The following is a 115343-nucleotide window of genomic DNA, read 5'->3' as shown; positions in this document are numbered from 1 at the left end:
CTCTAGCTCAACCAAAAGGCGTCGGTTTTCACGCATCACACCTTCTGCGACTTGCTGATAGCCCAGTTCAAGCCATAACTGCGTTATGCTGTTAGCAACGGTAAGTTCACGAGCCAGAACTTGAAGCGCTATTCCGTCCGCTTGCTGACCTGCTTTTTTCTGCTGAAGATCTAACGTATCGCCACGCTCGAATTGCTGCATCAGACCGATCGAAACATTAGTCATCGGGTCTTCATCAAATTGAAAACTATCGACTGGCAGGCCACCGAATCCGACTTTCAATTTCGGGTCCATCAAGGTTGCGCTCGCAATACCGGTTTCACGCATCGCTTGAGACTGAGCAAAGTACTGTTTGCGATTGCTGTCTTGGTTCAATGCTATCTCAATCAATGTATTGAGTTGCTGTGTTGAGCTCTGTTGAACAGCGTGTGTTGAAGCAGGTGCAGCAGCCAAAGCACTGGCTGAAATAAAAGCAGCACTCGAAACAAAGGCAGCAGCGACCACAGCACTCGCGTTTATTCCAAACACGGAGGTTGTTGGTTTTATATTCACAATGAATGTCCATATCTAGCGTTAAATAACGCATATAAAAGATTGGCGTATCAGATTTATGATCTCTGATATCGCTATGTTTTTAGATATAGATTTATGCGGTGGGTGGGCGTAACAAAGATTGAGCGCGTGCGACTTTCTGCCCAATAATGACAGATTGAAAACGAGCTAAGGAAGAGACATATGGATTGGCGGCTTGAACAGCCTGAATTGGATAAGAAGTTGCAGAACACACTGAGGCGCAGCAATCAGCACTCGAACAATGGTTACCCATCATGTGGCCGCCGTCTTCGCTCATTGAAGACATGTCGCATTGAGCCATCATGTCATGAGCACTCATACTAGAGTGTTCGGCGTGTGCTTCTTCACTTGTCACATGACATCCCGCCATTGAATCATTAACCGACGTATCGCTGTGGTAACAAGCCGATTTGCTCGAACTCATTTCCATCATCATTATTTCAGTCATCATGGCTGATGAGCTTGAGGCATAGCTAGACATCAACATCGCGATGATGCTGAAAACAGTAATCCAAGTTGATCGGAGTGTGTTTGTCATAGCTAACCTTTAAATTTATAAGACAACTATAAAGGTTCCCCTTAGGGTAAGGTCAATGATGAAGGGTAAATATTTGATAAAAATAGCAGTGACTGCTGGATAGATGAACAAAAGGAGCACTCCACAACCAATAGAGTGCTCCTTCTATTGGGTACAATTAAGTATTCAACGAGTTATGAGTATCATATTCGGCCATCGCATTCTTAAGCGCTGTTAAATCAGAATCACACAAGTGCTTCTTCAACGCTTCAAACTTCTCTTCTGGCCAATCGTATATCTTAATTGAGAGCAGTTCTTCAATAACCGATTTATCGAAGCGATGTTTAACGACTTTCGCAGGCGAGCCAGCCGCAATGCTATATGGTTCGACATCTTTGGTTACCACGCTGTTTGCGGCAACAACCGCCCCTTCTCCAATGGTCACGCCAGGCATGATCATGGCTCGCATACCTAGCCAAGCGCCATCTTTGATATGAGTGTCACCTTTACCAATGTAGGCTTCTTCGATCACATCCATAAATGGATACAAAGAAAACCAATCAACGCGGTGGGTATGGTTGCCGCCCATTAGGATCACAACTTCTGCTCCTATGCAGACGTAATCCCCAATGTAGAGCTCGTCGATTTCCCAACGCGGCTCCCACTGACGACTGACTTCGTCCCCATGTAGATAACGGACGACTGAGCGCTCAAACCCGTTATCCCAGCAGTCGCTGTAATAACTGTGTAGACCCTTGATATGAATATTGGGATTAGTGACAACTTCATGTAGCAGTTCGAATTTAGACCAATGCTTATTTTGCATCTCTACCTCTGATTAACTTATTCGTTTTATTTCGGTTTAAATTTCAAAAAATCGACAATGTTTATCTAAGGTGCACAAACAAGTCCCCCATCAACATAGAAGCTAAGTGGGGTAAATAGTCAGTATCACGCTTAAATCGTAGCAATGTCGCTAAAACGAAAAGGCGTCAGTGAATTCGAGGTTGCTTTAAGAGAGGAAGTAATTTCACGTGGTGCTCAGTATAGTAACGATAACGCGGTTGGAAGATTTACAGGTGAATTGTATCTGTTTAATCGCACTAATTTGACAGAGATATGTGATTAATAAGGTTTCAAATATCGGTTCATGGAAGGCTAGAAAAACATGAGCCTGCGGTATGACACAGGCTCACGTTTAGAATCATGCTTAGTTCTGGATTCAGCGATTACATACGAGCAAGCTGTACTTTTCTGTCTTTGTTTACCACACAGAAGTTGCCGCGCTTAGTACGACACTTAGAACATCTCTCACACTCTACTGGGCTTCGGTCACCCTCTTTCCAACGCTTCACTAAGTGCGGTTCAGAAAGTAGTGGACGTGAAAGCGCGAAGTACTCAATGCCCGTGTTATTTGCGATAGCTTCGATAGCATCAAAATCGGTTAAGCCGCCTACCGTGATAACTGGAATATTAACGTCTTGGCTGATCGCATGGCCATACTCATGGAAGTAGCCTTCAGCTTGGATGGTAAAACCATCGTGAGACTCGCCAATCATGGTGTCAGCTTTACCGTGAATGTTGCCAGAAACGACAATGCCATCAACACCCACTTCTTCAAGCTTTTTACAAACCAAACGTGTTTCATCGAAGGTTACACCGCCCTCGAAAAACTCAGAAGCGGTCAGCTTAACCAAGATAGGGAAATCCTCACCCACCAGCTTGCGTGTTGCCGTGTAGATCTCAAGCAAGAATCTCATGCGATTTTCTAAGCTACCGCCGTATTCATCTTCACGCTGGTTGTAGTAAGGGCTTAAGAACTGATTGATCAAGTATGTGTGTGCTGCATGAATCTCAACACCATCAAAACCCGACTGTTGTGCTCTCAGTGACGCTTTAGCAAACGCATCGACAATGTAATCAATTTCCTCTTTGGTCATCGCTTTACCCAGTGTTTGAGTCCCTTTTTCAGGAACCTCACTCGGTGCAAAGATCACTCGCTCGCCAAGGTCATACGTGGTTTTCGTACCGCCATAAGCTAATTGCATTACGATTTTAGAGTCGTTGTCATGAACCAGTTGAGTCAGCTTTTTGTATTCATCGATAAACGAATCGTTATACATGCCCATCATGCCAGCATTCGGCTTTTCTTCTTCAACGATGTTCGCATAACCCGTCACGATCAAGCCAACCTCACCTTGAGCCAACTCTTCATAGATAGCGTAAAGTTTATCTGTCATATGGCCATCTTCGGTCGCCATATTTTCCCACGTCGCACTTCTCATAAAGCGGTTTTTAAGCGTCATGGTGCCAATGCGGGTTTCTGTAAACAAAGTACTCAAATCTATTCCTCACTCAATCGTGTTACGCAAGTGCCCATCTAACGGGGCTGATTGACGCGGATACTACAGAGAATATGACAAGCAAAACTTAATCTAGATTAAGAGAGCGGCACTCTCACATAAGAAACAGGCTATAAATGGATTCAAAAGCGAGGAGATAGAGAAAATATAGGAAGCAAACAAAAGCCGTTCAGTCTGGCTAAACGGCTTTAGAAGTTTATGACAAGGTAGATATACCTCTGACTAACACTTTAAAAGGGTTAGCCGTATTTAACTGTAGGGTCGATACATTGGTACACTTGGCCGATACTCGCTTCGTTCGCCAATAGGGTTTCGATAAGGCGTGCTACTTCTTGTCGATAAATCACACCATGTACTTCCACTTGTTGAGAAAGCTCGCCATTACCTGTCACTTCACCGTCAAGCAAGCCACCCGGACGAAGAATCGTGTAATCCAACGAGCTCGACATTAACCAAGCTTCCGCCAATGATTTTTCACGAACTGCAGCGCCAAACCCTTTTCTAGAGCGCTCTGATAGGTACTGCCATGAATCACCACAACCTAAAGACGTCACCAACACAAAGCGTTTGATTTCATTCGTTTCCAGAACATCAATCACATGTCGGTGGCCAATGTAGTCAACCGGAACATCCGCTCTAAAACTGCCCATGCTTGAAACAACCAATGCCGATTTTGGCAACTCAGCAACCGTCTTCTCCACTTGTTGCTTGTCGGTTGCATCGCAGCTAAGCGAAGTTACGCCAAGAATTGCCAAGCGCGGGTTCTTCTCTGGATTTCTAGCAATCGCGATCACTTCAAAACCTTGTTGATGAAAGTGCTCGACCATTGCTGCACCCAAACCGCTACCTGCTCCCCATACTACGACTGTACTCATAAATACCTCAAAAAAATCATGTTGTTCCTAATATTAACGACACAATCTAATCGGTTCTTTCGCTCAGATTAATAAATGCGAATAAGTCTCAATATTAAATATAAGCATCTATCATAATTCATTGATTAACTTAAAAGCACGCCTACTTATCACAATTGAACATTGCTTGATTGAATTGCCCCAACTTGTCTACTAAAGTAATTTTAATACAATGACTTAGTATCGGTAGCTATGAAAAAAGAACGTATCCAGTATTCTTTCGACGTGTGGTTGTTTATCCCAGATGAAGACAAACTCATCATGGATAACGAAGACGTGATTATCGACAACCGTTTGTCCAAGCTACTGGACTTCTTTTGCCAGAATCCAAAAATAGTGTTCTCGCGAGATGAGTTAATTAATGAGGTTTGGAACGGCTCGATCTTAACGGATCAAGTAATCACTCAAGCGATTTTTGAGCTTCGAAAAACGTTGAAGTCAGCAGAACGCCACTCGATGGGCTATATCACCACTGTACCGAAACGAGGGTATAAGTTTGATGTCGAGGTGCAAAAGACCGTATTAGTTCCACCACCTATTGTGACCAATACGGTTTCACTCGCTGATACTGTCAGCTATGACGAAACAGCCTCTCAAGCGCAAGAAGCTTCGCCTGTTAGCTCCCCTAATTCCGAATCGATGGCAACGAATCAAGCGCAAGCTAAACAACCTCATCATGAAGACTCAGCTTCGGCCACACAAAGTGACAAGACCGTATCACACGAGCAAACTGCACATGAGCAAGAAACCGAAATAACACCAGAGGTTACACCGAATCGCTCGCCTGATAATGACCCGTTAAAACAGCAACCAGACCCAAAAAGTGGTGATAACTACGCAACCTCGTCATCTACTAGCCCTTCAGAGAAAAACGCTAACAAATCATCCCGTTTGGGCATTGCGATAGGCGCTCTGGTAATAGGAGCAATCAGCATCGCGCTTGGTGTATCTTGGTGGGGATCGCCTTCATCAACAGACACTAACAACGGAGTGTCTGTTGATAGCATGACCGAGCTATTCGACTCTGACAATCAATCTACAGAGATTGTTGGCAAGTCAAATCAAGCAACGAATCACCAAGTAATTGAAGATCATAAAGCGCACGCTTCTGTTCATTACTTATCACTCGAACCACGCTATATCTATGTGCGAATTGATGAAAGTTTGAAAAATGATGCCTTTAAGCGCGGCATCGTCCATAAGCTGATGAGTTATCTTACGACTTATCGAGATTTTCGCCTCATCGTTGACGAAACCTTAGTGCCAAACTCCGCGAACGTGGTCAGCTTTAAAAGCAAAGTTGATGGCGACAGAGAGTATCTGGATATTACCTATTTCAACCGTATCTCCAACTTCAAGCATCTAGGGCGTGATTACCTGATTGATGCTTCTTCACTACACAGTACGATGCGCACCATGCTCGATGACCTATTGGATTCATTCAATATCGATATTCAGAAGTCCATCTTAAAACAACAAATATCAGAGCTACCTAAACAGGAAGAGTCGCTGCAACTGGCGCTTGAATCGCTGGGGCTGACCTTCATAACTCTCGACAGAGCGGATACTTTGAAAAAGATCATTGCTGCCAACGAGCTTGAACCTGACAATCACTTTGTCATGTCGAGCCGATATTTGTATGAGCTCGCGGACATCTTTTTATTGAAGTCTTCACAAAAGGAAAAGCTGGTTCAAAAGCTTAACGGTCGGTTCGGCAAGAAGCTTCTTTTAGCAGAGAATAATCCAACCTCTTATCGCATATACGATGCATTGGCGGCCTACTCGCTAACCCAAGATAACCCGAACGCCGCCGAGCGTTACATGACCTTAATTCCGAGAAGTGAATACAACGTCATGTCGATGATTATCTTAGCAAAATTGGAAGAGTCGAAAGGAAACCCTGCGGCGGCCGAAGAGTACTATTATGAAACCATTTTAGAGTCTGGTTATCCGGTCGTTCTGAAAGTCGCACAGACCTTATTCTTCAATAGCAACATCTCTGAAATTGAATCCAAAGTCGAGATAGCAAAATAGCCCAAACACAGCTGCGTTCACCTCAAAGCACCGTCACTCTCGGCGGTGCTTTTATCTCGCTAGACTCCGACTCCAAGAAATAACGCCAAAGAAGACGTTCTATAAGACGTTGGTCAGCAGAATACCTACGCCGATTCGCTCGCTGTTATAGTCATAATCAATCAAGCTTTCACCGTAGCCTTTGTAATATTGAACGTACCCTTTTAGGCGACCAAACAATGGAAAACTAAGTGAGGTTTGAACGCCACCATAACCCGTTTGGAAGTTGTAGCGCCCCAGTGCCGACAACTCAAACTCATCCCACTTATAAGCACCCGATAACTCGTAATGCCCTAGATAGTCTTGAATGTCTGGATTGTCGTCACTGCTGTTTGACTCAGGTATGCGATACCAAGGCTGAAAGTACACCGCAAAATCATCTTCCATGTAACCCAAACCTGCATAAACACGGTTCCAACTGCGACTCAGCTCTGCTGTTCGACCATTCGATTCATGTTCAAGCCCGAAACGAGAAAACCACACACCTTCCGTCGACTCTATGTCCAAAGGCGTCTCATAGAACACTTCGGGGCGATAGTTCGTCTCTCTAAAAGGAGCCGAGATATCGGATGAATACGCCTGCCAGAATGACTTCAATGTAAAACCGAAATAGATTTTATCTTCTTGGTTAAACACACCATCATCAACAATAGGGATCTTCAAACTCAACTGCAGTTTTATCTCTTCGTCACTGAGGTCATCCGCTTTACCACCAAATCGTTCGTCGCCATATGGTTGAGTATTCACACTTGTCATATGGGTGACGGGCAAAATGTAATTCAGTCGATATGGCGTAATCACAAATGGGTTATCTTCTGTTGAATATTCCAACTTCAAGCGTGAGATCTTTTGCTCGGGTGACATTTCGGTCGTGCCTGCCTTTGCATTGTTGTCATTGCCCTCAGCCTTCACCTCAGCTTTGGAATCACCGACCTCTGAATTGCACTGTTGCTTCAGCCATTCAATGCTTTGTTGGTTGGTCGCTTTAGCCAGTGAATCCAAAATACATTGATCATAGCGGCTACCACTGGCAACCGCAGAAGCACTTAAGCTGCAGCCAAGCATAAACACAGCGAGCTGACGATAGGTTTTACTATTGCCGCTTTTGTTGAAGATCCTTTTCACGAGCTTAACCTTGCTTCTTGTTTAAGTAAGTTACTTCAAAAGCAAAATCGACAGCCTGCTTGGTGATCTGCTCAATATTTTTATCCAGCATTTCGATGGTGATTGCTGACTTTTCGTTCTCTAGCACGCCATTGTCATTGACCACGAAAATACGGCGACCAACCAACTCAGCTGAATCATGGTCCTTTAAGTCAACGCTTGCTAATACTCGAATTGAGCGGTCTCGGGTGCCCGCAGCGTATTTGACCGCACCGATAATAGAACCAAAAGGAATGAACTCTGTTAAACGCATATCCTCTGGAATGTCATCAATGCCATACAAAGCAACGCTAATATCGAGCACTTGGTTATCCAACATCACGTTCTCATAGCCTTGCAGTTTATGCTTCAACTTGTCGTTCATACTGCTAAGGATCTGCTCCTTGAATTGCTCTTGAACCTCTTTCGATACTCGCTTGTCTATACCGGCATTTTTGATCTCTACGCTATTGAATTTGAACTGATTAAAATGATGAGAAGCACTGTCTTTTGCTATCCACGACATACCCGCCATGTCGTCATCAAACTGACTATCTACAAAGTAATGCTCTGAATCGACGCTTTTTATTTCTTCTTTGTTCGGGACTGAACTCGCACAGCCAACAGTGAATAACGCAAGTAGTGGATATAAATAATGTAGTTTCATGTGAACCTCTAATTTCCTGAATTTTGAATGCACGAATCCCTAAGCGGTCAGGCTCATAAATGGGATTCGTGTTGATTAAGTTTTCTTGTTAATGAATAATTTTTTGATGAGCTTTCGTGATGATTAGATCTTCACGTTGCTCAAGCTTCTTGTTCCTGAGCGGTATGATCCGCCGCTAAGTAGGTGTAAATCGTTGGTACCACGAACAGCGTAAATAGCGTGCCCACAGACATACCCACCGTAATCACCAAGCCAATTGAGAATCGACTTTGAGCCCCTGCACCACTCGCTATTAGCAGCGGTACAACACCCACGACCATGGCGGCAGTTGTCATCAATACAGGGCGCATTCGCACGGTCGCCGAACGAATAGCGGCTTCACGACGGCTGCATTTCAATTCTTGTTGCATCTGGTTAGCGAACTCAACAATCAAAATACCGTGTTTACTGATGAGTCCGATTAAGGTCACCAATCCAACTTCGGTGTAGATGTTGAGCGTATCAATGCCCAAGTACAGTGGCATTAAGGCACCAAAGATCGACAACGGCACACTGGTTAATACCACCAGCGGATCGCGTAGGCTTTCGAACTGCGCTGCCAATACTAAGTAGATAATCACCAAGGCTAAGAAGAACGTCGTTACCAACGAAGATCCTTCTTGCAAGAACTGGCGTAGCTGCCCAGAAGTATCCGTGCTGTATGATTTAGGCAATATCTGTGCTGCACCCTCTTCCATCACTTGGTAAGCCTCACCAATACTGATGCCCGGCATCATCTTCGCTTCGATCATGGCACTGTTCAGCTGTTGGAATTGATCCACTTTTGATGGCTGGACCGATTGGCTAATCTCGATTAAAGATGCCAGTGGAACCATTCCCCCTGTATTCGAACGTACGTGATAATTCTTCAAATCGTCCCAAGAGTTACGATTCTCGTTCGGTACTTGCGTAATCACTTGATAACTGCGTTGATCCATTGAGAAGTAGTTCACGAAGCCTTCACTGATAAAGCGAGACAGCACGGTACCAACATCCTGAGCGCTCACATTCATCTGCGCTGCTTTATCACGATCAATTTGAATCTCAACCTGCGGTTTATTGAAGTTAAGGTCGTTCTGCACGTAAATAAACTTACCGCTCTTCTGTGCGTATTCTTTTAGCTTTTCAGCGTACTGATAAAGATCTTGATACGAGCCAGTTGGCGTCTTCAATACCATTTGGAATGGCAAGCCTTGCGGTGTGCCTGGCAGATCCGGTGGAGAGAAGGTATACACCTGCAAACCTGGTAATACAGAGCTCTCTTTTTCGAAGCGCTGCATCACCTCTTTTGCCGTTGCTTCGCGTGAATCCCAATCTTTCAATACACCTAAACCAAAGAACGCGTTGTTGTTCATGTAGCCGTTATCCAGCATGGTCATTTCTACTTCGTCGTTTTTACCAATGGCGTCAATCAGAGCCGGAGTAAAGTGGCGAATGTAATCGGTGTTGGCTTGAGCAGGCCCTTGTCCCATGACAATCATTACGCCTTGATCTTCTTCAGGTGCCAGCTCGGATGCGGTATTCATAAACATAAACACCAAACTGATAAGCAATGTCCCGACTACTGGCCAGATATAAACTCGGTTATTAAGCACGTGTTCAAGTACCTTGCGGTAGCGTTCAGTGACACCAGCAATAACCACATCAATTTTCTTAACCAGTTTTCCATCCAATACCGACTTATTAAGCAGTTTTGAACACATCATTGGCGTCAACGTCAGTGCGATAAAACCTGAGATCAGAACAGAGCCCGCCAAGGTGAAAGCAAACTCAGTAAACAACTTACCGGTCAAACCACCCATGAAACCAATCGGTGCATAAACCGCAGCCAAGGTAATGGTCATCGCAATCACAGAACCAGCAATTTCACGCGCACTGTTAATCGCTGCTTTAATTGGACTAGTGCCATCTTCTAGGTGTCGAAACGTGTTTTCTACGACCACAATCGCATCATCCACCACCAAAGAGATCGCCAACACCATCGCCAATAACGTCAGCAAGTTAATGCTGAAACCCATGCTCAACATGAAGAACATCGAGCCAATCAGTGACAATGGAATGGTCACCAACGGAATTAACATCGCACGCATAGAACCGAGGAACGCAAAGATAACAATCACCACAATCAGTGCCGCTTCCATCAGCGTTTTTGCTACTTCATCAATCGATGTTTCAATGAATTTGGTTGAGTCGTACACCACATCCGCTTTAATACCGTCAGGTAAACCAGCTTCTATCTGAGGAAGGAATTCATAGATACCCTCAACCACGGTTAACGGGTTCGATGTCGCGGTATTGCTGATCGCCGTTGAAACAGTCGTTACGCCATTAAACTCAACATCTGAATCATAAGTCGCTGCGCCTAGCTCTACTGTGGCAACGTCTTTCAAATGCACCAGTTGTCCGTCATGGGCTTTGAGCGACATGTTTTTAAAGTCTGCTACAGAGCTAGAATCGGTATGAGCATTGATATCGACTTCGATATACGGGTTCTGTAACTTACCCGCCGCGCTTACAATGTTGTTTGCTCGCAGCGCATTCTGTACATCAGCAGCAGTCAAGCCATAAGACGCCAACTTTTGAGGCTTAAGCCAGATACGCATCGCGAAATCTTGTTGACCTAACATATCGACTTTGGACACACCCTCTACCGTTGAGAATGTTGGCTTCACCACTCGGCTCACATAGTCCGATACTTGCTCGGTTTTCAGCGTATCGCTTGAGAAAGAGACATATAAGATCGGCGATTGAGACGTCGATTTAAGAATGCTCGGATCCAATACCCCAGAAGGCAGTTTGTATTTCACTTGCTGCACCAGAGACAGAATCTCCGTCAGTGCGCCATCTGATGGGTATCCCAACTTCAAATACACCGTAATCACGGATTTACCCAAGGCACTGTCTGATGTCATGTAGTCAATGCCCGCGGTTTGGGCGATTTCAGCCTGTAGAGGTTGGGTAACGTAACCTTGTACGCTCGACGCACTGGCACCGGGGTAACTGGTGGTAATGGTGATCACACCTGTTTCAATTTCTGGGTATTGGCGCACCTGCAATGAAGTAAAAGCTTTAAGCCCCAACACCAACAACACGAGACTTAATACCGTCGCCAACACCGGGCGTTTGATGAATACATCAGTAAATGTCATGGGAGAATCCTAATTACTTGGCTGAGTATGAGTAACAAGCGGTCGTTGATTGTTCACCAAAACCAAACCGCCGTTTTTAAGCTGATGTTGATTCGACGTCACCACCACATCCCCTTCTTTCAAGCCAGAAAGGACACCGACATAACCACCCTGTTTCGGGCCAATTTCCACAGTGCGTTGCACCACTTTGTATTCGTAAAATGGTGTCTCTGCTTTCTCTGAACCTTGTTTGTTTGAACTTGTGCTCGCTGAACTTGCACTTCCTGAATTCGTGCTCACTTGTTTGGTTGAAGTATCTAGAACAAATACCGTATCGCCTGATAAGGTGTAACTAATTGCCACTGACGGCACGCTGATCACCGTGTTTGAATCGGAAGTGGTTAGTGTTGCATCCACATACATGCCAGATTCCAACGGCACGGATTCAATCGTCACCGCTCGCAGTTCGATATTGTGCGTGTTCGCGTCTGAGCTAGGTTCAATCGCGGTAATCGTCGCGTGATACTCAGCATCGTTCGCTGCGTCAGATTTAAATTGGAGATCCTGCCCTACTTGCACACTGTGAAGATAAAGCTCCGAAATAGAGAAATCGACATACTGTTGAGAGCTATCTTCAAGGTCAACAATCGCTGTGCTTGAGTTGATAAAATCACCGACATCCACTTTTCTAATTCCAACATGGCCAGAGAAAGGCGCTTTAACTTTCATATATTCAACCTGAGTAGAGATGTATTCTAGCTTTGCTGATTCAGCATTAAATTGAGCAGCAAGTTTATCTACCGAATTCTGAGAGACGCTGTGATTCTTCAGTAGCTTTCGATTTCGCTTCAATTCTGTTCTCGCTAACTCAACCTTTGCCAGTTGGCTTTTATAGTTAGCTTTTAATAAAGCATCATCCAACTTAATAAGAACATCGCCTTTGTTAACAAATTGACCCGATTTAAAAAGCACTTCTTTTATTTGACCAGACATTTGACTTTTCACATCAACTGATTGGTTAGCATGAATATTACCAATAACATTCAAATGTTCATTCCAAACGTCTTCTTTTACTGACTCCGTTGTTACAGAGATTGCTGGTAATTTAAAACTTGCTACTTTCTCTTTTATTATTTCGCTTTTTACATAATGAAAGCCAAATACAAAAGACAATAATATAAATAAAGCTGACCCGACAATTACGCCTTTATACTTACTCATGTGTTCACCTTGTTTTTGAAGTCCGGGTATTCTAGCTATAGGGAACACCAATAAATCAAACTGATATAACATCGAAGCCAATCTATATAAAATAAAAATAAAACTAGCAAATACAGAAGCTTGATAAGAATTTATCAAGCAAAAATCATTTAATGGCTTTATATCGATTTTATTTGAACATGATTTATATCCTTCACCGATAGATATAATTCTCATCGTTCCTTAAACAACTAACTGAGATTAATATGTCTAATCAAACACACCATACGAAAGTTGCTATTAAAGAAAAAATGAAACGTGTATATGGAGAGGAAGTCGAACATAAACACAATAAAGACCATTTAGAATATAGAGCGCATCAACCCTCTCATTCTGGTCAGCCACATGGTGGTGAACCTGAAGGCCATAAGCATTTAGTGAATCACCACCCAGATGGTCATCATAATAAGCATCATAAAGACAAGACTCATGCGCATAAAAAATCGTCTCGCTTACACCATAAGACAAGTAATTCTTAAGTTCGCATAATCACAGATAGACAGAACATTCTGTCATTCAACATCAATATATTATTAGTTATGAAATATCAGAGGTATTTCATTAAAGGTTTATCATGTCATTTATTATTGAACAATTAAGAGACTATCCATTTATAGCTCTATTCCTATCATTGGGACTCGGTTACTTAATCGGTAAAATTAAAATCGGTAAGTTTGAATTAGGCGGGATCGCAGGCTCACTTTTGGTTGCCGTTGGGCTTGGCCAAATCGGCGGAATTGCAATTTCCAATGAAGTGAAAAGCATCTTCTTTGCTTTATTTATTTTCATGGTGGGTTACAACGGCGGACCGCAGTTCTTCTCGTCATTCCGCCTTTCATCACTAACGCGTTTATTCGCCTCGTTTGTAATGACGTTCGTTGGGCTGATTACCGTTGTGGTACTCGCTAAATGGGCTGGCCTCGATAAAGGTTTAGCGGCAGGTCTTGCGGCGGGTGGTTTAACACAATCAGCCATCATTGGTACGGCTGGTAACGCGATTGATCAGCTCAACCTTGCACCCGATGTGACCTCTACACTGAAAACCAATGTGGCGGTGGGTTACTCGATCACATACATCTTCGGCTCTCTTGGTCCTATCTTGATGATGTCTCTAATCCCAATGGTAATGGGTTGGAACATCACCAAAGAAGCGAAAAAGCTCGCAGAACAAATGGGCTCTGGCAACAAGCAACTTAATGAAGGTGAGTTCTCAGCATTAAACCGAGTATCTTCTCGCGCTTATCAAGTCACCGCCAACTCTATGTTTGTAGGCAAAAGTGTCGCTGAGCTAGAAGAAGCATTCGATTCTGACCTAACAATAGAAGCTATTTATCGTCCAGGTGAAGAGTCAGACACAACGTTAGACATTGCAAAGAACCCTATCCTAGCCGCGAATGACAAAGTCTACCTGACAGGCCTCACGCAAGCCTTTCCGAAAGTGACTTCACTCGGTGTCGAACTTGGCGAGTTTAGCGACGAAACCAACGTTATTCATACGCAGAAAAAAATCGTACTCACCAACAAAAAGCTGGCGGGCGTGACTCTACACAAGCTTCACGACGAAACCAACGCACGTATTCGTCGTGGTGTTTACATCACTCAGTTGTCTCGCATGGGCCATGACATTTCGACATTACCAGAGACTGAACTGCACCTCGGTGACGAAATCACGCTTGTCGGCCAGAAAGACGATCTCGCCAAAGTCGAGAAGAAAATCGGCTACAACAGCCCACTTCCAAGTGTGACTGACTTTGTGACGATGTCATTTGGCATGGTGTTGGGTTATCTGATCGGTGAGATTGGCTTCTCGATTGGCGGTTCTCATATCGCCTTGGGCTCTGGCTTAGGTTGTTTGGTGTCTGGCTTGCTTGTTGGTTACCTAAGAATGCGCACTCCACGCTTAGGAAGCATTAACCATGGCGCTGCCAACTTTATGCAGACGTTTGGCCTTGCTGTGTTTGTTGCAGTGGTTGGTATCAATGCAGGCGCTCCTGCCCTTACGGCAATCAAACAAAACGGCGTGACACTATTACTGCTTGGCGTGCTAGTGACCATGATTCCGCAAATACTGACGTTCCTATTCAACTACTACGTGTTGAAAATCAAGAACCCGGTAGAAGCCCTAGCCGTTGTCGCAGGTAGCCGTAGTGCTAACCCAGCCTTCGCATCGCTACTAGAAAAAACTCAGAACAGCACACCCGTACCAAGTTTCACAATGACTTACGCAGTGGCCAATATCTTCCTCACCTTGTGGGGGCCAATCATCATCAACCTGATTACCAAGATTTCCTAGAACAACCGTTCGTTGAAGAGCACAACTGCTCCTCGAAGAGAACTCCCGCTTGTTCAAGAGCCCCCCTCTTGAACAAGCACCCAACACCTAATTAACGCATTTACGAATCAAAAATTTAAAGAGAAAAGACCATGAAACGCACTGATGAACAACGCCTAGAAACACTGAGCCCATTTGAAGTAAAAAATACACTGATCGACCTAGCTCAACATTCACATGAAAAAACGATGATCAACGCGGGCCGCGGCAATCCAAACTGGGTAGCAACAGCGCCACGTGAAGCCTTCTTCCAACTCGGTATGTTTGCACTGGAAGAGTCAAAAGCAACCTTCTCTGGCTACCAAGGCTTTGGCGGCATGGGCGAAAAGGAAAACATTAGCCTACGTTTCCTCCAATTCTGTGAGAAACACGAAGAGCAAGAAGGCGTTCAATTTCTTATCGAAGCCTTCCAGTTCATTACCGATCAATATCAGGTAGACAGCGATGAGCTGATTTATGAGTGGGTTGGCGGCATTCTAGGTAATAACTACCCTGTTCCCGACCGCATGCTGAAGTATTCAGAGCTCATTGCTCGCAAATACATTGAGCAAGAAATGGCGGGCTCTCAACCCGTTCCTGCTGGAAAATTTGACTTGTTTGCCGTTGAAGGTGGCACCGCAGCCATGGTGTATATCTTCAATACCTTGAAGAGTAACCGTCTGTTAAACAAAGGCGATACGATTGCGATTGGCGCACCGATTTTCACGCCTTATATCGAGATGCCAGAGCTTGAAGATTATTCGCTCAACAAAGTAGAAATCATGGCAACAGAAGAATCAGCGTGGCAGATCCCTGATTCTGAATTAGAGAAGTTAAACGATCCAAGCGTGAAAGCCTTCTTCTTAGTGAACCCAAGTAACCCAGCATCGGTAAGACTGAGTGATGAAACACTGTACACGATTGCGGAGATCGCCAACCGTCGCCCTGAGTTAATTCTGCTGACTGATGACGTCTACGGCACCTTTGCGGATAACTTCACTTCGTTAGCGATGCTTGCTCCGAAGAATACGATTCTGGTGTATTCGTACTCTAAGTACTTCGGTGCGACTGGCTGGCGTCTAGGGGTCATCGGAGTACATGAAGACAACAACTTCGACCGCATGATCGGCGATCTACCAGAGGAAACCAGAACCACGTTGTCGACTCGATACCAAGGCATTGCCCTAGAGCCAAGTAAGATTAAATTCATTGATCGCTTGGTCGCAGACAGCCGTGCTGTAGCACTGAACCACACTGCTGGTCTTTCTACTCCGCAACAAATCCAGATGACGATGTTCTCGTTGTTATCTTTGATGCAAGGTGGTGAAGAGTATAAGCGCTTAGCTAAACAGATTGTGCGTCGCCGTTACCATACATTGATGCAGAAAAACTTGGCAGCTCCAATCATTGCCGAGGGCGACCAAACCGGCGCGTTTTACTATGTAGAGATTGATCTGAAAGAAATTGCTCAAACGATTCATAGCGAGGGTTTCTTCTCTTGGTTAGAAGAAACGTATGAGCCTTTGGATTTCTTGGTTCGTCTTGCTGAAGAACACGGAGTGATTGTGATGCCAGGCGCTGGGTTTGATGCTCCAACATGGTCGCTACGTGTGTCACTTGCGAACTTAGAAGAAGAACAATACGCCAACATCACTCAAGCGATGAATGCGGTGATGCAAAGCTACGTAGAGCGCTACCAAGCGACTTGCTAACATCGGACAACAGCTGAAAATCTCATAGAGAAAAATAAATGCTGAGTGTAAGTTCACCTACTTAGGTTGGCCTACACTCAGTTTTTTATTTATGGGGAACGGAGATTGATGCTTAGTTGAACTCGTAGGTATAAGAAGCACCAACACTGTTGTTCTCACCAAAGTCATCCTCAGCAAAAATAGTGAAGAAATTGAACGACTGGGCGTCGCTTAATTTGTAGCTCGCGCCGACACCCGTCCAATAGCCTGAATAATCATCAGAGCCCATGGAACCGCCACCAAAGCCCATGATTGACCACTCATCGGTAATCGTTTTTAGGCCAAACGCACCAATGTAACCGCCATGCGTTGAACTTGGCATCAACACATAATCAGAGCCTACATTCTGATCGTCAAACACCGCCACTTCACCATCGTTATAGCTGTACCCAGCCAGCGGGAAGATTTGCCATCCGAACGGCTCAATATCAAAATAACTCAACGGAACAAATGTTCCGATACTGTAGTTATTCTTATAAGCATCGTTGTCGTATTCAGAGCGACTAAAGTTGAAGTTGACGATGCCCAAAGGCAATAGCCATGAACCACCCACTCGCCACTCTTCACCATCAGCATTGACACGAGCGTTGATCATTCGTGCTTCATCAAGCCCGATAGAGCCCGAGAACTTTAGCTCTTCGTTATAAGCAACGCCCGCTTTGGTTACGATCTTAGTCGGGTCATCTGGGTGCTTCTCTTCAGCCAAAACACCCGTTGAGCCTAGGATTACCGAAGTAACAATTAATAGATTGCGTAATGTCATTAGAAGGTCGCGCTAACACCAATAAAGTGGATTCGACCGTCGAACGAACCATTAAGGAGATTGCGTCCAACTGGTCCATCACGGTTCATATCAACTGAGCCTAGATCTGCATATTCATAGAAAACGTCAATTAAGATGTCATCCCAGTAGGTAGATGCACCTACAGAGTAGCGGTATTGCTCGCCTACTGGAAGGTCAACCCATTGCATTGACGGATCGTCTTGTGGCGAAGTTTCGTAAGAGAAGCCTGCCTTTAAACGCCAGTCAGAGTTCAATTGGTAGTCTGCACCTATCGCGAACTTCCACACATCGTCCCAATCACGTTTAATTGGGATCCCGTCTCTATCTGTCACTCCAAAATCTAATACTGTCTCATCCCATTCGCTCCAGCGGTGGAATTGAATGCTAGCCAAGAGATCAAGTTGAGAGTTCAATGCATAACTTGCGCTTAAATCAACGATCTCAGGCAGTGCGAGATCTGTCGACAGTGAGTTAACACTCCCCAAGCCCTTAACGTCGTTATTAAACTCGTGCTCCAATTTAGAACGATAACTCGCACCCAACTTGAGTTTTTCTGTCGGAGTGTACATAACACCAAGGTTATAGCCATAAGCCCAATCAGTGTCTTGTTTTGCTGTAAATCCAGATGTTGTCTGTTGGAAAGCACCCCAGCTAAATTGAACACCTGCACCGACAGACCATCGGTCGTTCAGTTTGTAGCTCAGTGATGGGTTCACTTGCATCGCAGTGAGGGTGATATCTTCTAGAAGTCCAGCTCCCGCCCACTCACTACCGTAATCAAGGCTAGAACCACCCACTGCACCCAGCGCAATACCAAGGTGTAATTTGTCAGTCACTTGGTGAGCGTGAAAGACACCAAATGACGGCATTACAGAATGAGCTTTGCCGTTATCACTTGAATCTAGGTTGTCTTGATATTTCATCTCAAGATCAAACGCCATGGTATTGATGGTGGTTTTGCTTTCGCCCATGTGAGACATGGTGGCAGGGTTCGTCCACATCGCCGCAGCAGATCGGGTGTAAACACCGTCACCAGCGCCAGTAGTACCCGCGTTGGCAACAACGGCCTCTTGTAAAAACAGACCACTTGCGAAAGCGTTCAAACTTGTAAATATTGCGGTGGCAGCTAGAGAGTAGGTAAAAGTTTTGTTCATCAGAGTGCTCATTCAGCCTTAGACATTAAATTGCGCTAAGGTTACCGCAAAGCCCGATAAACAAAGGGAATATCGATTATTCCTGTACAAACACTATTTAAACTTCCTAGCCACATAAGCGCGTGGTTTGTCGCTATGAATTTCACGCTGAGCGGCAATCGCTCGGTTCTTGCCTAAGGCAACTTTAATCTGATACCAAGTCTCGTAAAACAAGGCGATACCGGGGCTAGACCACCAAGTTTTGTTATAGAGTTTCTTATTGGCAGCGACCACATCTGGCGATCGATTCGCACACTCCAGTGCCAAAGCATAAGCTTCCGCGTACGGCTCTTCGGCTATTTTTGTGACGAGCCCATATTCCTTTGCGGTTTCACTGTCTATCACCTTGGCGGTCATCGCCATTTCTAGGGTGTGATCTTTTCGCATCAACTCTCTGAAGGCAATCGCGCCGCCCATGTCAGGAATTAGCCCCCACTTAGCTTCTAAGATAGAAAAGTTGGCGTCTGGACTGGCGATTCTAAAGTCACCACCACTGACGAGTTGAAGACCACCTCCCCAGCAACGTCCGTGAATCGCAAAAATCACGGGGCATGGGATATCTCGCCACCCTAAAGAAAAGCGTTGGGCAGCGTTTGGTAATGTCGGTAGCCATTTGAACAACAACTTCATTGCACCAGATTTACTGGTAAGCAAGGACTTCACATCAAGCCCCGAACAAAAGTCTGTCCCACTGCCTTTTACGATCACCGCACGAATCTCAGTGTTGTTTTTCAACTGACTGACCATGTTGTTCACCCCTTGAAACATCGCCATATCAATGGCATTCAGCTTGTCAGGGCGATTCAGTACAACCGTTGCGATCTGGTTTTCATCAATAGAGCATGTTAGGCGTTCAAGTTCAGGCATTTGGCTATCCAATTAAGTGGTCTGACCTTTAGCGTAGCCATCTTAGTCACATATGCAAAATTGACGCTTTAGAAGCGAGATCTGTGTTGGCTAACACTTGGTCTCGAAAACACAAAGCCCAAGAAAAAAGGCAGTGATGAATAATTCCAATCACTGCCCTTCATACTGTTTCGGTGAGCAAAAAACTTAGCGCTTAACTTGCTAGCCGTTAACTCACGCTCTTCGAGATTTCAATAACAAGAAGATGAAGTAACTACCACCAATAATAGAAACTAGTGTTCCTGCCGCAAGCTGTGCAGGGAACACCACCACTTGCCCTAGCCAGTCGGCAAATAACATCAGTGCTGCACCAATCAAAAACGATAAGATGATCTGCTCACGAACCAAACGAGCACCAACCATGGCCGCAATATGTGGAGCCAATAGACCAACAAAGGCGACCGGTCCCATGGTGGTTGTCACCATCGAACATAACACCGCAACAATACACAGCAGAGCCACATAGGCGATGTTGATGTTCAGCCCTCTTGCACTTGCGAACTGACGGCCAGTCGCAATTAACGTCACCCAACGACTCAACAGTAAAGCTAACCCAATACAAACAGTGATCACGATAGCCATGATCGTTGCCGCATCAGGTTCAACACGATATGTAGAGCCTGCCAACCAAGCCAATAACGTATATTTCCCCTCACCAACTCGTGTTAAGGAAAACTGCACTAAGGCCTCTAACACTGCGGTCAACGAAATACCTGTGAGAATTAGGATAGACGGAGCAAACTGGTGCTTCTTACCAAGGAACAGCAACAAACAGAGTGCAATCGCACTGCCCAAAAACGCTACCCACGGGCTTAGTGAGTGAATCGAGTATCCCATAAACAGGCTACTGAAAATCAAGGCTAGCACCGCACCCGCCGACACACCAAGAATGTCTGGGCTCGCAAGTGGGTTGTAAACTAGCCTTTGTAAAATCACACCCGCCACAGCCAAACCGCTACCAGCGAATATTGCAGTTAACATTCTAGGCCAGCGAATAGACCACTCAAACGCATCTGGGATAATGAAGTAACCCATGTCTGAAGAAGGCTGTGACAATGTGCTTAACGCCAGTAAACCGAAGATCATCGCGCCCAACAAGAAATAAGCCAAAGGTGAAATGAACTTTGGCCCTTTAGGCATCGAGAAGAAGAGCTGATCTTGGGCTGACATCTGCTTGCGCGCAATAATGATCAAAGCTGGAGCACCAATCACCGCGGTTGCCGTTCCTGTTGGAATCATATCCAAAGACCATTGCGCCAAGAAAATCGCCAAGCTGTCTGTCACACAAAGCAACAGTGCACCTAACACGCAGCTTGCGATGAGTTCAGATTTCGCCCTTAAAAAGCCCAAATGTCTCGCGATGTTTGGTGCAATCAAACCAATAAAGCTGATCACACCCACCGAAGTAATCGACACGGAAACCAGCCAAACGCCAATCGCCATGAGTACAAAGAAGGTCGTACCGATGTTAAGACCACGCGCCGCAGCCCCTTCTGTACCAATCGAAAGCAGAGTCAAAACTCTTGGAGCCAACAGGAAAATAGCAAAGATTGGCAGTAACTTAGGCATCAGCCAAAGCACTTGTTCCCAACCATTCTGCCCAAGATCACCCGCTCCCCACACAAACAGGTTTTGTGCATATTGATCGTTAAGCAAAATAATCGCAGTTGCGAATGCGCCTAAAAGTAAGTTAACCGCCATACCTGCCAAAACAATCGGTAAGCCGCTCATGTTTTTGATACCAACAATGGAGACAATCAGCCCCATTGCAAGCAACGCCCCAATTAGCGCGAACCAAACGGAATATTGAGCCACCAACATCGGTGCGACCACATTCAGAATGACCAGACCAAGCCAAGCCCCTGATGATGTACCGAGTGTAAGTGGAGACATCATGCGGTTTTGCGTTAACTGTTGAAACAAACTACCGATAGTGCCGAGTGTTCCGCCAACCAGAATCGCCATCACTAAACGAGGTAAGTTGACATAGATTAATGCCATCAACTCGAATGAATCATCGACCATTTTATTGAATGTAACGATGTCACTGATCTGTGAGACCTGCTGAAACAACTCACCGATAGGGCCAAATTCAGACTGGCCTAACCATAAATGAATAAGGGCGGCGAAAAATAGTACCGCCCCCATCATCAAACCACTGGATTTCATTACTGCTCCGCTAACGTCAACAACGATTGCGCCATCGCTTCTGCGTTATACAAAATCGACATAGCACCGCCGTAGCTCCAACTTGCTGCTACAGGGCTAAATTGACCATTGCGAACGAAAGGCATGCTCTTCCAAACCGGAGAACGATCTAACTTGTCTTGATATGGGAAAGGTTCAAAGTACAGCGCAATGCCACCCTTGACGTTCTTAAGCTCGGTCATACGTTTTTGACTGATGCCCCACTGACTCGCAGGAAGAACCATCGCATTTTCAAAGCCCAACTGTTCAAGCGCATATTGAGGAATAGAATTATCACCATATATGAACACCGAAGTGGTGCTCGCAAAGCGGAAAGACGTCACTTTCGGCTTGTCGCCCGGATACGCTTTATCTAGTTCAGCTTTTAAAACTTCAAGACGCTCATCCATCGCAGCCAATTTGTTGTTCGCTTGCTCTTCTTTGCCAAGCAATTGACCTATCTTCTTGAAGTTATCAATAGCCGCCTCAGCATTACTGTGCTGTTCACTGTATGTCTGGTAGTAAAGCACGGGCGCGATTTCAGAAAGTCGATCCTGCAAATCTTTTTGAGGTGAAGCGATGAGAATCACATCAGGGTTGAGCTTCTTAAGCGCTGAAAAGTTAGGCTCAGTTCGAGTGCCAATATCCGCCACGCCTTCTGGAATCGCAGGTTGAACAACCCAATCGGTATACCCTGCAATATCTGGCACAGCAACTGGCGTAACACCAAGTTCAATCACTTGCTCTGCAATATCCCAGTTAAGCGCAGCCACTCTAACAGGTTGAGCTTTAAGGGTTTTAATCCCTTCACTGTCTTCTACTTGGAAATCCGCCATCGCGTTGAACGATAAAGCACTCGCTAACATCGTTAGAACGAGCTTTGTATTCAAATGTTTTACTTTAGAAAAATGAGAAGCTATTGGTTTTAAGCTCATATATTTGCCTACTTAATCTAAATTCGATATTTCTACAAACGACAAAAGCAGCCCAGAAAAGGCTGCTTTAGAATTGGGAATGCTAACTTAGTTAGAATTCATAGTTTACGCTTAGCTCTACAGACTGCTCAGCACCGAACCAACAGTTCGATTGGTCGTAACACGCGTAATATTCTTCGTTGAAAATATTGTTCACCGCTAGGTTCGCTGTTGCGCCAGATAGCGTATCGCTTGCTGCACCCAAATCATAACCCACCGACAAATCAACAACCGTGTAAGACGGAACTTTACCTTGAGTATTGCTTGCGTCCATTTGCATTTCACCAACGTAACGAGCACCTGCACTGAATCGAGAGCCTGCTAGCATGCCGTTAAATACGTTGTAGTTAGCCCACATGTTAGCTGTGTGTTCAGGAACATAGATTGGCGTCGTACCTTCTAAACCGTTGCTAGAGTCTTCGGTAATTTCCATATCGACATACGTGTATGAAGCCGCAATATCGAAGTTTTCTGTCGCAAACCAACGTCCAGACAGTTCTGCACCTTGCGATACCACTTCACCGACTTGGATTCTTGGACCATAAACGTTTGTCGGGTCTGTCATCAACATGTCTTGCTTAACAATATGGAATAAAGAAACCGTTGCTTCTTTCGACATATCGTCAGACAGGTATTTCACACCAATCTCTGCTTGTTGTGCGTTCTCTGGATCAAACTCATTGCCCGCTTTATCAACACCCGGAGCTGGTTCGAAGCTCGTCGCGTAACTTGCGAATGGCGCTAATCCATTATCAAACTGATACAAGCCACCTAAACGGTAAGTGAACTGCTTGTGATCAGATTCATGAGCGTAGTAATCACTCTCAGATTTGTAGTGATCAAATCGCGCACCCGCAATCAGTACTAATGCGTCCAGACGAACTTGGTCTTGAACGTAGAAACCCAGCTGACTTGACGTCGTGTCATCTAGATATTCACCCGTCTTAGTCACATCACTACGGTCTAGTAGATCATTGTTCGGGTTCAATGGGTCAAAGCTATTGAAACCACTACCATTCGCACTGTACGACGAGTAGTTAACATTGCCATCTAGGTCTTGGTAATCTAAACCAAGCAATAAGTTGTGTTCTACTGAACCAACATTAACGATACCGCTCAATTGGTTATCAATAACAAACCCTTTAAAGCTCTCATCAGTAGAGTACAAGTAACGGTCTAGCTGGTTAGGCGTACTTGGATCGTAGCTCACATGGTAAGTGTTCTCTTGATATAGAGATGCGTCGGTATAGCGAGCATTCTGTAAGAACGTCCAATTGTTATTGAAGTCATGGTTAATCTTATAGCCAACCATCAACACTTCACGTTCGAATTTACTCCAGTTCTTGTCACCCATAGAAACAGATGGATCGCTTGCTTTCAGCACATCGAGTGGCATTGCCGAGTTGATGCCCATTGAAGGATCATTCTGGTAGTACAGATTGAAGTTGATTAATGTGTTATCGGTTGCTTGCCAGTCTACAGAAGGAGCAATTAAGTAACGCTCTTCTTCTGCATTATCAACTTGGCTGTCTTGCTTGCGAGCAAGTGCGATCAAACGGTAAGAAAAATCACTGTCGCCAAACTGACCTGTGGTATCAATAGACGCTTCTTGTAGATTACGAGAGCCTGTTGCTACGCCCACTTTAGTCGACGATTCCGTTTGCGGAGCTTTAGCAATCATGTTCACCATACCGCCCGGTGGCATTGCGCCATAAAGCACAGAGGTAGGCCCTTTGAAGATCTCTACTTGCTGCATTGCAATCGGATCAATCTGCGGTTGTAGGTTCCAACCATTCAAGAATTGAAGTGACAGACCGTCGTAGTAGTTAACGTTATTGGTAGCAAAGCCACGGATAGAGTAAGAATCAAACATTGCTACGGAACTACCGCGGTTTTCAGTTACAACACCCGGTGCATAACGAAGGGCTTGATTCAAAGATTGAACACCTCGTTGCTCTAACTGTTCTTCATCAATAACGGTAATACCTTGAGGCGTTTCTTCTGGCTCAAGTGCCGACTTAGTCGCGGTATTACGATAGGCCTTACCCATAATCGTAACAGTTTCTACATTCGAATCTGCTGCTGTTACGGTCTCTTCCGCCAAGGCTTGCGCTGAAAATGCAGTGAGCAACGCTACTGCAAGTGATGAATACTTAAAACGAGTGTGAGTGGTCATGATTCCCTCGGTACCAATGCTTAATATAAATAATAATAAATCTCATTTGCATTGTATGTATCTATGAATGGGATAATTAACAATTTGGTGCAAACTCACAAAGAACTTGGCCTATTTTCAATGAAATTAGGTCAATTGCTGATTAAAAGAACAATTGACCCTATTTTAGATGAGGTTTAACGAAAGGGTGGAACGAAGGTATGGTTAGGATTTAGTAATAGGAACCCAGTATTCCATGACAGCATCTGTGGCACGTGCTTGATAGGCTAATGGGTATACTTCAAGCTCATAACCATCAACACCTCGATAACCAGAACTCGGCAGCCAATTCAATACAAACCAACTCAGAGTGTGTCTAAGGTTCTCAATCGGACCACAATGTTTAACCACGGCATAGGTTTGCTTTGGAATGGTTAATACGTCTAACTTATTGGAGATAATGCTCGGCAATTGAGGAATTGAAATCTCGTCATTAAGCTCTACTCCGGCCCAATAATGAATATTGGTACCATCAAAGCAAGATTGGGTAAGGTCAATAACACCAATAAACTGAAGGGCATTATCGTCTGGTAGGCTCACTTCGCCTTCCAAGCGCGACCACAATTGAGGGACTTTCTCTGCAAAATCTTGTGTCAGAGAAAATAAGCCGCTTATTTCTGAGGTAATACCTTTAACAAGAAATGACTCTCTTTCATCAATGCGTACCTCAACAAAACTGAGTGGACCGTTATCTGCAGCGCTCACCGTTTCAGATACTTGTATCGGTTTTCTAAGCCCTGCTCTTTTACCCGCTTTTCTATACTGACTAGGGCTGGAACCAAACATCTGCTTAAAAGAACGACTAAAACTAATTTCTGAATTGAATCCGAGTTCAAGCGCGATATCGATCACTCGCTCTTTGCTGTCCAACAGTTCTTCAGCCGCTTGGCTTAGCTTTAACTCTCTCACGTAGTTTGCCACGGTCAGTCCCGTTTCAGCTTGAAACACTCTTTGCAGCTGCCAGCGAGACCAACAGCTCTGTTTCGCAATATCTTCTAGCGATAGTGTCGAGCTAAGGTTCGCATGGATATAAGCCAATACGCGGCTAATACGGTCAAATGCAGGTGTGTTCATAGTCAAGCTTTCAAACTCTCGGTAGTGGCAACAACATATTAGATTCAGAAATACTTTTTATCATTTAAAGCGACTTTTATCACTTAAAAATGACTAAGGCATGCTCAATTTATAGATATCTTATATAACGAGTTCTCCGCGGATATGCTCCATTTTGTATGGTTATCCTCGATAAGGTTCGCTATGATAACGAAACTGATTCTCATTTAATGGTTTAAGATGCTTTCCCAGCTGCACAACATCATCACTCGTCGGAGAGCCCCTTCTCTACACCAAAAAATCTTCGCTTACTCTAAACAAGTCACGCCTTATCTAAGCGGCAGTTATGGTTCTCTGAGCAGCAGAAGCATCGCAATGACGAATGATAAGAGCCATATCGAGATCAAACGTATTTACGACGGCTTAGCGGAAAATCACACAGAAGCAGGTAAAGCTTATTGGTTGACCCGGACTTGGGATCTCGTCTGCTGGCAGCCCATCTATGTGACCTTCGTTTCTATCTACGGCCTTCACTCGCTGCCTGATATTAAGAATATCGGTCAGTTTAGGTACAAAGAGTTCGTCACAGGATATCGCTTCTTTAATGGTGATCATGAACACGGCTCACCTGAGGAATTGATACCTAAAGCGGGCGAAGCCATACTTGCACTTACTGAGTTTTATCGCAGCCAAATCAGTGAATGGACACGCATCCGCCCTGGTTTTACTAACCATTTATTGGCGGATCTACTATTAGGCAGTCTGATCAAATTGCAGCAACATGAACCGAGCCTGACCAACGACTACATCACTGCACAAGCGAAGCTTTGGTTAGACGCATGCCAGCTGCCTGAAAGTCACTTAGACAGCCTCAAGGTCGATGCCGATTCTGGGATGCTTAAACTGATTAGAGTCAGCTGCTGCCTAGTCTACAAATGCGACTCTAGAAAGTATTGTGACGATTGCCCTAGGCACCCTGACAATAAAAAAACTGCGTAATATCACCATCTATTTTTAGAGACCAGTAAAGTGGCTTTTATTGAGCAACTTTATTGGTCTAAAAACAGGACTGACATGTTTCAGCTTTCAAACATCAAAATCGTTCGTGATGAGCGAACCATTCTCTCAATTGACGAGCTTTCCATTCCAACGAATGAGCTTACCGTGGTTCTTGGTCACAATGGCTCTGGTAAATCGACATTGGTGAACTTGCTTTCAGGACAGATGTCACCAGACTTCGGTACTGTTGAATTAGACAATGCATCTCTCTCTTCATTAAAAAGCAAAGACTTAGCCAAGAAGATTGCGTATTTGCCACAAAAGCTCCCTGCTTCTGCTGGCTTAACGGTGGAAGAACTGGTTCGTTTAGGGCGTTTTCCTTGGCGAGGTGCGTTAGGTCGTTGGAACTCTGAAGACAAATCCATCATCCAACAAGCGATGGAGAGAACAGGCGTTGCTGAGTTTTCACAGGCGTTAGCGGACGATTTATCCGGCGGTGAACGCCAACGTGCGTGGGTATCGATGTTGCTTGCACAACAGTCTCCTGTGTTGATCCTCGATGAGCCAACATCAGCACTGGATGTTCATCACCAATTCCAACTAATGGGTTTACTGTCTGAACTGAACAAAAAGGAAGACGTTGGCGTTATCGTGATTCTGCACGACTTGAACCTTGCACTGCGCTACGCAACACACATTGTTGCTCTAAAGAAAGGTCAGATAGCATTTGAAGGCAGCGCCGATAAGTTACTTGATGAACAGGCATTATCTGCACTGTATGAGTCCCCTATTCGACTGATCGACCATCCGGTTCCAGCTAAAACAGCCGCAAGCGAGAAAGTCGCGGTGGTCTGCGAATAGCTTATATTCTGACAGTTAAACCCAAACGCTGAACATTAAAAAGGCCATTGAAATTCATCATTTCAATGGCCTTTTCAGTTCAGATTCACTAACTAACTTTAATTCTCTAGCTAAGCTGAGAATCTCTGGCTTCTTGGCTACTAAAGCCACGTAGAATATTAAACAGAGTAATCGCAGTGAATAACGCAACGACCAGTGATAAATGCCACGCCTCTCCTAATCCAAGCTTAACCAGTCCCATACTGACAATCGAAGACACGACCATCTGACCACCGCCCGACATCGCAGCCGCCGCGCCTGCATTTTTCTTGTATGGCAGCATCACTAAAGCCTGAGCACAAGGCAGTGCAATACCATTACCGAGTATCATCAGAAACTGGCCAATCATGAGATACAAAGGTTCAAGAGGACAGAAGAAAAGCCACAACGCAGCAGAGATGTGTAACACAGGCGTGCACAACAGTGTTTTCTTATTGCCTAATATTGGACGAATACGGTTACACAAGCTTGTCCCACCAAGCATGCCCAACGCAGGAATTACCGCCCACATAGCGTATTCGTCAGACGTCATGCCAATTTGGTTCTGCATGATAAATGGCATCACCGACACGGTGGTGATCATCAAACTAAAGTTAAGCCAACCAATGCTCGCAAAGCTCATAAAGTAGCGAGAGGTGAGCAATTCTTTATATTGCAATGCCATTTTCTTCGGTGAAGGAATCACAGAAAACTGAGTAACGGTTTCTTTGAATTTGAACGCCAATACCACCCAAGCCAATGATACATACCCAAGTAGCGAGATGAATACCATACTCCAGCCAAAGTGGAAGTTGATAAAGCCACCGATAACAGGCGCAATCAGAGGAGTGATAGACGCAACCATTGCGATATAGGACATCGCCAAGGGTAAGTCAGCTCCGCTGAATCTATCTCGTGTTGAAGCGCGAGCAAGCACGGCACAACAGCCTGTTCCTAAACCTTGCAGGAATCGACCCAACACCATGCTGGTAAATGAATGACTGAAAAAGATGATCATCAACAGGCCAAGCATGGCGAGCAACAAGCCACTCAACAGGACCTTTTTACGTCCTAAAGCGTCTGAAATTGGGCCATAGATAAACTGAGACGGACCAAAACCTAACAAATACACACTCACCAGAAGCTGAGCTTGCTCTAGTGAGACATCAAAATCTTTGGCGATCCAAGGTAAAGAAGGAAACACCAAACCCATGCTGAGTTGGCCAATACTGATGACCAAACACGCCAGTAAAATCGACTTAAAATCGAATCGACGACTCATGATGCAGCACGCGGGGTTAAAAAGAGACTTGGGTCATCAACCTGACAACATGAAGGTGCGTAAAGTAGTGAGCATGTTGCAGGTGTGGTATTCATGGTGCTCCGAAAGGAATCAATTAGAGTTTGGCAGGGTAAACATACGTGAGCTTGTATAATCATACAATACTGACTGAACTAAATATGTGAATAGTGACTTTTCACTTGCCCTAGTTACCTTAGCTATCTACTTTCCGAGCGCAAGCTAAACTAATACAACGTCATGACAATCAAGGGACTTCAATGAACACATCTCATCGTATTCGTTCTTCTGCACTTGCAATCATCGCATCAGGCGTCATCGCTTCAACCCCAGTGTTTGCATGGCAAGCTGAGAAGATCACAGACGGTCTCGTAATCCCATGGGGCCTAGCTTATGTCGATGACAACTCTATGCTTCTCACAGAAAAAGCAGGCGTCATTAAACACATTGATCTGAAGTCGGGAGAGCAAAATACACTGTTCAGGCTACCCAATGTATGGGCAAAAGGACAAGGTGGTCTGCTGGATATCACGCTATCCCCTTTTGAAGAAGACAAGTTCTATGTTACCTACAGTAAAGACGTCGATGGCGAAGGCATAACCACACTCGCTTCTGTTACATACAAAGATGATGAAGTAACCAATTGGCAAGATGTGTTTGTTTCTAAGTCGAGAACCGACACAGGTCGTCACTTTGGCAGTCGCATTACCTTTGACGATAGTCACCTGTACTTTTCCATTGGTGATCGTGGTGACCGAGACAACGGTCAAAACACCTTAACCCATGCTGGTTCGATATTGCGATTAAATGCCGATGGAAGCACACCAAGCGACAACCCTTTCACAGATAACGACCAGATTCTCAATGAGATTTGGAGTTTCGGTCACCGCAACCCACAAGGGCTTATCTATGACTTTCCAAGTCAAAAGCTTTGGTCTATTGAACACGGTCCCCGTGGCGGTGATGAAATCAACCTAATAAAAGCCGGAGCCAACTACGGGTGGCCAGTGACTTCGCACGGCAAAGAGTATTGGGGCCCTATCAGCGTCGGTGATTCGGAAACCAAAGAAGGAATCGAAGCGCCTAAAAAGGTATACATTCCCTCGATCGCACCGGGCAGTTTGATCGTCTACCAAGGCGAAAAGTACCCAGAACTGCAAGGTAAACTGTTGGCAGGGGCACTCAAACTTACCCACATCAATATCGTCACAGTCAACGAGCAAGGTGAGGCAATAAAAGAAGAGCGCATTCTAGAAGACTTAGGGGAAAGGATTAGAGACATCGAAACCTCACCAAACGGTGACATCTATTTTAGTACTGACAACGGCAACCTTTACCGACTGAAAAAATAACCTGATCCTCTTTAAAATTCGAGACACGATACTGCCAACGCAGTTTATAAATAAAAGCCGTTAAAGCTGGGCTAAAAGTCCAATTAACGGCTCACTCACTGCAAAATAAAATGTGCCAAAACAGTGCAACGACTCTAATTTTGTCATCAAACGTACCTATGTTTTTCACAAAAACGACAAGAAATCACCATACAACTGTAACTCCATGATATTTAAGGAATGCAAAGTTTGACTACCCCCAAGTTTCTGCAACCTTTCCCTATGTATTCGATTGACTATCCCCTGATTTGATTTAGACTCGTTTCCGGCTAGAAAGAAAGTTCTTTGTATATAAACATTTCGTTGGATTACTAGTAACCCCGTTGTGTTGTACGCAATAGCAATAAACTTTTCCGCGCTATCAGTGCCACAATTGGCTCAAAATAAAAATTTAATTTTAGGATATCATCATGTCTAACACAGTTACTGGTACAGTAAAGTGGTTCAACGAAACTAAAGGCTTCGGCTTCATTCAACAAGAAAACGGCCCAGACGTATTCGCACACTTCTCTGCTATCACAGGCGACGGTTTCAAAACTCTTGCTGAAGGCCAAAAAGTTGAGTTCGTAGTATCTCAAGGTCAAAAAGGCCCACAAGCTGACAGCATCAAAGTACTTTAATTTAGTATTTTAAAGCTTTCTAAAAATAGCTAGCCTATGCTGGCTATTTTTTTACCCGCTATTCAGAGATTTAAGGTAATATTCCCCTTCACTATTTCTACCTAAGACACCTCCTCAATGGCTCTTAAACCGACAATCTACAAGTTTCGTATCTCTTTAACCGATATGAATCGCGACTATTACGACTCTTTTAATCTAACGGTTGCACAACATCCCTCTGAAACAGAACAGCGAATGATGGCTCGTATCATGGCTTTTTGTATCAATGCATCTCCTGAACTTGAGTTCACTAAAGGGTTGTCTAGCATTGAAGAACCAGATTTATGGCAGAAGTCTTTAGATGACCAGATCTTAGAATGGGTTGATGTGGGCGAACCGGATCCAGAACGTGTTAAGAAAGCGACTCGTCTATCTAAATCTGTGCGCGTATTCAGCTTCAACACTAAGTCAAATGTTTGGTGGGAACAGAACAAAGGCAAATTCGGTTACCTAAAAGCTCAAATCGTTCGTCTAGACAACGAAGGTATCGAGCAATTAGCCGCAATGACGCAGCGCACAATGGATCTTTCAGTAATGCTGACGGGTAACTCGGCGTTCGTAAATAGCGACACGCAATCAGCTGAAGTAACGTGGGAAGAGCTACAGAGTAATGACTGAGCTACCAACTAATAGTCAGCAGAAACTTGAAGCGAACCAGCAAGCCAAAACTAAACTCTACGCTTGTTTGAAAGAGTCTGGTTTAGACTCAGTAACTGCGATTGCGACAGATTTTGAGAAAGAGCTAGCGTCTTTTATCGACGAAAATCATGCCCTGTTTAAACACGCTTGTGAGAATAAGCCTGATAACTCAGCACGTCAGACACTGCTTGGCCTGTTGACCAAAGAACATATTGACGCAAGCTATCGTTTTGAGAGCAATAAAGATGCTAGCGAAGCGATGCAAAGTGTCTTCGATAATACGGTAGGCAATGAGCACGGCGACAAGTTTCAAAACTCAAACTCTCAGCAGTTAAAGTTAGTAACGCATTTATGGTTGTTCATTCAAGGTCGACTTGGAATGGATTACAGCCTAGCCAATGATCACGCTGCAGCCACTGCCAAACTTCTGTCTCGCTTATCAAGAAGCACTGATGACGAAATCCGTGTTGAGTTCATGGCGAGTTTTTATGATGGCTTGAACATCTACCAAGCAGAGAATAAGCCATCTGGACTGGTTCATCGCTTCAAGCGTTTGTTTAACCTTTCTTAAGCATTCCACCAGCTGCTGTATCAAATTTGCGCTTTACACTGTGTAGAGCGCATCTACTTCCAACCACCGCCTCAACCATCATATCTGAGCCTCAGATTCCCTATTACGCTCGTGCCTCGCTTTAGGGAATGACGGAGCCGTGTTACTTTACTTCAGCTGTCGGTTCACCCAGAAAGAGACAAACCGACAACAGCTTATGTGAAGCACCCTTTAATCAAATCCCCCTATTTCACCGTCATCCTCGAGAAGGAGGAACGACTGAGTCGGGGATCTCCTATCCACGATCCTGAAAACTCACATTACAGGCACAAAAATGTATGGTCCGCCCCGTTATTGCAACTACAATTAAGTAATAACGGAGTTGGTTTGCGCTAATGTATTCGGAGTCCTTGTTGGGAGCACTAGCTTCCCAGCTCCACGATGATATCCGCGCCAGATTATCCTTAAAAAGCCCAAAGCATTGATTGCTATTTTTTGTGTCAGGTTCTTAATCTGGCCGATTGACCGTTTTTGTCATCACGTTCATTGGCGTTGCAAACTTGGTTATAGCTAAACAGCCTTAAAAGCTTGGCGGTGGTATAACACCGCCCAAGCTATCCTCACTAGCTTGTTGGCTAATGCGACTACCACTACATTAAATGGTTTGGTGGCTCGTAGGTTCGCAAGCCACTCTCCGAACACTTTCCCTGTCGTCTCTAGTCTAGAGAGTACAGCCCTTGCCCCATGGACAAACAGAGTTCTGAGGTGTTTATTCCCTCGTTTACTCATACCAAGTAGTTTGGTCTTTCCTCCCGTTGAGAATTGCCTTGGCACAAGCCCCAACCAAGCCGCCATCTCACGGCCATTGGTAAAGTTATTCGGAGAGCTTACATCGGCTATACACAATGTGGAGGTAAGATCGCCAATTCCAGGGATAGTTTTTAATAATTGAGCACTTTCATTGTTATTAACAATAGTTTGAAGCTTGTTATCTTGAGTTTTGATTTGTTCATTAAGGTACTTGTAATGTTCGTGGATAGATATCAATTCACATAGCAAGCTTTTTGGTAATGAGACGGTTTGTTCAGCTAACCATTGAAACAGAGACTTCATCTTTGCATGCCCTTTGGGAAAGCTAAGGCCGAACTCAAGTAAGATCGCGCCGATCCGCGACATAGTGGCAGTTCTCTCCTTGATATAACTATCTCTGACTCGATGAATCGCTGCGATGACTTGAGCCTCTTCACTTTTTACAGCTACAAACCTCATGGTCGGTCGACCCGCAGCCTCTGCGATCGCTGAAGCATCGATGAAATCGTTTTTATTGCCTTTGACATAAGGCTTTACATACTGAGGAGGAATAAGTCGGGGTTGATGACCAAACTCACTACACTTTCGAGCAAGCCAATGAGCACCGCCACAGGCTTCGAAAGCAATAGTTGTTGGTTCTATTTTACTAAGAAAGATTAAGAGTTGGTTACGATTAAATTTACGACGAAGCACCTCCACTCCACAACGGTTATGTGCGATAGCATGGAAGCAATGTTTACCTAGGTCGATACCTAAAATATGAATAGAAGACATATGGTTCACCTCATTCTGAGAGCCTACTCTAAGCTTAAGGGCTTGAGAGTGAGGCGGACCATATAATTAAGCCCCGCGAGTGCGAGGCTTAGAATCTTGGTTGTCGATTTACTGATGCTAACTAAATCGTACTTATCACATCACAAGGCGATTAACGCAGGCCGTGTAAGAACTCGTGACGAGTCGCAGGGTTAGATTTGAAAATACCGCCCAGTGCTGTCGTTGTTGTTTCGCTGGTTGCGTCCATTACGCCGCGTGATTTCACGCAGTAATGAACCGCATCCATGGTTACAGCAACATCTTCTGTTTCAAGCAAGGTTTGCAGAGCGACAAGGATCTGCTGAGTCATACGCTCTTGAACTTGTGGACGCTGTGCAAAGAAGCGCACGATACGATTGATCTTAGACAGGCCAATGATTTTACCACGAGGGATATAAGCGACAGCTGTCTTACCATCAATCGTCACTAGGTGGTGCTCACAAGTACTGGTCACGGTAATGTCTTTCACACGTACCATTTCGCGAACGCCCATCTTGTTTTCAATTACGGTAATTTTAGGGAAATTAGCGTAATCCAAACCAGAAAAAATCTCATCCACATACATTTTGGCAATGCGGTGTGGTGTTTCTTCCAGACTATCGTCCGTAAGATCAAGTTCGAGTAGAGTGAGAATCTCACGCATATGGTGTTCGATTCGTTCCTTTTTCTCTTCTCGGCTCACCTGGTTTGGACTCATTGGTGTCTCTAAACCACGGCTTGCTAGCGCATCTTTAACCAACTTCGCTGATTCGCTAAGACCTGACATTGAACTTCCTCTTTTATTACCCCTTCTGGATGGCAAACAAGGATACTCGGAATTTTGAATAAATACACCCATATTTTAAGGGAGGTCATTATTTACGGGGCTTAAACTGTGCTAGAGTGGCTAGAATTTCGTTGGCGAAAAGCGTGCTCTGTTCATTCTTCAACCACCATTGCCAACCACAAAATCAAAACAATAACGATCAAAGGATTTCAATTATGGGCTGTTGCGACGCTCCGGGCTTAATGCCAATTGAAGAAGCACTAGATAAGCTGCTGTCACCAATCAAACCTATTCAAACGACTCTAACTCTGCCATTGGCGGATGCATTAGGCTACGTTCTTGCTGAAGACATACTCTCCCCTATTTTTGTGCCTCCTTTTGATAACTCAGCAATGGACGGTTACGCGCTGCGTTTAGCGGACCTAGAGAATGGTAAAGTCCTGCCATTAGCAGGTAAGTCTTTTGCGGGTCAGCCATTTGAGGGCGAATGGCCAAGCAATACCTGTATTCGCATTATGACTGGTGCAAAAATCCCAGAAGGTTGTGATGCCGTCATCATGCAAGAAAATACTCGTGAAACCGATGCGGGTATTGAGATTCAGCAAGATGACATCAAATTGAACAACAACATTCGCCCTACGGGTGACGACATCAAACAAGGTGACATCGTTCTTAGCCGTGGCGAACGTTTAACACCTCGCGACATTCCAATGATCGCCTCACTTGGTGTGAGCCATGTGACTGTTGCACACAAGCCTAAAGTCGCTTTCTTCTCTACTGGCGATGAGCTAAAACCGTTAGGTCAACCGCTTGAAGATGGTCAAATCTACGACAGCAACCGCTACGGCATTAAACCGCTGATCGAAGCATTCGGTTGTGAAGCGATTGATCTAGGCATTATTCCTGATTGCCCTGCAACGCTTAAAGAAACCTTTGTAAAAGCGCAAGAATTAGCAGACGTAGTCGTCACTTCTGGTGGCGTAAGTGTCGGCGAAGCGGATTACACCAAAGACATTCTTGAAGAGCTTGGCGAAATCGGCTTTTGGAAACTAGCAATCAAACCGGGTAAACCATTTGCATTTGGTGAATTAGACAACGCTTGGTTCTGTGGCCTTCCGGGTAACCCAGTGTCTGCAATGATGACGATGTACGTGTTGGTTCAACCTATGCTGGCTAAACTTGCCGGTCACACTGCGTGGACAGCGCCAGAATCTATTCCAGCGACGACTAAGTCGGCATTCAAGAAAGGCCCAGGCCGTACTGATTACCAACGTGGCATCTATTCGATTGAAAACGGTCAGTTTGTGGTTGAAACAACAGGTAACCAAAGTTCAGGTGCTTTTCGCTCAATGAGCCTAGCGAACTGCTTTGTGGTACTAGAGCGTGAACGTGGCCGTGTAGAAGCCGGCGAAACAGTTCAAATTCAACTGTTTAACTCTACGCTTTACTAACGAGGCTTGCTGATGGAAATACTTTCTGACGCAGAGATGCTTCGCTACAACCGCCAGATCATCCTTAAACAGTTTGATTTTGAGGGCCAAGAAGCGCTGAAACAAAGCTCGATACTGGTTTTAGGGGCTGGCGGCTTGGGCTGCGCTTCTGCCCAATATCTTGCGACAGCAGGCATTGGTAAGCTAACGCTAATCGATGATGATGTTGTTGAGCTTTCAAACTTACAGCGACAAGTCCTTCACACCGATGCGGATATTGGTAAGAAGAAAGTCGTTTCAGCCGCCGAATCCTTAGCAGTGTTAAACCCACACCTAAAAGTTGAGACCGTCGATCACAGGCTTGATGACGAGACACTGGCGAAGCTCATTGAAGCGCATTCGTTAGTGCTTGATGCCAGCGACAATGTCGAAACGCGCAATCAATTGAACCGCTTGTGTTACGCATCAAAAACGCCACTGGTTTCTGGCGCTGCGATTCGCATGGAAGGTCAGATTAGCGTATTCACTTATCAAGATGAAAATGCACCGTGTTACCAATGCTTAAGCGCTCTGTTCGGCAATGCAGCTCTAAGCTGTGTTGAAGCCGGAGTGATGGCGCCAGTGGTTGGTATGGTGGGCGCAGCTCAAGCTCTAGAAGCCATTAAGGTGATTGCTAAATTCGGACAACCGAAACAAGGCAAACTTCTGATTCTCGATGCCATGTCACACAGTTGGCGTGAGATGAATTTGATGAAAATGCCTAACTGTTCGGTGTGTGGATAGACTAAACCATATCCCGTCTTACCTAGAACCTAAGCCTTGACGATGAGTCAGGGCTTTTTTATGTCTGAAGTTTAGCTTCTACTCAAGGTTATCAAATTGAAATAGTTATTAAGAGATTAGTTTCATTTGAATTCTCATTTTGAGAAAACAACAAAAATTTGAATTATAAAAAATAAAAACCAACAAAATCAAAACCTTAAAAATGGCACATTACTTGATTAAGTATCTAGACCTTCCATCACAAGGATGTAGATATGAGAATTACAACGTTAAGTTTGCTATTAAGCGCGCCACTGGTCGCCAACGCAGCGCCATTCGATACTTGCCCTAGTAAGGCTTACCTTTTTCAATCCACTCCAGTTCAAGTCTGGGGAGTCAACCTCGTTACTGGTTCAACTACCCTACTAGAAGACGATACGGGGATGAACGCTAACATCAACGGTGTCGGTTTTGACTTCGAAGACAGATACATCTACGGGTACGACACCACCAACAAACGCCTAGTACGTCTTGGTCAAGACTTCCAAGCAGAAGTCATCAATACCAGCGGACTACCAACCGACCATACCTTCTATGTAGGCGATGTCTACGACCATGTTTACTACCTATATCGCACTGGTAAGGGGCTATTCACTGTTGATCTATCCCCTCTCGATTCAGATCCTAATGCAACCGTTACAGTCAACAAAATCGTAGGCAGCCCAGCAACTGTGAGATTGACTGATTTTGCCTTCCATCCAAGTGATGGCTCTCTATATGGTATCGATAATAACTCTGGTGGCTTGTACAGCTTCAACCCTACAACGGGTGCAGAAACCTACATCGGTGATACTGGGGAAACAGGTACGTTTGGTGCAGGTTATTTCGATGTAAACGGCTACTACTACGTATCTCGAAATCAAGACGGTAAGATCTACCGTATCAACCTATCTCCAGACAACGCTGCCAATATCGCTGCGGGCACTGTTCCAGCCGTCGAGTTTGTATCAAACGGCCCAGCTTCCAACCAAAATGATGGCGCACGTTGTGCCAACGCCCCTGTTGTTGATGAAGATTCAAACATCGACTTCGGTGACGCACCAGACAGCTACCTTACTCTACTTGCAAGTAATGGCCCTCGACATGAACTTGATGGCATCACCTGGTTAGGTACAGACGCACCAGATGCTGACCTTGACGGCTACGTCACACCACAATCTGATGAAAGTGTTGGCATTGATGACGAGTGGGCAAACGGCGGTATCGGTTTTGTTACCGCACTTGAAGCCGGACTCGACTCAAAAGTTGTGATTGAAGCTTCAACAACCGGCTACCTTTCAGCTTGGATTGATTGGAACCAAGACGGCAGCTTCGACGGCGCTAATGAGCAGGTATTTACGGATTACCAACTAGATGCGGGTGAGAATGACTTGTTCCTAAATGTTGATATCAACGCATTAACGGGGACAACTTGGGCTCGTTTCAGATTCAGTCAACAAACCAACCTGAGCTACTTTGGTGGTTCAACATCTGGTGAGGTGGTTGATATTCAAGTCGATGTTCTTAATGACGGCGCCACAGCCCGTTACTTCCCAAGCGCTTCGGGTTACGCAACCTTGGCGTATGAAGACAACTGGCCGTATAAAGCCGACTACGACATGAATGATGCCGTGATTATGTATCGAATCACAGAAATCTTAAAAGACGGAAAAGTCGTAAAATCCACCATCGACGGTCGCCTAGCTGCTGTTGGTGCATCCTATAGAAATGGCTTCGCTGTTCGCTTACCAAACCTTGCTCCAAGCTCGGTAGACAGCGGTAATTCTTACATGAAACACAATGGTGTCTTTACTGACTTAGATATGGAGGACGGACGTAGTGAGGCGATATTTATTGCCGCCGAAGATTTAACGTCTAAAACAGAGACATCATGTACCTTCTATCGAACCAGTAACTCATGTAAAGACGACGAACAGTTCTCTTTCCAAATAGGAATCAGCTTGTCGGGCGATGGTATCAGTACTGATACATGGACAGATATGCCTTACGACCCGTTTATCTTTGCAACACCTGGCTACTATCACGGTGAAAACCTACCTCTGCACCCAGGACGCAGTTGGGAAGTTCACCTACCAGACCAAGCACCAACGGAAGCCTTTGATACCGATAACCTCTTTGAAGCTGGATTAGGTGTCGATGACAGTAACCCATCAACAGGTAAATATTTCAAAACGGCAGAGAACCACCCTTGGGCACTGATCATCACGTCAACCGATGAGTGGCAATGGCCTCAAGAGTATGTGGATATTGTTACCGCTTATCCAGAGTTCAAACAATACGCAGAGTCCGGTGGTGACACGAATCAAACGTGGCATGAATCACCTGCAGACAATCAATGCTACGTGCCATAAGGAGAAACGCTATGACTATTCAAAATAAACAATATCGAAAAGCTCATTGCGTTGATTCAAGTCGCAATCTATCGGAGGAAAATCGTATGTCTGCACAAAGCACTTGGAATATGAAGAAATCGCTGGCTGTTATTTTAGCTGTCACTCCACTGGTATTAGTTGGTTGTGGGGGCGGCGGTGGAGGCGGCGGCAGTGCATCTACGCCATCACCAGCAACACCGTCGACTCCCGCTGCACCTTCAACGCCAGTGACGACAACGCCTTCTCCAGTAACAAGTGCGGCAGCAACACCAACCTATACGATGAGTGATGTGGTTGTGCCCGATGGCTTTGATTACAGCTCAATTGAGCAATTTGATCTCGACATCGACATCAGTAGCATTTCAACCGCTCGCTCTTTTGTCACCGTTTATAGCCGTTTTAGCACACGAGATGACTCTACCTTGAAACCGGACTACTCAAGTAAAGTGATTGCAGGCTCGTTAAACAATGGCGTGTTTGCCTCTAACTTTACTGCCCCTGTGAACCACGACTCTCTCTTGGTCGAAATTTGGTTTTATGATGGTCAACCACCATTACAACAAGTGGTTTCGAGCACGGATTCTCAAATCGTTTGGTAAGGATCTTAGTTAAGAGTTTTTCATGATTCATTACTGATAACTTTAAAGTGAGCTGAAATGCTCACTTTTTGTTTGGGTTCGAATCTAGAGTGAGTTCATTTTTTCTGATTGACTTGATTCACTTTAACGCCGATCTCACTTATATTTTCAAGATAACCTTCAAAGACTTACTCTCATGAAACAGTTAAAAATAGGTCTATTTATCTTAATGTGTGGTGTGGGCGTACTGTTAGCTCTTACCTATTTCCCTTTGACCTCTGAAACAGGACAACGTATTCAAGCCAAAGTGATTTCGAATACTCTCACTCAATCACTAGATGGGCACAGACGTTACCTCACCGTTCAGACAGAAGATGATCAAGTATTTCGCGTTTCCATTGCACCCACCACAGACTGCCCTATTGATTCTGTGGTCGCGCTTGATACATTAAACAATCAAATAACCGGACAAAGCAGTTATCAGTTCATCCACTGTAGAACTGCGCCTTAGTCGTCGATATAACAACAGTAATAACTACAACAAGAATGGATATAAGAAGAATGAATCAGCCACTCATTTCAGCGGAACAGCTTCAACAACGTTTGCTAGAAGAAAACAACATTGTAATCCTAGACGCCAGTATCGAATTTCAGATCCCAAGTGAGTCGGAAAAGATCAAAGGACAAATGATTCCTGGTGCTATTCGTTTTGATTACGACAAAGATTTTTGCAACAAGCACACCTTGCTTCCTCACATGTTCCCTTCCGAAAAACACTTCAACACTCGTGCTCGCGAAATTGGTATCAATCAAGACAGTACGGTTGTGGTTTACGATAACTCCGGAACCTTTGCTTCACCTCGTGCGTGGTGGATGTTTATGGCGATGGGGCACAAAAACGTTTACATCTTAGATGGTGGTCTACCTGCATGGATCGAATCTGGTTACGCCACAGACACTTCGTACAGAACTCAAGTAACACCGGGTAACTTCGAAGGTCATATTCAAGACTACTACTTTGTAAATGCTCAGCAAATCCAAAGTTATTCCAATGATAAGAGTGCAAACATTCTAGATGCGCGTTCACAAGCTCGTTTCGATTCAGAAGTTCCAGAGCCACGTGAAGGCTTGCGCAGTGGCCATATTCCAAATTCTATTTGTTTGCCATTCGCACAAGTATTGAATGCAGGCAAATTGAAATCCCAAGAAGAGCTATCCGATATCTTTTCAACGTTAGCTTTAAACCCCTCTCAACCTATGTTCTTTAGTTGTGGTTCCGGTGTGACGGCCTGCATCATTCTACTGGCCGCTAAGCTGGCGGGATACTCGGGCGAAATGGGCGTTTACGACGGCTCATGGACTGAATGGGGTGCTAACGAACAATTACCTATCGCTGTGACCAAAAAGTAATTCAACTTCGCTAACTGCTACTGTTAGAATATACTTCGCATGCATAAAGGGCTTACTGTTAGTGATGACTTAACATCTCACTGAGTAAGCTCTTTGCTTTGCGGTAACGCTATATTCGTTTAAGACCAAATCTCGATTAGCACTGTTCTTTTATTAATCTGTATAAATTTGCAAAGCATAAATCGTGAGCAATCATGCACTAATCGTTATTGTTCGTGTGAATATTAATATTTCACTCAAGAATCTTCGTTCGTAGTCGTTACACTATTTAATCATTGATACATTCATCATTGGCGTTTGTCTCTTTCATTGCATGAATCACGCTGACGACCCAATAGTTTGTCACTTGCACTCTGTTAGAAGTAGTAACCAACAAAAGGCATCTCATGGCTCTATTTAAGAAAAATATCTGGTCGCTGTACGCTCTGATCGTACTGCTTACCTTGATACTTTTCGCCGTGTTGGGCGTAACCAAGTGGCAAGCAAACAGAGATGACTTCATTGAGCAACAGCATATCCAAGTTGAGCTGTTTTCTAGCTCTGTAAGCTCGCTTCTCACCAGTCAAGAAGCTCTGCTTGAAGTGGTTGGGCATCAATTGGCTCAACAGTCCGACTTCACTCGTACTGCTTCGATTCAAATTCGACCAATATTAGACAAGCTGCTTGATACTCACCCTGCGATTGCAGCATTTGGATTGCTAAACCCTCAAGGAGACTATCTTGCAATCAGCTCCAACCTACAATTGTCGAATCAACACAATCTACTTAACCACCCATACACCAGAGATTCATTTCTAGAGGCTATGTCTAGCGAAAAAATGGTGTTGGGGCGTACCTATTTTCAAGAATCATTGAACAGTTTGGTGATTCCGCTAAGAAAATCGATCTCCATCGACGGAAAAAATGTCGATGCAGTGATGACAGCAGGCCTGCGCTTAGACAGCACAATAGTATTCGAGAACAATGCACACGCCGGCAGTTACAACACCCTAACCTTGCTAAGACCCGACAACTACCGACAGTTTTATTCGAGCGATATTGAATCGCTCGAAGCTTATCTCGAGCCGGTTGATAATGATGTAGTAACACGCATCATTCATCGTTTTGCACAACAAGTTAACGTCAGTCTCGAAGAAGCGAAAACAGGAAATAACACTTACTCGTTCAGCGTCGATGACGACATGTACCACTCATTGGTCAGCGCTAAATACATTCCAGATTACAAACTGTGGGTCGTTGGACGCACAGATCTGACTCACGTTGATAGCATCTTCTTTCAAGAGTTCGGCATCCTTTTCGGCGCCTTTATCTTTCTTCAATTCGGTTTCTACGTTTTGGTTAAGTCGATTGCCAAGAACGAGCAAAGAACCAGAAGCCAGCTGATCTACCAAGCGAATCACGATCCATTAACTTCTCTGCCAAACCGCTTATACATGCGCCGAAATATTGATAAATGGATTGAAGATGAGTCTGAGCAATTCTCACTGTTGTTTATCGATATCGATAACTTTAAATGTGTTAATGATACTCACGGGCACGACTTCGGTGACAAGGTACTCAAACAGATTGCTGTACGTTTGATGCGATTCCGTTCTCGACTCAGCTTGTTGGTACGTGAATCGAGTGACGAGTTTCTATTCTTAACACCGTTAACGAACGAATCTGAGATAAAACGACTCGCCGAGCGAATTATTGAAGTGCTTTCTCAACCTTATGAAGTAGAACACTCTCAGTTCTTACTTGGCTGCAGTATCGGTATTGCCCGCTTCCCTGAACACGGAAAAGATTTAGATAGCTTGCTCCGTTCTGCCGATATTTCGATGTACAAAGCGAAGCAACAACAGAACTCGTACAGTATTTTCACCACGGCGATGCAAGATGCTCACCTCTACAAGATGAGAGTAGAACAGAGGCTACGTATCGCTATTGAAAAGCAAACACTGTTCATGGCTTTTCAACCTTTGGTACGTACCGATAAGAGCACTCATGGTGTCGAAGCACTGGTGCGCTGGATTGATGACGAACTGGGTTTTGTCCCGCCCGATGTGTTTATTCCGGTGGCAGAAAGTACGGGCTTAATGCAAAAACTCGGCACGTTTATTATTGAATCGAGCATTATGCAGATCGCTCATTTACATCGAACGACAGAACAGAAGATCGGGCTGTCGATCAACATATCAGTTCGTCAGTTTTCACATAAGTCGTTCTCTGACCACTTGTTCGCTACGCTTGAGAAGTATCAGTTCTCTCCAAGCTGTTTAACGCTAGAGATTACGGAGAGTTTGTTCATTGAAGATGTGGCTATAGTGAAACCACTGTTTGAAGCACTCAAAGAAAACGATATTAAGATCTCTCTGGATGACTTTGGTACCGGCTACTCATCGTTGAGCATGTTGAAAGCACTCCCTATCGACGAACTTAAGATTGATAAGAGTTTCATTGAGAACATCGCTATAGACCAGCAGTCACTGACTATGGTGCAAAACATTATCGCAATCGGTAAAAACTTCGGCATGGTGGTATTGGCAGAAGGCGTAGAATCAAACGAGCACTTCTCGATTCTAAAGGCTTGTGGATGCGATTTGATGCAAGGCTATTACTTCTCACGCCCTATCCCTTACGATGAACTGTGTGAGTATCTAGCACCAATTCAGGTTGAGACCATAGAACTACCAGAACCAACGGCATAACTGTCAGTTGATCTCACCAAGCTCGCGAATAACGCGATGAATCTAAAAAGGGAGCCTAAACAGGCTCCCTTTTTTATACACCGCTCAACATCGCGACCCAAAAAATAAAAACACAGACAATGAAAACAAAACCCATTACGACTTAACTGTTATCACAACTCGTCGATTGCAACCTGTTGCCTTGTTGTCCGCAACCTTACAAATGGGTGCGCTTTCGCCATACGCATATTCAACGATGCGACTTCCTTGGTGAAGATCTTTCTTTAAGTAGCTCGCCACTTGTCCGGCACGGCGAGATGACAGTGCTTTGTTGTAGCTTTTACTGCCCAAGCTATCTGCGTGACCTTCTATATAAATCTTAGACTTATCACCCACCAAGCTAAGGTACTGACCTAATACTTGCTTGTGGCTTTCATCCAATTGGTACACATTAGTTGGGTAATTAAGCACCAGGGATTGCGTCGCTTTATCATAGAAACACACATCATCTTGTGCTCCGATTTGAATCACTTCACTCTCTCTATTGATCACCTCATTTTGAGGTTTCTCATTTAGCTCTACCAGCTTCCCAGTCACTTGTGTCGTAACAGTATGAGAAGACACCAACATTTTAGAAGTGACGTATTCGCCAACATCACCCAAGCAGTTTGCATAGCCTAATGGAGACATTAGCATCGTAGATAAAATCACTAGGTATCTCATGTTAATCCTTTAGTTTTCCGGTTTCTTCATTAATCAAATTCAAAATGTACTTGTATACATCTTCACCATCTTTAGCGTGATAGATGTTCTTCTTACCAAAGCAATCTCCAAAGCCATCGGTTTCTGCCACTTTATAATTAATACCAATAACGCCCATCGTGACTTTGGTTTTCTCGGCTTCAGTTGGGGCATTACTCTGGAAACGATTTCGTTTCGCTGAAATGGTTGATCGCAGCTTTTTACATAACCCCTGATCCACCAACTTCTGTAAATAAGTCTTGTCGTTGTCGCTACCATCGGATAACACAATAAACACTTGTTCAGGATTAAGGTTGGTGGCCTTATTGGCTTCTTGCGCAGCGGCAATGATCCCGTTCCAAGAAGAGGTGCCTCCACCAGCTTTCAACTGAGCGCTCATCAACTGAGCTCGAAAGTTGTCATAGTCTTCAGTCAGTGGAATATCATAAAACTTGTAGTCATCATCAAAATCATTGTTTCGCTTATAAAGTCTCTCTACTTGATATCTACTCATTCCATACGATGGTTCAATGATCTCATTATACAAAGTTGGTTTATCAAACATTCGTCTAACCGTTGTCGCAGGAGAGTTCCGAGCGTAGTCATAAGCATATTTCTTTCGCCATGAAGCACGATAACCATAAGCATTAAGTCTTACTATCTCATCAGATTGTTTAACATGGAGCGGGTTGTACCCGAGCAAAGCAACTCGGCTCTTTTCTTCCGTATTAAACTCTTCAATGTCATCGACGACTCGTTTAATGGTTTCCTTTACAACATCGAGTTTCATTTTTCCGTCCTTCCACGAGTAAGTCATAGAACCACTAAAGTCACCGATAAAGTAGACATCAACTGGCTGAGGGAGATACTTGCGCGTAACTGCGCGCCCGCTCACCGAAAACTCTGGCTTTAAGTTCATCTCTTCGTACGCGATCCAAGACGTATATTTGGCAGTCGCACTCACCACAAAGTCACTAAACGGAGCGAGTTCACCACTAGCTTGAACACAGCCATCTTTGTACTCACACTTACTTGTATACACCGCAACATCAACATCATCTGTGTTATCAACAACGTATCTATCGACTAAATAGCGTGCATACTTTACGTTCTTTTCTTCGTCCTCTTTAGGGCTCGCAATAAGTGCTAAACTGGCAACCTCTGCGGCTTCTAATAACCTTGTATGTGCTAGCATCTGTTGAGACATCTGCATCGAAAATGCCATGAAAATAACCATCATTGGCAATAGACCAACGAACAAAATACCTGCGACACCTTGGTTTTTCTTTATCGACTTCACCTTAAACCCTCGCAAATGAATAAGATGTACTTACAAGCCGAAAAACCTCTCCGTTGGCGATCCCAATCAAATTAGTTGGGATTTCATAACAAAGAGACACCTGATACATGGGTAATCGGCGGCCTCGAGATGTGACAGGAAGTATTTCTATCGCTTTTTCTTTGGTGATATCGCCCATGTCTGGAAAGTCACATCCGTGTATGCTCCCTTTGGTCAGAGTCTTTTGAACCCTTCGATAATTCACTTTCCCTCCGGATAAAGCCGTTTCTTCAAGTCTTATCTCGTCAATACGCATCCCAAATTTGGTTTTATCAAAGTTTGGAATCATTCGTTTCATCGAAGCAGAAGCAATCACAAACGCGTTGTGTTCTGTTTTTCGACAGTCACCCGCACAAATATCCATATTGGCATTAAACAATTGTTTTCGTTCAGCAAAGATAGTGGTCAATGAATAAGAAGCTCTGTCGAGTTGACCCTTTTTATTGATGGCTAGCATATGGTTCACGACAACAACAAAGATCCCTGACGCAAAGACCAAAACCATCGCCAACTCAACAGCAAATGCACCTTTTTGTTTAACTTGCACAACCCGCTCCCTGACCAATTTTGAATGAACATCTTTCATATTCTTGAATAGTGATAATTTCACGCTTGATAGGCATATCCGGGAACCATATCGATACAATCGGATCATAGGTGTATTCCAAAGCGTAAACAGCCAATGCCATGTCTTCAGGTTCATCTTTCTTATCTGGACACTTATCAGCAGAAGCGTAAGTATCCGTGCATTTCAAAAATCCTTCGTAGTCTCGAAAATAGTTAACATGAATAACAACACTCCCCTCTTTAACTACGTTGCTCCATAAAGAACCTCCCGCTTTATTCAACTCGTCTTTAATCATTTGCCCATAGTTAATGGATTGGCTACTGCTCGAGTCACCCGCTTTTTTGGTTCGCATTACCGCCGTCGTTAATGCGTGATCAGTCATACTCATGGAGAAAGTCAGAATACAGATCTCAACCCATCCAAAAACAATAGCCAGAAAGATTGGTATCCCCATCGCGACTTCAACCGTCAAAGACCCCTTTTGCTTGCGTTTAAACGACCTCATAGACGGACATACCTTTTCTTGGTGTAATCAACGACAAATGCCCCTTTTATATCAATGCTATCTAAGAAAGCTTTAGCTTCGTCTAGGTCATTAAAATCACCGATGCAATAGCGCTTCCACAAGCCATGTGTATACGAATAGACAGAGCCATAGTTTGTTTTTAGATAGTTCAGAAAGTCCGAAGGAATCGCAGTGTACGTCGCTAATACTTGCACTCGATAAATAGGTTTTGCATTGGGTTTCAGCTTTCTAGGGTCGAGTACAGAACCATCCACACTGTGTTTAGATGTTTGAAACCCTGCAGTCGAATCCAATTTGCTGACTCGCGATGTCGGTGCTACAAAACTACCAGAGTGAGCTTGGGAACCTATAAGCTGTTGTTCCATCTCTATCGTTGACTGTGTCATGGTCTTCTTCCCTTTGCTTTTAGATATTGACCTCATTAATGCAGATAGCTGTTTGTGAGCTTGCTCATCGCTATTCGAATGTTTCAGAACTTCCAATGCGATATCCGGTCGCTGCGACTTAACCGAAGAGAGAATTAAGTTAGAACTCACTCTCTGATCATTCGGATTTGAAAGATAAAGGTCATATAAAATGTCTGTCGCGCCCAAATAATCAGACTGCATTATTTTAACAACAGCGATATTGTTACCAGCCTCTCTGTCTGAAGCGCCTTGTTTGCGACTTTCCTCGAAATGTTCAATTGCTTCAGAAAATCGTTTTTGCTGAGCTAGTATTTTTCCGGTTAGAAGTTGGTACTCATACTCAGCTCCGCCTTCATCTCTATACTTGTCTAACTCTTCTAATGCGCGCTCAAAGTTCTTTTTCTGATAGTAAATTCGAGCGCTGGTTAAAATATATTCCGGATCATCAAGGTCACTGTCACTGTAGGTATTCCTATATAGCTCAGCCGATTTAATATCTTTAAGGTCTAAATACAAATTAACAAGTTTGACTTTATATACAGGGTCGGATTGTATATTTGCCTTATAAAACTCAATGAGCTTCTGCGAATCCCCCGATCCAATAAGCAATTGCTCTTTAGTATCAAGTTGGTTATTAACGGCTGTACAACCAGAAACTAGAACCATAGCAATAACGACTAATACAAATTTTCTTATCACATCAACATCCTTAAAATACCTGGGGCCGCAATGAGAACAACAATCGGAACCATGATAAAAGCGATCAATGGAATAGACATTTTTGCCCCCATCTTTCCAATCCGTTCTTCCAAGTCCATCATATTAAGTTCCCGAATATCCGTCGCTAACGTAGCCAGTACAGGGCCAACAGATGAGCCAAATTGAAGACTTTGCACCATGGTCATCACAAAGCTCTGCGATTCACTGGTAGGCACAAACTCATAAAACTCCTCTAATGCCTTCTCTAATCCGACTAAGCGCGACCGCTCCACTGTGACTCTGACAACATGGGCAAGGTTACTGTCTACCGAGTGAAGTTCCTTGGCCAAGTACTCCAAACTGGACTCGATTGTCATGCCGGTGTGAACACACACATTCATAAGGTCAAGTAAAAAAGGCAACCTTGAACTGATGTGCTTAATATTGGCTTTACCTCGAGCCGACACATAGGAATCTGGCGCGATGACAAACGCCAACAAAGCCCCAAGAAGATATAACAGAGCGAATATCACCTCTGTTTCTCCGTTATAAAAGTCAAAGCCGATTAATATTAGGCAAATACTAAAAGGGATGATTTTTAATAAGTAATAGGCATCCGCGAGGAAATCACTATAAAAACCCGCTGCGACTAACTTTCGTTTTGTTTCGTCTTTATTGAAACTAATTCGAGATAAAAGAGCCTTGAATAAATCCGTTCTTTTTTTCTCTTCGCGTGTTGAGCCAATTATTTTACGAGTTTCTATATTTGCTCTCGTGTTATCCCAGAAACGCAAGCAATAGGTTGCTAACACCATCGATATAACAAATATCACGCCCCAAATTAAAACCGTTTCAAATCCCATTAATTGACACCTCGCAGGATCAGCCAAATGCAAAAGAAACCTAATAATTCACTCATTAGAACGTAATAAAAAATCGGCTGCCCTGCTTCCTCAAACATAACGAAGCTATAATTCTCCGGGCTAGTAAATTTTAGAATGATCAAGAATATAACTGGTAAACAAGCAATGATTTTTGCCGAAGCTCGCGCTTCAGAGGTCAATGCATTTTTCTTTTTCTCAACGGCTCTAGAGTCAAACATAAGTCGGTTAATCTTATTGATAACATCTTTGAGCTGACCGCCTCGAGCTAAATTGATTCGTATCGTTGAGGCAAAGAAAAAGTACTCTAAGTAAGGAAACGTATTGCTACTGCGTTCAAGCACGTCATCAGGGTCTTCACCAATAAGCAAACGCTCAGCCATGAACTTGAACTCTTTGCCTACTTCATTATCAAGCTGCTTACCTACATACTCGAACGCATGAATAATACTTTGGCCTGATGAGACGGCTCCGCTCAAGATATTCAAAGCATCCGGAAAGTTTGTTTTAAAACGATCCATCTGCCGTTGCTTTAGCTTGTTGTAAAAAACGAAGAACAAAATAGGCTCAACAATAATCAAGCAAACAACGTAATCCTGACGTAAGAAAAACTCGTTAATGGCATAAACCGCTGATGCCGACACACTAATAAATAGGATCAGCTTCAAAGACATATTGGGCTGGAAGACCTTTATTATCTTCTTGTAACTTTTCCTAAGCCTAGCTTTATAACTCTCTTCAAACTGCTGCGAATCGATAACCGAGCGAACGCCTTTTACCCCTTCGAATTCAGCTTCCATTTCAATCAAACTACTCAGCTTTTTGTCTTGGCGAGAGCGATGGATAAGGAAGTAAACTAACAAAGCACTCCATGACGCAATCAGGATTAAGGTCATGTAAAGATCTCCCTTACCGCTTGTTCTAAACCAAAGAATTTTGCGCGTTCATAAATGACAGAACGTGTGGATAAACCAGGCGTTCGGAACTCACCTTCCATCTTGCCATCTTTGAAATTGGAACTAGCTTCGTAACGGAAAATGTCCTCCATCACCACGCTATCTCCTTCCATTCCGATAATTTCAGAGATGTACATCACCTTACGGCTACCATCATGGAGACGCTTTACCTGAACGATAAGGTCGACTGCGCTGACGATAGTTCTACGTATTGCCGATATCGGCAGGCTGGCGGTAGCCATCATCACCATACTCTCTGTACGAGCAATCGCATCTCGCGGTGTATTGGCGTGCAATGTGGACATCGACCCGTCGTGGCCCGTGTTCATCGCTTGAAGCATCTCGAAGGCCTCTCCACCACGACACTCACCAACAATGATTCTGTCAGGACGCATACGAAGGGCATTAATCACAAGGTCTCGAGCGGTAATCTCTCCCGTCCCTTCTACACTTGCTTGTCGCGTTTCGAGTCTCACAATGTGAGGTTTTTGAAGCTGCAATTCAGCTGCATCCTCAATAGTAACGATGCGTTCCGTTTCACCAATAAACCCAGACAATGCATTGAGTAGCGTTGTTTTTCCTGAACCCGTACCACCTGATATCAATATGTTGCATTTACAATGGCTCGCAATGGACAAAAGCTTAGCCATCTCAACTGACATAGCACCAAACTCTGCAAGGTTCTCAAGCTTAATTTTCTGCTCTTTGAACTTACGAATAGAGATAGAAGTTCCATCGATTGCAAGTGGAGGTATCACGATGTTGACACGGCTGCCATCCATCAAACGTGCATCACAAAGCGGCTTAGATTCATCGATACGACGCCCCACATTTGAAGCAATTCGCTTAGCAATAGTGTTGAGCTGTTTTTCGTTTACAAATTGAATCGGAGACTGTTCAACTTTGCCATTGATTTCAATGAATATATCCGATGGCCCGTTGATCATAATATCCGATATATCATCGTTATCGACTAATGCCTGAAGTGGCCCTAAGCCTTTCAACTCATCGAGCAATGCTTTGACTAAATCGACACGTTTCAATGAGCTCACTTGCAACTGCTTCTTATCAATAAGAATATTGACTGAATCTTTAAGCTGCTCTTCTAGCTCTTGATTGCTTATTTCAACAAGTGTCGCTGCGTCCAACGCATCGAAGATTTCATCCCGAAGTTGGATGTAGATTTCTTTTAATTGATTCATTTTCTAAACAAACTGAAGCGTGATTTGGTTTTAATTTTCTTGCCTGTTAACGTGGCAACCATGCTCAAAACGGCCGTCGATGACTTAGACTTAAGCAACTCATTAATCCCTTGCTGAACCACTGTCTTTTCTAATGACGGCTCATACATAAAATCAATGCTATCTTTGGCTTTGATCCGCTCTTTCGCACTTGCAAGTGTCACCATGAAATCCTTCGCGGGCCTATTCAGGTTGAAAATAACCTGGTGTTCAGATTTGCCGATCTTCTTTTTCAACGAGTTATATGAACGCAATGAAGAGACCGAAGGTTCGCAAACAATAAAGATACGGTGATACTTATCTGATAACTCCTGATCGTGCATCTCTTCGTAGCAAGACAGCGGCGCTGAATCGATAATAAAGTTATATTGATCAATCAGTTGATTGGAAAGGTTGTACAACGTAGATGCATGATCAGAAAGACAAGCGACATTCTTCTCGAGAACCAAATAATCTAGCTTCTCTTTAACACCATGCACATAGGTTCTTGCTATCGCACTGTCGATATCGATCTGATTTAAATCAATGCTGTTGTGCTTGGCTTTCAAGCCCTTTACACCAATATAAATATCGCTGTTTAGCGCTCCGGAATCATGATCCACTAGCAGTGTCTTTAAATTCGCTTGCTCTGCTAAGGAGTGCGCTAAAACGGAACTTATGCAAGACACACCAATTCCACCTTTGGTTCCTAAAACCAATATACGTTTAGCAACGCGAGTTTTCTTTACAGCACTTTCTCCCTCTTGCGTCGTTTTAATTGCCGCAAGTAACGCATCAAGTTCTGGATCCCATAACACATAAGTCGCACCTAAAGCATGCACTTGATTGCGCAGCTTTATAGAGTCGACGTCGCATAGGACGAGCAAAGATATATTCACGTCTAAACGAATCGAAATCTCGGAGACTTGTTCAATAACATTAGAAGCACTTCGCAGATCGAGCACAACATGGTTAAGCTTGATGTTTGACTGATTCCAAACACCATCTAAATCAATATCAGTGACTTCAAGCGGTTTTGGGAATCCTTCAATCGCATATAGATCATTGATCGATTCAGTTAAGGCGCTATCGTCTGAAACGATCAGATCGGTAGCCTCAACTGTCGACTTCATTTTCGAAGACGAATTACGAAACAAGATATCCAAGTCCATAGTTATTTCGCCTTCTTAATTGGGTTAACCAAGCTGATGTTTCGGTTATGCTCAACACTACAACCAAATTGATAATCTTCTCGTTGCGAGAACACCATCACTCCACAATCACTGCTTTTAATTCGGACATATCGGCCTATGATCAGGATATTTTTCTCTTGGTCATTATCAGCAAGCTCCACTTTATAACGGTCTTTCGCAATAGATTCTGATTTGAATCTATCGCGTAACTTAGCGATAAACTCACTCGCATCAGGCTTATACTTAACGTAGAACATTGCTTTCGGTTCTCTTGCATTGAGTTCTCGGATAAAAGCCACAGAGCGAGACATTGAATCTTCACCATTCGCCATATCAAATTCAAAACGCTCTTCTAGTTGCTCAATCACACTAGAGTTGGATGTATCAACGTGGGTGCAAGCAGAAACAATCAAAGCGATTAAAGTAATAACGATCCATCTCATTAGTTGAACCCTCCTTGGTTTATCGTGTTTTCAAGCTCCGGCTCATCGAGATCTGAGAGATCTATTCTTAGCAATCGTTCAAGGTCACTTGTGCGTCTAAAACTTGGCAACTTGACTTGTTCCTGCTCAACGGGATCAACCAGATTAACGGTCGCAACTATGATCAATTCAGTTTTAGAACGGTTTGTGGAAGTGTGACTAAAAAGGGCACCTAAGATTGGGATATCACCCAAAATTGGAATCTTGGTTAACGATTCACGCTCTTCTGATGTCAAAAGCCCCGCTAGTACAAAACTTTGACCGTCTTTCAAGTGAACCGTTGTTTGAGCTCGTCGAGTTCGCAAAGAAGGGACTGAGATTAGACCCGTCGTTGTTTTGTTCGATTCATCAATGGAGCTGACTTCAGGGATCAAGGTTAAGCGGATGTTTTCCGTGTCAGTAACCTTGGCTACCATGGCTAACTTAACGCCGTATTCTTTGTAGGAAATAGTAATGCCGTCTTCGTCTCGTACCGCAATTGGAATTTCACCGCCAGCAAGGAAACTGGCTTGTTCACCCGAAATAACAGAAAGGTTGGGTTCTGCCAATACGCGACCGATTTTGTCATCACCACTTGCAGAGATAACAGAAACAATGTCTTGAGCCGTAAAATCAAGGAGCTTATTAACAAAGGTGCCCGGCTCACCACTATCACTATAGGTAACACCTAGCTCAGTAAGAAAAGAACTTGAGACTTCCGCAACCGTTAGCTTAACGTTAATTTGTTCAGTGGTGAGAACTTTTAAGTTATTAATTACCTGGTCGTAATTGTACTTTGCCGTGTACTCTAGCTCGTCTACAGCTTCACCGTCTGCATCCTTTAATTCATAAGCTGCACGGCGACGATCTTTCTTCAGCATTTCCCCGACAAGTCGATTAATCTTTTGTTTGATCTCTTCGCTACCAACTATACCGTCTAAGACCACTTGATCACCGACATTGGAAACCACAACGCTTTCATCGGGGAATCGAGCAATGAGCGTTTGCTTCAGCAACCTTAAACTTTGGTTAACCACCAATTCAGCATTATAAATTTCGTTTCCACCTCGATCATAAACAATCACTGAAGTAGTGCCCTGGCCAACGCCGTAAACCACAACCTTATTTTCATCGATGATTTTGTAGTCAGCTATTTCTTGATTCGCCACAAATACTGTTGATATCTGTCGCTTCAAATTAATCGTTTTCGCAGCGCCTTGATCCAAGTTCATTAACTCTGATGCGAGTAATGGGCATGAAAGAATCCCGCACAATAGCAAGGCTATATTTTTGTTCTTTAAAGTCATGTTATTCCTTACCACGTAATTCTCTAACACCGAACTGAGTTTCTAAAAGGTCACTGCTGCGAATAGATAAATAGCGATTCTCGATTTCTGATGGAATGATATTCACATCACCGATTTTTTGAGCCATTTCGAGTTTCAAAACACTGCGCATATTTAATGCAATAACTAAACTGTATTTTTTATCTTCGGCATCTTCAGAGTCAGTATCTTCACTGCCTTTTATTACATGCAGAACGCGAGCTCCACTAATAATCACTCGACTAACGAGATCACCGATATCACCATATCCATTCTCAACGAGGTTTGATTTTGAAGAAGTTGTGGAAACGAAGCTCACTTTGTCACCGGGGGTAAGCGTTGCGGTTTGTACCACTCCAATACCGGTTACTTCATAAAAATAAGGTAATTCACCGTCATTTAGTGACAGGTACATATAATCTCTATCTCCAGGGTTAGAGATCATATCTTGTGTTAAGTAAGTACCTTCAGAGATGTCTTCTTTAAATAGTGCACCAGGTTCAACAATAAGGTCATCTTCTAACGTATAGTAGTAACCATCTAAGTCAGATATATGAACAAATTTCTTGTCATAAAATTTAGGAGCCAACGGTTGAGAACGTTTAATTGCTGTCTGAGCAACTAAAATACTGACTTTGGGTTCTTCCTTTTGCTGTACTTCCTGCGGTTCTTCATTATCTAAAATATAGTTGGAATTGATATAAATCAATGTAGAAAAAATAGATAAAGCAACAAGAAGAAGAATGATAATTCTGTTCATATTAAGCCTAAAATAGGGGCAAAAGCCCCTTAATATATTATTTTTAGTGGCCGTTTAGCTACCTTTACTTAGTAGGAGTAGCAGTAGCACCTTTCAAATTGCTTGTCACTTTACCTAATGCACCAGTGATAGCATCTTTAAGCGTATCAGTTTGAAATGCCGCTAATACTAAAGCCGACATTACAACAGCAATAATTGCATATTCCACGGCAGTAACTCCGCGAATATCATCTTCGAACTTCATTTTTAGTTCAGCCAGTTTTGCTAAAGTTTGGTAGTACATAGTAATCCTCTAAAAGTATATCGACCTTGGGTCTCATTGAAATTGCGAAATGAAATCTACTCGATATTAAAATATACATCCAATTAATAGTTATTATGCACACATAACATAAACTTATCTTACCAATATAAGCTATTCTTATATTGATATAAGAATCAGAAATCCAATTTATGTTGATATAGCTAATAATTATCTATACTCTATATTTATGAATATAGATTTATTAATTTACTCCACCTTAATTTCTGTAAATTTCTCAATATTACTTTTTGTATGTTTTTTTGACGGGAAGTATAGAAAAATACCAAACAACCTCAATAAAATAGCTTTAGCATTTAGTATTTTCGTCGCGTTATATAACGGTTATTTGATGTCATCATTACCCACAGCAGCATTGTGCTTCATAGTATTTTTTATACTCTGGTATCTCGGAGTAATTGGGGCTGGGGATGTGAAGTTACTTTTTGCATTAATCATTGGCATACAACCAGAACTGGTTACAATGACATTGATTTTTATAGGGTTTCTTGGTGGTGTCTTAGTTTCCATCATGTACGTTATAGGAAAAGTCGCGGGGGTTGATAGCTATAAAAAAGGCATCCCTTACGGGATGCCTATTGCTCTAAGTTGTTTCATTTTTAGCACTGTATCAATATTATCAAACTAATTACATAATACTATGTTTCAGCTCAGGCGTCGAAATGTCACTAATTTGAAATAGTTGCTGAATCTTATCTTTAATACCTAGCGTCTCTAACTCTTGTGAAATTTCGTCACTACACCAAACATACATGTTCACTTTTTGACGTAACGGTATTGTCTTACAATTATTATTACATACAGCCCACTCAGGAAAAATTAAAATAGTACCATTTGTATCCAATTCATTTTTCAGGAACTGACATGAGCTTGTTTTTACCCAACTGGTCACATGTGAAGAATCAATATTATAGTCGTTAAGTAGCTCTTGGACATAGGACTTGGGTAGAGAGCTACAAAATACAACTCTCTGTGGATAACACTCATGTGGGTCAAGAGAATTTGAATGTGCGATAACGTAATTAACCGTCTTTAGTTGATAGGACTTTCCATTCTCCTGTGAAATCCGATCCATCGTGAATATTAAATCATAACGAGAAGAGTCCAATAGAGAAGAATTCGTAAAACTGTTTATGGACAAATCTATATTGTTCAACATTCTAAATTCATTGATTACACGCTCAACCATATCGAAACAAAATGATTCGGCAATCGCTATATTGAATTGATCTCTTAATTCTACCTTCTCCAGATCTTCAAACAACTTTTCGTACATAGACATTGTTTGGTCTGCATAATCGAGTAATACTTTTCCATGTTTAGTGAGTAAAAATCCTTCTTTTCTATCGAAAATACTTGCCCCGATTGTACTTTCTATTTTTTTAATATGTTGAGATACCGCAGGCTGTGTCATAAATAAAGACTCAGCGGCCGCAGTAAAACTTTTGTGCTTAGCAACGTGTGAAAATGTTCTTAAATATTTGACGTCGATAGACCTGTTGACGTTTTTCATGGTGCAAACTACCCCGATGTTGCGTTCTTTTATTAATTATTCTTATTAAAAATCAGCGTAAAAGTAACAATAGTGTCATACAGATACAAAAAAACATTATTTATATACTCATAAATAATGTTTATATGCACCTATACAAATAAATACATTTATCGCGACCAACAACTGATTCACAAATCCCTATGTGCTTTTACAAACAACATATTTTGTGTGCCATTCTCGTACCAAAGTCCTTACACAACACCTTCCCCGGACAAATGACAGTCAACACAATTATAACTAAAACCTATGCACCCACCACCTTTTGATTACCGAAAATCGTTGAAATTTATGTAAATATTCATCATTTATAATGCTAAAGCTCGAAAGTCACTCAATTGAACCATTGTCCATTTTTGTGATCAATGTTGCACTCAAATGAAACTAAACACCTATTAATGTAAGTCCAGAATCAGAAATGCGACAAATCATTCCATTTTTTCGCTGACTCATGTTTGTAGGCGAATAAAAAAGAGCTAAAAATATAGCTCTTTCATTTCACGTTATTTTATCGGAGCTGTCGTAACCGAAGAAGCAAGCACAACATAAGAATAAGAGGCAGTGAGGAGCTTCCTCCTGACGAGTCGCTTTGAGTTGCTGTTACAGCAGATTCATTTGAAATATTCGGTAACACCTCGATATCAAACGAACCTATCCATTCGCCTCCATTGGCAGATAAAACCCTATATTTAATAGTGTCATATAAAGCTAACTTACGTTGAGCGGGTGCATTATAAATAATCTTACTATCTATAATTTTTGCAATACCATTACGTGGAGAGTCCAATATATATAATGTGTAAACCTCCTCATTAATATTAGGGATTAGATCGATTACATCTCCATATTTTACTTGTAGCGATTTAGTGCCTAATAATGATGCTTGCGTTCTTCGCACATCAACCACTACAGATTGCTTTGCATAACCTCCTAATGAATCTTGCACTAGAACGACAAAGCTATATTGCTCCCCTTCGGCAGCATCACTAGGGATTGTTACTTTAAGTACTTTAGATTGTGAATCACTCAGCGACAGCCTTGGACCTTGAACTTGAGACCAAGTTATTTGATGCTCTGAAGAATCGACATCTGTAATATTAGTGACCTTGAATATCACCGTTTCACCAGGCTCAGACTTGGCATTTGATCTATCGAGCGTTAACTCGGGAGCATCATTCACTGATTTAATATCAACGTCTACACGCGCAAAGTCCGTCTCCTCTCCTCGCCCATCTACCAGACGATACGTAAAGCTGTCACGACCAAACTGATTAGCTAAAGGGTAATATGTCTCACCTTTTATCACGCCTTTTGTTGGCTTTTGCCCGATTTCAATTGAATAATTATTTGGCTTGGGTAAGTTGATATCATTCGCTAGTAGGTTAAGCAGAAAAGGAATGTCTTCATCGGTAGAAATCTTATCGTCGACAGCAATAGGTTGGGCTGTAGTTGGTAATTCAAAAAGCAGTGCAAAAGGGAAGTTCTGCCCGAACCCGCGTCCCAAGCCTTGCGTTTTATAATCAGAAATCGTACCTGAAAATTGCTTTTTTCTTTGTCCATCTCCTAAATATGCGTCCAAAAACTGAGTAGAGTATTCCGGAGTACCATTTTCAATCTCTAACACAATCAGCTTTGAGCCCAAGCCAAGCTTGATCTTCTCATCAAAAATGACTTGTCCACCGTCTTGCTGAGCTACACCTCGGTGTAACAATCGAGCGGCACTCTCATCAATAACTGCATTGCCAAATCTGGATTGGTATGGGTATTCGACTAGACGATAAAACATCGGCATCGCGACGCTCGTTGCTTTCGCGTAAAAATGTATTCCTGCAATATCTTGGTTTCCTTTGACAACATCTATAGGGAAGCCAAGAACATTAATATTTGCGTTATAACGTGGGTAGGTTCTTCCGAAAGAAGTGACCCAAGACGATTTATTGTTTGAGTTTGGAACCAAAAGAGAGAAACTCGCTTTGGCATCATCGCTAGAAATATTAGTTATTGTGATATCTGTTTTTCTACCAGCAGTAATCGCTGTTAAGGAAGGTTCTGAATCATCCGAGAGGTTGGTAACCGAGTCTCTACCAGGAAATACATCACCAGTATCTCCAGAAGAAAAACCGCTCTCTAGTAACCCCTCTCCATCGGCTTGGAATACCTGTACTTGCATCGGACCTGAACTGTTGAATTGATTATCGATATTCACAGCTGTAATCAACAAACCTTCGCCACGAAGCGCTTGGTCATAATTGCTTTTACGTCTGTTTTCAACGTAAGCACGCGGTCCAAATTGTTTAAGGTAAGGATCAAGGTGAATAACTCCTTCGCCCTTTATAGTGTCTATTTCGATACGACCGGTATTGGAGAGTACTTTCGGCTTTAAAAATCCGGATGCCTCTTTACTCCATGCCAACATGTTAACCGGCGTTTCTCCGGCATATTGATCACTGGGTTTACTTCCCCAGCTTCCGCCTCCCATTAGCCCCCAATGCCCAATTGAACCATCATGCTTATAAGAATATAAATCCGGTAGCCCTAACATCAAATGCCCAAGCTCGTGGGCAATAACCCCCATGGTCGATTGATGATCATCCTGATAATCTGCGAAGAGGCAATATGCGCTAATGCGCTTTCCATCTATCTCGACAGTTCTGTGGGCAAACTTATGCGGCCAAATCGTAGGCGTTTTTTGTGTACCACTTGACTTGTCATTACCCGCAAAGACGAACATGACGGACAGCTCTTGAGGAGCAATACTATCGTCATTGTTGTAGTCGTATTGAGAAAGATTAAAATCAACGTCTAGTGCTTCATAAGCTTTTTTGAACACATTATTGAGTTTAGTTTGGCAGTTACTTTCAGATTTGGAATGACAATTAGGGTGATCTATGTCCAACGTGACATTAATAACACCGTCGTTTTTAGTCCCTTCACTTTCTTTCGCTGGAACAACTTTATAATTCCCGTAACTATTTTTAAGAAAGTAATCTTGAACACTTTGCTGATTTTCACCAAATATCGTCGACTGAAAATCATTCTCTATCTGTTCGTCTGAAAAACTGACTTGTACAACCAACAGAGCCTGCTCAGTGATCTTTTTATTCGAAGTACTAGATAATGATGATCGTTGCCTTTGTCTCGGAGTAAATCTTTTGTGGTTTGCAGCCGGCGAGTCAAAAGATTCATTGACGTGTATTGGATCGATTTTTAAATTTTTGATGTTTGATTCAATGGGGACCTCAGCGCCACTCGAAGCCAGTACACCCGTTGAAATAACCGTTCCTACCCCGTTATCACTCATTACATATTTAGCAAAATACCATTGATTATCTGGATCCTGAATATACAGGTGTCCATCATGGTCTTGGTACCAAAACATATGTTGTGACCCCATTAATCGCAGCTCTTTTGTACTGCCATCAATAAAAGTCATCATATGCCAAGTTGGCGCAGGTAAAGTGGTCGCTTGTACAGAAAAGGCAGCAATGACTGCCGTCATAACTGTACAAATTAATTTTATCCTCATTATAAAAGTCTCGTTGTGCGAATAATCTTGAAATAGATAATTCGTTTATTAAATGAAACGAGACTTTATCAATGGTGATTTATATTAACCAATTAACTTTCCGACTAAACCTATAAATATTATTTATGATTGATTTGGTTATAAATAATGTTTATAACCAAATAAAATCACATTAAAAATTATTTGTATTATTTAAAATATTAGCATCCTACTCACAGGTTAATTGATAGTTTAGTTAAATATAATTTTTATTTAATTAGGAAGGGAAATAAAAATAGCTCATTTACACCTATTTCATCTGCTCATCCAAGTTAAGAACCGTTAAAGCATTGCTTACGCTAGTCGCAATCACGTCTACTACGCCGGTTCTTAGTGCACCCAACAAAGCTAATGGTTTACTGTTCTCGGCGGCGATGGCGATCACTTCTGCTATTGGGCGAAACTCTTCTAAACCTAAGCCGATAACTCGGTCACTCATTACTGTGTTTGCTGCTTTGCCGTGTACATCAAAAAAGTCGTAACCCGCAAAGTCACCGACCACACCTTGTAATAAGCGAGATTGAACAACCTCGCCTGCAGTAAACCAACCTAAGTCGACCATGTAGCTGTTTTCACTCATGTCACCAATACCGACCAAAGCAACGTCAGCCTTTCGGGCTAGATCGAGTGTTTGCTTAACGGTGCTGTTTTCCATGAATGCGGTTTTTTGCGCTTTGTTTTCTGCATAAGCGGGCGCATACAAGGTTTCAGACGAGCCACCGTACTTTTTGGCTAGCTGTCTACATATATGGTCGGCATTAAACATACCGCCTCTTGGGTGTATACCGCCGATACCACACACGAATTTACAATCACGAGGAGTAATTACACCAGTATGGTGAGCAACAGACGATACGTTTCGACCTTGTCCCACTGTCACCACCATGCCGTTTTTCAGTGTACTGGTTAGATAGTTAGACACTAAGCCTGCAACTTGGAGTCGCTGCTTCTCTTCGTTTGGTTGGTCTAGTGCCACAAGTGCACGTTTCACACCAAAGCGCTCAATCAGGCGTTGTTCTATCTTGGCACTGAATACGGGGTGGTATTTCACGGTGATCTCAACAATACCCTCGTCGCGTGCTTGTTTGAGCATTCGACCAACCTTTGCACGAGAGATAGAGTACTTTTTGGAGATCTCTTCTTGTGTCGCGCCATCCTGATAATAAGCAACTGCTACTTCAGTGAGGAGATCAGTGTTTTCTTCGGAAACATCTTGGATATTCTTACTCATATACCACGCAACCTATATTTAACAATTATTTTACCTGCTTTGAGAACAAATGTTCGATGCATTAGCAAGTGATACACAAGTTTACACCGTGAACATATGTAACAACAAGGAACATTTGTTCACGGTGATAGCCTTGGTTTTATTGTTGATTAATTCACCTCACTCTGCCCGTTAAACGTTTGCTAGCATACCCCATGATTACTAGAGCGAAATATATTTGACTGAAGTCACCATACAGGACTATTTACCGTTGACTTTGGTGCTAGATCGGATAAATATGGCCACATCATTTACTCATCGAGCGATCAAATGTTCTGTGCAAATGTTCGTTCGGAGAAAAATTTAAATTAATGTAAGTTTGGCTCACTGGTACAACCATTGAGAACTTCATTAGTTAGCTTGCAAATGCCCACACCTCTCCCATTAATGAGGTGTTATGCGATACATAGGATGATCAAAATGAGCAATAAATTAGAGCAACTTCGTAAACTAACAACTGTTGTAGCTGACACTGGCGATATCGAAGCTATCAGCAAGTACACTCCTGAAGATGCAACAACTAACCCATCTCTAATTCTTAAAGCTGCTCAAATTGCTGAGTACGCACCTCTAATCGATGCTTCTATCGAATACGCTAAAGCGCAAAGCGATGACAAAGCACAGCAAGTTCAAGACACTTGCGACATGCTTAACGTGAACATCGGTAAAGAAATCCTGAAAGTTGTACCTGGCCGTATCTCTACTGAAGTAGATGCTCGTCTTTCTTACGACATGGAAGGCAGCGTTGCTAAAGCTCGTCAACTTATCAAAATGTACAACGACGCTGGCATCACTAACGACCGTATCCTTATCAAACTGGCTTCTACTTGGGAAGGCATCCGTGCTGCTGAAATCCTAGAGAAAGAAGGCATCAACTGTAACCTAACGCTTCTATTCTCTTTCGCTCAAGCTCGTGCTTGTGCTGAAGCTGGCGTATTCCTAATCTCTCCTTTCGTAGGTCGCATCATGGACTGGTACAAAGCGAAAGAAGGTCGTGATTTCGAAGCTTCAGAAGATCCAGGCGTAATCTCTGTTTCAGATATCTACAACTACTACAAAGACCACGGTTACAAGACTGTTGTTATGGGCGCAAGCTTCCGTAACATCGGTGAGATCCTTGAACTTGCTGGTTGTGACCGTCTAACTATCGCACCTCAACTTCTAGCAGACCTAGAAGCAGCAGAAGGCGAAGTAGTAGAAAAGCTAATCGACTCTAACGGTACTAAAGAGCGTCCAGCAGCGATGACTCACGCTGAGTTCCTATGGGACCACAACCAAGACGCAATGGCTGTAGAGAAGCTAGCTGAAGGCATCCGCAACTTCGCAGTTGACCAAGGCAAACTAGAAGACATGATTGCAGCTAAGCTGTAATCACTCTCACCAATTTCAAATAGGGGAACGTTCAGTTCCCCTACTTTTATCAATTTGTTTATCTTAATTTTTATTCGGAAGTTTCTATGAACCGCAAACATCTAGCTAACGCTATTCGTGCTCTAAGCATGGACGGCGTACAACAAGCAAACTCTGGTCACCCAGGCGCTCCTATGGGTATGGCTGACATCGCTGAAGTTCTTTGGCGCTCTCACCTAAACCACAACCCATCTAACCCTGAGTGGGCTGACCGCGACCGTTTCGTACTTTCAAACGGCCACGGCTCTATGCTTATTTACTCTCTGCTTCACCTAGCGGGTTACGAGCTTTCAATTGAAGATCTTAAAAACTTCCGTCAACTGCACTCTAAGACTCCAGGTCACCCAGAGTACGGTTACGCACCAGGTATCGAGACAACGACTGGTCCTCTAGGTCAAGGCATCACTAACGCTGTTGGTATGGCAATGGCTGAGAAAGCGCTTGCGGCACAGTTCAACAAAGAAGGCCACGACATCGTAGACCACTACACTTATGCATTCATGGGTGATGGCTGTCTGATGGAAGGTATCTCTCACGAAGCATGTTCTCTAGCAGGTACGCTAGGTCTTGGTAAGCTGGTAGCTTTCTGGGATGACAACGGCATCTCTATCGATGGTGAAGTTGAAGGTTGGTTCTCTGACGATACACCTAAGCGTTTTGAAGCATACGGTTGGCACGTAATCCCAGCAGTAGATGGTCACGATGCTGATGCTATTAACGCAGCTATCGAAGCAGCTAAAGCAGATCCTCGCCCTACTCTAATCTGTACTAAAACAGTTATCGGCTTTGGTTCTCCAAACAAATCAGGTACGCACGACTGTCACGGTGCACCACTAGGCGCTGAAGAAATTGCAGCAACACGTAAAGAATTAGGTTGGGAGCACGGTCCTTTTGAAATTCCGTCGGAAGTTTACTCAGAGTGGGATGCGAAAGAAGCAGGCGCAGCTAAGGAAGCAGCGTGGAACGAGAAACTTGCAGCTTATGAAGCAGCATACCCTGAGCTGGCAGCTGAATTCAAACGCCGCGTAAACGGTGACCTACCTGCTGAGTGGGAAGAGAAAGCAAACCAAATCATTGCTGATCTTCAAGCTAACCCAGCAAACATCGCTTCACGTAAAGCATCTCAAAACGCACTAGAAGCGTTCGGTGCTATGCTACCAGAATTCATGGGCGGCTCTGCTGACCTTGCGCCTTCTAACCTGACTATGTGGTCTGGTTCTAAGTCTCTTGAAGCAACGGACTTCTCTGGTAACTACATCCACTACGGTGTACGTGAATTCGGTATGACAGCTATCATGAACGGTATCGCTCTGCACGGTGGTTTCGTACCATACGGCGCAACGTTCCTAATGTTCATGGAATACGCGCGTAACGCAATGCGTATGGCTGCTCTGATGAAAGTTCAGAACATCCAAGTTTACACGCACGACTCTATCGGCCTAGGCGAAGATGGTCCTACTCACCAACCGGTTGAGCAAATCGCTTCTCTACGTCTGACTCCAAACATGAGCACATGGCGTCCATGTGACCAAGTTGAGTCTGCAGTCGCTTGGAAACTGGCAATCGAACGTAAAGATGGCCCTACATCGCTAATCTTCTCTCGTCAAAACCTTGCACAACAAGATCGTGACGCTGCACAAGTAGCTAACATCGCTAAGGGTGGTTACATCCTGAAAGATTGTGAAGGCAAGCCAGAGCTTATCCTTATCGCAACAGGTTCTGAAGTTGAGCTAGCGGTTAACGCTGCTGCTGAACTAACAGCTGAAGGCAAGAAAGTACGCGTAGTATCTATGCCTGCAACTGACGCGTTCGACAAGCAAGATGCTGAATACCGTGAGTCTGTACTTCCATCTGACGTTACAGCGCGTATCGCAGTAGAAGCTGGTATCGCTGACTTCTGGTACAAGTACGTTGGTTTCGGTGGCAAGATCATCGGTATGACAACGTTCGGCGAATCTGCACCAGCAGGCGAGCTATTCAAGATGTTCGGTTTCACTACTGAAAACGTAGTAAACACAGCAAAAGAGCTTCTAGCTTAATCTTGATTCAATTGTCTCGCCTTAAAATGGGTTGATGCATACTGAAAGCCCCGCATGAAAATGCGGGGCTTAATTATATGGTCCGCCTCACTCTCAAGCCCTTAAGCTTAGAGTAGGCTCTCAGAATGAGGTGAACCATATGTCTTCTATTCATATTTTAGGTATCGACCTAGGTAAACATTGCTTCCATGCTATCGCACATAACCGTTGTGGAGTGGAAGTGCTTCGTCGTAAATTTAATCGCAACCAACTTTTAATCTTTCTTAGTAAAATAGAACCAACAACTATTGCTTTCGAAGCCTGTGGCGGTGCTCATTGGCTTGCTCGAAAGTGTGGTGAACTTGGTCATCAACCCCGACTTATTCCTCCTCAGTATGTTAAGCCTTATGTCAAAGGCAATAAAAACGATTTCATTGATGCATCAGCGATCGCAGAGGCTGCGGGTCGACCGACTATGAGGTTTGTAGCTGTAAAAAGTGAAGAGGCTCAAGTCATCGCAGCGATTCATCGAGTCAGAGATAGTTATATCAAGGAGAGAACTGCCACTATGTCGCGGATCGGGGCGATCTTACTTGAGTTCGGCCTTAGCTTTCCCAAAGGACATGCAAAGATGAAGTCTCTGTTTCAATGGTTAGCAGAACAAACAGTCTCATTACCAAAAAGCTTGCTATGTGAATTGATATCTATCCACGAACATTACAAGTACCTTAATGAACAAATCAAAACTCAAGATAACAAGCTTCAAACTATTGTTAATAACAATGAAAGTGCTCAATTATTAAAAACTATCCCTGGAATTGGCGATCTTACCTCCACATTGTGTATAGCCGATGTAAGCTCTCCGAATAACTTTACCAATGGCCGTGAGATGGCGGCTTGGTTGGGGCTTGTGCCAAGGCAATTCTCAACGGGAGGAAAGACCAAACTACTTGGTATGAGTAAACGAGGGAATAAACACCTCAGAACTCTGTTTGTCCATGGGGCAAGGGCTGTACTCTCTAGACTAGAGACGACAGGGAAAGTGTTCGGAGAGTGGCTTGCGAACCTACGAGCCACCAAACCATTTAATGTAGTGGTAGTCGCATTAGCCAACAAGCTAGTGAGGATAGCTTGGGCGGTGTTATACCACCGCCAAGCTTTTAAGGCTGTTTAGCTATAACCAAGTTTGCAACGCCAATGAACGTGATGACAAAAACGGTCAATCGGCCAGATTAAGAACCTGACACAAAAAATAGCAATCAATGCTTTAGGCTTTTTAAGGATAATCTGGCGCGGATATCATCGTGGAGCTGGGAAGCTAGTGCTCCCAACAAGGACTCCGAATACATTAGCGCAAACCAACTCCGTTATTACTTAATTGTAGTTGCAATAACGGGGCGGACCATACATTTTTGTATCTGTTGTCTGTTAGAGATTAAAGACTAGAAACTAAACCGCGCGCCGACTCGAACCGTGTTTTGCTTTAGGTTTTTGCTATAGGTGTAGTCATAACCAGCATCAACGGAAAGCCACGAGATAATCTTAACCGAGCTCACAACCCCTAAGCTATTTAAACCATGTTCATAGGTGTCTGTATAACTGTAAAATGGTTGCAGCGACCAACGTTCGTTAATCGAAACCACAGCACCTGCTTCACCAATAAACCCTTCATCGTAGTTTTTGTTGGTTTCCCTGTTACATGGGTCAAGAATACTGTCATTGCGACACGAAGAGCGTCTCTTAGGTTTCACCCAATTAACGCCTCCAGAAGCGTACAGTTCAACCTGTTGAGTGACCGAATGGTACCAGCCCAACTGAATAGACAGATCAGACAAAGTCGTTGAAGATCGGGTCGTCTTTGAAGAGTCGAAGCCAACAAACAGAGAATCCGTTACAGCATAATTGCCGCCGAAATAGCCGCCGTAAAGCTGCTTACTGCCTGAGTTGTTGTAAGAGCCTTCAAAGTAATCTTGAAAGCCATCATCACTGACTCGTGTGTTCTGATAACCCGTATAAAGATAGTGAGAACCCTTTGAAGCTAAGCTTGGGAAACTCACAAGACTGAAACAAAAAACGGTAAAAATAAGGGGGCGCATCTCAGTAACTCAAAATTTGATTGGAATAGTAGAAGTGTAACCCAACCGTAATTGAACGGTGTTTTATTTGTGTTTCAAAGATTTTCAAAACGAAGCGTTGAGCTACAAAAAAGCCCTGCTAATTTCGCAAGGCTTTCTCTTATTTCTCATTCTAATTATCTTTGAGAGCTATTTTTCTTCAAAACGCTTCGCTAGTTGATAGAACTCGTTCACTTGCTCTTTCAGCTCTGTTGAATGGTCTTTAACAGAATGCGTCGCAACCAGGTTTTGCTCAGCTGTTGAAGCGATAGACTGCATATGAAGGTTTACATCACTCGATAGCTGACGCTGTTTATGCGCAGAGCTTTCTACCGACTGCATCAACTCGTTCATCGATTGCATCAGGTTCTCAACTTCCGATAAACGTTCTGAGCTTACCTTTGCTACATCGCCACACGCGTCTGTCTGTTCTCTGTTAGCCAGAATATCTTTTTGCCAGCCTTCAATCGTTGCAAGCATAGTATCAATGCTCTCTTTGATCTGAACTGTAGCCTTAGATGTTCGACCGGATAACGCCCGGACTTCATCGGCAACAACCGCGAAGCCTCGACCTTGTTCACCCGCTCTCGCCGCTTCTATCGCAGCGTTCAATGCCAACAGGTTGGTTTGTTCGGCAATGCCACCGATCTCTTCCATGATCTTGCTGACGCTCTGTGCTTGGTCGCTCAACTGGTACGTCGTGTGTGTCGCTTTCTCGGCCTGTGAAGCTAGGTTTTCAAGGTTGCGGTGAGTTTGGTTAATACTCTCTTTAGCACCCGCACAGGTTTGCAGAGTCACATCAACAATCTGGTGCGCTTCTTCAGTACGAGAAGAGACCTCATTCGCCGTAACTTCAACCTCTTCCGTTGCTTCACGCACTTGTAGAATGTCTTTTGTTTGTTGATCTAGCGCTTCTGATACTTCAAACGAAGTAGCATTCAGATTATCGGCTAAGTCTTGCAGAGGTTTTGCAGAATCGGTCATGCGGCCGAGTACTGTGCGAATTCGAGCAGACAACAGCTTTAAGTGGAAATCGGCCACTGAGAATTTGCTGTTACCTGAATAAACCAGGCGGCTCACACTGTCGAATTTCGACTGCAGTTTTTTCAGCTGTAAAGGAGTATCAATCAATTCTTGTCGGAAAAGCAGAGCTAATGCAGAAACAGGCAGCAAGCTAAGAAGCCATTGGGATACTTGCCCTACTTCGACAAGATTTGAAATCAGAGGCGCAGCCAGAGAGCCCAATAAGACAGCATAGCGAACACTATCATTGATCTGTAATGACCATTGGCGGCCAGATTTTTCAGCCTTCAATAACCCTTGGTAGGCCTTATCTGCAATCTGTACCCACTCATTCTTCGGTTTAACACGAACAGACTGATAACCACTCACCTTGCCGCTCTCGTAGATTGGGGTAACGTAAGCATCAACCCAGTAATATCCACCAGATTTAGTCTTATTTTTTACGATCCCGCGCCACGCCTTACCTTGCTTAAGGTTTACCCACATGTCGGCAAACGCCGCCTTAGGCATATCGCCATGCCTAACAATATTATGGTGTTGCCCTAGCAATTCTTGCTGGCTGTATTCTGCGATGCGACAAAAAGCATCATTACTGTAAGTAATAACGCCTTTAAGGTCGGTAGTCGAGACAAGTTGTTCGTTTTCGCTGAGAAGCGTTTCACGAGATTGAGAAGATGAGCTGACAGTCATTATATTAACTTTTGTTAATTATTATTTTAGGCGAGGAATATATACAATTATTAAAGTTATGACAAAATGTGAACATCACATTTTGTGTAAATGCCTGCTATTTAAACAAAAATAAGCCAGTGACCTCACAAACCTCAATGCATCACATATCTTCAAGCTAGCGTTTATGACTCATCTAAGTTCACTGCGGTACTAAACTTCACCGTTCTCATTGATACAGAGGTGTGAAACTTTCGAATGTTTAAGTCTTTGCGCAGCACCCGCTCCACAAAATCCTCATAGGCTTGAATATCTTTAACCGTAACAATCAACATGAAATCAAAGCTACCAGAAATTTGATAACACTGAGTTACTTCCGCAGCCTTCGAAATAGAGTGGCGAAATATCTGATAGATGTCCCCTCGATCTCGTTCCATTTCTACAGATACAACCAAAGTCATCTTACTGCCAGTAAGCTCAGGATTGATGATAGACACATCACCCACAATCACACTCTCTTCTCTCAAGCGCTTCACTCGCTTCAAGCAAGCGGGCGGTGATAAGCCAACAATCTCAGCCAGCGCTTGATTAGGAATTCGGTTATTCTTTTGAAGCTCTACCAGTATGCTTCGATCTATACGGTCTATTTCCATAATTTCTTAGAACCATAGTTTTGTGACTTATAATTTCTAATACTACGATAATTAAAAAATTTCACGCAACTTTACAAAGCCATTTCAAAATTACGATCACAACAATCGCGATAAGATCTTCACATACAACACAATCGAATAATGGCCGTAACAATGAAATTCACTTATCAATTTTTTAAAGAACTCCTTAAAGAGATTTTCGATGTCACCTCAACGCTTTTTCGAATCATGATTCCAATCATCATCGTGATAAAAGTGATTGAAGAGCTCGGCGGTATCGTGATACTTAGCGAATGGTTAAGCCCTATAATGGAAAGCGTTGGCTTACCAAAAGAGATGGGCTTGGTATGGGCTACCACCATACTCACTAACATCTATGCTGGGTTGATTATTCTCATCAGTTCCGATGTTCCTCTTACTGTCGCCCAAGCTTCAGTGTTAGGCAGCATGATGCTTCTCGCCCATTCACTGCCAATTGAAGGTGCAATAGCCAAAAAAGCAGGCGTGAGTTGGCTGGCGACCTTATCAGTCAGAGTCGGCGGCAGCTTGGTATTAGCATGGCTGCTGAACCTCAGTTATCAATATGGTGACTTACTCAACTACCCCGCGACTGTGCTTTGGCAACCGGAAGTATCAACGGATACAAGTTACCTCACCTGGGCCTTGGATCAGATTAAGAGTTTTGCGGTTATCTTCATGGTGATCTCAGCTCTATTGCTGCTACTCAAGATCTTAAAGCTTGTTGGAATTGAAAAACTGATGGCAGTCATGTTGAGACCATTCCTGAGGTTGTTGGGAATCAGCAAAGACGCGACCAACCTAACCATCATAGGTATTACTCTTGGTCTTTCGTTTGGGGGCGGATTATTAATCAATGAAGCGAAAAAGGGGCACATCTCCGCAAGAGACGTATTCACAGCGATCATGTTGCTCAACCTACTCCACAGCCTGATAGAAGATACTTTGTTGATCCTGCTGATAGGAGCCGATTTCTACACCATATTCTGGGGAAGGCTCGTATTCTCTGTGCTCGTTATCGCTTTGATATCTAACGTCATCAAGCACATCAACCCAAGAGTTTGTGAGCGTTACTTTTATCGCGATGTATCCCAATCTTAGAAGCACTTAACACTCACTTGTTACGAAAGAGCCTCAACTTGGGCTCTTTTCTCTCTTCCATCACCCCGTATCACTGTTCAAATGTCAAATCCCCCTTTCGTGAAGCACTTTAAATCATGCTTGAACAACTAATTGATACTATTTCTCGTGAAAATAATTTGAGAGTGATTATTTACTAAACACTCAATTATTACGTGCATTTATTAAACATCAAATATAGAACATCGTGTTAGTTAATTAATCTCCGATACCTTATATAAAGCCCTTTCCCGCATAGTAACCATAATTCTAACATTGCTATTAACTATTAATACTATCAACTATTAATGCATCCAAACTCACTAAATAGCTGACAATACAATAAATAGCCGATCTTATTTGATATTAACTCTTAATGTTGAAAGCGGAACGGATAATGATTTGTGATAATTATCAGTTTGATTGGTTAATTTTATAAATATATTTTGTTACATAATCAAAACTGATGGCTTGGTATAAAAATGTCACACAAAACAATGGCTTTAACGGTTCTAATTTTTTCCTCACTGTCACAGGCTTCCACCATTGAGAATGATGAACTGTTGCTCAAGTCATTGATTGAACAAGGCGTTATTTGTCCCGGCTTAACCTACGAGGACAACCGCGAAGCTTTACGTATCTATCTCAACGCAAAGCATGTGAAAGGCAGTCAGTTTGATGTGAAAAATAAGCAAGAAATAGAAAGTACCAATGAGTCTGGTAATACAAACGTGATAAAAAGCAAAAATAAGTTAACTAATAAACGTCAGATACCTAAAACACCAAAAGAGTGTATTAAGCCAAATTCGGACAACCATGCTGAATAAGGCTAGTTGATTCTGATATCGACATGGAAATACAAAAAGGAAATGTAATGAAGATAATGAGAAAAACATTGCTAGCTTCAGCAATGCTTACTCTATTTAGCGTCAGTAGTTATGCTAAAACACCGATTGATTTAGGTGTTGTTAATGAAGACAAACTGATTGAAATGCTAGTAAGACAAGGCTTAGTCGAACAAGACGCAAGCGATATTGCAAAACACGATGCTCTTGACCGTTATTTAAAGAACAAGATCAACTCTGGCTTTAAAGGTGATGCTCAATTCGGTAAAAAAGCGTTAGAGCAACGAGCGAAAATACTCAAAGCCATCGAAAAAGGATCTGGCGTTAAAAAAGCGAGCGTCTTTGCTTTGGAAGTCGGCACCAAGCGTACCGATAAAGTACTTGCGCTATTAGTTGATTTTCCGGATTTGAACTGGGATGACAACAAACTGACCGAAGAGCACACGCAAATGCTCTACGAGAGCTACAACCCAGAACATTATCAAGAATTGTTGTTTTCAAACTCGGGTTACACAGGGCCAAATGGCGAAAACCTAATCTCGATGCGCCAATATTACCAAAGTGAATCGGGTGACAGTTACAGCGTTGCGGGCCAAGCTGCAGGTTGGTATCGCGCCTCGAAGCCTGCGTCATTCTATGGTGGCAACTCCCCGACTACCGACAATGACTTGAACGCACAAGAACTGGTTCGCGAAGCACTCAATCAATTGGCTCAAGACCCGAGCATCAACCTCGCGGATTACGACATCGAAGATCGTTACGATTATGACGGCGACGGAAATTTCCGCGAACCCGATGGCGTGATTGATCACCTAATGGTATTCCACGCATCTGTTGGCGAAGAAGCCGGTGGTGGTGTGTTAGGCCCTGATGCAATCTGGTCTCACCGATTCAACCTAGGTCGCACACATGTGTTAGAAGGCACCTCTAGCTCGCTTCCAGACCGCTTTAACGGCCAATACGCAGCATTTGATTACACGATTCAACCGATCGATGCCGCAGCCGGTGTTTGTGCTCACGAATATGGTCACGATTTAGGTCTGCCAGACGAGTACGACACGCAATACACAGGCAAAGGTGAACCTGTCTCTTATTGGTCTATCATGTCTTCTGGCAGTTGGGCTGGTCAAATTGGTGGTACTCAACCAACCGCATTCAGTTCTTGGGCAAAACACTTCCTACAGAAGTCGATTGGTGGTCGTTGGATTAACGATGATCAAATCTCAATTGATGACCTAGAAGACAACCCACAGGTTTATACGCTGTTCCAAACCACGGACAACAGCCGTCCGAACATGATTAAAGTGGATCTTCCAGAGAAACAGATCGAGGGTTTAAAACCGTTTGCTGGTGAGTACTCTTTCCACTCTCAAAAAGGCGATGACCTGAAAAACAGCATGACTCGTAAGTTAGTGATTCCAGCGGGTGATTCAGCGCTGCTTTCGTTCAAAACTTGGTACGAGATCGAGAAAGATTACGACTTTGCACGCGTACTCGTGAATGGACAAGCCATCGCAGGCAATATCACCTCAATGGATGACCCATACAACACAGGTTTAGTCCCTGCGATTGGTGGTGAGTCTGGTGGTTGGATTGATGCTGAGTTTGACGTTTCACAATGGACAGGCCAAGAAGTAGAGCTTTCGTTTGAGTACATCACAGATGGTGGCTTGGCGATGGAAGGTTTCTATCTAGATAACCTTACTGTGGTTGTCGATGGTGACGTAACCGAGATAGACGATGGTGAAAGCAACTCCACCTTTGCCCTTAATGGCTACAGGCTCAGTAATGGATTCCATCAAGCCCAGCACTACTACCTACTGCAATGGCGCAGCCACATGGATGTTGATGAAGGCCTAGCTAACATCAAACGCATGGGTCAATTGATGTCGTTCGATCCGGGTCTGATCATTTGGTATGTCGACGAATCTCTTACCGATAACTGGGTTGGCAAACACCCAGGTGAAGGTTGGTTAGGTGTTGTAGACGCAGACCAAAATGCCATGGTATGGGAAAACTCAGGCGAAGTTGCTCAAACTCGCTACCAAGTTCGAGATGCTGCGTTCTCACTCAAAGATCACACGCCAATGCGACTTGTAAACAGTGACAATGACGTACTTGAAGACACCAGTTTGGTGAGTAATGCCAGCTTCTCTGACGACCAAGATTACACATCACCTCAAGCACCCGATTCAGGGCGTATCCTGACTGAATTTGGTTTAGCGGTTGATATTGTCAATCAGAGTGACAACAACGAATACGGCGTAGTGCGCTTATCTAAAGTAAGCCAACACAACATCACTCCGACTGCGAACTTCGAGCTTAACGTTAATGGTCTCAATGTTTCTGCAAGCAACTTCAGTTCTGACCAAGACGGTGAAATTACTCGCTACCTATGGGACTTTGGTAACGGTGCAACAAGCAACGAAATGGCACCAACTTGGTCTTACGAGCAAGCCGGTGATTACACGGTGAGCTTGACTGTTGTCGACGACAAAGGCGCCACTGATTCGTTCAGCTCTGTAGTGAATGTTGAGTCTCCAAACGCCCTACCGGAAGCAAGTGCGAAGTACATCCACTTGGGACGCTGGGTAACCATGTGGTCAACAAGCTCAGACAGTGACGGTCGTATTGTTGATACTGAGTGGACGCTTCCAAATGGAAAAGTAAAACGAGGTCGCACATACACTTCTATCTTCCCTTCATACGGAAAACATGAGGTAACCTTGAAGATAATCGATGACCAAGGCGGGATTACGACTAAGACCATTATGGTCGATCTGTAAGTCGCTCCAACCTCAAGTCATTGAAATAAGTACGTAGCCAATTACGCGCGTACTGATAAACCAAGCTTAAGTACTGTTGTCATAGGATATAAGCCAAGACAGCAGTTTTAAGAAAACGTTATTATTTAAGCCGTAAGCAAAAGCCCTACCGACATGGTAGGGCTTTTTATTTGTCTGTATTCCAAGGAGTCGTAATTTGCTCTCAGCAATAGATTTACTGATTCACACTCGATACTCGTTATACAGGCTGCTTTTGAATACGTGATTTACGTGCGCTGAACGCGAACAGTAAGATAACCGCTAACACAAATGGAAATACGTAGATATTTAGGTTCTTCCACCCTGCAGTCGATTCTAGCCAACCAGATAGCAATGCCGTAACGGTCACACAACCAAACACAACGAATTCATTAAACGCTTGCGCCTTAGCTTTGTTTTGAGACTGATAAGACTGACTAAACAAGCCTGTTGCAGCGATGAACATGAAGTTCCAACCTACACCAAGTACCACCAACGCCGCTCGGAAGTGCCAGATAGATTCGCCATGAATATTGATAGCAATACAAACAACAAATAATACCCCACCCGCCAAAATCATCATTCGCGAACCGAACTTCTCGATAAGTGAGCCAGTAAAAAATGCCGGAACAAACATACCCAACACGTGCCACTCAATCACACCGGCGGCCTTAGTGAAATCAAATCCACAGCCGATCATCGCCAATGGCGTTGCCGTCATCAGGATATTCATCACGGCATAAGCGACCATGGCTGCGAACACAGCACCGATAAAGTTAGGCGCTTTCACAATCTCACTGAGAGGATCGGCTTTAGGCGCCTGACTATTAAAAGAGACTTTTGGAAATTGAATGGTTTGTAAGATGAGTAGCGCAAGAATGTTCAAACCAATCAAAGAGGCAAAGGCGCCAATATACAGGCCATCTTGTGACCACTGCTGTGACATGATCGCTAAGTTTGGCCCCAATACAGCAGCAAGAACGCCACCAGCCATCGAAATAGAAATTGCTCGATGCCTTGCGTTCTCATCACACACTTCGATAGCAGCGAAACGATAAAGCGTACCAAAACCAATACCTATCCCGAGCAAAAATGTGGCGAAGCAAAACAAGTAGAAATGCTGCTGAGATAAGGCGTAAGTAGCAAGGCTTGCCCCTGTAATGCCAACGACATTACCAATGCTAAACCCTCTCTTTCGTCCTAGCTTACCTGAAATCAAAGACGCAGGAATCGTGGCTGCCATTAAGCCTAAAAACTGCAGTGCAACAGGCAAAGTAATCATGCTGACGCTGGGTGCAATCTGCTTACCTATCAAGCCAATCACCGAAATCAGTAAGATGTTACCCGTCATCAATAAGGCCTGACACAGTGAGAGCAGCCAAACATTTCTATTCATCTTCGTTCCTAAATATAAGCACAGTTGGTCAATAGACCAAAAATCCAACAAAGTCGCAACACTTTGTTACTTCTAATGAACTCACGAACGTACTCAATTAAGCAGACAATAGCCTCGACTTCGAAGAGTATTTCACCAAAGATGCTGTGTTCTTCTCGGCTTGACGTTCTGAACATTGAAATTATCATGACTTAAGATAATAATAATTTTTTGTTATTCATAAGGTTTGTTGTTCATGAGCTTTGTTCCTTGGAAGCTCTTGGATTTATGAGCTACAGAATTTAAAGGTGAGTATGATTAATCCACTTTGGCTCAATACGTTTAAGACTCTGGTTGAAGTTGGTCATTTCACCCAAACCGCTGAAAAGCTGTATATGACACAGCCCGGCGTGAGCCAACACATCAAAAAGCTTGAGCAAGCTTGTAACTGTGACCTGCTCTCTCGAGAAAATAAGAGCTTCGAACTGACCGAACAAGGGCGGATTATGTATCGCTATGCGCTTAAGCTAGAGAAAGACCAAGAAGATCTTTTTGAATCGTTAAGTTTCGATAACCCGTATTCTGGGCAATGTAACGTCTCATGTTCGGGCTCACTCTCTTTGCGCCTTTATCCAGAGTTTCTTGAACTTCAGCAGCAACATCGAGAGTTAAACATTCACCTCGAAGCAGCACCGAACCAGAAGATATTGAATGATTTACTTCAAGGCACAACGGATATCGGTATTGTAAGGCACTCGCCGAACGACAGTTATTACCAAAGCCAAGTGATAGGTAAAGAAGCCTTGTGTCTTATTGTCCATCACAGCCTTGCTGATCTAGAAATTACCCCACAAGTTCTACACGAGATTGGCCTGATCGCTCACCCCGATTCGGCTCACTATCTGTCTTTGTACTTCGATCTCTGCGGGGATAAAGATTTAGCGAACATTAACATCAACGAAATACCGACATCTGGTTATATCAATCAGCTTCACCAAATTCTATTACCTGTATCTAAAGGGCTAGGGTTCACTGTATTACCCGCTGGAGCCGTTGAGCACTTTGCTGAAAGGGATAAGCTACACGTTGTGCCGCCGAAGGTGGAAGTTGAAGAAACCTTATATTTGGTTCAAAAGCGAAACCGAAAACTGCCACACCGATACAACACGGTGATTGATCTCATCAAGCAAAACGTCAGCCATTAGTTCAGCACACAGATAAGATTAAAGCCTTTAGCTAGTTCGTTATTTCGCAGTAAGAGTTAAAGGCTTTAATATTGAAGTGAATTGCAGTGATATGTGTAATCGGCTATTCAAAAGCGCTAAGCACCTCATTAGCTCGCTCGAAATCGTAATTCTCTAACGCAGTTCGCACCTCTTTCAAAACATCCGAATGTGGATACTCGACAAGCAACTCCGAGACGTATTGCGTCGCATCATTATCATAAGCATCCAGCAGCGATAATAACTTGCTACGTTGCTCTGAGGTGAGGCTAGGTGAGTTAGAACTATCATCAAGACTAATCTCGGCTTCCTCAGTGCATGACGTCTCAAACTCGCTCTCGACCGCTTGAATCAGTTCATCCAAACCAGAGTTTCCTTGTTTAAGATCTTGCTCGTCACACGCCTTGTTATGAGCTTTGCTTTCTAAATCACTGAGTAACTCTGCTAATCGTAACCCACCAATCGAAGCCGCCATGCTTTTCAACGTATGCAGATTTCGTTCTAAGGTCACCCATTCAAGTTGCGTTAGGTTATCGAACGTTCCCGCCATAATCTCAGGCGCACCTTGGCAGAACCTATTCAGCACCTTGGTTTGTAATTCAACGTCATGATTGGTGAGCTGTTCAAATCGAAGCTTAGAAAAAATAGGTAAACTCGCGCTCGCGCTACCAGAGCCTAACTCAACCTCTTGGCTTTGGTTCGAATTATCTGTCTGCTGTGATTTAACAGATGTATTCGCTGACGGTTTCCCTTCGACCAATAACTCCGGAACAATATATTTGGAAATCAAAGAGGTCGCTTTATCAATAATGATCGGCTTATCCAAGAAGTCCGTGACACCCGCTTCCCTTGCTCTTTGTTTGGCATCAGCAAACACGTTGGCCGACATCGCAATAATAGGCACTTCTTTATTAAACTCGCGAATCAATGTTGTCGCTTCAAAGCCATCCATAATCGGCATTTGAAGATCCATAAAGATCATCTCGTAATCATTGTTACGAGCCATCTCCAACCCTTCTCTACCGTTCTGTGCGAGGTCAGCATTTAACTTAGAATTACTGAAGAAAGCCAAAGCAAGATCTTGATTGAGTTCATTGTCTTCAACCAGAAGTACCTTTTGCCCTTTGAACTCTATCTGATAATCCAACTGCAGCTCTTGGGCTTTAAACTGCGTTAACTCTTCATGAGTCGATCTTGGTAATGTCAGCTCAAAAGAGAACTCACTGCCTTGTCCTAACACACTCTCAACCGTGATTTTACTTCCCATCGCGTGAACCAACTTCTGGCTGATGTTAAGCCCTAATCCAGTACCGCCAAATTGACGTGTTGTAGTGCTATCCGCTTGGCTAAACGCTTCAAACAGCTTGTGTAGATTCTCATCTGAGATGCCAATCCCGGTATCTGTCACGCTCACCTTCATGGTCAAACTGTCTTCGCTTGATCTGACATGAGCCACCCTTAACGCCACGCTGCCTTTCGCCGTAAACTTAATCGCATTGCCAATAAGGTTAAGTACTACTTGGAACAGTCTAAGTGGATCGCCTCGAAGTGGAGTATCTAACTCAGGGTCTATCGACATCGACAAACTGAGTTGTTTCTCAGCCGCCTTCGAATCCATCAACTCAATCACATCGTGGAAAGTTGTCAGAGAGTTGAATGGGATATTGTCGATTAAGAGCTGACCTGCTTCTATCTTAGAAAAATCGAGAATGTCATTAATGATGCTTAACAACGAGTGACCTGAACGGTGAACCTTTTCAACATAGGTTCTTGCTACTGGATTAACGATCTCTCCCATCGCGAGATAAGACAAGCCAATAATCGCGTTCATTGGCGTTCTAATTTCATGGCTCATGTTAGCCAAGAATTCCGACTTCGCTTGGCTTGCGAGATCCGCTCTCTCTTTTTCCTCAGCCAACTGCTCATTGAGGTACTTCATTTCTGAGATATCGAACGCCCAAAACAGTGTGGCGATCTCCCCATCGAGTTCAAACAGGTAGTAGCTCACGAGCGCCACGAAGCGAGTGCCATCTGACTTACGCAGCACTAACTCTCTGTTTTCCACCTTACCGTTGAGTTTAAGCTCCTTGTGTACCTCTTCACGTACCGTTAACGAGTCATGAATCGCTGACACGTCAATATCATCGAGCTCTTCGCCTTCTACGACGAACAAGCGTTTTGCGGTATCGTTGGCATAACGAACCTGCTCCTTGAATACCACCGCAGCAGCAATCGGAGAGCTATTGAGCATATTGTAGAGTTGGTTCTGCGCCTTTTTGAGGGCTTCAGTCGCTTCATTAGCAATGCTGATCTGCTTCGCTAACTTACGGTTCCAGAAAATAATAAGCAGAAGGATAACCAGCGAGAAAGCCGAAATGGTGTAAACCAACTGGTAGTCGACTCTTTCTATCGCTTTAGGTGCCGCCCACTTTGCTGAGATCTTCTGATGTTCTTCTGCGGAAATGTTAGCAATTGCCTTATCCAAAATAGAATAAAGCAAAGGTTCTGACTTGGTCACATGTAAGGTCGGAGAAAGGAAAAAGTCCAGTCGCCCGATAATCCCCACCTCTCGGTGACCGTATGAATCAATCAGATAATTGAGGACATCAACAGTATCGATCATGCCGTCCAAGCTCTCATCATCCAGCATGGTAAGGCCTGTTGCGGTGGCGTCGACCAATACCCAGTCAACATTCGGGTATTTATCTACAATCGCGTCGGTGTTGGCTGCATTCCTAAGAATACCGATTTTCCACCCCGTCGCTTCCTCAAGCACCAAACTACTCACATCTCGTCTTGATGCGAGCGCCAAACGGCTTGAAAAGAAGCTCTTAACGGGTTTTACATTGTCTCCCAACGAGCGATTCTCTTGAGCTGCAGAGACGACATCTACCTCATCATGATCGACTAAACTTCGGGTTTCTGACCAATTCGCCACATCGACATGTTGAATTCTCAACCCTGTTTTCTGCTCGACCAAGGTCAAGTAGTCATCAATCATCCCGATGTATTCGCCTGTACTGGATACCGCTTCATAGGGCAGCGAATCCGGATCGATACCAATTCTCACATCCGGATTGTTCTTCACCCACTCTCTTTCAGCTTGGCTTAGGTTTAGGATTTCGCCCGTCAGATTATTTGCTTGATAAATGTCCGCAATGTAACGCTTGGCGGCGTCACCAAACGAACTGAACTGCTCAACAGCGGGGAAATAAACGTGCTTTTTCTCAAGCGACTTAGTATCAAAATAGAAAGTCATTGAGCCAGAATTAGTCGTGCCACCCTTTGTACGATAGCTCGCCACCTTGGTGACAGATGAAAAGTGAGAGGTATTCTTTTTCTCCCCTATATCATCAACAAGGTTACCGATGTACCAAGCTTTAATGGGGCGATTATTATTATCAGCTTGCGCGGTGATCACCTGGAAGGAGCTATCCGTATCGAAGATTTCGAACACCTCGGTCAACTCTTCAAAGCGGTCGTTAACGATGAAATACGCTGATATCTGCGCAATCACGTTCGCTTTCTTAAGTACTTGACTTAGATCACCCTCAACATGGGTATCAATGATGGTGCTTAACCCATCTTCAGCGAGCTTTAGGTCCTCTATTGCTGCATTAAAGCCGTCTCTCAGCTCTTCGGTCTTAAAGTCGACATAGATTGGATAAGTGACTTTATAGCTGTCATGCAGTTGCAACTCGGCCATCTCAATGAAACGAGTGTTAGTGACAAACCACTCCAAGACACGTCTCTCGACCATCAACACATCAACGTTTTGAGCCCGTAGTTGTGAAAACGCCGATTCAAGGCTCTCATAGTCTTCAACACGATCAATATCTAGTTTGTCCCTGAGCGTCTCAACGGATTTTTTTATTGGTGAAGTGTCATCAAATAAAAGTGCGCCTACTGAAAGATCTTTCTGAGATTGAAGCTTGAGATCACGTCGCACGAGAGACACAGGAACAAACTCTACATCAAGGACGCTATCACTTAGGAAGTGCGCTTCAGGATCATCAAACTGAACACCGGAAACAAAAGATATTGAGTTGTTATTATCGATGGCTTTTCTGGCTGCACTAGGAGGAAGCGTGACAACGTCACCTAACTTATAGCCCATGTCGTTCAGTGCACGTTGGATAATGTCGTGTTCGAGGCCTACTGCTGTACTGTCTGGGTACATATACGGAGGGTTACCAAAACCAAATACGCCCTTTAGCGGCACTCGATAAGGGGAGCTGTCCAACCACTTTGATAAAATCTTATTCTTTTTGTCGATATCAAAGGTCGCTACCTGCTTGTTGAGGAGCGTCAGTAGCTCTTCCTCATCCGTTCGCACGACCATTGATGCTTCAAGTCTTTTCCAGTGCTCAAGCACGTAATTGATCGTTAAATCATGAACACCAATATTTTTTGCAAGATCCATAGTCGTAATGGGTTCACCAACGATTCCATCGACGTCTCCTTCTCCTAGGGCGCGCACCGCATCAATAACGTTATCAAAATCGACTCTTTCAATAGAGTTCAATTGAACGCCTGCTTTCTGTAAGTCGATGTTCTCGTTAACCATCGCTATGCGGCGTTTGTGAGTCTGGTCTAAGTTAGTATCGATGACGTTGTCGATAGGCACAATCACAGCCACTTGATACGGAACATAAGGATCACTTGCTAAAAAGCGGCCACCTTCGCTTGGATCAAACTGCTGAAAAGGGAACACATCGCCTCGCCCATCGAGTAGTGCAGCTTTTGCTTCTACACGTGAGTTAACGCTGATGAAACGAGCGTGGACACCGAATCGGTCTTCAAGGTCTATTGCCCAATCTTTGATGATGCCAGACACTCTTCCATCATCATCGATAAATGAGTAAGGATAATGGTTAGCCAGTGCGATGAAGGTGATTGTAGGTTTGTTGTCGAGCCAGCGGTTTAACTGCGCGTCTGTCACTTCGGCGGCGCTGACGCTCCCGTTGAAGCAAAGCCCCGCCAATAACCACATCGTAAATAAAACGACTCTGTTTTTTAACTCCAACACGAATGTACAACGTCTAGTGAAGAGATTAATCATCTTTGAATTTTTCTTTAATGGCTAAAATCTGAGGTAAGTTTTCAAACAACAGCTCTACGATTCTCGGGTCAAAGTGTTTGCCCTTCTGATCTTCAAACAAACTCAACGCTTCATCGACACTCCACGCTTTTTTGTAGGGCCTCTCTGCGGTCAAAGCATCAAATACATCGGCTACCGCAGCGATACGCCCGACTAAAGGAATATCTTCGCCTGCTATCTGGTTTGGGTAACCACTGCCATCCCACTTTTCATGGTGATATTGCGCGACTTGAATGGCCATTTGCATTAATTTGGAATCACTCTGCCTGCCAAGTATCTCGACACCGAATTCAACGTGTTTCTGCATAATCGTCCATTCGTCGGCATCCAACTTACCCGGTTTAAGTAACACGCTATCAGGAATACCTATCTTACCAATGTCGTGCATCGGCGCGGCATCACGCAAGGTTTCCGCATCTTCGTCTGTCATGCCCAAGGCTTTGGCTAATATTTCGCAATAATGGCTCATGCGCATAACGTGCATGCCCGTTTCGTTATCTTTGAACTCCGCCGCCCTGCCCAAGATATTCAGGGTCTCTAACTTGCCAAGGTTGATCTCTTGGGTTTTCTCTTTAACTTGGCTGAACAAAGCGCGTTGTTGGTCATACAACATAATATGGGTCTTCACACGCTGTAGAGCAATTTCAGGGGTAATAGGTTTCGTTAAATAATCAACAGCGCCTAAAGACAACCCTTTCACTTCAGCTTCAGGATCAATTTTGGCAGTAACAAATATAATCGGTATATGCGCGGTATTCGGCTGTGCTTTTAGCTGACTGCACACCTCGTAGCCATCGATGTCGGGCATCATGATGTCGAGAAGAATTAGGTCAGGCTGAGGCACCATCTTCGCTATCTTGATGCCAATGGAACCGTTAATGGCTACCTTTACTTGGTAGGTATCTTTGAGTATTGCAGTTAACACATCCAAGTTACTTGGCGTGTCATCTACGACTAACACTATTGGTTTACGACTCATTGATGCCTCGTATAAAAATCAAACAGTTATAATCATAGTGTAGATGGCTTTTCGCACCACTCAACATGAAAATGACAAATGATTGTTAAAAATGAAGAGTAGATCTTCGAGTGACATCAAACTAACGCTGAGCTCATATGCATGTCAGAAACTCGGCGGACAATGTTTAAGCAATTCACGGGTAAATTCAGGTGTTCACCTTTTATGCAACTCACTTTATTTTGGTTAATCGAGCTTTCGGCCATTAAAAGGCGTTAGCAAAAGATCCGGTAACGAGAAACAAAAAGAGCTCCTAATACGGGAGCTCTTTTCACTTTTGTAGTTAGAAACTAATGAGTCTAACGACCCGAATAGTACATACAGATACGAACGCCATCGAACTCGCGAATCTCAAATGGGATCTCGTAGATCGACTCCATCACTGATTTTTCAACCACTTCCGAAACCTTACCCGACTTAACCACTTGGCCTTTTTTCATCGCGACAATGTTATCTGAGTAACAAGAAGCAAAGTTGATGTCGTGAATTACGATCACCACCGCTTTATTAAACTCATGCGCCAAACGACGAAGCGTCTGCATGATCTCTACAGAGTGCTTAATATCTAGGTTGTTCAGTGGCTCATCTAGGAACACATAGTCTGTATCTTGTGCCACAACCATGGCGATGAACGCCATTTGACGCTGACCGCCACTCAACTCATCAAGGTATTTGTTTTGAATATCAGTAATACCAAGGTGCTCTAACGCTGTGTCAACGATCTTATGATCTTCGTCTTTTAAGCGACCTTGTGAATGGGGGAAACGACCAAAACACACCAATTCGCGAATCGTAAATCGCATATTGATGCTGTTCGACTGTCTTAATACCGCAAGGTGCTTAGCCAGCTCTTTGGTATCCCATTCAGCCAGTAGCTTGTCGCCAATAATGACTTCACCAGCATCACTGTCTGTTAAGCGACTCGCCATTGAAAGCAGTGTACTTTTACCCGCACCATTTGGGCCAATAATAGAAGTCACTTCCCCTTTCGGGAACATAGCGCTGGCATCATCCACCACGAGTGATTTGCCATACTTCTTACTTAAACCTGTTAATTTAATCACTACTTACTACCTTTACTGAATTCTGGTGCGTAACAACAAGAACATAAAATACAAACCGCCGACCAAGTTAATGATCACACTCACTGTGGTTTCAAACGACATCACTTTTTCGATGAACCATTGGCCAGAAACGAGTAACACTACTGCTAATAAGCTGCTAGCAATGATAAGAGTGCGGTGCTGATAAGAGCTGAATATCTGACGAGCCAAACTCACGGTGATCAAGCCAAAGAAAAGCACTGGGCCAACCAAGGCTGTAGAAACTGCCACCATTACCGACACAATCACCAAGGTAATCTGAGTCAGTCGCTTGGTGTTCACACCTAAGCTTGTCGCGTTATCGACACCAAGCCAAAGCACATCGAGTTTAGGCGCCAACACCCATAATCCCAACAAACTCAAACCTAGTGGAGCAAGGCTGAGGTAAACCAGTTCACCTTTCACGTTATTGAAGCTTGCGAACATCACATTCTGCAGCACCGCAAACTCGTTCGGATCAATCAACATCGCCAAGAAGTTAGACAAACTCGAGAATACGCTACCACACACGATACCAATCAGCAGCAGTGTGAATACGTTGTTTCGCTTGCTCTTAAAGTAGAAGTGGAACAGAGCAAAAGAGAACAAGATCATCACAGTCACAGACATCGAAAAGTTTGCGATGGAATCAATTACCCAGAAACTCGTACTGCCAAATACAAACAGAAGCACCGTTTGAACCAGCATGTATAAGCTATCAAAGCCCAAGATAGATGGGGTTAGAATTCGATTATTAGTGATGGTTTGGAAAACCAATGACGACGCAGAGATCGCCACCGCAGCCAACACAATCGACAACAGTTTTGGTAGTCGCAAAAACAAGAAGAACTCGTAGTTATCCCACGTTAACCCCTGCCCCACAAAAACCGCGGTCATACCCAAAGACGCGATAGCCAGAATCGCAATTTTTACTGAATCACGCATTCGACTTGTCTCTCATGATTAGGTAGATAAAAATCAAGCCACCAAAGATGCTGATTACCATTGAGATTGGAATCTCATAAGGGAAGATGACGATTCGCGCTAACAAGTCACAAGCCAACACCAAGATCACACCCCAATAGGCTGTCCAAGGCAGGATCTTCTTCATGTTATCACCCATCATCAGCGACACAACATTCGGCACGATAAGGCCAAGGAATGGAATAACGCCAACAATCATCACCACAGAAGAAGCGCAGATAGCGACAAGAGCGACGCCAATAAAGACGATCTTCTGGTAATTCAAACCGATGTTTTTCGCGAAGCTCTCACCGATGCTCGCCGCACTGAACTGACTCGCGAAGTAATAAGCCAACACACAAGCAGGTACCGCGAGATAAAGGATTTCATAGCTACCCTGCAAGACACTCGCAAAGTTCGCCATAGTCCACGCCGACATGGTTTGTACCAAATCGTATTTGTAGGCGATAAATGTCGTTAACGCGGAAACCACATTGCCATACATGATGCCAATCAAAGGCACTAGTACCGCATTCTTGAACTTAAGATGCTGTAAGAAACGAACCAACAACATGGTGCCAAACACAGCAAATGCGAAGATGAAGCCGAGATAGCTCCATTGAGCTGCGTTACCCAATACAAGAATACCAACGATGTAACCCAACATGGCACAGTCGATCGTTCCCATCGTTGAAGGCGCGGCAAACTTGTTTTGAACGATTTGCTGCATGATCAAACCAGAGACACTCAAACCGGCACCGGCCAGTACAATGGCGAGCAATCGAGGGATTCGACTAACGATATAAATAGAGTTGGCGTGTTGGTTGCCATTGAAGAAGTCACTAAAACTGATTTCAGCGACCCCAATCATCAATGACGCAACGCATAACACAACAAGAAATACAGCAGCTGCAATGGGTTTCAACATAGAAATAATACTAAAGGTAGGTCTCGGATAGCCCGTATGAAAAGTGAAAAAGGGCTTATAAGAACGTTCTTATAAGCCCGAAAATCTGATTATTGGTTACTGTTGAATGGTACGTTCAATGTCACCCAACATTCTATGAATCGCTGTTACACCGCCACCAGCCAGGTACCAAGCACTTGAATCAAGGTACACGATGTTGCCTTGTTGCGCTGCAGGTGTTGCTGCTACCAATGGGTTATCAAACAGTTGTGGTGCACGACCTTCTGACTTACCAATCGCTTTCTCACGGTCTAGGATGTAAAGCACTTCAGGTTTTGCATCTGCAATGTATTCGAAAGAGATAAGGTTACCGTGCGTACCTTTGATTGGCGCTACTGTTGCACTCTTTGATTCAACGTAACCGAAGTCGTCAAAGATAATTGAGAAGCGGCTGCCTTTGTTGAACATCGCAATGTTGTTGCCGTTGTTCATCAGCATCATTGCTGTGGTTTCGCCAGACGTTACTTTGTCGTTTACCGCTGCAATAGAATCTTGAGTCTCTGTGATGATCGCTTCAACTTCAGCCTGCTTATCAAATAGCTGACCTAGTGCACGCCAGTTTTCTTGAGCGTCAGCCCAGTACTTGTCACCTTCAATAGAGAACATGATCGTCGGAGCAATTTGTACCAACTTGTCGTAAACCTTAAGCATACGATTTTCAGCGATGATCACGTCAGGCTTCAGCATGTAGATAGCTTCAAAATCAGGTTCGCTCAACGAGCCAGTGTTTGCTGTCGTTTCTTTGTAAGACTCTAGGTAATCAGGCATTAGGCTATGAGGCGCGCCTACTGGCTTCACACCAATTTTGTCTAGCACATCCAAGCTACCAAAACCCAGAACGACGACTCGTTGTGGCACTTCATCAAACTGCGCTGTGCCCTTTACGTGTTCAATAGTCACGGTTTCCGCTTGAGCAGTAATCATGAATGATGATGCAAGAACGATAGCAAGTCCGCTCAATAACTGGCGAACTGAATTGATTGTTTTCTTCATGTTTCTTCCTTTGCCATTGAGACAAACCACCACTCATGACAATGAAAGTCTGATTACTCATGGGTGAGCATGGGGCCTACACAACTGCTAAATAACGATAATTTAAAGTCTGTCATTGATTTGACAACAAACTTGTAACGCAAGTGAGAATTATTATCAATTATATTTGCAGTAATTAAGGTACACAACAACTTTATTATTCAGAAACGTAAAAGTGATTATTCACATTTTGGCAAACCACTATCCAAAACGAACATAACTGAACAGCATTGAAGAACAGAAAGGATAAATAGTAATCAAATGAAGGAAGAAATGAAGGATGAGTAGGCAAGGCTGAAAATTTCAAAGAGTGATATCACCATAAAGTCACAACATACGTGCCTTGAGCCATGAAAGGGCGAGAAATTTACAATGTAAAACTACTATATAACAGCGAGTTAATTACAAATGACAAGATAAGAAGACCGATAGTTCTTGAGGAGAGCTTATGTTCGAACAGCATAGCCAGTGGCACTACTTAAGAAAGAGTAAGTTCGCCACCCATTTCTCTCTTTAGCGCTAAAATTGTGGTGATATTTAAATCAAAATTATTTTAAATTAATTTTAAAATAGGGTTGTAATTCTAAAAACTAGGCGTATAGTTCGCCACCTGGCTCTAATCTATAGAGCTGTTAATGCTAAAGTAAGTCCAAGTTCCACAAAGACAGTTCTCGATTCCTCGTTACACCATCTCTGCGTCAGCTTTCACCCAGATAGTCATTCAATAGCTTCTCAATTAGATCCCACTACCGTTCTATTCGTCATTTGCTTTCTTTTTAGCGAATTCACAATAGATCGAAAACTTAAATATATATGTAATAAACACAAGGCACAGTTATGTCACGCAGAACAACAAGACAAACCCATTGGTACCAACTATCACGCGAAAAAACAGTCAATAAACTAAAAGGTAATAAATGCTCAAGATCAAAATAGATTTACACAAAGAAGAACTTTCATGGGTCACCGAGATTCGACAGCTCAATAGCGATATACTTCACCGCCACATATTGCCCAAGCTACAACACAACAGTTATCTCATCGACTTTGAATTTAATGAAAGAGACAGCATCGGAACTATCGTTTCGCGCAACGGAAACACCCTAGGACATTTCACACTCCTATAGCATTTCCCAAAGGCGACCAAAAGAAACATCGCCTAGTTCCAAAGATATAAAAGATGTCACCCTCAATTCGCTCTAGCAGAACAAAATAGAGTAGAAGTAAAACAGATCAAAAACCTAGCCCTTTTTGCATTTCACACGCGGCTAACGCTAGCTAGGTTATCGTGCTTCTATTGAAACCAACTTATATCGAACTCTGAATCACCACTGCGTCATTATCAGTGCATTCATGGACTAATAAGTTAACGGCATCGACCTTAACTTCTGATCCAGCGTATATAAGTGTTCTGCAGCTTGCATGTGTTGAGGGTAATCACTGAACTTCTCACGATTCTCCTCATTCATCTTACATGTCTCATCCACCAGCATTAACTTCCAATACAGCTTTGTTGTATGCAGCATTGCCAGTAAAGGTTTGAACACCTCTTTCTCATAAGCTTGAATCAATTCTTCGATCAACTCGTCACGCTCGTCTTCACTTGCGATTGAACCATTGGTTGCAGCCAACACTTTCTGATATTTCAGGTTGAGTTGCAGTTTATCCATAACCGTTTGGTTATCTTCCGCCAACTCGACTAGCTTCGATTTAATAATGCTCAACCAATTTGCTTGGCTAAGAACTGCCTCATCGACACTCGAAAAATCTTCGCGGATCTGACGTTCCACGTCTTTTTGAGCTTTCTTTAAAACAGCGCGTACCTTTTGAAAAGGCAGCTGAAATTCCTTACTTAGCTCGATAATCAGTTTATGAAAACCACCATTTGGCAGGTGTAAGTTTTCTTTAAACGTCGCCATTGCGGCTTCTTGCTGTTCTGTAAGGTTGCTCATTCTCTTTCCTATTCTTTATAACTCACGGAGCTGAACCCGAGATCATAACATTATTGGCCACGGTTTTTCGGTTACTTCAGGCGCTAACCCTAGGTAGGCGCTTAAATTCGCTCAACACATTCTCATTCGGCTAATTTTTAGACCACATGGCATTAAATGGTAAGTCCCGATCGGCGAATATTCGTACATTACGCACTCAGGGTATACAGCCAGACAGGAGTCTTTACTTATATATGCAAAATAACAGCGAGAAGTGAGAGAACATCATGACCTATTCAGAATACAAAGAATCCGATTTACATAAGTGCGTGAGCATTGCTGGTGAAGCAACGGTCTCAATTGCCAAGTTTGTCTTTAAAGCCACCACCCTTTTATTCCGATTTTTCCGTTGGCTTGCGGTGAAGACTTATAACTATGTCATGAAGTAACCGCTGTTATTATCACGACTCTTCCTTTCAAAACATTAAGCGCGCCCTTTTAGGTCGCGCTTTTTTTATGTCCGAATTTTCTGTAGTTAAGTTCCCCATAAGAAAATTTTGAGGCTTCAAATACGTGACCACTTTATATCGCCAATGGCGTTAAATGGTAAAACTGACCATCGAATAAAAACCATACTACACCTGTTCCAACGAAACAGACTTCTAACTTATACAGGTACTAAAATGAAAAAGATTGCACTTAAAATTGTAGGACTAACGGTTTTGGCTTCTGCGCTAACTGGTTGTATCGGCAGTAACGCCGTAACAGGGAAAGTGATGAAATTTAACGTTGAAGTTGTCGATAACCGCTATGCTCGTGCAGGTGTAAACTTCTTATTAGCGCCTGTGTACGGTATTACAACCGCAGCCGACTACGTAGTATTCAACTCACTTGAATTCTGGACGGGTAAAAACCCAATCAGCGGCGCGCCACACGTGTTCGATACAAAAACAGACACACACTTTAAGGTTAATGATGAACTTGACCCAAGCCTAAAAGAGGCGCCTGTAGGCCCAATCTCAAACAACCGCACTATCGAGACTGGTGAAATGATCAAGATTGACGAAAACACGATTCAAATGGATATCGTCTACACCAGTGGCGAAACAGCAACGCTGACTGGTATCAAAGAAGGTCAGAACGTGACTTACTACATGGACGGTCAGTTAGTGTCTCAAACGACTATCGCTGAGCTAGAGAAGATCCAAGGCTCTGAGGCTTAAGGTTTTAGCTCGCACTGAGACCTAAGATTCGAAGCTCATAGCGAGCTCTATCTCAAAGCTACGTATGACTTTGAACAGCATAAAACAGAAGAAGCCCGGCGATTGCCGGGCTTCTTTGTATCTGCTCGATTAGGACTGAGATTGAGCCAGCCGAATGCTTACCAAGCTCGCGACCATAATCGCTAAGTAAAAACTGCCAATGATCGACTCCATAAACACAAAGAACTGAGCAATAGGTAAAGCAGGTGAAATGTCACCATAGCCCACCGTAGTCAAAGTGATGAAGCTGAAATACATCGCATTGAACAAATTAGTTAACCAAACTTGCTCTTCTAAGCCGTTAAATGCATTCGGAAAGATTTCCAAAATCAACAAGTAGATGGTCGACCACGCAAAACCCAACAACAGATAAATACAGATAGACCCAATGATGTGATTTGGTGTGACGGTTTTCGCTTGTATCACCTGCCTTAAAGCCGAGTAAATATGTGAAAACAGAAAAATGGCCAACGCAGTTAACGTCACGATAGACAAGTTGTAGCCTTCTAAGAACGAAAACACACCCGACACCGACGCCGTGATCAACAACAATCCATACCAAGAGCGATACAAAGAACGCTCTTTATGAATGCCGACAATCGAAACCGCTAAGGTAATAATGATCAAAAATAGAATCGTTTTTTGGCCTTGCGGGTAAAACTGCTGCATCACCGCGCAACCAAAAAACAACACCAACAGTGCATAGAATAAGAAGTAGAAGTTGTCGTCTTTCGAGACTGCCTTCATCTATTTCTCCTCTGTCTCTGCTTTGTTTGTCTCAGCTTCTTCTTGTTTTTTATCTTCAAGCCCAAGCCACGCCATCATCAGCTCATAGGTTAAACTCAGAATCACAGCACCAACAAACAAGCCGACAATGCCTGACATCGCCATTCCACCTAACGCACCCAATAAAATAACCAACATTGGAATATGAGAGCCGCGGCTTAGTAGTACAGGCTTCAAGATAGCGTCACTACCACTCACCAAAATACACCACACTAAGAACAAACTTGCCGCCAGCGTCGATTCAACACTGAACATGTAGATAATGGCTGGTAACAGAGCAAGAATAGGTGGAAGTTGGATGATTGCAATTAACAATACCGCCAACGCCCAAAACGCAGCAGCAGGCACGCCCGCAATCACCAAACCAATTGCCGACATCATTGATTGAATCACAGCGACACCAATCACACCTTGTACAACACTACGAACGGTTGATTTAGAAAGCTGTACCAGTTCTTCACCTTTGCCGTCTGTTAAGCGTGCTACCAAGTGAGTCACACCCGTTTGGCATTTATCGGCATTACTCATGAACGCACCAGCAATGATGGTTGAGATGATAAATTGAATGAAACCACCGCCCAATGAACCCAGAACCGACGCTGCTTTAGTCGCGAATATCTTCAGCTCTTCCGCATATTTGATGAACACACTTTCTATGTTGGACGAAGCGTGAACCAAGGCCGCATAGACTTTTTCACCAATCAACGGAATGTCTTGCAAAGATTCTTTCGGTTTAGGCAGAGACAAAGTGCCATCTTGTAGCCCAGTCATTAGGTCCGATGCACTGGTATAAATACCAGATGAAAGCGCCACCAACGGAATCAGTAGCAATAACACACCAATAAAGCTCAGTAATGCACTGGCTTTGCCTTTCGACATCCCGGTTTTATTTGAAATCGCCACTGCCACTGGGTATAGCGCAGTCGCAATGATCGCGCCCCACACTACCAACAGAATGAATGGGCGTAGAATTGAAAAACACCAATAGACGAGCATGGCAATGGCTGCAATTTTTATTGCGGCATCAATCGCCTGTTTTGAAAAATCATCGGTTAACTTCATGAGACATCCTTGTTAGGGCAAAATTAGGGCTGATTTTGTAGAAACTTCCAATTCCTGGTTTCAAGGAAGAGTGAAGCCAAAATCATATAAACTCCAATTAACACTAATTGGAATATACGTATGAACGTGTTGCTGTCGATATCGCCTGAGCTCATCAATGTGCTTCCTACGAGTACCAATAAAGTACTGAATGCAGTGGCGAAAATCGGTGCTTTTTCTGGAACGGTATAGATCTTAGTAGCCATGAGAATGGCAATAAGTCCTATAAATAAAGAATAGAAGACAATATTGGGAACAATAGAAAGGATTGAAAAAGCAGCAATCGCCAACAAGCCTCCAATACCATTACTGATCACAAGAAATGCGCTCAGCTTTACGGATTTTTCTGAGGTAATCATTAACGACAACAACGCGATAAACATCATGGTTAGCAGTGCTTCAGATATCTGAAAGATAAAGAAAAAGCACACCACAGGATACGAGATAATCATCGCTCTAAAGGCCGCATACCAACGTTGTTTCTTTTCGAGTGGCGCAGCCGCGAAACCTGAAAACTCCGATTTGGGTTCAGGAAAGAACACATGCACTAAGGCAAAGATCATCACCGAAACTACGCCCGATGTTGCCAAACCAGATGCCAACAACACCGAAACACCCGGATTATCAATGGCCATGAATGGCAGCATCAACACAGCAATCAGCAGTATGGTAGCGAACAGATTCCACTTTGGATCGACAAACAGGTAATAACCCCACAGCATCATCAGCCCCACTAAAACCAGCAACGGGATGGGATAATGGGTAATACCACGAGACAGCAACAAACCTAACGCCATGGTGGCAACCACCGCCAACAATAGCTCATAGACCGTTTCTTTGTGCAGATTAGGTTTATCGATTAAGAACTTAGCGGTGAACACTGGTGCAACAAACGCAAGTGGCCAGTTAATCCATGCCGCCAAAAATACAGCCAACGTGACCCCAACGGTATACCGCAGGATCCGTTGCTGTGTTTGTTGGTCGAGTACGGGCTTATCGGACATAAGACAATACGCTAATAAATCGAATCCAAAGCTTGCCTATCGCATTGAAAACAAAGTTATCGCCGCTATAAACAATCACATCAGCCTGACCACCGACACGTAACATGCCTTGCATGGTGTCACGCTCAAATTCGATGGTGATTGGCAGCATTTGAGTTTGACGTAACCAGCCCGTTTGTTGGCTAGCTTGAGCAAGCTTACCCGCTTGATCGTTCTGTCCCCAATCCACACCCCAATCGATGCTGCTCACACGGCCTTTGACAATCTGACCCGGAGCAAAATCTAGAGCGACTTCGACTTCATCACCCACCGCGACGTTACCTAAGCTGTTTTCACGATAGTAAGCTTCAATCCAAATGTCTTCTGTGGATACAAACGTCATGATCGCTTGCCCTGCAGAAGCATAGAAACCTTCAGAAAGGCTAAAGTTAGACACACCACCTTGAGTCGGTGCTTTGATAACGGTACGTTCAAGGTTTAGCTGAGCCTGTTCCAACGCCAATAAGGCTGCCTTCACTTGGCTGTTCTCTTCACCCTCTTTACCCATCTGTTGCTTGGCACGCTCCAAATCCGCTTCAGCGTTAGTCACACCAGCACGAGAAGTGGCTAATGCAGCTCGAGCCTCATCAGCGTCCGATTTAGACATCACGCCTTTTTCAGCCATTTCCAGTACACGTTTCGCTTGAAGCTGAGTGTTTTGTTTCTCAACCAGAGCGGAAGTTAATTTGGCTTGTGCAGAAGCGATGTTTGCAGTTTGAGCTCCAACATTTTGCCCGGCAATCTCAAGATTTTGCTCGGCTTGTTGCACAGCAATTCGGTAATCAGATTCGTCAAGAATCGCGAGTGTATCGCCTTGATTAACCAATTGATTCGGCTTAACTAAGATATCAAGCACTTTGCCTGACACTTCAGGCTTGATAGGAACGATGTAACCCTTCACGCGGGCATTATCAGTGATGGGTATAATTCGATCAGCAACAATACTGAACAGCAGCGTGAATGCCACAAACCCAAGTAGGTAGTTGGTTACCTTTCTTACCTTATCCTTGCCATTCTCTGGTTGGCTACTTTCTTCATTGTCGTCTTGCTTGTTCCCTTTAACTTCAGACATGGAACTCCCTTCTCAATAACTAACATCAACAAAATTAATATCTTAAAAATAAACCTGACCATGGAAAACTCAAGTAAATAGGGTTAGATTTACTAAACAAAGTGTCGTAAATGATATGCACGTCCAATTATGTATCAATGCACAAGGATTGATTGATCATGGCCAACAGCTCTTATCAAGTACCCGTTATACAAACCAGTTACGCCAAGATCTTAGTCCAAATTTTTACTGACTATGGATTAGACCTACACAAACTGCTCGAAGACTCGGGTCTACCACCCGATCTTATTGAGTCAGAAAGTGACTTCGTGCCGTCGGAATCCATCAAACGATTGATTTATCTGACCTCATCACAATTGGGCGTTTCCCGATTTACGGATGTGCTTGGCCTAGCGTTTAGAAGAAGAATCATCCCATACGTCTTGCATCAATTTACCGAGTTCGAAACCATTGGCGACTCGTTAAAACACATCAACACGATCTTCTCTTATGATTCACCAGGCAGTAGTGTCGATTTCGTTGTTGAGCATGGCCAAAGCTGGTTTTGCCGTACATCGCCTGATGAGCCCTCATCGATGTTCCAATGGGGCGAGGTGTTTGCGATCACCTACATCATTGAGCTGATCACAATTCTGTCTCACTCACCTTGGCAACCTACCAAGATTCGTTTGCAAGGACATGACACCGACATCGTCAAAACGCTGGTTCCAAGCAATTGCCAACTGTTCATCGACCACAGTTCAACCGCCGTGATGATCCCTGATGAGATCCTACAGCTTCCCATTCGCCTCACCGCCAAAGACTTAAGCAATAAGCCCGCGATCATTGAGTGGCACACCAGCTTTACCGACAGTGTTTACGAGTTACTCAAGCCTTACATGAAAGAGCAAGACCTCTCACTTGAAGAAGCCGCAGAGCTGCTTAATTTCTCGGTAAGAACGTTTCAACGTAAGCTTAAAAACGAAAACACCACCTACCGAAAAATCAAAGAGAACCTGATGTTTTCAGTAGCCTGTGAGCTAATGGAAGAAGGCCATACGCTGACTTACATCTCTAGCCAACTGGGTTACACCAACATCTCGCATTTCTCTAGAGCCTTTAAACGTGTGTCTGGTCTTACACCGAAGATTTACCAACGCTCGATATCGGCTTAGGCATCGTTAAGTACGTTAGCTAAATAGATTAACCAAGCACAATCGGAGCTGGAATGCCTGAGCTCGAGCTACACACCCGGTTTCGACCATTCCCTTTTGCACGATAAAGCGCCCTGTCCGCACTGCGATAGGTCGCTTCAGCTTGCGCCTGTATCTCAGACACACCACTGCTCACAGTTAGGTTCAAGGTCGTGCCTTTAGTAATCACTTCTTTCAATCGATACATGGCTTCAAACGCATCGGCCAAGTTGGTTTCTGGCATTAAGATGGCAAACTCTTCACCACCAACACGAGCCACGATGTCAGTATCACGACTGTTGCTTCTCGATAGTTCTGCAACCTCTTTGAGTGCCGCGTCACCTTGGTCATGGCCATGGTTATCGTTAATGGATTTAAAATGGTCCAAGTCGATCAGCGCGAGACAAGAATGCGTGTAACCGTAACGCTCCGCGAGGTTTGAATAATGGTTGAGATCTTTGTCGAAACGGCGTCGGTTCCAACAGCCTGTTAGCGAGTCTGTTTCCACCAGCATTCTTAATCGACGCTCTAAGATCTTACGTCGGCTGATATCAGTAAAAGTGACCACGTACTTTTCGTTATGCGGCAATAACTCGGTAAGCTTTTCGACAACCACGTTGACCGTAAAATGTTCACCAAGTCGGCTGACACCACTTAACTCACCTTTCCATCTGTGATTTTGTTTAAGCGAAATGGCAATGGTCGATATCAAGCCACTGTTGTTCATAAAGCAGAGGTCTGAAATAGGACGGGCTTCGACTTGGTCGAACGCATAACCAGAGACTCTAGAGAACTGTTGATTAACCTGAATTATTCTTAATTGATTATCGAGGATAATAAATCCGGCAACACCATCAATGATCGCCTCAGACAAGCTGTTTTGGCTCTGAGTCATTTCGTGTCGATACAGGCGTGCGGTGATCAGTGTGCTAAGAAGGAACAACGCGCACACAGAAAAAACCATAGCTGCGGTAGAAGCAATGCTCAGCAACCACAAGCTAACCAACGTATTTAGGACAAGTGCAGACACCACGTATAACGGGGCTCTGCGGTCAAAATTCAACTTGTTCATAATGTGCTCGGGTGATGGACAGAGCGCTATGATGACTAAGTTTTATAAACAATATTTACCATTTTACGACACATACAAATTCAAATTATATGAGTGCTTTGAAGATCAACAACTTATGCTAATTATTGAGTAAGAAGAGCAAACTGCCACCACTGAGCGAACTTCCGTAATTGAAGTTAATCCCGACACCGAAATTATCAAAGAAGTAAGAATCGTAAGGCACATCGAACACTAAACCGGCACCAAACTCATAGTAATAGAGTGTATCGAGTGGGTCCGTGAGATCCCCTGCTACGTCGATTCTTCGCAGGTTATAGTGAACCTGAGGGTTCTTTAACGACCAAGCATCCAATGCCATATTTTGTCTGAATTCAATCTCGTTAATAAACCGCAAACCTTCAGGGTTGCCGATATCGCCATCATTGGCTTCGCCCCAGCCCGTTCCATAGAAATAACGCGCTCTTGATGAGACATTCCAACTTCCCCACTCTTGTTTCTGCAGGTATTTAAGTTTCACCGACGGCTCACCAACCAATGCCCACGCCGAAGTGTTCAGCGCGTATCCGTCGAGCTGAGATTGAAAGGCTTGAGAGTAGCTGTTTTTATATTCGTATTTATTGCGGTAGTAGAGCAAATGAGTGCCTAAACCATAAACGATAGACCAATGTTGATTTAAATGGCTTTGAGCGCCGAAAAAGCCATACAGGCCCAATACTGAGTCTTTATTGGGGTTAACTCTGCGGTCTGATGTGACATCGGATGAAATCTCAATATCTTGCTCAGAGAGCGCATAAGAGCCTCGCACCGACCAAATCAAATCTAGGTCAGGATCATCGGTTTTAATCACGGAAGCATAAGGAATAGAGCCGACACTGACTTGGCTTCGAGTATCGATGGTTTTATCGGAGCCAAACCCACTGTCGTTTAAATTGATGAACGAGTTCGGATCGAAGTCCACAAAACCAATAGAGACGGCATCGCTGTCTGTAAGCGCAATTGAAACGGCGAATATCTTTTCTAACCGATGTTGAATCGCCTCATTAGATGCATAGGCCGAGGAACAAATAAGGCCCGTTAAAAGTAAAGCAATAGAAGGGGGATATAACGATTGGGGTGAAAGCATTAAGTTGACTCCATTCAAACTTATGCTTCAAGTGTAATTGGTAATTTAACTATTTCAATCAGATAGTTAATAGTGTGGTTGATACCCCTCTCAGTTCCGTTTGTAAGAGTGTCGCCAAATCTATTGAGCCCCAAAGCTCTTCTACGTCTTGGATTCTAAAGTGAATAATCATATCTACCTCTAGTTAAATCATAGGTTCATGCCGAGAACTCATCCGAGAACTCATATTCAATCAATCTTGATCGGGATACTTACCATAATGCGCCACGCGCACTTTAAGAGCTGTTTCGCATCCTGAGCAATAAGCGTTTGAATATCCTATATTTATCTCCTAAGTTTTTTATAACCCTTTACTCAGGAAGAAGTAGATGAGCAATATTGAAAAAGTATATGGATTTAATACGCCCCAGCGACTCTTTGTCGGCTACACACTCGCAGTACTCGTTGATTTAACCGTTCTCAATTTTTTTGATGAATACTGGGACTTCGTTAATATCGAGTCATTCACCATCTCATTTGCTGCCGCGATTTTGCTGCAGCTGTTGCTTAAACTCTCTATCGGCTTAGAACATAAGCTCGCGGATTACTTTAAATCGAAACCGGGGACGGCACCTAAGATCTACAGAGGCCTGTCGAGCTACGTAATTCTGGTCGGTTCAAAGTTCGTGATGCTAGAAGCGATCAACATCCTATTTGGTGACAAAGTCGATTTCACAGGCCCTTGGAACGGTGTGGTCGCCTTCTTTGCCGTGGTGTTTACGATTCTGGTTGCGGAAGTGATTGTTTCTAAGATCTACTTTGCACTGGATGACACGCAGAAAGCCGAAAAAGCCTAAGTGCTCGATTATATAAGGTTTAATCGAACTAGAAACAAAAAAGTGAGCCACATGGGCTCACTTTTTACGTTTAGCTGTTAAGTCTAAACAAGGTAATACTTAACGGAATTAGATAAACACTCTCGCTCTAATACCGAACACCCAAGCGCTACTCTCATTAGAAAACGCAGGATCTTTGATATACTGGATGTCAGGCGTTACTTGAATAAAGTCATTAAGTTGCATGTTGTAGTAAAGTTCGGCTGTGAATTGTTCGCCATCATTCCCATACAAACCCGTAGAAATTCCTTTTAGCGCGTACTCATTAATTTCTGACCAGTTAACCGCAAAACCAAGGTTATTCTTCTCTCTCCCCAAACCAAAGTAGCCAACACCGACACTCAAGGAACGTTCATACAAAGCAACATCACCATCAGAGAAACCTCCTCGCACAAACGGCATTACTTGAGGTGTGACAAATTGGCTCCACGAGAAGTTAATACCCTTTCCAGACTCACCACCGCCAGTCGCATCCGACAAGCTATGACGAGTGCCACCGTCAAAGCGCCACGCGGTAATGTGGAAATTATCAGTAAATATTTGATCCTGCGATTCAGTCCAACCTAGCTCTAGGGTGGTGAAAAACTCACTCTCGTCGAATAATGTATTGAAACCATCAAAGATATCATCGGACTTGCCGTTAGCGTCAGCGATACCAGCAATCACATAGTAATTTTCTGTAAGCATATGCCCTGCTGAAAGAGCTAACACACCATCATCAGGTAAACCCATTGCTCCAGATCCCGTTGAAAATGCAAGGTTACTGAAGCCAGACCATGGGCTCGCTAGCGCATATGTGTCCACATAGTCAGTGACATCTTGCCAACCTGCAATAACTGAGGTTTTGCCTCCATTAAACTTCTGTTTCCAATGCAAATTGGTGACGCGGAAGCCTTGGTCGCTATAGGCGGAACCAATCATACCCACATAGCCCAGTCCTTCTTTTGTACCGTTGTTAAATAGTCGGTCGGTATCATCAATAAAGGCTAAATTTTTAGGTGCTGAATCCGAATAGCCGTGTCGATGTTCTACTTTCCATACTATTCCACCAGTATTGCCAGTCTCTTTGCCGACTAAATTCCACGAGCCATAAAATCTCGCAACACCTGAAGAGGCATCAACATCGTTCCCCAGAGATCCATTGTTAGAAGTCAATCCTAAGACGTTATAATCCGCGCCAAATGTAAAACCATCCGCAGCAAGCTTTTCACGCCAATCCAGTTGCTGATCTTTTTGCTTTGAAATTGTATTTTCAACCGAATCTGGACCTTCGAAGTTTGCGCTATATACCGCAGTGCTCATTGAGGTTGCTAGCACCATCACCGCCATACTTACTTTAGATAATCTTGAATTCATCTTGTCACCAATGCTTTTTGAGTGAGTTCTATTTTATTCATTGCTCACATTGAAAATTGTCATTTGATGACAACCATTAATTTTCTTTCTCGTAATAGTCTTCAATCATCGAGGCTTTCATTTCATAACCCATGGTAAGGTTGCTTTTACCATCGACTAGGAAGACTTCTTCAGTCACTTTGTTCGAGCTAAAGTCACCTTCTACCCATACTGGATACTGAACATTCTGTACCTGAAAGCCTTCTGGGAAAGACACGCGTACAATCTGGTTTGCAGGTGGTGGTGGCATGTGAATACACGCGCCCGCCACTGGCACTAAAAGAAACTCGATTGCGGTCATACCTTCTGAGAACTCTAAAGGCACGATGAAACCAGGAACTCGCACTTTCTTGCCGTCAAATTCTGTCGTGATAGCTTCAGCGTTCGCCTTCATAGTTTTCATGTATTGGTCACGCAGCGCGATCATTTCGTCTGCATCAACGCCCTGCTCTTTTAGCGTTCTTTTGAGTAATAAAGCCTGTTGTTGAGCTTGCTCTTCCTCTGATGCACTCATTGCTATCACACCTTGTAATAGACGCATTTGCTGATCGGTGAGCTCTGGCATTTCTAATTTCATTTCGTGAGAACCTGAATTCAGATCTTGCCACTCAAGATTCATCGCTGTTTCAGCAAAGGTAGGTATAGCGATGATGGTCAGTGACATCATCGATAGGATAAGAGAAAGCGTTTTTTGCATAAGGACACCTTGAAGAGAGGTGACCTACCGAAGTAGGCCGCCTATTGAAGCTTAATTTTTAACTGAATAGTCGCGCTGTGTTACAGCGTGTTTTTGTAGACTTTGCCATCTTTCATGATGACTTTGATGGTATCGATTTCAGGGCTACGCGGCTCTGCGTCAAACCATTTTTCGTTTGCGCCAATCACTGTTAAGTCTTCAAGTGGGTTGCCTTCTACAATGATGATATCGGCGTATGCACCCGCTTCAATCACGCCCAACTTACCCTCTGGATATGGGTCCATCACACCGGACAACTTAACGATCTCACCGTTTACTGATGTCATGCCTTTCAGAGTGAAGAAGTTACCAAGCTCTTTACCCGCAAGGTAGATCGTGTGGTCGGTTTGCTTGATACAAGAAACCACATCACCAACACAGTCTGTGTGGAAGCCCCATTTAGGTTGGTATTTGTTTACGTTCGAGATGTAGTCTTTGAACGCTTTGGTTGCAGATTCAGCTTTACGCTTAGATGCAGGGTTCGAGTTAATCGCCTCAATCTGTGTTAAGTAAGGCGAGAATGCGGTCATGTTGGTTGTGATGTAAGCATCTTTGTCTTCCATCTTGTCGGCAATATCACCATCGAACATGAAGCCATGCTCAATCGTTTTAACGCCTGCATCTAGGTTACGCATGATCGCTTTTTTGCTGTAGGCATGAGACATCACGTAAGAACCGTACGCATCGGCAATTTCCACTGCGGCTTCAATCTCTTCCGCAGACATCGCATTCAGTTGCCAAGGGTCAAATGACGAAGCCACGCCACCTGATGACATGATCTTAATCTGAGTATTGCCTTGCTTAAAGTTTTGGCGAGCCGCGGCTTTGATTTCGGTAATACCGTCCGCATTAAAGCTCACGCTATTGCGAGCCATGCTGGTTGTTGAACCGAAGAAGTGTTGGTTAGCCGTGGTTAGGTTACTGAAATCGGCGTGTGAACCCGTTGGGCCAATAAACGCGCCTGACGTGTAGAGTCTTGGCCCCGGCAACATGCCAGAGTCGATCGTTTTACGTAAGCCCGTGTTCAAGCCACCAGCATCACGCCATGTAGTAAAGCCTGATTGAAATGCAGCATTAGCGTTGACTGTCGCACGAGCGGCCAGTTCTTCAATCGTACGGTTGTTTTCGTGATCGCTAAGGTTACCGCCATTCAACAACAAGTGACCATGGCCTTCGATTAAGCCAGGCATTAACGTTTTGCCTGTGCCATCAATCACTTCAGCTTCACCAGCCTCGATCGGGCTTGCAGAGATTTGTTTGATAAGATTGTCTTCAACCAATACATGATGGTCTTCGTACAATTTGTTTTCCGTACCGTTGAACACATCTACGTTAGTAAATAGCGTTGATGCTGCATTTGCTGAGAGAGCAAATGAACACGAGAGCGCAACAACAGAAAGCTTTAAGCCTGAATTATTCATTTTTACACCTTGATTCCGTTTGTTAGTGGCGTCCACTTCCCATAACGATTCCGTAACTACTAATGAGTGTTATGAGGTTTCAAAGGTGTTTTTATTGGCCGTAACACTCACGAAAGACTAAATAAAAACAACTCATCCACATTCAATAACTTAGTAGTGATACTGCCAGTCTTCAAGGTTGATAAATGGCCATTTGGTGACAATGATTAATTCTGCGTACGGTCTCCGGTTATCTGTTCGATGATTTCATTGATATCTATGAACTTTGACTTATCGACTTTAACTATGTTCTTTGCGGTACTGTCTTGGAGTCATGTTCATCTGTCGTTTAAATGCACGAGTGAAATGGGAAGAATCGGAATAACCCATCTTTGCACCTACTTGAGTAATCGATAAATCCGGTTGTTTGAGCAAATCCAAAACCTGTTCCAACACCATCTCTTCTATCAAAGCTTTGTACACCACTCCTTCGTTTTCCAAGCGGCGTTGAATGGTTCTGACATGAATATTTAGAATTTCAGATGCCAAGCTAATCGGCAGTTTCCCCATGGTGAGATAAGGCTTGATCACTAATTTAAAAGCGCTCAGAAAGGAACTAGGTAAAGGGCTGGCGAGTTCGAGTTCTTGGGGCACTTTGGGTAACACAATCGGCTCAAGCATGATCTCTTCAGGTATTTCAAACGCAGTCACAGGCCTATGCGTGTAAAACTGAGCACCGCCCATTTGCGGAAGAGATTGAAAGCAATCGAGGTCGCCACTTTGAATACCGATCTCCGATGGTTTCCAACGGCCTTGCGTTAATACGGAAAGCAGCTCGTTGATAAAGATAACCGAGAACAGCTCTGCAAACTTAAACCAAGGCGCATTCGTAAACGGTTTTTCGCGAACAAACCACCACTTGCCACCAGACTGCTTGGTGTAGAGGTGCGCGCCATTCGAGACTTGCTGTAATTGCTCGGAAAATTGGTCGAGCGCACTTTTTAGCGAATCCTGATTGCTCAGTTTAGCGACGAACCTAGGGACATAGGTTTGTTTGCAGAAGCTCCACATAAACAGTGCAAATTCTTCTCGTGACGCCGACTCCCCCATAATATTGACCACATTTTTAATGGTGGTCTCAGGGAGGTACTCGTAATGGTCGCTACTGGTGAGAATGTCATTGGGAATTTTGGCACTGCGTAGCAAGGTATAGATTTCACCGTCGATATTTTTGAACAGTTCAGCAAAAAGCTCGACTTCTTTCTTGTCTACAACCGTCATTTGAGGGGTATTAGGCATCCTTTCCTCTTAATCTGTTCTTTCACGAACTCAAATTATCACCTTATTTAAGATAGCAGAATAAATGACGAGTGACCTAGGCTTACTAACTGAATGTCTCCGTCAAAGTAACGAATAAACAATCGGTTAGTAGCCAAACTAGCGTCTACTGACTTGGTAGGTTACTGGACTGCCAGATCCGCTCTGCGTACCCAGAATGCTCGAACATGGTCGTAAATCAGGTTGAATACAAACGCGTAAATGGTAATAAAAATGGTCACGCCGATATCCATCAAGAATGCCTGCCAAACTCCTACATTGAGTAAGTAAGCCATGACGGGAATAGTTGCAATGAGCAAACCCGCTTCAAATAACACGACGTGAAACACTCGTAATTTCAATGAACGCTTAGATTTTTCACCCGTGAAGTAGCGATCAAAAATGCGGTTAAAACAGTAATTCCACATCATCGCGATGGTCGCGACAACTATCATGGTTCCTGATAAGGCATTCACATCGTGATCGGTAAATATCGCCAAGCCTATAATTGAAAGCGTTACGGCCAAAACTTCGAATAATACTGAGTGGAACACTCTTTCTAACGTACTCATACATTCCTCTAAATAATCTAGTATGTGTTGGATTAGCTAGGATTATGTCATCGGAAATAATAAGAGAAAGTTAACAGCCATCACGAATAGTGATAGCCTAAATGTTATCACCCCAATTTGGTTTTGAGCGAGAGATAGCATGTACAGCTTTGAGCAACTAAAAGTCTTCGTCACTGTGTGTGAAACTGGCTCTTTTTCGGCGGCGGCACGCAAGCTGAAGCGCGCTCAATCCGGCGTCAGCCAGTCGATCGCCAATCTAGAAATTGCCATCGACCAAGAGCTGTTTAACCGAGAGAAAAACATCCCCGTTTTGACCAACACAGGTAAAGCGTTATTGCCTGTCGCCAAGTCGATTCTCGATCAACAAAAGTATTTCGATCAGAAAGTAGAATCACTAACACAAGAAGATGAGCACGAACTGATCATTGCTGTGGATGAAAGCATCATTGATAAGAACTTCATCAAGATAATCAGCTCACTAGCGGATCAATTTCCAATCACGCACTTCGATATTATTACGACCTCAACCTTCGATGTGGAAGACCTAGTCAGACGCGGCAAAGCGCAAATAGGCATCATCTATGCGGATGGTGAACTGAAGGTAGATATGGACTTTTTCTTACTTGGCCAAGCACGCTTTCTCACTGTCAGTTCCGCCACACACGAGCTCAGCCAAATGCCTGTGGTGCAAGATTCCGACTTAAAACGCTATCGCCAATGCGTGCATCGCAGCTCAAAGCAACGAGAGCTGTGGTTTACTTACGGAATTAGCTCAATGCTTTGGTATGCGAATAATCATAGAACCATCATCGAATTGGTCGAACAAAACGTTGGTTGGGCAAATGTGCCTGAAATGATGGTAATGGAAGGCATTCAGAAAGGTGACTTGGTTGCTCTGCCCGTGGCGCACGAGCATGGTGGTTGGATAACCCCTGTCGGTTGTTTGGTATCACGAAGCCACATTAACGGACCAGTGCTAACCAGTTTGATTGAGAAATTAGAAGGGTATTCACTGCAATACAATCAATGGCAGGCAAACTAGCTCAACACTACATTGCAATATCGGTAGTGCGTTTCTGCGTACTACCGCATTTCTACACGTTTCACCGATAAATATCTTTGTCGTCTGGATAAAACACCCTAGTTGATGTCCCAAAGTGACCTAATTACACTGCGATCCCAACGGGTTTGTCTTTTCAAACGAATTCAGACAGACCCAAATCGCTCTTTAACACCACTGACCTAACTTCAAATCTCCCACATGAATGTTCTGCATCGCAGCCGCTTATGACAGCTTCAAATAGATCACTTTTTGAATTTAATTCACCCCAGTTTATGAGCCCTCTTTGAGAGCTTTTCTATATCTAAATGAACCTTTTGGAAAATTTGTCGTGAACGTTTTAAGAAATATTTGCCCTGAGAAAATGGGTAAAGAGCGTAACAAACGAGAGTATGATTTACGCGTACTTAATTGTGTCAGTGAAAGCGAATATGAATCGCGTATGGCTGTTTGGAATAGCCTAGCGTTAACTGCTACTCCGTCTGCTTCGGAAACAAAAGGCTTCATCGATGAGTCTTTCAACAAGCTTCAGCAAGACCTGAAAGACGCTAGCCGTGAGTTATCGATTAACTACACCGACTTCATCGCAATGGCGCACGAAGAGATCAACTACATTAGGATTTTCGTTGCTGATAAAACTGCGCAATACGGCTGGTACGCTGCGATCGTTCTTATGATCATCGGCACCGTTGCTTTGTGTATTCAGTAAGTTAGAGCACACCTTTTACTGACTACTGCATCGAGTGTTTTATTACGCTCTAACTAGAAAACAAATGACGAGTCTCATTTGTTTTCTAGTCTATTCCCCCCTTCACTCTCCCATTAGGGACAGCAAATCCTGCGTCGCTTGTTTCGGATCTTCTGCATGACATATCGCTGATACCAATGCCAATCCATGAATGCCCGTTTCAGTCAGCTGAGGGATGTTCGATTCGTTAATACCGCCAATCCCAACAATCGGAAGCTTGGTCGTTTCTAACGCCATTTGAATGCCTTCGTAACCCCAGTGTTTCTTTAGATTTGTCTTGGTCGGTGTCGCAAACAGTGCACTAAGGCCAATGTAATCAATCGGCAAGCTATCGGCTTCTCGTAGCTGTTGCTCTGTCTCAATCGACAAACCAAGAATCTTATCCGTGCCAATCAGCTTGCGTGCTATCACTGCTGGCATATCCGATTGCCCCAAGTGCAAACCATCGGCATCAACCGCCAATGCGACATCAACACGATCATTAATGATCATGGGCACAACGGTTCCAGCTAAAACCGATTTAACGGCTTCTGCACGCTCAATGAACGCTCTTACGTCCCCATGTTTTTCTCTTACTTGAACCATAGTGACGCCACCAGCAACTGCTTGTTCAACCACGAACTTAAGCGTTTCTAAATCTTGTTGGTCGTCAGTCACCAGATAAAGTTTATAAGGGTTCATCGCGTACCTTTGAAGTCGATTTCTAAAATTGGTTTTCTGCCATTTTACCGACAAATCACATCCTATGCATGGAAGTTAGCACTTAATTCCTTAAGTTAGGCGGGGGAATTCAAATACGCAACTCGTTGAAAGCATATCGAAAAACCTGAATTTTTTAACAAAAGCGTTACTTATTACACAAACTATTCGCTTTAGCATGCCCAGAATGCTGTTTTATGAAATACTCCCCTATGAAGGAATCAGGTAAATATAGGGATAGTTATGCGCCACCTTTCTATAGCGCTCAAGATCAAGCTGGGTTATGCCATCTGCTTGCTCTTTTTCGTCATTTCAGGCCTTGTGAGTTACAAAGGTATTCAAACCTTGTCGAACGGCTTTAGCCAGTACAGTGAACTCAGCCAAAAGGCGACATTGTCAGGCAACATTCAAGTGCACTTTCTTCAGATGCGTTTAGCCTCTGAACGTTACTTAGAGTCATTGGATGATCAATACGAAGCGAATTATCAATCAAGCAAACTCGCGATTGATGAACTGCTGAACAACTTAATCCAAACCACCACCAATACTGATAGCCTGTCGAGCCTGCAATTAGTACAAGACAGCGTTGCGGCGTTTGATGCGGCTTATGGTTCAATGAAACAGAGCCAACTGCTCATTGACCAGTTAGTTAACGTGGAAATGGTCACACGAGAAACCAACGCACTGAAAGCTGCTCAGAGCTTGTTGTATGAGTCTTACAACAACAACGATCCAAACGCGAGCTTGTACGCAGGCATGTTGATGGAGAACTTCCTCGCCGCCAAGATCACTGTACTGAGTTACTCAAACAATAACGATCTTAAAACCTATGAAGCCGGTAAAGACATCTTTGAATATGCTCTACCAGGTATCGAAGGCGATATCGAATCTCTTAAATCATCTCCTTATCAAAGTGAACTGATTGAAGACTTCTCAAACCAACGCGAAGCGTACGCGAAAGGTTTTGAGCAAGTTCATCAACAGATGATTGAGAACACTCAAAGAACCGCTACCCTTTCCTCTATTGGCGACAGCTTAGCGATTTCGGTAGCTGATGCTCAGAGCATTCTCGAACAACAGAAACAGGCGTTAACACCAGAGCTGCAAGCCAGTGAAAAGCGCTCGATTCAAATCATCATCTTGCTCACAGGTGTCGCTTTGGTTATCGGCATGACAAGCGCCGTGTTAGTGACTCGTTCTATTACCAAAGGCATCGCGCAGGTTAAACAGATCACCAATGAGCTTTCTCAAGGTAACCTAAATGTTGAAGTGAACATTGAGAGCAAGAACGAGATTGGCGAACTACTAACGAACATGGAGATCACCATTGAATCTCTGCGCGATATCGTAGGCCAAGTGAACCGCTCTAGTGTACGTATTGGCGAGATGTCTGAATCACTTAACCAAGTGACCAATAACAGCTCGACCAATGCAACACAGTTGAACAGCGAAATGATGAACATCTCATCTGCGGTTGACCAACTGGCTTCAAGCACATCAGAAATTGCTTCAAGCGCTAACCACGCCTCTCAAGTGGCGAACCAAGCGACCGAGAATGTCGCAATGGGTCTGAAAGAAGTCGACAAGACACTGCACGAGATTGGCAGCGCCGATGAAAGCATGCAGGTCAGCAGCCAGAAAGTGACCGACCTACACAAAGAGTCGATGAACATTGGTGCCATCCTTGAAGTAATCAAAGGCGTTTCAGAGCAAACCAACCTGTTGGCATTGAATGCCGCGATTGAAGCTGCGCGTGCTGGTGAACAAGGTCGTGGATTTGCCGTAGTAGCGGATGAAGTAAGAACGCTCGCTAAGCGTACCCAAGATTCTGCTAGCCAGATTGATGAGCTCATCACCTCACTACAGCGTGGCGCTAAAGATGCATTAGAGTCGATCAAAGAGAGCCACAGTACGGTTTCAGATGCTTCAACTCAGGCACAGCAAGCTTCTCAGAACTTACATGTGATTAATCAACATATCCAAGATCTGAATCAGGCTAACAGCCAAATCGCAGTATCAGTTGATGAACAAGATCGTCTTACCAAATCACTCGGTGAGAACGCGCAAGGTGCCAATACCATCGCGCAAAGTAACCAAGAGTCCGTCAGCAGCATTTCAGGTGCAGCAAGCGACTTAACTGAAGTTGCTCATCACCTAGAGAGCCAAGTGAATCGTTTTAGAACCTAGCCAGCCAGCCAGCCAGCCAGCCAGCCAGCCAGCCAGTCTATACACAGCTAACACAGTTCCAAACCAATAATAAAAAGCCCCCAGCACATAAGTGTCGGGGGCTTTTCTTTAACTAAAGAGTTTTAAGTTAGGCTTCTAACTTGTGACTTAGAGTTAGGTTAGAGTAACCCTACTGAATCTTCAAACGTTGAATCAGGGTCTCTTCGTCTAACTGGTACAACTCATCAAGCAAATTCATTTGCAAACTACCCGGGCCGCGTGAGTTTTCAGCTGCGATTTCGCCTACTACGCCTAATACTGCTGCGGCAGCTAAACCACTTTCATCACCAACAGCAGCAAATGCGCCCGTCAATGCCGTTAAGGTACAACCCATACCCGTCACATACGGCATCATTGGGTGTCCATTGTTTAACGTCACCACGCTTTCTTTGGTGACAACGTAATCTGTCTCACCAGAAATCACCACATTCGCGCCGTATTCAGCCACTAAGCACTGTGCAGCGCCTAATGCAGCATCACTGCTATCTAACGCATCAACACCTTTGCTCTGCGCTTGTTCGCCCGCTAATGCGATAATCTCAGACGCGTTACCACGAATGATCAACTTATCCGCTAAACGTGCGATTTCACGAGAAGTCTCGGTACGCAGTGTACTTGCGCCACAACCCACAGGGTCAAGAACCACTACCTTGTTGTTCGCATTCGCTTGTTCAACAGCAAAACACATTCTTGGCGTCCAGACACTGTCGAGCGTGCCGATATTGATCACCAAAGCGCCAGAGAAAGACATCATCTCTGCCAGCTCTTGTTGCGAGTGCGCCATGATAGGCGAAGCGCCAATTGCCAATAACGCATTGGCCGTGTTGTTCATCACTACATAGTTGGTGATGTTTACAACCAGTGGCTTTTGCTCTCGTACTGCGCGCAGCGATTGGATGATTTGTTCAGTTAGCATGGATTAATCCTTATTCGTGAAAGTCACTTTGAGCCGCTGTTGAGTCATTAAGTGCATTCAGACCTTGCTGCCAGAAAGCCACTTCCATGCGCGTTGCGGTTTTGAAGATATGAACGATGTTCTGACCGCGCTCGCTGTTGATATCAATTTCAGCCAGTAGCTGATTGAAATACTCAGCACCCGTTGCCACGCCAGACTGGAACTCTTCTCCGCCGTAAAGCTGTAACCAACTCGCGTATGGGTTGCCTTCTAAAACAGTATCAGTGCTTTCTAATAGCGCTTTACCAATCACGGCATAACCAATTGAACACGGAGCCAGTGCTGCATATAAGTCGACAAGATCACCCGTCATACCTGCGTCTAGAACGTAGCGCGTGTAGGCAACAGTGCCGAAATCTTCAGGTTCGTTTTCTAAATCAGATTCCGTTAGCCCCCACTGACCACAGTAAGTCACGTGGTGTGAAATTTCAGAATCTAACAGCGCATGAACACTTGGCAGTGCACGACGCATATCAGCCAAGGTTTTAGCTTTGTAAATGGCCAATGCATAAGCGCGAGCATACTGCTTCAAAAACAGAAAATCTTGCTTCAAATAATGCAGAAAACAAGGCTGAGCGAGAGTGCCGTTTGCCAGCGTTTTAACAAAATCATGCTCGGTGTAGTCTTGCCAATCTTGCTGACAGGCTTGGATTAAGTCTTGGTATTTCATGAGATTCCTTAATCAAAAGTCGGTACGTAATCAGCGGCTTTTGGTAGTGATTTGATAATGCCTTTGTCGAACATGAACTGCGCGTAATCATCGTAACGCTTCATATCTACAGCAGAAGGGCGAAGTGCAAAACGAGTCAGTGTGTCGTTCCATGCACGTTGGTTAAGTTCGTTGTTCAACGTATCTGGTGAATACGCCACAAACTCACTCCATGAATCTTGTGGGTGGTTCACAATGTAAGTGGTTGCTTGCTCAAGTGCTTTGTTAAATGCTTTGATGGCTTCGTCGTCGTGTTTCTTTGCGTTCGCCACAAAGATCAGCTCATCGTAAGCTGGCACACCATGCTCTTCAGGGAAGAAAGCTTTTGCTTTAAAGCCTTCAAGCGCTAATTGATTAGTTTCGAAGTTACGTAAGCCCCCCCAGATTGCGTCTACCTTGCCCGATGCCAGTGAAGACGACAGTGCCCAACCTACATTGATGGTTTGCACGTCAGTAAAATCAACATTTTCTTGAGCTAGCATAGTGCCGATCGTCGCTTCTTCGTTGCCCGCAATCGCGATACCGATCTTCTTGCCTTTCAGGTCCGCTAATGAATCGTTCTTGCCGTTATCCAGCACCATCAGTGTGTTCAGTGGTGTCGCAATAAGGGTTGATGCACGAACGAGAGGCAGGCCTGCCGCCACATCCATGGTTAAACTTGGTTGGTAGGTGACTGCAAGATCGACCTTACCTGCCGCAACCAATTTTGCTGGCGTGCTTGGGTCAGCTGGCTCTTGGATTTCAACCTCTAGGCCTTGGTCTGCAAAGTAACCACGCTCTTGAGCAATCACAATTGGGCCGTGGTTCGGATTCACAAACCAATCCAACATCAGTGTCAGTTTCTTTTGTTCAGAATCCGCGAATGCATGACCTGAAACTAGCGAAGCAAGCAGTGCCACTGCACCTACCAATTTGGTATTTTTCATAGTTAACCTTTCCTTTTGAATATTATTATTGTGTTTGTCGATCTAATTTCTAACGACGTGCTGTTTAGATAAATAGCCTTGAGCGAAGCTTTATTAAACAAAGAGTTATTGAGCTAGCCATCACTGGTTCTCCCAAGGGATAGCTTTTTTGAGTAATTTGTCTGTGATGAAGTAAAGCGAGATAGAAAGCACCGCCAAGATAAACAAGGCCGCAAACATCTCATCAATGATCATGCGCGCGTTGGCTTGCAGCATTAAGTAACCTAGCCCTTCACTCGAACCCACCCACTCACCAACAACCGCGCCAATTGGAGCAATAACCACAGCAACACGAATGCCGGACGCTAATGTTGGCAGTGCAGCAGGCAGTTGGATGTGACGAAGCAATTGCCATTTCGATGCGCCCATCGTCTTTGCGAGATCAAGATAACCCGTCGGAGTATTTCGCAGGCCGTCGTAGCAACAGGTAGTCACAGGGAAGAAGATAATGATTGCCGCCATCACCACTTTTGAAGCGATGCCATAGCCAAGCCACAGCATCAGTACAGGCGCAATCGCAAATACAGGAATCGCTTGGCTAGCAATCAAGATAGGCAATAGCCAACGTTTCAGTGGGTCAAACATCAACATCTGCAAGGCAAAAAACAGCCCCATAGACAAGCCCAGCAATAGCCCAAGTAAGATCTCTTGCGCGGTCACCCAAGTGTGTTTGAGTAACACATCGTAGCGTTCAATCAGCTTAAGGAAGACTTCAGCGGGAGCTGGCAGAATGAAGCTTGGCATCTCGAAGATAACCACCACCATTTGCCATAAACCAAGAATCACAGCACTGCTGATGACCAAGCGCATAACGGGATTCATCTGACGAGGATGTGTTGTACTAGCCTGTGCGTTAGTTGAACCAGCCACAGCTTCACTTCGCGTTAGATCATTCATAATCACGCTCCAACTGATCTAAGATGGCTTGTTGCAACTCGGCACATTCCCCATCTAACACGCGTGGCGTCGACGTGTGAGGCACAGATAAAGAGTGAGCACTCGCAGGCGTTCCTTGCAACACATACAAGTTATCCGCTAAACGCACTGCTTCTTGTGGATCATGGGTGATCAACACAACGGTTTTATCTCTTAACAGTTCACACGCTAACGTCTGTAACTTGTGTCTTGTTACCGCATCCAGCGCAGAGAAAGGTTCGTCCATCAGCACGACTGGCTTGTCTTGCATTAAGGTTCGAGCCAAAGCAACACGCTGGCGCATACCACCAGACAACTGATCCGGCATAGCATCTGCGTAATCGGCCAAACCAACCGAAGTCAGCAACTCTAACGCTTGGGTAGTTTGAGCTTGTTTATTGGATGCTTGGCTTTGATGCTTATCTGCAGAATCTTGAAAGCGATGGCTCAGACACACATTGTCGATAACCGACAACCACGGCAGTAGTAAGTCTTGTTGCGCCATGTATGCGATGCGATCGGTGAGAGGCAGTTCATCAGACGTTGCCAATGTGCCCTGCCACTCAACTTTGTCATCGAGTAAACCCGCTAGGTATCGTAATATCGTGGTTTTCCCGCAGCCACTGCGACCAAGTAGCACAGTCCACTTACCTGCACTCAAGCTCAGTGACAAACCCGATAAGGTCGCATGCTCGCTATCTCGGTAACGCAGAGTCGCATTGCTGAGTTGAACGCCAATTGTATTAACGGACATTACCGTGCCCAACGAAGAAGTGATTTACCGGGCCATGACCTTGACCGACTTTCAACTCGTCAGCATGCGCAATCGCGCGCGAAATGTATTGTTTACCTAGGTCGACAGCCTCTGGAAGCGTGTTGCCTTGAGCCAAGAAAGAAGCGATAGCAGAAGAGAGCGTACAACCCGTGCCATGGGTGTTTTTGGTAGGAAAACGCTTCGCGCTAATCAGAGCAGATGTGGTTGGCAGAATAAGTAAGTCGTTACTATTTTCATCCTTCTCCAAGTGACCACCTTTAAGCAGGACTGCTTTAGCACCTAAAGCGCGCAGGTCTTCAATCATATCCTGCATTTCCGCTTCGCTCTCAGGCACGGCTTTACCCGTAAGTGCAGCGCCTTCAGGCAAGTTAGGGGTAATGATATCTGCGAGTGGAATCAGTTCTTGTTTTAGCGTGGTGATCGCCGAGTTTTCTAAAAGAAGGTCGCCACTTGTCGCGACCATTACCGGGTCGATCACTAGGTGTTTAGGTTGGTATTGTTTGATTTTGTCCGCGACGACTTTGATGATTTGAGAATCCGCCAACATGCCGACTTTTACCGCCACGATATTCAAATCGGTAAACACTGCATCTAGCTGGCTAGCGACATGCTCAAGCGGGATTGGGAAAATTGCTGACACGCCTTGGGTATTCTGAGATGTAATCGCGGTAATCACCGAACAAGCGAAACTACCCGTTGCAGACATGGCTTTAATATCAGCTTGAATGCCCGCGCCGCCGCCACTGTCAGAACCCGCAATGGTCAAAACAATAGGAGTATTGATCGAAGAAGATTGGTTTTCTGGTGTTTGAGTGCTGCTAGGTGATACTTGAGAATTGGAATGCTGTGTCATGGTCGCTCCTACTGTCTAAAAGACGTAAGAGAACCGAACTTTGGCCGCAAAGAGAGTGTGGAGGTGAAAGCAATGAGAGATCATTGTTGAACCACGTAGGCAAAGTAATCATAGTTCCCTACGCCAGTGTTAACTGAATCAGGTTCAACGGGTCTCGAATAACGATCTCAGCAAACACCAACTAAGGTATATGCCCCCCGACTATTGATAACGATAGTAACAGCACTCTCGCAACTGAGATACTCATTTTATTCAATTATAAGAATCACGCATGAATTTAATTCAACTAATCTTGCTTTAACAAATACTTATAACGGCTTTTTAGTCGGTTGAGATTGGATGAATAAACACATCACTATCAAGAACATACCTAGCCATCCAACCAATGGAATAAGCTCCCCCACAATACACACGGCCAATACGGCGGCAACAACTGGCTCAAGTAAAGTAATCAAGTTGGCGCTACTCGCTGTGACGTGGCGTAGCCCAAAACTGAAAGCGATATACCCCAAACATTGAGGAAGTAACACCAAGTAACTCACCACCAATATATTGGTATTCGATGCGAACAGGTTATCCCCTGTAAACCACAGCGTTGGCAGTAACAACATCGCTCCCAATCCAAATATGCTGCCCATCGCCGCTTGAGACTTAATGCCTTCGTCTATCAGAGCTTTTGTCGCCCACGAATAAATGGCGTAACACAACCCAGCAACCAACCCCAACCCAATGCCCAAAAGCTTCAGGTCGTCGCCAGATTCACTCATCGATGATGATTCTGAAAACACCAGTAACCCAATACCAACCACGCCAATGGCAAAGCTCGTTAACCAACGTTTGTTGATATTATTCTTTTTGCTAATAAGACACTCTAAAAGTGCAGAAAAGAAAGGCGCGGTAGCTATCGACACCACCGTTCCCATTGCAACACCCGATAACTTCATCGAAGAATAGAAAGCCAAAGGATAGATCGCTAAAGCCAGTACACTCGCTGCTAACAGCTTTTTGTTGAGCAAAAGCTTATCAAGTGAAGATAAGATCTTTCGAAACGCTAAGCCCGCTTGCAGTAAGCCACCAACGCCCATTGAAAACGCACCAATCGCTAATGGACTGAGATCAGGCGCAAAGCTTGCGGCTGTGCCTGTCGTGCCCCATAAAACAGAAGCAAACACGATGGCTAAAGTGCCCGTTTGGAATTCGTTAACGCGATTGATGGCAAGATTC

The 115343-nt window shown here is 43.9% G+C and carries 98 protein-coding genes and 1 riboswitch (2 of these 99 running past the window's edge); of the genes, 33 read left to right on the top strand and 65 right to left on the bottom strand.

What is annotated here, in order from left to right:
* From OCV12_RS20685 to OCV12_RS20665, 5 genes are all read right to left on the bottom strand, one after another.
* A protein-coding gene (locus OCV12_RS20685) for a TolC family protein (protein ID WP_390904572.1) crosses the window boundary here: on the bottom strand, window positions 1-468 show its 5' end (the start). Its footprint begins 897 nt before the window's first position; the window shows 468 of its 1365 coding nt (coding positions 1-468); the start codon lies at window positions 466-468; the stop codon falls past the left edge of the window.
* Window positions 469-646: 178 nt separating this feature from the next.
* Window positions 647-1111 (bottom strand): hypothetical protein, encoded by a 465-nt coding sequence (locus OCV12_RS20680; protein WP_261885986.1) that lies wholly within the window; start codon window positions 1109-1111, stop codon window positions 647-649.
* Window positions 1112-1268: 157 nt separating this feature from the next.
* A complete protein-coding gene (locus OCV12_RS20675) occupies window positions 1269-1916 on the bottom strand; it encodes a CatB-related O-acetyltransferase (RefSeq protein ID WP_261885985.1) in 648 nt (215 codons plus the stop codon).
* Between the two features lie 403 nt (window positions 1917-2319).
* Entirely contained in the window at window positions 2320-3432 is a 1113-nt protein-coding gene (locus tag OCV12_RS20670; protein WP_261885984.1) for an NADH:flavin oxidoreductase, read from the bottom strand.
* Window positions 3433-3692: 260 nt separating this feature from the next.
* Window positions 3693-4328 carry an SDR family NAD(P)-dependent oxidoreductase gene (locus OCV12_RS20665; protein ID WP_261885983.1) on the bottom strand — a complete coding sequence of 212 codons (636 nt, stop codon included), beginning with the start codon at window positions 4326-4328 and terminating at the stop codon, window positions 3693-3695.
* Window positions 4329-4559: 231 nt separating this feature from the next.
* Here OCV12_RS20665 and OCV12_RS20660 point away from each other — a divergent pair, with 231 nt between their 5' ends.
* On the top strand, window positions 4560-6401 hold the full coding sequence (locus tag OCV12_RS20660; protein WP_261885982.1) for a winged helix-turn-helix domain-containing protein: 1842 nt from the start codon (window positions 4560-4562) through the stop codon (window positions 6399-6401).
* A 99-nt stretch (window positions 6402-6500) separates the two neighbouring features.
* Here OCV12_RS20660 and OCV12_RS20655 read toward each other — a convergent pair whose 3' ends face one another.
* The 4 genes from OCV12_RS20655 to OCV12_RS20640 form a co-directional block, all read right to left on the bottom strand.
* Window positions 6501-7505: a phospholipase A gene (locus OCV12_RS20655; RefSeq protein WP_261887112.1), complete on the bottom strand. Its 1005-nt coding sequence runs from the start codon at window positions 7503-7505 to the stop codon at window positions 6501-6503.
* A 64-nt stretch (window positions 7506-7569) separates the two neighbouring features.
* Complete coding sequence (locus tag OCV12_RS20650) at window positions 7570-8250, bottom strand: DUF3313 family protein (protein WP_261885981.1); 681 nt, start codon at window positions 8248-8250, stop codon at window positions 7570-7572.
* A gap of 140 nt (window positions 8251-8390) precedes the next feature.
* Complete coding sequence (locus OCV12_RS20645; protein WP_261885980.1) at window positions 8391-11438, bottom strand: efflux RND transporter permease subunit; 3048 nt, start codon at window positions 11436-11438, stop codon at window positions 8391-8393.
* Window positions 11439-11447: 9 nt separating this feature from the next.
* Entirely contained in the window at window positions 11448-12638 is a 1191-nt protein-coding gene (locus tag OCV12_RS20640; protein ID WP_261885979.1) for an efflux RND transporter periplasmic adaptor subunit, read from the bottom strand.
* A 245-nt stretch (window positions 12639-12883) separates the two neighbouring features.
* On the opposite strand from OCV12_RS20640, the gene OCV12_RS20635 reads away from it, so the two are divergent.
* From OCV12_RS20635 to OCV12_RS20625, 3 genes are all read left to right on the top strand, one after another.
* The gene (locus OCV12_RS20635) at window positions 12884-13156 is read left to right on the top strand and encodes a hypothetical protein (RefSeq protein WP_239931549.1); all 273 of its coding nucleotides are present in this window, start codon (window positions 12884-12886) and stop codon (window positions 13154-13156) included.
* A gap of 95 nt (window positions 13157-13251) precedes the next feature.
* Window positions 13252-14970, top strand: a complete 1719-nt coding sequence (aspT, locus tag OCV12_RS20630; protein ID WP_261885978.1) for an aspartate-alanine antiporter — start codon at window positions 13252-13254, stop codon at window positions 14968-14970.
* Window positions 14971-15101: 131 nt separating this feature from the next.
* Entirely contained in the window at window positions 15102-16700 is a 1599-nt protein-coding gene (locus OCV12_RS20625) for a bifunctional aspartate transaminase/aspartate 4-decarboxylase (RefSeq protein WP_261885977.1), read from the top strand.
* Window positions 16701-16812: 112 nt separating this feature from the next.
* Here the strand turns inward: OCV12_RS20625 and OCV12_RS20620 are convergent, their stop codons facing one another.
* The 7 genes from OCV12_RS20620 to OCV12_RS20590 all read right to left on the bottom strand — a co-directional run bounded on the left by OCV12_RS20620 (window position 16813) and on the right by OCV12_RS20590 (window position 26072).
* Window positions 16813-17502 carry a hypothetical protein gene (locus OCV12_RS20620; protein ID WP_261885976.1) on the bottom strand — a complete coding sequence of 230 codons (690 nt, stop codon included), beginning with the start codon at window positions 17500-17502 and terminating at the stop codon, window positions 16813-16815.
* The gene (locus OCV12_RS20615) at window positions 17502-18677 is read right to left on the bottom strand and encodes an OmpP1/FadL family transporter (RefSeq protein ID WP_261885975.1); all 1176 of its coding nucleotides are present in this window, start codon (window positions 18675-18677) and stop codon (window positions 17502-17504) included. Before OCV12_RS20615 ends, OCV12_RS20620 begins: the two co-directional genes overlap by 1 nt.
* A 93-nt stretch (window positions 18678-18770) precedes the next feature.
* Complete coding sequence (locus OCV12_RS20610) at window positions 18771-19583, bottom strand: crotonase/enoyl-CoA hydratase family protein (protein WP_261885974.1); 813 nt, start codon at window positions 19581-19583, stop codon at window positions 18771-18773.
* 213 nt (window positions 19584-19796) lie between these two features.
* Window positions 19797-21791: a Fe(3+)-hydroxamate ABC transporter permease FhuB gene (gene fhuB, locus OCV12_RS20605; protein WP_261885973.1), complete on the bottom strand. Its 1995-nt coding sequence runs from the start codon at window positions 21789-21791 to the stop codon at window positions 19797-19799.
* Window positions 21791-22744, bottom strand: coding sequence for an iron-siderophore ABC transporter substrate-binding protein (locus tag OCV12_RS20600; protein ID WP_261885972.1), 954 nt, complete (start codon window positions 22742-22744; stop codon window positions 21791-21793). The genes fhuB and OCV12_RS20600 overlap by 1 nt, the downstream gene beginning before the upstream one ends.
* A gap of 91 nt (window positions 22745-22835) precedes the next feature.
* Window positions 22836-24959 (bottom strand): TonB-dependent siderophore receptor, encoded by a 2124-nt coding sequence (locus OCV12_RS20595; RefSeq protein ID WP_261885971.1) that lies wholly within the window; start codon window positions 24957-24959, stop codon window positions 22836-22838.
* Window positions 24960-25163: 204 nt separating this feature from the next.
* Window positions 25164-26072 carry an AraC family transcriptional regulator gene (locus OCV12_RS20590; RefSeq protein WP_261885970.1) on the bottom strand — a complete coding sequence of 303 codons (909 nt, stop codon included), beginning with the start codon at window positions 26070-26072 and terminating at the stop codon, window positions 25164-25166.
* Between the two features lie 219 nt (window positions 26073-26291).
* Here OCV12_RS20590 and OCV12_RS20585 point away from each other — a divergent pair, with 219 nt between their 5' ends.
* A complete protein-coding gene (locus OCV12_RS20585; protein WP_261887110.1) occupies window positions 26292-27050 on the top strand; it encodes a siderophore ferric iron reductase in 759 nt (252 codons plus the stop codon).
* A gap of 75 nt (window positions 27051-27125) precedes the next feature.
* Window positions 27126-27911 carry an ABC transporter ATP-binding protein gene (locus OCV12_RS20580; protein WP_261887109.1) on the top strand — a complete coding sequence of 262 codons (786 nt, stop codon included), beginning with the start codon at window positions 27126-27128 and terminating at the stop codon, window positions 27909-27911.
* Window positions 27912-28017: 106 nt separating this feature from the next.
* On the opposite strand, the gene OCV12_RS20575 is transcribed toward OCV12_RS20580, so the two are convergent.
* Window positions 28018-29211 carry a multidrug effflux MFS transporter gene (locus tag OCV12_RS20575; protein WP_261887108.1) on the bottom strand — a complete coding sequence of 398 codons (1194 nt, stop codon included), beginning with the start codon at window positions 29209-29211 and terminating at the stop codon, window positions 28018-28020.
* A 278-nt stretch (window positions 29212-29489) separates the two neighbouring features.
* Between OCV12_RS20575 and OCV12_RS20570 the strand changes: the two genes are divergently transcribed.
* From OCV12_RS20570 to OCV12_RS20555, 4 genes are all read left to right on the top strand, one after another.
* Window positions 29490-30581, top strand: a complete 1092-nt coding sequence (locus OCV12_RS20570) for a PQQ-dependent sugar dehydrogenase (protein WP_261887107.1) — start codon at window positions 29490-29492, stop codon at window positions 30579-30581.
* A 449-nt stretch (window positions 30582-31030) separates the two neighbouring features.
* Window positions 31031-31240 (top strand): cold-shock protein, encoded by a 210-nt coding sequence (locus OCV12_RS20565; RefSeq protein WP_010430417.1) that lies wholly within the window; start codon window positions 31031-31033, stop codon window positions 31238-31240.
* 117 nt (window positions 31241-31357) lie between these two features.
* Window positions 31358-31897: a YaeQ family protein gene (locus tag OCV12_RS20560; RefSeq protein ID WP_239849303.1), complete on the top strand. Its 540-nt coding sequence runs from the start codon at window positions 31358-31360 to the stop codon at window positions 31895-31897.
* Window positions 31890-32489, top strand: a complete 600-nt coding sequence (locus OCV12_RS20555; protein ID WP_261887106.1) for a hypothetical protein — start codon at window positions 31890-31892, stop codon at window positions 32487-32489. The genes OCV12_RS20560 and OCV12_RS20555 overlap by 8 nt, the downstream gene beginning before the upstream one ends.
* Before the next feature lie 549 nt (window positions 32490-33038).
* Here OCV12_RS20555 and OCV12_RS20550 read toward each other — a convergent pair.
* The gene (locus OCV12_RS20550; RefSeq protein WP_261884832.1) at window positions 33039-34052 is read right to left on the bottom strand and encodes an IS110 family RNA-guided transposase; all 1014 of its coding nucleotides are present in this window, start codon (window positions 34050-34052) and stop codon (window positions 33039-33041) included.
* Between the two features lie 151 nt (window positions 34053-34203).
* A complete protein-coding gene (gene folE / locus OCV12_RS20545; protein ID WP_004737232.1) occupies window positions 34204-34857 on the bottom strand; it encodes a GTP cyclohydrolase I FolE in 654 nt (217 codons plus the stop codon).
* Between the two features lie 215 nt (window positions 34858-35072).
* On the opposite strand from folE, the gene moeA reads away from it, so the two are divergent.
* From moeA to OCV12_RS20510, 7 genes are all read left to right on the top strand, one after another.
* The gene (gene moeA, locus OCV12_RS20540; RefSeq protein ID WP_261887105.1) at window positions 35073-36308 is read left to right on the top strand and encodes a molybdopterin molybdotransferase MoeA; all 1236 of its coding nucleotides are present in this window, start codon (window positions 35073-35075) and stop codon (window positions 36306-36308) included.
* A gap of 12 nt (window positions 36309-36320) precedes the next feature.
* Window positions 36321-37070, top strand: a complete 750-nt coding sequence (gene moeB / locus OCV12_RS20535; RefSeq protein WP_261887104.1) for a molybdopterin-synthase adenylyltransferase MoeB — start codon at window positions 36321-36323, stop codon at window positions 37068-37070.
* Window positions 37071-37324: 254 nt separating this feature from the next.
* Window positions 37325-39460: an LruC domain-containing protein gene (locus tag OCV12_RS20530; protein ID WP_261887103.1), complete on the top strand. Its 2136-nt coding sequence runs from the start codon at window positions 37325-37327 to the stop codon at window positions 39458-39460.
* Window positions 39461-39471: 11 nt separating this feature from the next.
* A complete protein-coding gene (locus tag OCV12_RS20525) occupies window positions 39472-40080 on the top strand; it encodes a hypothetical protein (RefSeq protein WP_055320171.1) in 609 nt (202 codons plus the stop codon).
* A 175-nt stretch (window positions 40081-40255) separates the two neighbouring features.
* Window positions 40256-40570, top strand: coding sequence for a hypothetical protein (locus OCV12_RS20520; protein WP_239918452.1), 315 nt, complete (start codon window positions 40256-40258; stop codon window positions 40568-40570).
* Between the two features lie 50 nt (window positions 40571-40620).
* Window positions 40621-41469, top strand: coding sequence for a sulfurtransferase (locus tag OCV12_RS20515; protein WP_261887102.1), 849 nt, complete (start codon window positions 40621-40623; stop codon window positions 41467-41469).
* 386 nt (window positions 41470-41855) lie between these two features.
* Complete coding sequence (locus OCV12_RS20510; RefSeq protein ID WP_261887101.1) at window positions 41856-44159, top strand: bifunctional diguanylate cyclase/phosphodiesterase; 2304 nt, start codon at window positions 41856-41858, stop codon at window positions 44157-44159.
* 135 nt (window positions 44160-44294) lie between these two features.
* Here the strand turns inward: OCV12_RS20510 and OCV12_RS20505 are convergent, their stop codons facing one another.
* The 13 genes from OCV12_RS20505 to OCV12_RS20445 form a co-directional block, all read right to left on the bottom strand.
* A complete protein-coding gene (locus tag OCV12_RS20505) occupies window positions 44295-44861 on the bottom strand; it encodes an OmpA family protein (protein WP_261887100.1) in 567 nt (188 codons plus the stop codon).
* A 1-nt stretch (window position 44862) separates the two neighbouring features.
* Entirely contained in the window at window positions 44863-46179 is a 1317-nt protein-coding gene (locus tag OCV12_RS20500; RefSeq protein WP_261887099.1) for a TadE/TadG family type IV pilus assembly protein, read from the bottom strand.
* 1 nt (window position 46180) lies between these two features.
* A complete protein-coding gene (tadF, locus tag OCV12_RS20495; protein ID WP_055320176.1) occupies window positions 46181-46765 on the bottom strand; it encodes a tight adherence pilus pseudopilin TadF in 585 nt (194 codons plus the stop codon).
* Window positions 46755-47291 carry a TadE/TadG family type IV pilus assembly protein gene (locus tag OCV12_RS20490; RefSeq protein ID WP_055320177.1) on the bottom strand — a complete coding sequence of 179 codons (537 nt, stop codon included), beginning with the start codon at window positions 47289-47291 and terminating at the stop codon, window positions 46755-46757. The genes tadF and OCV12_RS20490 overlap by 11 nt, the downstream gene beginning before the upstream one ends.
* The gene (locus OCV12_RS20485; RefSeq protein ID WP_261887098.1) at window positions 47288-48418 is read right to left on the bottom strand and encodes a tetratricopeptide repeat protein; all 1131 of its coding nucleotides are present in this window, start codon (window positions 48416-48418) and stop codon (window positions 47288-47290) included. The genes OCV12_RS20490 and OCV12_RS20485 overlap by 4 nt, the downstream gene beginning before the upstream one ends.
* Window positions 48415-49281 carry a type II secretion system F family protein gene (locus OCV12_RS20480; RefSeq protein ID WP_261887097.1) on the bottom strand — a complete coding sequence of 289 codons (867 nt, stop codon included), beginning with the start codon at window positions 49279-49281 and terminating at the stop codon, window positions 48415-48417. Before OCV12_RS20480 ends, OCV12_RS20485 begins: the two co-directional genes overlap by 4 nt.
* Window positions 49281-50195, bottom strand: a complete 915-nt coding sequence (locus tag OCV12_RS20475; protein WP_261887096.1) for a type II secretion system F family protein — start codon at window positions 50193-50195, stop codon at window positions 49281-49283. Before OCV12_RS20475 ends, OCV12_RS20480 begins: the two co-directional genes overlap by 1 nt.
* Window positions 50192-51457: a CpaF family protein gene (locus tag OCV12_RS20470; RefSeq protein WP_048659968.1), complete on the bottom strand. Its 1266-nt coding sequence runs from the start codon at window positions 51455-51457 to the stop codon at window positions 50192-50194. The genes OCV12_RS20475 and OCV12_RS20470 overlap by 4 nt, the downstream gene beginning before the upstream one ends.
* Complete coding sequence (locus OCV12_RS20465) at window positions 51454-52647, bottom strand: AAA family ATPase (RefSeq protein ID WP_261887095.1); 1194 nt, start codon at window positions 52645-52647, stop codon at window positions 51454-51456. Before OCV12_RS20465 ends, OCV12_RS20470 begins: the two co-directional genes overlap by 4 nt.
* Before the next feature lie 2 nt (window positions 52648-52649).
* Window positions 52650-53111 (bottom strand): ATPase, encoded by a 462-nt coding sequence (locus OCV12_RS20460; RefSeq protein ID WP_261887094.1) that lies wholly within the window; start codon window positions 53109-53111, stop codon window positions 52650-52652.
* On the bottom strand, window positions 53111-54436 hold the full coding sequence (locus tag OCV12_RS20455; protein WP_261887093.1) for a type II and III secretion system protein family protein: 1326 nt from the start codon (window positions 54434-54436) through the stop codon (window positions 53111-53113). Before OCV12_RS20455 ends, OCV12_RS20460 begins: the two co-directional genes overlap by 1 nt.
* Window position 54437: 1 nt before the next feature.
* A complete protein-coding gene (locus OCV12_RS20450) occupies window positions 54438-55214 on the bottom strand; it encodes a pilus assembly protein CpaB (RefSeq protein ID WP_123961624.1) in 777 nt (258 codons plus the stop codon).
* Between the two features lie 64 nt (window positions 55215-55278).
* The gene (locus OCV12_RS20445; protein ID WP_261887092.1) at window positions 55279-55497 is read right to left on the bottom strand and encodes a Flp family type IVb pilin; all 219 of its coding nucleotides are present in this window, start codon (window positions 55495-55497) and stop codon (window positions 55279-55281) included.
* 208 nt (window positions 55498-55705) lie between these two features.
* On the opposite strand from OCV12_RS20445, the gene OCV12_RS20440 reads away from it, so the two are divergent.
* Window positions 55706-56164, top strand: coding sequence for an A24 family peptidase (locus OCV12_RS20440; RefSeq protein WP_261887091.1), 459 nt, complete (start codon window positions 55706-55708; stop codon window positions 56162-56164).
* Here OCV12_RS20440 and OCV12_RS20435 read toward each other — a convergent pair whose 3' ends face one another.
* The 3 genes from OCV12_RS20435 to OCV12_RS20425 all read right to left on the bottom strand — a co-directional run bounded on the left by OCV12_RS20435 (window position 56165) and on the right by OCV12_RS20425 (window position 61884).
* Window positions 56165-57049: a LysR family transcriptional regulator gene (locus OCV12_RS20435; protein ID WP_261887090.1), complete on the bottom strand. Its 885-nt coding sequence runs from the start codon at window positions 57047-57049 to the stop codon at window positions 56165-56167. It abuts the gene before it with no gap.
* A gap of 547 nt (window positions 57050-57596) precedes the next feature.
* Window positions 57597-60614 (bottom strand): M6 family metalloprotease domain-containing protein, encoded by a 3018-nt coding sequence (locus tag OCV12_RS20430; protein WP_261887089.1) that lies wholly within the window; start codon window positions 60612-60614, stop codon window positions 57597-57599.
* A 289-nt stretch (window positions 60615-60903) separates the two neighbouring features.
* Window positions 60904-61884 (bottom strand): sugar-binding transcriptional regulator, encoded by a 981-nt coding sequence (locus OCV12_RS20425; protein ID WP_048659958.1) that lies wholly within the window; start codon window positions 61882-61884, stop codon window positions 60904-60906.
* 459 nt (window positions 61885-62343) lie between these two features.
* Here OCV12_RS20425 and tal point away from each other — a divergent pair, with 459 nt between their 5' ends.
* From tal to OCV12_RS20410, 3 genes are all read left to right on the top strand, one after another.
* Window positions 62344-63294 carry a transaldolase gene (tal, locus tag OCV12_RS20420; protein ID WP_046209277.1) on the top strand — a complete coding sequence of 317 codons (951 nt, stop codon included), beginning with the start codon at window positions 62344-62346 and terminating at the stop codon, window positions 63292-63294.
* Between the two features lie 86 nt (window positions 63295-63380).
* Window positions 63381-65372, top strand: a complete 1992-nt coding sequence (gene tkt / locus OCV12_RS20415) for a transketolase (protein WP_261887088.1) — start codon at window positions 63381-63383, stop codon at window positions 65370-65372.
* A 139-nt stretch (window positions 65373-65511) separates the two neighbouring features.
* The gene (locus OCV12_RS20410; protein ID WP_261885538.1) at window positions 65512-66525 is read left to right on the top strand and encodes an IS110 family RNA-guided transposase; all 1014 of its coding nucleotides are present in this window, start codon (window positions 65512-65514) and stop codon (window positions 66523-66525) included.
* Window positions 66526-66793: 268 nt separating this feature from the next.
* On the opposite strand, the gene OCV12_RS20405 is transcribed toward OCV12_RS20410, so the two are convergent.
* The 3 genes from OCV12_RS20405 to OCV12_RS20395 form a co-directional block, all read right to left on the bottom strand.
* Window positions 66794-67408: a hypothetical protein gene (locus tag OCV12_RS20405; RefSeq protein WP_261887087.1), complete on the bottom strand. Its 615-nt coding sequence runs from the start codon at window positions 67406-67408 to the stop codon at window positions 66794-66796.
* Between the two features lie 207 nt (window positions 67409-67615).
* A complete protein-coding gene (locus OCV12_RS20400) occupies window positions 67616-69178 on the bottom strand; it encodes a methyl-accepting chemotaxis protein (RefSeq protein ID WP_261887086.1) in 1563 nt (520 codons plus the stop codon).
* Window positions 69179-69342: 164 nt separating this feature from the next.
* Complete coding sequence (locus tag OCV12_RS20395; RefSeq protein WP_261887085.1) at window positions 69343-69810, bottom strand: Lrp/AsnC family transcriptional regulator; 468 nt, start codon at window positions 69808-69810, stop codon at window positions 69343-69345.
* 153 nt (window positions 69811-69963) lie between these two features.
* Here OCV12_RS20395 and OCV12_RS20390 point away from each other — a divergent pair, with 153 nt between their 5' ends.
* From OCV12_RS20390 to OCV12_RS20380, 3 genes are all read left to right on the top strand, one after another.
* Window positions 69964-70929 carry a hypothetical protein gene (locus tag OCV12_RS20390; protein WP_261887084.1) on the top strand — a complete coding sequence of 322 codons (966 nt, stop codon included), beginning with the start codon at window positions 69964-69966 and terminating at the stop codon, window positions 70927-70929.
* 500 nt (window positions 70930-71429) lie between these two features.
* Window positions 71430-71774, top strand: a complete 345-nt coding sequence (locus tag OCV12_RS20385; RefSeq protein ID WP_261887083.1) for a hypothetical protein — start codon at window positions 71430-71432, stop codon at window positions 71772-71774.
* A gap of 47 nt (window positions 71775-71821) precedes the next feature.
* Entirely contained in the window at window positions 71822-74578 is a 2757-nt protein-coding gene (locus OCV12_RS20380; protein WP_261887082.1) for an immune inhibitor A domain-containing protein, read from the top strand.
* A gap of 238 nt (window positions 74579-74816) precedes the next feature.
* On the opposite strand, the gene OCV12_RS20375 is transcribed toward OCV12_RS20380, so the two are convergent.
* Window positions 74817-75992, bottom strand: coding sequence for an MFS transporter (locus OCV12_RS20375; protein WP_261887081.1), 1176 nt, complete (start codon window positions 75990-75992; stop codon window positions 74817-74819).
* Window positions 75993-76285: 293 nt separating this feature from the next.
* On the opposite strand from OCV12_RS20375, the gene OCV12_RS20370 reads away from it, so the two are divergent.
* Window positions 76286-77176, top strand: coding sequence for a LysR family transcriptional regulator (locus OCV12_RS20370; protein ID WP_123283501.1), 891 nt, complete (start codon window positions 76286-76288; stop codon window positions 77174-77176).
* Between the two features lie 103 nt (window positions 77177-77279).
* Here OCV12_RS20370 and OCV12_RS20365 read toward each other — a convergent pair whose 3' ends face one another.
* From OCV12_RS20365 to OCV12_RS20340, 6 genes are all read right to left on the bottom strand, one after another.
* On the bottom strand, window positions 77280-82187 hold the full coding sequence (locus tag OCV12_RS20365; RefSeq protein ID WP_261887111.1) for an ATP-binding protein: 4908 nt from the start codon (window positions 82185-82187) through the stop codon (window positions 77280-77282).
* Window positions 82188-82248: 61 nt separating this feature from the next.
* Window positions 82249-83274 (bottom strand): response regulator, encoded by a 1026-nt coding sequence (locus tag OCV12_RS20360; RefSeq protein WP_261887080.1) that lies wholly within the window; start codon window positions 83272-83274, stop codon window positions 82249-82251.
* A gap of 338 nt (window positions 83275-83612) precedes the next feature.
* Window positions 83613-84377 (bottom strand): iron ABC transporter ATP-binding protein, encoded by a 765-nt coding sequence (locus tag OCV12_RS20355; protein ID WP_261887079.1) that lies wholly within the window; start codon window positions 84375-84377, stop codon window positions 83613-83615.
* Window positions 84378-84389: 12 nt separating this feature from the next.
* Entirely contained in the window at window positions 84390-85340 is a 951-nt protein-coding gene (locus tag OCV12_RS20350; protein ID WP_261887078.1) for an iron chelate uptake ABC transporter family permease subunit, read from the bottom strand.
* Complete coding sequence (locus OCV12_RS20345) at window positions 85333-86286, bottom strand: ABC transporter permease (RefSeq protein ID WP_176679493.1); 954 nt, start codon at window positions 86284-86286, stop codon at window positions 85333-85335. The genes OCV12_RS20350 and OCV12_RS20345 overlap by 8 nt, the downstream gene beginning before the upstream one ends.
* Window positions 86287-86382: 96 nt before the next feature.
* A complete protein-coding gene (locus OCV12_RS20340; protein WP_261887077.1) occupies window positions 86383-87318 on the bottom strand; it encodes a siderophore ABC transporter substrate-binding protein in 936 nt (311 codons plus the stop codon).
* 956 nt (window positions 87319-88274) lie between these two features.
* Here OCV12_RS20340 and OCV12_RS20335 point away from each other — a divergent pair.
* On the top strand, window positions 88275-88484 hold the full coding sequence (locus OCV12_RS20335; RefSeq protein ID WP_017631719.1) for a hypothetical protein: 210 nt from the start codon (window positions 88275-88277) through the stop codon (window positions 88482-88484).
* Window positions 88485-88715: 231 nt separating this feature from the next.
* Here the strand turns inward: OCV12_RS20335 and OCV12_RS20330 are convergent, their stop codons facing one another.
* On the bottom strand, window positions 88716-89309 hold the full coding sequence (locus tag OCV12_RS20330; RefSeq protein ID WP_261887076.1) for a hypothetical protein: 594 nt from the start codon (window positions 89307-89309) through the stop codon (window positions 88716-88718).
* Between the two features lie 266 nt (window positions 89310-89575).
* Here OCV12_RS20330 and OCV12_RS20325 point away from each other — a divergent pair, with 266 nt between their 5' ends.
* Both OCV12_RS20325 and OCV12_RS20320 read left to right on the top strand, forming a co-directional pair.
* Window positions 89576-89737: a hypothetical protein gene (locus tag OCV12_RS20325; protein ID WP_176679490.1), complete on the top strand. Its 162-nt coding sequence runs from the start codon at window positions 89576-89578 to the stop codon at window positions 89735-89737.
* Between the two features lie 234 nt (window positions 89738-89971).
* Window positions 89972-90511 carry a DUF3332 domain-containing protein gene (locus OCV12_RS20320; protein WP_176679489.1) on the top strand — a complete coding sequence of 180 codons (540 nt, stop codon included), beginning with the start codon at window positions 89972-89974 and terminating at the stop codon, window positions 90509-90511.
* A gap of 129 nt (window positions 90512-90640) precedes the next feature.
* On the opposite strand, the gene OCV12_RS20315 is transcribed toward OCV12_RS20320, so the two are convergent.
* Genes OCV12_RS20315 through OCV12_RS20300 form a run of 4 tightly spaced genes read right to left on the bottom strand, consistent with a single transcriptional unit; the run spans window position 90641 to window position 94552 of the window.
* The gene (locus tag OCV12_RS20315; protein WP_176679488.1) at window positions 90641-91297 is read right to left on the bottom strand and encodes a potassium channel family protein; all 657 of its coding nucleotides are present in this window, start codon (window positions 91295-91297) and stop codon (window positions 90641-90643) included.
* The gene (locus OCV12_RS20310; RefSeq protein WP_261887075.1) at window positions 91298-92398 is read right to left on the bottom strand and encodes an AI-2E family transporter; all 1101 of its coding nucleotides are present in this window, start codon (window positions 92396-92398) and stop codon (window positions 91298-91300) included.
* A 23-nt stretch (window positions 92399-92421) separates the two neighbouring features.
* Window positions 92422-93441 carry a DUF2955 domain-containing protein gene (locus OCV12_RS20305; RefSeq protein WP_026084145.1) on the bottom strand — a complete coding sequence of 340 codons (1020 nt, stop codon included), beginning with the start codon at window positions 93439-93441 and terminating at the stop codon, window positions 92422-92424.
* The gene (locus tag OCV12_RS20300) at window positions 93431-94552 is read right to left on the bottom strand and encodes an HlyD family secretion protein (protein ID WP_017629920.1); all 1122 of its coding nucleotides are present in this window, start codon (window positions 94550-94552) and stop codon (window positions 93431-93433) included. The genes OCV12_RS20305 and OCV12_RS20300 overlap by 11 nt, the downstream gene beginning before the upstream one ends.
* Window positions 94553-94710: 158 nt before the next feature.
* Between OCV12_RS20300 and OCV12_RS20295 the strand changes: the two genes are divergently transcribed.
* Window positions 94711-95706 carry a helix-turn-helix domain-containing protein gene (locus tag OCV12_RS20295; protein ID WP_176679484.1) on the top strand — a complete coding sequence of 332 codons (996 nt, stop codon included), beginning with the start codon at window positions 94711-94713 and terminating at the stop codon, window positions 95704-95706.
* A 28-nt stretch (window positions 95707-95734) separates the two neighbouring features.
* On the opposite strand, the gene OCV12_RS20290 is transcribed toward OCV12_RS20295, so the two are convergent.
* Complete coding sequence (locus tag OCV12_RS20290) at window positions 95735-96796, bottom strand: sensor domain-containing diguanylate cyclase (RefSeq protein WP_261887074.1); 1062 nt, start codon at window positions 96794-96796, stop codon at window positions 95735-95737.
* Window positions 96797-96914: 118 nt separating this feature from the next.
* The gene (locus OCV12_RS20285) at window positions 96915-97919 is read right to left on the bottom strand and encodes a Solitary outer membrane autotransporter beta-barrel domain (RefSeq protein ID WP_261887073.1); all 1005 of its coding nucleotides are present in this window, start codon (window positions 97917-97919) and stop codon (window positions 96915-96917) included.
* 368 nt (window positions 97920-98287) lie between these two features.
* Between OCV12_RS20285 and OCV12_RS20280 the strand changes: the two genes are divergently transcribed.
* A complete protein-coding gene (locus tag OCV12_RS20280) occupies window positions 98288-98755 on the top strand; it encodes a hypothetical protein (RefSeq protein WP_239718873.1) in 468 nt (155 codons plus the stop codon).
* 108 nt (window positions 98756-98863) lie between these two features.
* Here OCV12_RS20280 and OCV12_RS20275 read toward each other — a convergent pair whose 3' ends face one another.
* The 5 genes from OCV12_RS20275 to OCV12_RS20255 form a co-directional block, all read right to left on the bottom strand.
* Window positions 98864-100150, bottom strand: coding sequence for a carbohydrate porin (locus OCV12_RS20275; RefSeq protein WP_261887072.1), 1287 nt, complete (start codon window positions 100148-100150; stop codon window positions 98864-98866).
* Window positions 100151-100226: 76 nt separating this feature from the next.
* A complete protein-coding gene (locus tag OCV12_RS20270; protein ID WP_261887071.1) occupies window positions 100227-100886 on the bottom strand; it encodes a DUF3299 domain-containing protein in 660 nt (219 codons plus the stop codon).
* An 80-nt stretch (window positions 100887-100966) separates the two neighbouring features.
* A complete protein-coding gene (locus tag OCV12_RS20265; RefSeq protein ID WP_261887070.1) occupies window positions 100967-102346 on the bottom strand; it encodes a metal-dependent hydrolase family protein in 1380 nt (459 codons plus the stop codon).
* A 279-nt stretch (window positions 102347-102625) separates the two neighbouring features.
* Window positions 102626-103606 carry a helix-turn-helix domain-containing protein gene (locus OCV12_RS20260; RefSeq protein ID WP_315972808.1) on the bottom strand — a complete coding sequence of 327 codons (981 nt, stop codon included), beginning with the start codon at window positions 103604-103606 and terminating at the stop codon, window positions 102626-102628.
* A 179-nt stretch (window positions 103607-103785) separates the two neighbouring features.
* Window positions 103786-104214 carry a PACE efflux transporter gene (locus tag OCV12_RS20255; RefSeq protein ID WP_261887068.1) on the bottom strand — a complete coding sequence of 143 codons (429 nt, stop codon included), beginning with the start codon at window positions 104212-104214 and terminating at the stop codon, window positions 103786-103788.
* Between the two features lie 139 nt (window positions 104215-104353).
* Here OCV12_RS20255 and OCV12_RS20250 point away from each other — a divergent pair, with 139 nt between their 5' ends.
* Both OCV12_RS20250 and OCV12_RS20245 read left to right on the top strand, forming a co-directional pair.
* A complete protein-coding gene (locus tag OCV12_RS20250; protein WP_261887067.1) occupies window positions 104354-105256 on the top strand; it encodes a LysR family transcriptional regulator in 903 nt (300 codons plus the stop codon).
* A 382-nt stretch (window positions 105257-105638) separates the two neighbouring features.
* Window positions 105639-105983 (top strand): hypothetical protein, encoded by a 345-nt coding sequence (locus OCV12_RS20245; RefSeq protein WP_008216337.1) that lies wholly within the window; start codon window positions 105639-105641, stop codon window positions 105981-105983.
* 102 nt (window positions 105984-106085) lie between these two features.
* Here the strand turns inward: OCV12_RS20245 and thiE are convergent, their stop codons facing one another.
* The gene (thiE, locus tag OCV12_RS20240) at window positions 106086-106703 is read right to left on the bottom strand and encodes a thiamine phosphate synthase (RefSeq protein ID WP_261887066.1); all 618 of its coding nucleotides are present in this window, start codon (window positions 106701-106703) and stop codon (window positions 106086-106088) included.
* 261 nt (window positions 106704-106964) lie between these two features.
* On the opposite strand from thiE, the gene OCV12_RS20235 reads away from it, so the two are divergent.
* Complete coding sequence (locus OCV12_RS20235) at window positions 106965-108908, top strand: methyl-accepting chemotaxis protein (protein ID WP_261887065.1); 1944 nt, start codon at window positions 106965-106967, stop codon at window positions 108906-108908.
* A 169-nt stretch (window positions 108909-109077) separates the two neighbouring features.
* Here OCV12_RS20235 and thiM read toward each other — a convergent pair whose 3' ends face one another.
* From thiM to OCV12_RS20200, 7 genes are all read right to left on the bottom strand, one after another.
* The gene (gene thiM, locus OCV12_RS20230) at window positions 109078-109863 is read right to left on the bottom strand and encodes a hydroxyethylthiazole kinase (protein ID WP_261887064.1); all 786 of its coding nucleotides are present in this window, start codon (window positions 109861-109863) and stop codon (window positions 109078-109080) included.
* 10 nt (window positions 109864-109873) lie between these two features.
* Window positions 109874-110572, bottom strand: a complete 699-nt coding sequence (gene tenA, locus OCV12_RS20225) for a thiaminase II (RefSeq protein ID WP_261887063.1) — start codon at window positions 110570-110572, stop codon at window positions 109874-109876.
* An 8-nt stretch (window positions 110573-110580) separates the two neighbouring features.
* The gene (locus tag OCV12_RS20220; protein WP_261887062.1) at window positions 110581-111537 is read right to left on the bottom strand and encodes an ABC transporter substrate-binding protein; all 957 of its coding nucleotides are present in this window, start codon (window positions 111535-111537) and stop codon (window positions 110581-110583) included.
* Window positions 111538-111657: 120 nt separating this feature from the next.
* On the bottom strand, window positions 111658-112473 hold the full coding sequence (locus tag OCV12_RS20215; protein WP_261887061.1) for an ABC transporter permease: 816 nt from the start codon (window positions 112471-112473) through the stop codon (window positions 111658-111660).
* Window positions 112466-113245, bottom strand: a complete 780-nt coding sequence (locus OCV12_RS20210) for an ABC transporter ATP-binding protein (protein ID WP_261887060.1) — start codon at window positions 113243-113245, stop codon at window positions 112466-112468. Before OCV12_RS20210 ends, OCV12_RS20215 begins: the two co-directional genes overlap by 8 nt.
* Window positions 113235-114119, bottom strand: coding sequence for a bifunctional hydroxymethylpyrimidine kinase/phosphomethylpyrimidine kinase (thiD, locus tag OCV12_RS20205; RefSeq protein WP_261887059.1), 885 nt, complete (start codon window positions 114117-114119; stop codon window positions 113235-113237). The genes OCV12_RS20210 and thiD overlap by 11 nt, the downstream gene beginning before the upstream one ends.
* 98 nt (window positions 114120-114217) lie before the next feature.
* Window positions 114218-114329: riboswitch (TPP riboswitch) on the bottom strand.
* Window positions 114330-114427: 98 nt separating this feature from the next.
* On the bottom strand, window positions 114428-115343 hold the 3' portion of the coding sequence (locus tag OCV12_RS20200) for a DMT family transporter (protein ID WP_261887058.1). The gene runs 2 nt beyond the window's last position; 916 of the gene's 918 nt are visible here — the last part of the coding sequence; the start codon is cut by the window's right edge — 1 of its three bases falls inside, at window position 115343; the stop codon is at window positions 114428-114430.

The sequence above is a fragment of the Vibrio pomeroyi genome (assembly GCF_024347595.1).
Taxonomy (GTDB): Bacteria; Pseudomonadota; Gammaproteobacteria; order Enterobacterales; family Vibrionaceae; genus Vibrio; species Vibrio pomeroyi.
The sequence above is the reverse complement of the archived record's forward strand: the minus strand, read 5'-3'. Positions and strand labels throughout refer to the sequence as shown.

What these genes read in the sequence shown, in the direction of transcription:
- OCV12_RS20680 (WP_261885986.1), bottom strand. Translation starts at nt 1,111, where the DNA reads ATGACAAACACACTCCGATCAACTTGGATTACTGTTTTCAGCATCATC.
- OCV12_RS20675 (WP_261885985.1), bottom strand. Translation starts at nt 1,916, where the DNA reads ATGCAAAATAAGCATTGGTCTAAATTCGAACTGCTACATGAAGTTGTC.
- OCV12_RS20665 (WP_261885983.1), bottom strand. Translation starts at nt 4,328, where the DNA reads ATGAGTACAGTCGTAGTATGGGGAGCAGGTAGCGGTTTGGGTGCAGCA.
- OCV12_RS20660 (WP_261885982.1), top strand. Translation starts at nt 4,560, where the DNA reads ATGAAAAAAGAACGTATCCAGTATTCTTTCGACGTGTGGTTGTTTATC.
- OCV12_RS20655 (WP_261887112.1), bottom strand. Translation starts at nt 7,505, where the DNA reads ATGCTTGGCTGCAGCTTAAGTGCTTCTGCGGTTGCCAGTGGTAGCCGC.
- OCV12_RS20650 (WP_261885981.1), bottom strand. Translation starts at nt 8,250, where the DNA reads ATGAAACTACATTATTTATATCCACTACTTGCGTTATTCACTGTTGGC.
- OCV12_RS20645 (WP_261885980.1), bottom strand. Translation starts at nt 11,438, where the DNA reads ATGACATTTACTGATGTATTCATCAAACGCCCGGTGTTGGCGACGGTA.
- OCV12_RS20640 (WP_261885979.1), bottom strand. Translation starts at nt 12,638, where the DNA reads ATGAGTAAGTATAAAGGCGTAATTGTCGGGTCAGCTTTATTTATATTA.
- OCV12_RS20635 (WP_239931549.1), top strand. Translation starts at nt 12,884, where the DNA reads ATGTCTAATCAAACACACCATACGAAAGTTGCTATTAAAGAAAAAATG.
- aspT (WP_261885978.1), top strand. Translation starts at nt 13,252, where the DNA reads ATGTCATTTATTATTGAACAATTAAGAGACTATCCATTTATAGCTCTA.
- OCV12_RS20625 (WP_261885977.1), top strand. Translation starts at nt 15,102, where the DNA reads ATGAAACGCACTGATGAACAACGCCTAGAAACACTGAGCCCATTTGAA.
- OCV12_RS20620 (WP_261885976.1), bottom strand. Translation starts at nt 17,502, where the DNA reads ATGACATTACGCAATCTATTAATTGTTACTTCGGTAATCCTAGGCTCA.
- OCV12_RS20615 (WP_261885975.1), bottom strand. Translation starts at nt 18,677, where the DNA reads ATGAACAAAACTTTTACCTACTCTCTAGCTGCCACCGCAATATTTACA.
- OCV12_RS20610 (WP_261885974.1), bottom strand. Translation starts at nt 19,583, where the DNA reads ATGCCTGAACTTGAACGCCTAACATGCTCTATTGATGAAAACCAGATC.
- fhuB (WP_261885973.1), bottom strand. Translation starts at nt 21,791, where the DNA reads ATGAAATCCAGTGGTTTGATGATGGGGGCGGTACTATTTTTCGCCGCC.
- OCV12_RS20600 (WP_261885972.1), bottom strand. Translation starts at nt 22,744, where the DNA reads ATGAGCTTAAAACCAATAGCTTCTCATTTTTCTAAAGTAAAACATTTG.
- OCV12_RS20595 (WP_261885971.1), bottom strand. Translation starts at nt 24,959, where the DNA reads ATGACCACTCACACTCGTTTTAAGTATTCATCACTTGCAGTAGCGTTG.
- OCV12_RS20590 (WP_261885970.1), bottom strand. Translation starts at nt 26,072, where the DNA reads ATGAACACACCTGCATTTGACCGTATTAGCCGCGTATTGGCTTATATC.
- OCV12_RS20585 (WP_261887110.1), top strand. Translation starts at nt 26,292, where the DNA reads ATGCTTTCCCAGCTGCACAACATCATCACTCGTCGGAGAGCCCCTTCT.
- OCV12_RS20580 (WP_261887109.1), top strand. Translation starts at nt 27,126, where the DNA reads ATGTTTCAGCTTTCAAACATCAAAATCGTTCGTGATGAGCGAACCATT.
- OCV12_RS20575 (WP_261887108.1), bottom strand. Translation starts at nt 29,211, where the DNA reads ATGAGTCGTCGATTCGATTTTAAGTCGATTTTACTGGCGTGTTTGGTC.
- OCV12_RS20570 (WP_261887107.1), top strand. Translation starts at nt 29,490, where the DNA reads ATGAACACATCTCATCGTATTCGTTCTTCTGCACTTGCAATCATCGCA.
- OCV12_RS20565 (WP_010430417.1), top strand. Translation starts at nt 31,031, where the DNA reads ATGTCTAACACAGTTACTGGTACAGTAAAGTGGTTCAACGAAACTAAA.
- OCV12_RS20560 (WP_239849303.1), top strand. Translation starts at nt 31,358, where the DNA reads ATGGCTCTTAAACCGACAATCTACAAGTTTCGTATCTCTTTAACCGAT.
- OCV12_RS20555 (WP_261887106.1), top strand. Translation starts at nt 31,890, where the DNA reads ATGACTGAGCTACCAACTAATAGTCAGCAGAAACTTGAAGCGAACCAG.
- OCV12_RS20550 (WP_261884832.1), bottom strand. Translation starts at nt 34,052, where the DNA reads ATGTCTTCTATTCATATTTTAGGTATCGACCTAGGTAAACATTGCTTC.
- folE (WP_004737232.1), bottom strand. Translation starts at nt 34,857, where the DNA reads ATGTCAGGTCTTAGCGAATCAGCGAAGTTGGTTAAAGATGCGCTAGCA.
- moeA (WP_261887105.1), top strand. Translation starts at nt 35,073, where the DNA reads ATGGGCTGTTGCGACGCTCCGGGCTTAATGCCAATTGAAGAAGCACTA.
- moeB (WP_261887104.1), top strand. Translation starts at nt 36,321, where the DNA reads ATGGAAATACTTTCTGACGCAGAGATGCTTCGCTACAACCGCCAGATC.
- OCV12_RS20530 (WP_261887103.1), top strand. Translation starts at nt 37,325, where the DNA reads ATGAGAATTACAACGTTAAGTTTGCTATTAAGCGCGCCACTGGTCGCC.
- OCV12_RS20525 (WP_055320171.1), top strand. Translation starts at nt 39,472, where the DNA reads ATGACTATTCAAAATAAACAATATCGAAAAGCTCATTGCGTTGATTCA.
- OCV12_RS20520 (WP_239918452.1), top strand. Translation starts at nt 40,256, where the DNA reads ATGAAACAGTTAAAAATAGGTCTATTTATCTTAATGTGTGGTGTGGGC.
- OCV12_RS20515 (WP_261887102.1), top strand. Translation starts at nt 40,621, where the DNA reads ATGAATCAGCCACTCATTTCAGCGGAACAGCTTCAACAACGTTTGCTA.
- OCV12_RS20510 (WP_261887101.1), top strand. Translation starts at nt 41,856, where the DNA reads ATGGCTCTATTTAAGAAAAATATCTGGTCGCTGTACGCTCTGATCGTA.
- OCV12_RS20505 (WP_261887100.1), bottom strand. Translation starts at nt 44,861, where the DNA reads ATGAGATACCTAGTGATTTTATCTACGATGCTAATGTCTCCATTAGGC.
- OCV12_RS20490 (WP_055320177.1), bottom strand. Translation starts at nt 47,291, where the DNA reads ATGAGGTCGTTTAAACGCAAGCAAAAGGGGTCTTTGACGGTTGAAGTC.
- OCV12_RS20480 (WP_261887097.1), bottom strand. Translation starts at nt 49,281, where the DNA reads ATGGGATTTGAAACGGTTTTAATTTGGGGCGTGATATTTGTTATATCG.
- OCV12_RS20475 (WP_261887096.1), bottom strand. Translation starts at nt 50,195, where the DNA reads ATGACCTTAATCCTGATTGCGTCATGGAGTGCTTTGTTAGTTTACTTC.
- OCV12_RS20470 (WP_048659968.1), bottom strand. Translation starts at nt 51,457, where the DNA reads ATGAATCAATTAAAAGAAATCTACATCCAACTTCGGGATGAAATCTTC.
- OCV12_RS20465 (WP_261887095.1), bottom strand. Translation starts at nt 52,647, where the DNA reads ATGGACTTGGATATCTTGTTTCGTAATTCGTCTTCGAAAATGAAGTCG.
- OCV12_RS20460 (WP_261887094.1), bottom strand. Translation starts at nt 53,111, where the DNA reads ATGAGATGGATCGTTATTACTTTAATCGCTTTGATTGTTTCTGCTTGC.
- OCV12_RS20455 (WP_261887093.1), bottom strand. Translation starts at nt 54,436, where the DNA reads ATGACTTTAAAGAACAAAAATATAGCCTTGCTATTGTGCGGGATTCTT.
- OCV12_RS20450 (WP_123961624.1), bottom strand. Translation starts at nt 55,214, where the DNA reads ATGAACAGAATTATCATTCTTCTTCTTGTTGCTTTATCTATTTTTTCT.
- OCV12_RS20445 (WP_261887092.1), bottom strand. Translation starts at nt 55,497, where the DNA reads ATGTACTACCAAACTTTAGCAAAACTGGCTGAACTAAAAATGAAGTTC.
- OCV12_RS20440 (WP_261887091.1), top strand. Translation starts at nt 55,706, where the DNA reads ATGAATATAGATTTATTAATTTACTCCACCTTAATTTCTGTAAATTTC.
- OCV12_RS20435 (WP_261887090.1), bottom strand. Translation starts at nt 57,049, where the DNA reads ATGAAAAACGTCAACAGGTCTATCGACGTCAAATATTTAAGAACATTT.
- OCV12_RS20430 (WP_261887089.1), bottom strand. Translation starts at nt 60,614, where the DNA reads ATGAGGATAAAATTAATTTGTACAGTTATGACGGCAGTCATTGCTGCC.
- OCV12_RS20425 (WP_048659958.1), bottom strand. Translation starts at nt 61,884, where the DNA reads ATGAGTAAGAATATCCAAGATGTTTCCGAAGAAAACACTGATCTCCTC.
- tal (WP_046209277.1), top strand. Translation starts at nt 62,344, where the DNA reads ATGAGCAATAAATTAGAGCAACTTCGTAAACTAACAACTGTTGTAGCT.
- tkt (WP_261887088.1), top strand. Translation starts at nt 63,381, where the DNA reads ATGAACCGCAAACATCTAGCTAACGCTATTCGTGCTCTAAGCATGGAC.
- OCV12_RS20410 (WP_261885538.1), top strand. Translation starts at nt 65,512, where the DNA reads ATGTCTTCTATTCATATTTTAGGTATCGACCTAGGTAAACATTGCTTC.
- OCV12_RS20400 (WP_261887086.1), bottom strand. Translation starts at nt 69,178, where the DNA reads ATGACTGTCAGCTCATCTTCTCAATCTCGTGAAACGCTTCTCAGCGAA.
- OCV12_RS20395 (WP_261887085.1), bottom strand. Translation starts at nt 69,810, where the DNA reads ATGGAAATAGACCGTATAGATCGAAGCATACTGGTAGAGCTTCAAAAG.
- OCV12_RS20390 (WP_261887084.1), top strand. Translation starts at nt 69,964, where the DNA reads ATGAAATTCACTTATCAATTTTTTAAAGAACTCCTTAAAGAGATTTTC.
- OCV12_RS20385 (WP_261887083.1), top strand. Translation starts at nt 71,430, where the DNA reads ATGTCACACAAAACAATGGCTTTAACGGTTCTAATTTTTTCCTCACTG.
- OCV12_RS20380 (WP_261887082.1), top strand. Translation starts at nt 71,822, where the DNA reads ATGAAGATAATGAGAAAAACATTGCTAGCTTCAGCAATGCTTACTCTA.
- OCV12_RS20375 (WP_261887081.1), bottom strand. Translation starts at nt 75,992, where the DNA reads ATGAATAGAAATGTTTGGCTGCTCTCACTGTGTCAGGCCTTATTGATG.
- OCV12_RS20370 (WP_123283501.1), top strand. Translation starts at nt 76,286, where the DNA reads ATGATTAATCCACTTTGGCTCAATACGTTTAAGACTCTGGTTGAAGTT.
- OCV12_RS20365 (WP_261887111.1), bottom strand. Translation starts at nt 82,187, where the DNA reads ATGTGGTTATTGGCGGGGCTTTGCTTCAACGGGAGCGTCAGCGCCGCC.
- OCV12_RS20360 (WP_261887080.1), bottom strand. Translation starts at nt 83,274, where the DNA reads ATGAGTCGTAAACCAATAGTGTTAGTCGTAGATGACACGCCAAGTAAC.
- OCV12_RS20350 (WP_261887078.1), bottom strand. Translation starts at nt 85,340, where the DNA reads ATGCGTGATTCAGTAAAAATTGCGATTCTGGCTATCGCGTCTTTGGGT.
- OCV12_RS20345 (WP_176679493.1), bottom strand. Translation starts at nt 86,286, where the DNA reads ATGTTGAAACCCATTGCAGCTGCTGTATTTCTTGTTGTGTTATGCGTT.
- OCV12_RS20340 (WP_261887077.1), bottom strand. Translation starts at nt 87,318, where the DNA reads ATGAAGAAAACAATCAATTCAGTTCGCCAGTTATTGAGCGGACTTGCT.
- OCV12_RS20335 (WP_017631719.1), top strand. Translation starts at nt 88,275, where the DNA reads ATGCTCAAGATCAAAATAGATTTACACAAAGAAGAACTTTCATGGGTC.
- OCV12_RS20330 (WP_261887076.1), bottom strand. Translation starts at nt 89,309, where the DNA reads ATGAGCAACCTTACAGAACAGCAAGAAGCCGCAATGGCGACGTTTAAA.
- OCV12_RS20325 (WP_176679490.1), top strand. Translation starts at nt 89,576, where the DNA reads ATGACCTATTCAGAATACAAAGAATCCGATTTACATAAGTGCGTGAGC.
- OCV12_RS20320 (WP_176679489.1), top strand. Translation starts at nt 89,972, where the DNA reads ATGAAAAAGATTGCACTTAAAATTGTAGGACTAACGGTTTTGGCTTCT.
- OCV12_RS20315 (WP_176679488.1), bottom strand. Translation starts at nt 91,297, where the DNA reads ATGAAGGCAGTCTCGAAAGACGACAACTTCTACTTCTTATTCTATGCA.
- OCV12_RS20310 (WP_261887075.1), bottom strand. Translation starts at nt 92,398, where the DNA reads ATGAAGTTAACCGATGATTTTTCAAAACAGGCGATTGATGCCGCAATA.
- OCV12_RS20305 (WP_026084145.1), bottom strand. Translation starts at nt 93,441, where the DNA reads ATGTCCGATAAGCCCGTACTCGACCAACAAACACAGCAACGGATCCTG.
- OCV12_RS20300 (WP_017629920.1), bottom strand. Translation starts at nt 94,552, where the DNA reads ATGTCTGAAGTTAAAGGGAACAAGCAAGACGACAATGAAGAAAGTAGC.
- OCV12_RS20295 (WP_176679484.1), top strand. Translation starts at nt 94,711, where the DNA reads ATGGCCAACAGCTCTTATCAAGTACCCGTTATACAAACCAGTTACGCC.
- OCV12_RS20290 (WP_261887074.1), bottom strand. Translation starts at nt 96,796, where the DNA reads ATGAACAAGTTGAATTTTGACCGCAGAGCCCCGTTATACGTGGTGTCT.
- OCV12_RS20285 (WP_261887073.1), bottom strand. Translation starts at nt 97,919, where the DNA reads ATGCTTTCACCCCAATCGTTATATCCCCCTTCTATTGCTTTACTTTTA.
- OCV12_RS20280 (WP_239718873.1), top strand. Translation starts at nt 98,288, where the DNA reads ATGAGCAATATTGAAAAAGTATATGGATTTAATACGCCCCAGCGACTC.
- OCV12_RS20275 (WP_261887072.1), bottom strand. Translation starts at nt 100,150, where the DNA reads ATGAATTCAAGATTATCTAAAGTAAGTATGGCGGTGATGGTGCTAGCA.
- OCV12_RS20270 (WP_261887071.1), bottom strand. Translation starts at nt 100,886, where the DNA reads ATGCAAAAAACGCTTTCTCTTATCCTATCGATGATGTCACTGACCATC.
- OCV12_RS20265 (WP_261887070.1), bottom strand. Translation starts at nt 102,346, where the DNA reads ATGAATAATTCAGGCTTAAAGCTTTCTGTTGTTGCGCTCTCGTGTTCA.
- OCV12_RS20260 (WP_315972808.1), bottom strand. Translation starts at nt 103,606, where the DNA reads ATGACGGTTGTAGACAAGAAAGAAGTCGAGCTTTTTGCTGAACTGTTC.
- OCV12_RS20255 (WP_261887068.1), bottom strand. Translation starts at nt 104,214, where the DNA reads ATGAGTACGTTAGAAAGAGTGTTCCACTCAGTATTATTCGAAGTTTTG.
- OCV12_RS20250 (WP_261887067.1), top strand. Translation starts at nt 104,354, where the DNA reads ATGTACAGCTTTGAGCAACTAAAAGTCTTCGTCACTGTGTGTGAAACT.
- OCV12_RS20245 (WP_008216337.1), top strand. Translation starts at nt 105,639, where the DNA reads ATGGGTAAAGAGCGTAACAAACGAGAGTATGATTTACGCGTACTTAAT.
- thiE (WP_261887066.1), bottom strand. Translation starts at nt 106,703, where the DNA reads ATGAACCCTTATAAACTTTATCTGGTGACTGACGACCAACAAGATTTA.
- OCV12_RS20235 (WP_261887065.1), top strand. Translation starts at nt 106,965, where the DNA reads ATGCGCCACCTTTCTATAGCGCTCAAGATCAAGCTGGGTTATGCCATC.
- thiM (WP_261887064.1), bottom strand. Translation starts at nt 109,863, where the DNA reads ATGCTAACTGAACAAATCATCCAATCGCTGCGCGCAGTACGAGAGCAA.
- tenA (WP_261887063.1), bottom strand. Translation starts at nt 110,572, where the DNA reads ATGAAATACCAAGACTTAATCCAAGCCTGTCAGCAAGATTGGCAAGAC.
- OCV12_RS20220 (WP_261887062.1), bottom strand. Translation starts at nt 111,537, where the DNA reads ATGAAAAATACCAAATTGGTAGGTGCAGTGGCACTGCTTGCTTCGCTA.
- OCV12_RS20215 (WP_261887061.1), bottom strand. Translation starts at nt 112,473, where the DNA reads ATGAATGATCTAACGCGAAGTGAAGCTGTGGCTGGTTCAACTAACGCA.
- OCV12_RS20210 (WP_261887060.1), bottom strand. Translation starts at nt 113,245, where the DNA reads ATGTCCGTTAATACAATTGGCGTTCAACTCAGCAATGCGACTCTGCGT.
- thiD (WP_261887059.1), bottom strand. Translation starts at nt 114,119, where the DNA reads ATGACACAGCATTCCAATTCTCAAGTATCACCTAGCAGCACTCAAACA.